111 protein-coding genes and 8 pseudogenes (2 of these 119 cut by a window edge) are annotated in these 113,728 nt (G+C 67.5%); 92 read left to right on the forward strand and 27 right to left on the reverse strand.

Annotation, left to right across the window (positions count from 1 at the left end; all coding sequences use genetic code 11):
• The 15 genes from ABC271_RS03315 to ABC271_RS03385 all read left to right on the forward strand — a co-directional run.
• Positions 1-763 carry the 3' portion of an ABC transporter gene (locus ABC271_RS03315; RefSeq protein ID WP_412923497.1) on the forward strand. The gene continues 323 nt to the left of window position 1, outside the view, so only the last 763 of its 1,086 coding nucleotides appear in the window; the start codon falls outside the window, past its left edge; its stop codon occupies positions 761-763.
• 11 nt (positions 764-774) lie between these two features.
• Positions 775-1,260, forward strand: coding sequence for a DUF6121 family protein (locus ABC271_RS03320; protein WP_412923498.1), 486 nt, complete (start codon positions 775-777; stop codon positions 1,258-1,260).
• Between the two features lie 53 nt (positions 1,261-1,313).
• Positions 1,314-1,976 carry a spermidine/putrescine ABC transporter substrate-binding protein gene (locus ABC271_RS03325; RefSeq protein ID WP_412923499.1) on the forward strand — a complete coding sequence of 221 codons (663 nt, stop codon included), beginning with the start codon at positions 1,314-1,316 and terminating at the stop codon, positions 1,974-1,976.
• Between the two features lie 101 nt (positions 1,977-2,077).
• Positions 2,078-3,214 (forward strand): serine/threonine-protein kinase, encoded by a 1,137-nt coding sequence (locus ABC271_RS03330; RefSeq protein ID WP_412923500.1) that lies wholly within the window; start codon positions 2,078-2,080, stop codon positions 3,212-3,214.
• Positions 3,211-9,192 carry an Ig-like domain-containing protein gene (locus ABC271_RS03335; protein WP_412923501.1) on the forward strand — a complete coding sequence of 1,994 codons (5,982 nt, stop codon included), beginning with the start codon at positions 3,211-3,213 and terminating at the stop codon, positions 9,190-9,192. The genes ABC271_RS03330 and ABC271_RS03335 overlap by 4 nt, the downstream gene beginning before the upstream one ends.
• 39 nt (positions 9,193-9,231) lie before the next feature.
• Positions 9,232-10,197, forward strand: a complete 966-nt coding sequence (locus ABC271_RS03340; protein ID WP_412923502.1) for an AAA family ATPase — start codon at positions 9,232-9,234, stop codon at positions 10,195-10,197.
• Positions 10,198-10,240: 43 nt separating this feature from the next.
• A complete protein-coding gene (locus tag ABC271_RS03345) occupies positions 10,241-11,617 on the forward strand; it encodes a DUF58 domain-containing protein (protein ID WP_412923503.1) in 1,377 nt (458 codons plus the stop codon).
• Positions 11,614-14,109, forward strand: a complete 2,496-nt coding sequence (locus ABC271_RS03350; RefSeq protein WP_412923504.1) for a transglutaminase TgpA family protein — start codon at positions 11,614-11,616, stop codon at positions 14,107-14,109. Before ABC271_RS03345 ends, ABC271_RS03350 begins: the two co-directional genes overlap by 4 nt.
• Positions 14,106-15,677: a DUF5684 domain-containing protein gene (locus tag ABC271_RS03355; protein WP_412923505.1), complete on the forward strand. Its 1,572-nt coding sequence runs from the start codon at positions 14,106-14,108 to the stop codon at positions 15,675-15,677. Before ABC271_RS03350 ends, ABC271_RS03355 begins: the two co-directional genes overlap by 4 nt.
• Positions 15,674-16,411 (forward strand): hypothetical protein, encoded by a 738-nt coding sequence (locus tag ABC271_RS03360; RefSeq protein ID WP_412923506.1) that lies wholly within the window; start codon positions 15,674-15,676, stop codon positions 16,409-16,411. The genes ABC271_RS03355 and ABC271_RS03360 overlap by 4 nt, the downstream gene beginning before the upstream one ends.
• A 295-nt stretch (positions 16,412-16,706) precedes the next feature.
• The gene (rpsL, locus tag ABC271_RS03365; protein WP_013584051.1) at positions 16,707-17,075 is read left to right on the forward strand and encodes a 30S ribosomal protein S12; all 369 of its coding nucleotides are present in this window, start codon (positions 16,707-16,709) and stop codon (positions 17,073-17,075) included.
• A 5-nt stretch (positions 17,076-17,080) separates the two neighbouring features.
• Entirely contained in the window at positions 17,081-17,551 is a 471-nt protein-coding gene (gene rpsG / locus ABC271_RS03370; RefSeq protein WP_412923507.1) for a 30S ribosomal protein S7, read from the forward strand.
• 87 nt (positions 17,552-17,638) lie between these two features.
• Positions 17,639-19,753 (forward strand): elongation factor G, encoded by a 2,115-nt coding sequence (gene fusA / locus ABC271_RS03375; RefSeq protein ID WP_412923508.1) that lies wholly within the window; start codon positions 17,639-17,641, stop codon positions 19,751-19,753.
• 159 nt (positions 19,754-19,912) lie between these two features.
• On the forward strand, positions 19,913-21,106 hold the full coding sequence (gene tuf, locus ABC271_RS03380) for an elongation factor Tu (RefSeq protein WP_022878282.1): 1,194 nt from the start codon (positions 19,913-19,915) through the stop codon (positions 21,104-21,106).
• A gap of 160 nt (positions 21,107-21,266) precedes the next feature.
• Complete coding sequence (locus ABC271_RS03385) at positions 21,267-22,190, forward strand: hypothetical protein (protein WP_412923509.1); 924 nt, start codon at positions 21,267-21,269, stop codon at positions 22,188-22,190.
• A 79-nt stretch (positions 22,191-22,269) separates the two neighbouring features.
• Here the strand turns inward: ABC271_RS03385 and ABC271_RS03390 are convergent, their stop codons facing one another.
• The 5 genes from ABC271_RS03390 to ABC271_RS03410 are packed head-to-tail and all read right to left on the reverse strand — an operon-like array spanning position 22,270 to position 27,832.
• Positions 22,270-23,499 (reverse strand): lipopolysaccharide biosynthesis protein, encoded by a 1,230-nt coding sequence (locus ABC271_RS03390; protein WP_412923510.1) that lies wholly within the window; start codon positions 23,497-23,499, stop codon positions 22,270-22,272.
• Entirely contained in the window at positions 23,480-24,880 is a 1,401-nt protein-coding gene (locus ABC271_RS03395) for a hypothetical protein (protein ID WP_412923511.1), read from the reverse strand. Before ABC271_RS03395 ends, ABC271_RS03390 begins: the two co-directional genes overlap by 20 nt.
• Positions 24,877-25,971, reverse strand: a complete 1,095-nt coding sequence (locus ABC271_RS03400) for a glycosyltransferase family 4 protein (protein ID WP_412923512.1) — start codon at positions 25,969-25,971, stop codon at positions 24,877-24,879. The genes ABC271_RS03395 and ABC271_RS03400 overlap by 4 nt, the downstream gene beginning before the upstream one ends.
• Positions 25,968-26,669, reverse strand: coding sequence for an acyltransferase (locus ABC271_RS03405; RefSeq protein ID WP_412923513.1), 702 nt, complete (start codon positions 26,667-26,669; stop codon positions 25,968-25,970). Before ABC271_RS03405 ends, ABC271_RS03400 begins: the two co-directional genes overlap by 4 nt.
• A gap of 2 nt (positions 26,670-26,671) precedes the next feature.
• Positions 26,672-27,832: a glycosyltransferase gene (locus ABC271_RS03410; protein WP_412923514.1), complete on the reverse strand. Its 1,161-nt coding sequence runs from the start codon at positions 27,830-27,832 to the stop codon at positions 26,672-26,674.
• A 170-nt stretch (positions 27,833-28,002) separates the two neighbouring features.
• On the opposite strand from ABC271_RS03410, the gene ABC271_RS03415 reads away from it, so the two are divergent.
• Positions 28,003-29,766 (forward strand): DUF4012 domain-containing protein, encoded by a 1,764-nt coding sequence (locus ABC271_RS03415; RefSeq protein WP_412923515.1) that lies wholly within the window; start codon positions 28,003-28,005, stop codon positions 29,764-29,766.
• Positions 29,767-29,781: 15 nt separating this feature from the next.
• Here the strand turns inward: ABC271_RS03415 and ABC271_RS03420 are convergent, their stop codons facing one another.
• Positions 29,782-30,063: a hypothetical protein gene (locus tag ABC271_RS03420; RefSeq protein WP_412923516.1), complete on the reverse strand. Its 282-nt coding sequence runs from the start codon at positions 30,061-30,063 to the stop codon at positions 29,782-29,784.
• A complete protein-coding gene (locus ABC271_RS03425; RefSeq protein ID WP_412923517.1) occupies positions 30,060-30,533 on the reverse strand; it encodes a GtrA family protein in 474 nt (157 codons plus the stop codon). Before ABC271_RS03425 ends, ABC271_RS03420 begins: the two co-directional genes overlap by 4 nt.
• Positions 30,534-30,604: 71 nt before the next feature.
• Between ABC271_RS03425 and ABC271_RS03430 the strand changes: the two genes are divergently transcribed.
• From ABC271_RS03430 to ABC271_RS03445, 4 genes are all read left to right on the forward strand, one after another.
• Positions 30,605-31,393: a glycosyltransferase family 2 protein gene (locus tag ABC271_RS03430; protein WP_412923518.1), complete on the forward strand. Its 789-nt coding sequence runs from the start codon at positions 30,605-30,607 to the stop codon at positions 31,391-31,393.
• 1 nt (position 31,394) lies between these two features.
• The gene (locus ABC271_RS03435; RefSeq protein WP_412923519.1) at positions 31,395-31,871 is read left to right on the forward strand and encodes a VanZ family protein; all 477 of its coding nucleotides are present in this window, start codon (positions 31,395-31,397) and stop codon (positions 31,869-31,871) included.
• A complete protein-coding gene (locus tag ABC271_RS03440) occupies positions 31,868-33,391 on the forward strand; it encodes a hypothetical protein (RefSeq protein WP_412923520.1) in 1,524 nt (507 codons plus the stop codon). Before ABC271_RS03435 ends, ABC271_RS03440 begins: the two co-directional genes overlap by 4 nt.
• Before the next feature lie 115 nt (positions 33,392-33,506).
• Positions 33,507-35,387 (forward strand): DUF4012 domain-containing protein, encoded by a 1,881-nt coding sequence (locus ABC271_RS03445; protein ID WP_412923521.1) that lies wholly within the window; start codon positions 33,507-33,509, stop codon positions 35,385-35,387.
• A gap of 36 nt (positions 35,388-35,423) precedes the next feature.
• Here the strand turns inward: ABC271_RS03445 and lepB are convergent, their stop codons facing one another.
• Together lepB and ABC271_RS03455 are read right to left on the reverse strand one after the other, a co-directional pair.
• Entirely contained in the window at positions 35,424-36,131 is a 708-nt protein-coding gene (gene lepB, locus ABC271_RS03450; RefSeq protein WP_412923522.1) for a signal peptidase I, read from the reverse strand.
• On the reverse strand, positions 36,128-37,216 hold the full coding sequence (locus ABC271_RS03455) for a hypothetical protein (RefSeq protein WP_412923523.1): 1,089 nt from the start codon (positions 37,214-37,216) through the stop codon (positions 36,128-36,130). The genes lepB and ABC271_RS03455 overlap by 4 nt, the downstream gene beginning before the upstream one ends.
• Before the next feature lie 815 nt (positions 37,217-38,031).
• Between ABC271_RS03455 and ABC271_RS03460 the strand changes: the two genes are divergently transcribed.
• The 4 genes and pseudogenes from ABC271_RS03460 (at position 38,032) to ABC271_RS03475 (ending at position 41,227) form a co-directional block, all read left to right on the forward strand.
• Positions 38,032-38,887 (forward strand): IS5 family transposase gene (locus tag ABC271_RS03460; protein ID WP_412926095.1). Its coding sequence is split into 2 segments (ribosomal slippage): positions 38,032-38,349 and positions 38,351-38,887, totalling 855 coding nucleotides; the frame shifts between segments, so codons are not numbered across the junction.
• Between the two features lie 481 nt (positions 38,888-39,368).
• Complete coding sequence (locus tag ABC271_RS03465) at positions 39,369-40,631, forward strand: oligosaccharide flippase family protein (RefSeq protein ID WP_412923524.1); 1,263 nt, start codon at positions 39,369-39,371, stop codon at positions 40,629-40,631.
• Between the two features lie 20 nt (positions 40,632-40,651).
• A pseudogene (locus tag ABC271_RS03470) lies at positions 40,652-40,874 on the forward strand (transposase); the annotation flags it as partial.
• Between the two features lie 47 nt (positions 40,875-40,921).
• Positions 40,922-41,227 carry a transposase gene (locus tag ABC271_RS03475; RefSeq protein WP_412923525.1) on the forward strand — a complete coding sequence of 102 codons (306 nt, stop codon included), beginning with the start codon at positions 40,922-40,924 and terminating at the stop codon, positions 41,225-41,227.
• 15 nt (positions 41,228-41,242) lie between these two features.
• Here ABC271_RS03475 and ABC271_RS03480 read toward each other — a convergent pair whose 3' ends face one another.
• Positions 41,243-42,478, reverse strand: coding sequence for an IS256 family transposase (locus ABC271_RS03480; RefSeq protein ID WP_046746337.1), 1,236 nt, complete (start codon positions 42,476-42,478; stop codon positions 41,243-41,245).
• A gap of 56 nt (positions 42,479-42,534) precedes the next feature.
• Between ABC271_RS03480 and ABC271_RS03485 the strand changes: the two genes are divergently transcribed.
• From ABC271_RS03485 to ABC271_RS03515, 7 genes and pseudogenes are all read left to right on the forward strand, one after another.
• The gene (locus ABC271_RS03485) at positions 42,535-43,416 is read left to right on the forward strand and encodes an IS3 family transposase (protein ID WP_412923526.1); all 882 of its coding nucleotides are present in this window, start codon (positions 42,535-42,537) and stop codon (positions 43,414-43,416) included.
• A complete protein-coding gene (locus tag ABC271_RS03490) occupies positions 43,356-44,705 on the forward strand; it encodes an IS30 family transposase (RefSeq protein ID WP_459564428.1) in 1,350 nt (449 codons plus the stop codon). Before ABC271_RS03485 ends, ABC271_RS03490 begins: the two co-directional genes overlap by 61 nt.
• A 64-nt stretch (positions 44,706-44,769) precedes the next feature.
• Entirely contained in the window at positions 44,770-45,000 is a 231-nt protein-coding gene (locus ABC271_RS03495; protein ID WP_412923527.1) for an integrase core domain-containing protein, read from the forward strand.
• Positions 45,001-45,050: 50 nt separating this feature from the next.
• Positions 45,051-45,509: pseudogene (locus ABC271_RS03500) on the forward strand (transposase); the annotation flags it as partial.
• Between the two features lie 370 nt (positions 45,510-45,879).
• A complete protein-coding gene (locus ABC271_RS03505) occupies positions 45,880-46,611 on the forward strand; it encodes a hypothetical protein (protein ID WP_412923528.1) in 732 nt (243 codons plus the stop codon).
• Between the two features lie 16 nt (positions 46,612-46,627).
• Positions 46,628-47,483 (forward strand): IS5 family transposase gene (locus tag ABC271_RS03510; protein ID WP_412926097.1). Its coding sequence is split into 2 segments (ribosomal slippage): positions 46,628-46,945 and positions 46,947-47,483, totalling 855 coding nucleotides; the frame shifts between segments, so codons are not numbered across the junction.
• 116 nt (positions 47,484-47,599) lie between these two features.
• Positions 47,600-48,280: pseudogene (locus tag ABC271_RS03515) on the forward strand (heparinase II/III domain-containing protein); the annotation flags it as partial.
• A 461-nt stretch (positions 48,281-48,741) separates the two neighbouring features.
• Here ABC271_RS03515 and ABC271_RS03520 read toward each other — a convergent pair.
• Positions 48,742-49,008, reverse strand: coding sequence for a hypothetical protein (locus ABC271_RS03520; RefSeq protein WP_412923529.1), 267 nt, complete (start codon positions 49,006-49,008; stop codon positions 48,742-48,744).
• 202 nt (positions 49,009-49,210) lie between these two features.
• Here ABC271_RS03520 and ABC271_RS03525 point away from each other — a divergent pair, with 202 nt between their 5' ends.
• From ABC271_RS03525 to ABC271_RS03545, 5 genes and pseudogenes are all read left to right on the forward strand, one after another.
• Positions 49,211-53,431 (forward strand): CBM96 family carbohydrate-binding protein, encoded by a 4,221-nt coding sequence (locus ABC271_RS03525; RefSeq protein WP_412926098.1) that lies wholly within the window; start codon positions 49,211-49,213, stop codon positions 53,429-53,431.
• A gap of 384 nt (positions 53,432-53,815) precedes the next feature.
• A complete protein-coding gene (locus ABC271_RS03530) occupies positions 53,816-54,718 on the forward strand; it encodes a glycosyltransferase family 2 protein (RefSeq protein ID WP_412923530.1) in 903 nt (300 codons plus the stop codon).
• Between the two features lie 26 nt (positions 54,719-54,744).
• Positions 54,745-56,526 (forward strand): WecB/TagA/CpsF family glycosyltransferase, encoded by a 1,782-nt coding sequence (locus ABC271_RS03535; RefSeq protein ID WP_412923531.1) that lies wholly within the window; start codon positions 54,745-54,747, stop codon positions 56,524-56,526.
• A gap of 53 nt (positions 56,527-56,579) precedes the next feature.
• Complete coding sequence (locus ABC271_RS03540; protein WP_412923532.1) at positions 56,580-57,380, forward strand: hypothetical protein; 801 nt, start codon at positions 56,580-56,582, stop codon at positions 57,378-57,380.
• A 70-nt stretch (positions 57,381-57,450) separates the two neighbouring features.
• Positions 57,451-58,020, forward strand: a pseudogene (locus ABC271_RS03545) (IS630 family transposase); the annotation flags it as partial.
• A 32-nt stretch (positions 58,021-58,052) separates the two neighbouring features.
• Here ABC271_RS03545 and ABC271_RS03550 read toward each other — a convergent pair.
• Positions 58,053-58,484: pseudogene (locus ABC271_RS03550) on the reverse strand (transposase); the annotation flags it as partial.
• 80 nt (positions 58,485-58,564) lie between these two features.
• Here ABC271_RS03550 and ABC271_RS03555 point away from each other — a divergent pair.
• The gene (locus ABC271_RS03555) at positions 58,565-59,764 is read left to right on the forward strand and encodes an IS30 family transposase (protein ID WP_459564435.1); all 1,200 of its coding nucleotides are present in this window, start codon (positions 58,565-58,567) and stop codon (positions 59,762-59,764) included.
• Positions 59,765-59,934: 170 nt separating this feature from the next.
• Here the strand turns inward: ABC271_RS03555 and ABC271_RS03560 are convergent.
• The 3 genes and pseudogenes from ABC271_RS03560 to ABC271_RS03570 all read right to left on the reverse strand — a co-directional run.
• Positions 59,935-60,222: pseudogene (locus tag ABC271_RS03560) on the reverse strand (IS3 family transposase); the annotation flags it as partial.
• Positions 60,219-60,524 carry a transposase gene (locus tag ABC271_RS03565; protein WP_412923535.1) on the reverse strand — a complete coding sequence of 102 codons (306 nt, stop codon included), beginning with the start codon at positions 60,522-60,524 and terminating at the stop codon, positions 60,219-60,221. The pseudogene ABC271_RS03560 and the gene ABC271_RS03565, both read right to left, overlap by 4 nt.
• Positions 60,525-60,728: 204 nt before the next feature.
• Positions 60,729-62,171: an O-antigen ligase family protein gene (locus ABC271_RS03570; protein ID WP_412923536.1), complete on the reverse strand. Its 1,443-nt coding sequence runs from the start codon at positions 62,169-62,171 to the stop codon at positions 60,729-60,731.
• Between the two features lie 375 nt (positions 62,172-62,546).
• Here ABC271_RS03570 and ABC271_RS03575 point away from each other — a divergent pair, with 375 nt between their 5' ends.
• The 5 genes and pseudogenes from ABC271_RS03575 (at position 62,547) to ABC271_RS03595 (ending at position 67,268) form a co-directional block, all read left to right on the forward strand.
• On the forward strand, positions 62,547-62,687 hold the full coding sequence (locus ABC271_RS03575) for a hypothetical protein (RefSeq protein WP_412923537.1): 141 nt from the start codon (positions 62,547-62,549) through the stop codon (positions 62,685-62,687).
• A 223-nt stretch (positions 62,688-62,910) separates the two neighbouring features.
• Positions 62,911-63,459, forward strand: a pseudogene (locus ABC271_RS18755) (transposase); the annotation flags it as partial.
• A gap of 259 nt (positions 63,460-63,718) precedes the next feature.
• On the forward strand, positions 63,719-65,065 hold the full coding sequence (locus ABC271_RS03585; protein WP_459564429.1) for an IS30 family transposase: 1,347 nt from the start codon (positions 63,719-63,721) through the stop codon (positions 65,063-65,065).
• Positions 65,066-65,072: 7 nt separating this feature from the next.
• Positions 65,073-65,297 (forward strand): annotated as a pseudogene (locus ABC271_RS03590) (integrase core domain-containing protein); the annotation flags it as partial.
• A 483-nt stretch (positions 65,298-65,780) separates the two neighbouring features.
• Complete coding sequence (locus ABC271_RS03595; protein WP_412923540.1) at positions 65,781-67,268, forward strand: tyrosine-protein kinase domain-containing protein; 1,488 nt, start codon at positions 65,781-65,783, stop codon at positions 67,266-67,268.
• A gap of 259 nt (positions 67,269-67,527) precedes the next feature.
• Here the strand turns inward: ABC271_RS03595 and ABC271_RS03600 are convergent, their stop codons facing one another.
• Positions 67,528-68,139 (reverse strand): arsenate reductase/protein-tyrosine-phosphatase family protein, encoded by a 612-nt coding sequence (locus tag ABC271_RS03600; RefSeq protein WP_412923541.1) that lies wholly within the window; start codon positions 68,137-68,139, stop codon positions 67,528-67,530.
• Positions 68,140-68,992: 853 nt separating this feature from the next.
• Between ABC271_RS03600 and ABC271_RS03605 the strand changes: the two genes are divergently transcribed.
• The 34 genes from ABC271_RS03605 to ABC271_RS03770 all read left to right on the forward strand — a co-directional run bounded on the left by ABC271_RS03605 (position 68,993) and on the right by ABC271_RS03770 (position 88,344).
• Complete coding sequence (locus ABC271_RS03605) at positions 68,993-69,583, forward strand: hypothetical protein (protein ID WP_412923542.1); 591 nt, start codon at positions 68,993-68,995, stop codon at positions 69,581-69,583.
• A 96-nt stretch (positions 69,584-69,679) separates the two neighbouring features.
• Entirely contained in the window at positions 69,680-69,895 is a 216-nt protein-coding gene (locus ABC271_RS03610) for a hypothetical protein (protein WP_412923543.1), read from the forward strand.
• Between the two features lie 439 nt (positions 69,896-70,334).
• Positions 70,335-70,643, forward strand: coding sequence for a 30S ribosomal protein S10 (rpsJ, locus tag ABC271_RS03615; RefSeq protein WP_013584016.1), 309 nt, complete (start codon positions 70,335-70,337; stop codon positions 70,641-70,643).
• 8 nt (positions 70,644-70,651) lie between these two features.
• Positions 70,652-71,311: a 50S ribosomal protein L3 gene (rplC, locus tag ABC271_RS03620; RefSeq protein WP_134125042.1), complete on the forward strand. Its 660-nt coding sequence runs from the start codon at positions 70,652-70,654 to the stop codon at positions 71,309-71,311.
• 4 nt (positions 71,312-71,315) lie between these two features.
• Positions 71,316-71,978 carry a 50S ribosomal protein L4 gene (rplD, locus tag ABC271_RS03625; protein WP_412923544.1) on the forward strand — a complete coding sequence of 221 codons (663 nt, stop codon included), beginning with the start codon at positions 71,316-71,318 and terminating at the stop codon, positions 71,976-71,978.
• The gene (rplW, locus tag ABC271_RS03630) at positions 71,975-72,274 is read left to right on the forward strand and encodes a 50S ribosomal protein L23 (RefSeq protein ID WP_134125041.1); all 300 of its coding nucleotides are present in this window, start codon (positions 71,975-71,977) and stop codon (positions 72,272-72,274) included. The genes rplD and rplW overlap by 4 nt, the downstream gene beginning before the upstream one ends.
• A 24-nt stretch (positions 72,275-72,298) precedes the next feature.
• A complete protein-coding gene (gene rplB / locus ABC271_RS03635) occupies positions 72,299-73,138 on the forward strand; it encodes a 50S ribosomal protein L2 (RefSeq protein WP_412923545.1) in 840 nt (279 codons plus the stop codon).
• Between the two features lie 12 nt (positions 73,139-73,150).
• Complete coding sequence (rpsS, locus tag ABC271_RS03640; protein ID WP_022878257.1) at positions 73,151-73,432, forward strand: 30S ribosomal protein S19; 282 nt, start codon at positions 73,151-73,153, stop codon at positions 73,430-73,432.
• Positions 73,433-73,457: 25 nt separating this feature from the next.
• Positions 73,458-73,856 carry a 50S ribosomal protein L22 gene (gene rplV / locus ABC271_RS03645; protein ID WP_063256604.1) on the forward strand — a complete coding sequence of 133 codons (399 nt, stop codon included), beginning with the start codon at positions 73,458-73,460 and terminating at the stop codon, positions 73,854-73,856.
• Positions 73,856-74,614, forward strand: a complete 759-nt coding sequence (rpsC, locus tag ABC271_RS03650) for a 30S ribosomal protein S3 (RefSeq protein ID WP_058230882.1) — start codon at positions 73,856-73,858, stop codon at positions 74,612-74,614. Before rplV ends, rpsC begins: the two co-directional genes overlap by 1 nt.
• On the forward strand, positions 74,614-75,033 hold the full coding sequence (gene rplP, locus ABC271_RS03655; protein ID WP_412923546.1) for a 50S ribosomal protein L16: 420 nt from the start codon (positions 74,614-74,616) through the stop codon (positions 75,031-75,033). Before rpsC ends, rplP begins: the two co-directional genes overlap by 1 nt.
• Positions 75,033-75,344, forward strand: coding sequence for a 50S ribosomal protein L29 (rpmC, locus tag ABC271_RS03660; RefSeq protein WP_138174675.1), 312 nt, complete (start codon positions 75,033-75,035; stop codon positions 75,342-75,344). The genes rplP and rpmC overlap by 1 nt, the downstream gene beginning before the upstream one ends.
• Positions 75,344-75,676: a 30S ribosomal protein S17 gene (rpsQ, locus tag ABC271_RS03665; RefSeq protein ID WP_134125036.1), complete on the forward strand. Its 333-nt coding sequence runs from the start codon at positions 75,344-75,346 to the stop codon at positions 75,674-75,676. Before rpmC ends, rpsQ begins: the two co-directional genes overlap by 1 nt.
• 34 nt (positions 75,677-75,710) lie before the next feature.
• Positions 75,711-76,079 (forward strand): 50S ribosomal protein L14, encoded by a 369-nt coding sequence (gene rplN / locus ABC271_RS03670; RefSeq protein WP_013584005.1) that lies wholly within the window; start codon positions 75,711-75,713, stop codon positions 76,077-76,079.
• Between the two features lie 2 nt (positions 76,080-76,081).
• The gene (gene rplX, locus ABC271_RS03675; RefSeq protein WP_094736303.1) at positions 76,082-76,441 is read left to right on the forward strand and encodes a 50S ribosomal protein L24; all 360 of its coding nucleotides are present in this window, start codon (positions 76,082-76,084) and stop codon (positions 76,439-76,441) included.
• A gap of 2 nt (positions 76,442-76,443) precedes the next feature.
• A complete protein-coding gene (gene rplE, locus ABC271_RS03680) occupies positions 76,444-77,034 on the forward strand; it encodes a 50S ribosomal protein L5 (protein WP_412923547.1) in 591 nt (196 codons plus the stop codon).
• A gap of 91 nt (positions 77,035-77,125) precedes the next feature.
• The gene (gene rpsH, locus ABC271_RS03685; RefSeq protein ID WP_412923548.1) at positions 77,126-77,524 is read left to right on the forward strand and encodes a 30S ribosomal protein S8; all 399 of its coding nucleotides are present in this window, start codon (positions 77,126-77,128) and stop codon (positions 77,522-77,524) included.
• Between the two features lie 6 nt (positions 77,525-77,530).
• A complete protein-coding gene (gene rplF / locus ABC271_RS03690; protein ID WP_076491304.1) occupies positions 77,531-78,067 on the forward strand; it encodes a 50S ribosomal protein L6 in 537 nt (178 codons plus the stop codon).
• A gap of 2 nt (positions 78,068-78,069) precedes the next feature.
• Entirely contained in the window at positions 78,070-78,429 is a 360-nt protein-coding gene (gene rplR / locus ABC271_RS03695; protein WP_022877830.1) for a 50S ribosomal protein L18, read from the forward strand.
• Entirely contained in the window at positions 78,426-79,106 is a 681-nt protein-coding gene (gene rpsE, locus ABC271_RS03700) for a 30S ribosomal protein S5 (RefSeq protein WP_022877829.1), read from the forward strand. Before rplR ends, rpsE begins: the two co-directional genes overlap by 4 nt.
• On the forward strand, positions 79,106-79,291 hold the full coding sequence (rpmD, locus tag ABC271_RS03705) for a 50S ribosomal protein L30 (RefSeq protein ID WP_013583998.1): 186 nt from the start codon (positions 79,106-79,108) through the stop codon (positions 79,289-79,291). Before rpsE ends, rpmD begins: the two co-directional genes overlap by 1 nt.
• Positions 79,291-79,827, forward strand: coding sequence for a 50S ribosomal protein L15 (rplO, locus tag ABC271_RS03710; RefSeq protein ID WP_412923549.1), 537 nt, complete (start codon positions 79,291-79,293; stop codon positions 79,825-79,827). Before rpmD ends, rplO begins: the two co-directional genes overlap by 1 nt.
• 109 nt (positions 79,828-79,936) lie before the next feature.
• Entirely contained in the window at positions 79,937-81,256 is a 1,320-nt protein-coding gene (gene secY / locus ABC271_RS03715) for a preprotein translocase subunit SecY (RefSeq protein WP_412923550.1), read from the forward strand.
• The gene (locus tag ABC271_RS03720) at positions 81,253-81,843 is read left to right on the forward strand and encodes an adenylate kinase (RefSeq protein ID WP_412923551.1); all 591 of its coding nucleotides are present in this window, start codon (positions 81,253-81,255) and stop codon (positions 81,841-81,843) included. The genes secY and ABC271_RS03720 overlap by 4 nt, the downstream gene beginning before the upstream one ends.
• A gap of 1 nt (position 81,844) precedes the next feature.
• Positions 81,845-82,687, forward strand: coding sequence for a type I methionyl aminopeptidase (gene map / locus ABC271_RS03725; protein WP_412923552.1), 843 nt, complete (start codon positions 81,845-81,847; stop codon positions 82,685-82,687).
• Complete coding sequence (locus ABC271_RS03730) at positions 82,684-83,388, forward strand: DsbA family protein (protein ID WP_412923553.1); 705 nt, start codon at positions 82,684-82,686, stop codon at positions 83,386-83,388. Before map ends, ABC271_RS03730 begins: the two co-directional genes overlap by 4 nt.
• A gap of 138 nt (positions 83,389-83,526) precedes the next feature.
• Positions 83,527-83,748: a translation initiation factor IF-1 gene (gene infA / locus ABC271_RS03735; protein ID WP_013583992.1), complete on the forward strand. Its 222-nt coding sequence runs from the start codon at positions 83,527-83,529 to the stop codon at positions 83,746-83,748.
• Between the two features lie 62 nt (positions 83,749-83,810).
• Positions 83,811-83,927: a 50S ribosomal protein L36 gene (gene rpmJ, locus ABC271_RS03740; protein WP_005050492.1), complete on the forward strand. Its 117-nt coding sequence runs from the start codon at positions 83,811-83,813 to the stop codon at positions 83,925-83,927.
• Positions 83,928-84,066: 139 nt separating this feature from the next.
• Positions 84,067-84,441 (forward strand): 30S ribosomal protein S13, encoded by a 375-nt coding sequence (gene rpsM, locus ABC271_RS03745; protein WP_063256596.1) that lies wholly within the window; start codon positions 84,067-84,069, stop codon positions 84,439-84,441.
• A 34-nt stretch (positions 84,442-84,475) separates the two neighbouring features.
• On the forward strand, positions 84,476-84,874 hold the full coding sequence (gene rpsK, locus ABC271_RS03750; RefSeq protein WP_013583990.1) for a 30S ribosomal protein S11: 399 nt from the start codon (positions 84,476-84,478) through the stop codon (positions 84,872-84,874).
• Between the two features lie 173 nt (positions 84,875-85,047).
• Positions 85,048-86,037, forward strand: coding sequence for a DNA-directed RNA polymerase subunit alpha (locus tag ABC271_RS03755; RefSeq protein ID WP_022879045.1), 990 nt, complete (start codon positions 85,048-85,050; stop codon positions 86,035-86,037).
• A 42-nt stretch (positions 86,038-86,079) separates the two neighbouring features.
• Positions 86,080-86,658 carry a 50S ribosomal protein L17 gene (rplQ, locus tag ABC271_RS03760; RefSeq protein WP_412923554.1) on the forward strand — a complete coding sequence of 193 codons (579 nt, stop codon included), beginning with the start codon at positions 86,080-86,082 and terminating at the stop codon, positions 86,656-86,658.
• Positions 86,659-86,738: 80 nt separating this feature from the next.
• Positions 86,739-87,596: a tRNA pseudouridine(38-40) synthase TruA gene (gene truA, locus ABC271_RS03765; RefSeq protein ID WP_412923555.1), complete on the forward strand. Its 858-nt coding sequence runs from the start codon at positions 86,739-86,741 to the stop codon at positions 87,594-87,596.
• Between the two features lie 55 nt (positions 87,597-87,651).
• The gene (locus ABC271_RS03770; RefSeq protein WP_412923556.1) at positions 87,652-88,344 is read left to right on the forward strand and encodes an endonuclease/exonuclease/phosphatase family protein; all 693 of its coding nucleotides are present in this window, start codon (positions 87,652-87,654) and stop codon (positions 88,342-88,344) included.
• A gap of 137 nt (positions 88,345-88,481) precedes the next feature.
• On the opposite strand, the gene ABC271_RS03775 is transcribed toward ABC271_RS03770, so the two are convergent.
• Complete coding sequence (locus ABC271_RS03775; RefSeq protein ID WP_412923557.1) at positions 88,482-88,739, reverse strand: hypothetical protein; 258 nt, start codon at positions 88,737-88,739, stop codon at positions 88,482-88,484.
• Between the two features lie 278 nt (positions 88,740-89,017).
• Here ABC271_RS03775 and ABC271_RS03780 point away from each other — a divergent pair, with 278 nt between their 5' ends.
• Positions 89,018-89,641, forward strand: coding sequence for a hypothetical protein (locus ABC271_RS03780; RefSeq protein WP_412923558.1), 624 nt, complete (start codon positions 89,018-89,020; stop codon positions 89,639-89,641).
• Here ABC271_RS03780 and ABC271_RS03785 read toward each other — a convergent pair whose 3' ends face one another.
• Complete coding sequence (locus tag ABC271_RS03785) at positions 89,642-90,760, reverse strand: hypothetical protein (protein ID WP_412923559.1); 1,119 nt, start codon at positions 90,758-90,760, stop codon at positions 89,642-89,644. It lies immediately after the preceding gene.
• Positions 90,757-92,424 (reverse strand): sensor histidine kinase, encoded by a 1,668-nt coding sequence (locus ABC271_RS03790; protein WP_412923560.1) that lies wholly within the window; start codon positions 92,422-92,424, stop codon positions 90,757-90,759. The genes ABC271_RS03785 and ABC271_RS03790 overlap by 4 nt, the downstream gene beginning before the upstream one ends.
• A 178-nt stretch (positions 92,425-92,602) precedes the next feature.
• Here ABC271_RS03790 and ABC271_RS03795 point away from each other — a divergent pair, with 178 nt between their 5' ends.
• Positions 92,603-93,412 (forward strand): fructose 1,6-bisphosphatase, encoded by an 810-nt coding sequence (locus ABC271_RS03795; RefSeq protein WP_412923561.1) that lies wholly within the window; start codon positions 92,603-92,605, stop codon positions 93,410-93,412.
• A gap of 16 nt (positions 93,413-93,428) precedes the next feature.
• On the opposite strand, the gene ABC271_RS03800 is transcribed toward ABC271_RS03795, so the two are convergent.
• A complete protein-coding gene (locus ABC271_RS03800) occupies positions 93,429-94,508 on the reverse strand; it encodes a hypothetical protein (protein WP_412923562.1) in 1,080 nt (359 codons plus the stop codon).
• Positions 94,509-94,655: 147 nt separating this feature from the next.
• Here ABC271_RS03800 and ABC271_RS03805 point away from each other — a divergent pair, with 147 nt between their 5' ends.
• Positions 94,656-96,131, forward strand: coding sequence for a glycosyltransferase family 2 protein (locus ABC271_RS03805; RefSeq protein ID WP_412923563.1), 1,476 nt, complete (start codon positions 94,656-94,658; stop codon positions 96,129-96,131).
• A 78-nt stretch (positions 96,132-96,209) separates the two neighbouring features.
• Here ABC271_RS03805 and ABC271_RS03810 read toward each other — a convergent pair whose 3' ends face one another.
• Together ABC271_RS03810 and ABC271_RS03815 are read right to left on the reverse strand one after the other, a co-directional pair.
• Entirely contained in the window at positions 96,210-97,199 is a 990-nt protein-coding gene (locus ABC271_RS03810) for a response regulator transcription factor (protein ID WP_412923564.1), read from the reverse strand.
• 134 nt (positions 97,200-97,333) lie between these two features.
• Positions 97,334-98,356, reverse strand: a complete 1,023-nt coding sequence (locus ABC271_RS03815) for a glycoside hydrolase family 6 protein (protein WP_412923565.1) — start codon at positions 98,354-98,356, stop codon at positions 97,334-97,336.
• Positions 98,357-98,500: 144 nt separating this feature from the next.
• Between ABC271_RS03815 and ABC271_RS03820 the strand changes: the two genes are divergently transcribed.
• Entirely contained in the window at positions 98,501-98,827 is a 327-nt protein-coding gene (locus ABC271_RS03820) for a DUF7882 family protein (protein WP_412923566.1), read from the forward strand.
• A gap of 4 nt (positions 98,828-98,831) precedes the next feature.
• On the opposite strand, the gene ABC271_RS03825 is transcribed toward ABC271_RS03820, so the two are convergent.
• Entirely contained in the window at positions 98,832-99,287 is a 456-nt protein-coding gene (locus ABC271_RS03825; RefSeq protein WP_412923567.1) for a MarR family winged helix-turn-helix transcriptional regulator, read from the reverse strand.
• A 202-nt stretch (positions 99,288-99,489) separates the two neighbouring features.
• On the opposite strand from ABC271_RS03825, the gene ABC271_RS03830 reads away from it, so the two are divergent.
• On the forward strand, positions 99,490-99,819 hold the full coding sequence (locus ABC271_RS03830) for a DUF7882 family protein (RefSeq protein WP_412923568.1): 330 nt from the start codon (positions 99,490-99,492) through the stop codon (positions 99,817-99,819).
• Between the two features lie 37 nt (positions 99,820-99,856).
• On the opposite strand, the gene ABC271_RS03835 is transcribed toward ABC271_RS03830, so the two are convergent.
• Positions 99,857-100,150: a sigma-70 family RNA polymerase sigma factor gene (locus ABC271_RS03835; protein ID WP_412923569.1), complete on the reverse strand. Its 294-nt coding sequence runs from the start codon at positions 100,148-100,150 to the stop codon at positions 99,857-99,859.
• A 159-nt stretch (positions 100,151-100,309) separates the two neighbouring features.
• On the opposite strand from ABC271_RS03835, the gene ABC271_RS03840 reads away from it, so the two are divergent.
• The 8 genes from ABC271_RS03840 (at position 100,310) to ABC271_RS03875 (ending at position 108,067) form a co-directional block, all read left to right on the forward strand.
• The gene (locus tag ABC271_RS03840) at positions 100,310-100,687 is read left to right on the forward strand and encodes a DoxX family protein (RefSeq protein WP_412923570.1); all 378 of its coding nucleotides are present in this window, start codon (positions 100,310-100,312) and stop codon (positions 100,685-100,687) included.
• Between the two features lie 7 nt (positions 100,688-100,694).
• Entirely contained in the window at positions 100,695-101,237 is a 543-nt protein-coding gene (locus ABC271_RS03845) for a 2'-5' RNA ligase family protein (protein ID WP_412923571.1), read from the forward strand.
• Complete coding sequence (locus ABC271_RS03850) at positions 101,231-101,608, forward strand: PPOX class F420-dependent oxidoreductase (RefSeq protein ID WP_412923572.1); 378 nt, start codon at positions 101,231-101,233, stop codon at positions 101,606-101,608. The genes ABC271_RS03845 and ABC271_RS03850 overlap by 7 nt, the downstream gene beginning before the upstream one ends.
• Positions 101,609-101,866: 258 nt before the next feature.
• A complete protein-coding gene (locus ABC271_RS03855) occupies positions 101,867-102,355 on the forward strand; it encodes an FBP domain-containing protein (RefSeq protein WP_412923573.1) in 489 nt (162 codons plus the stop codon).
• A gap of 153 nt (positions 102,356-102,508) precedes the next feature.
• Positions 102,509-103,516, forward strand: coding sequence for a hypothetical protein (locus ABC271_RS03860; protein WP_412923574.1), 1,008 nt, complete (start codon positions 102,509-102,511; stop codon positions 103,514-103,516).
• A 72-nt stretch (positions 103,517-103,588) separates the two neighbouring features.
• On the forward strand, positions 103,589-104,875 hold the full coding sequence (locus ABC271_RS03865) for a glycosyltransferase (protein WP_412923575.1): 1,287 nt from the start codon (positions 103,589-103,591) through the stop codon (positions 104,873-104,875).
• Complete coding sequence (locus ABC271_RS03870; protein WP_412923576.1) at positions 104,868-106,994, forward strand: right-handed parallel beta-helix repeat-containing protein; 2,127 nt, start codon at positions 104,868-104,870, stop codon at positions 106,992-106,994. The genes ABC271_RS03865 and ABC271_RS03870 overlap by 8 nt, the downstream gene beginning before the upstream one ends.
• A complete protein-coding gene (locus ABC271_RS03875; protein WP_412923577.1) occupies positions 106,991-108,067 on the forward strand; it encodes a helix-turn-helix domain-containing protein in 1,077 nt (358 codons plus the stop codon). The genes ABC271_RS03870 and ABC271_RS03875 overlap by 4 nt, the downstream gene beginning before the upstream one ends.
• Positions 108,068-108,103: 36 nt before the next feature.
• Here the strand turns inward: ABC271_RS03875 and ABC271_RS03880 are convergent, their stop codons facing one another.
• Together ABC271_RS03880 and ABC271_RS03885 are read right to left on the reverse strand one after the other, a co-directional pair.
• Positions 108,104-109,069 carry an LLM class F420-dependent oxidoreductase gene (locus ABC271_RS03880; protein ID WP_412923578.1) on the reverse strand — a complete coding sequence of 322 codons (966 nt, stop codon included), beginning with the start codon at positions 109,067-109,069 and terminating at the stop codon, positions 108,104-108,106.
• Between the two features lie 103 nt (positions 109,070-109,172).
• Complete coding sequence (locus tag ABC271_RS03885; RefSeq protein WP_412923579.1) at positions 109,173-110,195, reverse strand: TerC family protein; 1,023 nt, start codon at positions 110,193-110,195, stop codon at positions 109,173-109,175.
• A 279-nt stretch (positions 110,196-110,474) separates the two neighbouring features.
• Here ABC271_RS03885 and ABC271_RS03890 point away from each other — a divergent pair, with 279 nt between their 5' ends.
• Both ABC271_RS03890 and ABC271_RS03895 read left to right on the forward strand, forming a co-directional pair.
• Positions 110,475-110,660, forward strand: coding sequence for a hypothetical protein (locus ABC271_RS03890; RefSeq protein ID WP_412923580.1), 186 nt, complete (start codon positions 110,475-110,477; stop codon positions 110,658-110,660).
• 243 nt (positions 110,661-110,903) lie between these two features.
• On the forward strand, positions 110,904-111,596 hold the full coding sequence (locus ABC271_RS03895; RefSeq protein ID WP_412923581.1) for an esterase/lipase family protein: 693 nt from the start codon (positions 110,904-110,906) through the stop codon (positions 111,594-111,596).
• Between the two features lie 14 nt (positions 111,597-111,610).
• Here ABC271_RS03895 and ABC271_RS03900 read toward each other — a convergent pair whose 3' ends face one another.
• The gene (locus tag ABC271_RS03900; RefSeq protein WP_412923582.1) at positions 111,611-113,464 is read right to left on the reverse strand and encodes a DUF2207 domain-containing protein; all 1,854 of its coding nucleotides are present in this window, start codon (positions 113,462-113,464) and stop codon (positions 111,611-111,613) included.
• 185 nt (positions 113,465-113,649) lie between these two features.
• Between ABC271_RS03900 and ABC271_RS03905 the strand changes: the two genes are divergently transcribed.
• Positions 113,650-113,728, forward strand: the 5' end (the start) of a protein-coding gene (locus ABC271_RS03905) for a DUF7882 family protein (protein WP_412923583.1). Its footprint extends 308 nt past the window's final position; only the first 79 of its 387 coding nucleotides appear in the window; the start codon lies at positions 113,650-113,652; its stop codon lies off the right edge, out of view.

A 113,728-nucleotide genomic window follows, 5' to 3' on the forward strand; every position in this document is an offset into this window, starting at 1 on the left:
CGAGGCTGCGTCCACCCCCGCGGCCGCGCCGAGCCCCGAGCCCGCGGGCGAGGAGCGCCGCTCCGACGTGTCCGCACCCGCTGCCGCGGCCGCGGCCGGTGCCGCTGCGGCGACCGCCGCGTCACCCGCTTACGGCGCTTCGCCCGCCTACGGTGCTTCGCCCGCCTACGGGGACGAGACCCGTCCGGTGGGTGCCGCGCAGCCGATCTTCGTGCAGGCCCCCGAGGCTCCCCGCCCCCGCGGCAACCGCGGCGCGGCCGGAGCGATCGGGTTGCTCGCCGCCCTGGCCTTCGCCGTTCTGTACCTCGCCGCGACCTTGGGTCTCGACCTGCTCACGGGGTCGGTCCAGGTGGCCGGCCTCGCGGACGCCGCGCTCTCGGCCCTGGCCACGTGGACCCTGTGGGTGCCGGTGGTGGCGTTCTTCGTGGGCTTCTGGTTCCTGGGCGCGATCATCAACCGCGGGCGTTGGGGCCACTGGGTCGTCTGGGGCCTCCTGGTCGGGGTGATCTCCTGGGGCGGTTACCTTCTCGGGGCGCTCTTCGCCGCACCGTTCTGGATGCTGACGGCACGCCAGGGCGTGGACGTGGTCCAGGAGAGCGTGCTCGCGCCGCTGGCCATCGTCGCCTTCGTGCTCGGCCGCGAGCTGACCATCTGGTTCGGGGCGTGGGTCGCCAAGCGCGGACGCCGCGTCACCGAGATCAACGATGAGGCGCAGCGCGAGTACGAGCGCACCCTCGAAGCCGGGCCCGTCCTGTCTCACTGAGACCGGATGCCATGACAGACGCGCCGCGACCGGCGGGGGTGACCCCGCCGGTCGCCGTCGTTTTCGCGACGGCGACGTTCCTCGCCCTGGCCATCGGCGGCCTGGGCGTGGCGAGCCTCGTCTTCGACGCCGATGTCATCCCGGTGCGCGGCCTCGGACCGCTGCCGGGGGTGGCGGGCATGCTCCTCGCACTCCTCGTCTTCGCCGGCGTGCTGCTGTGGGGCCTTCGCGCCGTCCCGCCGGGATACCTCACCGCCGTCCCGTGCGCGGTCGGCGTCTACGTCGGGGAGACGCTCGGCATCGCGATCGGCGCGGCCGTGACCGGGGGAGACGCGGCCCGGGGCTTGGCGGCCGCCGGTGCGGTCGCGCTGGGATGGCCCGGGGTCGTCATCGCGGGTTCGGGACTCCTCGCCGGTGCTTTCGGCGTGCTCCTCGTCCGCAGCCGAAGCGACCGTCCGCGTTGGCGATGGGAGCGCGACGACGATGACGATCAGTGATCGGGGACCGTGGCATCCCCCCGCTCGGGCTTCGGTCGGGCTAGCGTAGGGGCGTGGAGCGGTCGCTCGAGACCCAGGTCGGCCAGGCGGTGGACGCCTGGCTCGCGTGGCTGCCCCGATGGGAGCCGGCGCACCATCGCGGGCGCATCGCGCCGTGCCGCCGATGCTTCGGTTCGCCGGTGCTCTCGGCCGCGGGTCTCGGCTCCGACGTGCCGCACGGAGTGCAGCACGGGCTGTCGACGCGCGTGAAGACGATCGTCGACCACGCCGTCGCCGAGTACACCTCCCGTAACCTTCCGATGCTGCAGACCGAGCTCGACCAGCAGGCCGCGCGCAACCGCCGCCGCTCGTATCGTCCCGCCGAGGGACTGGAGCCGGAGTTCGAGGGGATGCCGCTGGATCCCGAGCCCGAACCGGGTGCGCCGTTCCTCTTCACGCTCACCGGTCTCGCGGCCGAAGAGGAAGCCGAGCTCCCCGCCCTGCCGCCGTTGTCGGACGCCGCGAAGGCGGCACTGCGGCAGGAGGTCGGGCTCGCCGACGACTACGCCAACATGATCGGGCGCGAGGTGTGCGCCATGCTGCTGCACCACCGGCTGCGTATCCAGGCGGCCGTCGCCGAATACGTCGAGCCGCAGGTCGCGGCGTTGCTCGACGACCTGTCCCGCTCCCTCGACGCGCCGTTCGATCCGCGCGACCCCGGGCCTTTGGCATCCTGAGCGCCTCCACAAGCCCCGAATGCCCACTCGGGGGGCTTTGTTAGAGTTGCCGGGTTGTCCGCGCGAGGTGCAGCGGATTCCGGTTCCGGGGAGGGGGCACGATGCCGCAGCGCCTGCCCTCCTCACCCCCGATCCTTCCCGGTCTGGCATACATCAGACCGCTCGGGTCGGGCGGTTTCGCCGACGTGTTCCTCTACGGGCAGGACATGCCCCGCCGCGACGTCGCGGTGAAGGTGCTCCCCGGCGACGTGCGCGACCCCGATCTGCTGCGCATGTTCAACGCCGAGGCCGACGTGCTCGCGCACCTGTCCGCCCACCCGTCGATCGTCACCGTGTACCAGGCGGGGATCTCCGCCGACGGCCGGCCCTACATCGTGATGGAGTACTGCCCCGGGTCGCTCGCGCAGCGTTACCGGGTGGAGCGGATGCCGGTCGCCGAGGTGCTCTCCATCGGCGTTCGCATGGCGGGTGCCCTGGAGTCGGCGCATCACGCCGGCCTCGTGCACCGCGACGTCAAGCCCAGCAACATCCTCGTGACGACCTTCGGCGCCCCCGTGCTGGCGGACTTCGGTATCTCGTCGTCGCTCGTGCGCCAGAGCGCCGATGAGATGCTCGCGATGAGCGTGCCGTGGAGCGCGCCCGAGGTCGTCGCCGAGCAGACCGCCGGCACGGTTTCCAGCGAGGTGTGGAGCCTGGGGGCGACGGTCTACTCGCTGCTGGCCGGGCACAGCCCCTTCGAACGGCGCGAGCGCGGACAGAACTCGCGGGAGCAGCTGCGCCGCCGGATCGCGCGTGCGTCGTACACCGAGATCGCGCGCACCGATGTGCCGCCGTCGCTGCAGGCGGTGCTCGCGCGGACGATGGCACGCAACCCCGCCGACCGTTACGCCACGGCCCGCGAGGTGGGCGAGGCGCTGCAGGGCGTGCAGTCCGAGCTCGGACTCCCCGCCACCCCGCTCGAGGTACCCGCGGCCGAGTGGGCGCCGACCGCTCGTGCGGTCGACTTCGCCGATGGCACGCTGCGCGGCCCCGCGCGTTCCCACATCGAGCGCGAAGGCGTGCGCAAGCTCCGCGGTCCGTCCGGGGTCGCCGGCCTCGCCCGCGACGAAGACACCGACATCTCGGCTCCCACGCGCTCTTCGCACCGCTTCCTGCCGTGGGCGCTCGCCGCGGCGACTCTGGTCGCCGCCGCCGCGGTCGTGGTCGCGGCTCTGCTGGCCACCGGGGTCGTCCGGTGAGGCGCAGGACCGTCGCGGGGCTGGCGTCCACGGTCGTCGCCGCGGCGCTCGTCGTCACGGCGAGCATCGTCTGGCCGGGCCTCGACGCACAGCAGACGCCCGAGGTCGACACGTCGGTGTGGGCGCTGCAGACGGGGGAGGGGCAGCGGTACGCGCGCGTGAACACGACCGTCGGCGAGCTCGACACGGTGCGCACCGCGGGCAACCCGAGTCAGGTCGCTCAGGGTCCCGACGGCGCCTACCTCTTCACCGACAGCTACAGCAAGCTGACGCGCATCGACGAGGCGCAGCCGATCGACCTGCAGGACGAGCAACTCGAGTCCGCCCCGGACACTCCCCCCGGCACGACCTCGGTCGTCACGGCCGGCGACTACGTCGTCTACCGCACGGACACGGGCGCGCTTTTCGCGAGTCGCCTGAGCCGGGCGGGGCAGGCCGTCACCGAGCTCGACCCGTTCGGGACCGCCGGCGACGAGAACGCGCGCACCTACACGGCGGATGCCGTGGCGGTCGATGAGCGCGGCACGCTGTTCGCCTACTCGTCGGCCGACGGTTCGGTCATCCGCTACGACATCGAGGCGGACGAGCTGCGAGGACGCGACGCCCTGCAGGTCGACGTCGGGACGCCCGTGCTCAGCGCCGCCGGCGACCAGTGGGTGCTCGTCGACGCCGAAGCGGGGCGAGTGTGGGTGCGCGGCCACGACCCCGTCGACCTCGGCACGGCGGAGCAGCTCGTCGTCGGCGACCCCGACCCCCGCGGTGACGCCGTCTATCTCGCCGACGAGCAGTCGCTGTGGAGCATCCCCGTCGACGGAGGCGAACCGCGGCGAGAGGTGGGCGCGGGCGGAAACGTCCTGGGTCAGCCGGCCAAGCCGCTCGAACACGGCGGCGTCGCCTATGCGGCGTGGCTCCTGCCCGGGGAGGCGCGCGGAACCCTCTGGCGCTCGGATGCCGGCGAGACCGGCCTCGACTACGGCGGGGCGACGATGCCCGATCAGAGGCGCCCGGTGTTCGTCGCGACCGACCACGCCGTCATCCTGAACGAGACGCGCACCGGCTGGGTGTGGACGGTCCCGGACGGCCGGCTCGTGGCCTCGAGTCAGAGCTGGACGCTCGATGACCGCACGCAGGAGGCCGCTGTCCAGAGCGACGAGCAGGTGAGCGTCGTCCTCGACCCGAAGCCCCCGATCGCGGAGCCCGACGGCTTCGGGGTGCGCGCGGGACGCCTGGTCACCTTGCCGGTGCTCCTGAACGACCACGACCCCAATGAAGACGTGCTCAGCATCGTGGGGGAGAGCGTCACGGGACTCGACCCCGGCTTCGGCAGCCTTTCGGTCACGGACGAGGGTCAGCGGCTCGCGGTCCGCGTCGCGCCGGGTGCCACCGGTTCGGCGACCTTCTCGTATGCGGTGACCGACGGCACCACCGCCGACGGCCTCACCTCCTCTCCGACCACCGTCACTCTCACCGTGTCGCCGGATGGATCCAACGCGGCCCCGGTCTGGTGCGGCGTCGAGAAGTGTCTCCAGCCCTGGCCGACGCCGGAGGTCGCGCGCGGCGGCACCATCACGGTCCCCGTCCTTCCGGGCTGGGTCGATCCGGACGGCGACCCCCTCCTCCTGTTGTCGGTCGAGAACCCGAGCGGCGTCGGAAGCGTCGCCGCGACCCCCGCCGGTGAGGTCGTCTATCAGCACTCCGACGATGGCTCCGGAGGAGAGCAGACGGTCCAGCTCGACGTGACGGTGGCCGATACCGCCGGCGCCCAGACCACGAAGCCGTTGCTCATCCGCGTCGCGCCCGACCCGGCGCTCGCCGTGCAGTCCTTCGCGGTCGTAGACACGGCCGGTTCCGCGCTGACGGTCGATGTCGGTCCGCACGTCACCGGCACCGCGGGTGACGTGTCGATCGGGTCGGTGCGCGTCCTCGACGACGCGCAGGCATCGGCGACCGTCGTCGGCGGGACGACGACGTTCGACTTCACCGCCGGGCAGCCCGGGGTCTACCGCGTCGACTTCACCGTCACCGGTGCCGGACGCGACGCCACCGGTACGGCGCGCATCACGCTGCTGCCGGGAGACGCCCCGGCGCAGCTGTCGACCGCGCCCGTCGTCGCCTTCGTCCGGCCGCAGGAGGACGCGACGCTCGACGTGTTCGCCGCCGTCTCCAACCCCACAGGGCGCGTCCTGCTGCTCAGCGACGTCGTCGCAACCGCCGAGGAGGGGGCGTCGCTCACCGTCGACACGGTCGGTCAGAACGACCTCCGCGTCTCGGGCAGTACGTCGGGGGGCGGACCGGGTCTGCTCGGCACCGTCGCGTACACCGTCAGCGACGGGACGGACGACGAGGGCTCCAGCATCGGCGGCGAGGCCACCGTGTACCTGCTTCCGCCCGCGCCCGAGATCGCTCCGATCGCCGTCGACGACAGTGTCACGGTGCGCGCGGGAGCACAGGCCGACATCCCCGTGCTCGACAACGACGTGTCCCCGGCCGGAGGGCGCCCCACCCTCGACCCGGCATCCGTGCAGTCCAGTCCGTCGCCAGACGGCCTCGCCTTCGCGTCCGGCGGTGTCCTGCGCTACCTCGCCCCGACGACCCCCGGTTCCTACGAGGTGACCTACCGGGTCTACACGACGGGGACGCCGTCGCTGTGGGACGAGGCGACCGTGCGCATCACGGTCCTCGGGCCCGAGGCCAACCGTGCGCCGCTCCCCGAGACGTTGCAGGGACGCGTCCTGAGCGGCGGCTCGACGACGATTCCGTTCCGCAGCTTCGGTGCCGATCCCGACGGTGACGCCGTCGTGCTCGATCGCATCGTGAACCAGCCTGACCGGGGGACCGCCTCGATCTCGGCCGACGGTTCGGCGATCGTCTACTCCTCGGTTCCCGGCGACCGCGGACAGGTGTCCTTCCGGTACCGGGTGGTCGATCCGTCCGGCGCCACGGGCGAGGGCACGATCCGCATCGGAGTCCTGGATGCCGAGGCCAACCCCAGCCCCATCACCTTCACGGATTACGTCCAGGTGCAGGCCGGTGCCGACAGTCGCATCCGCGTGAGCCCGCTCGCCAACGACATCGACCCGACGCAGGGGCGTCTGAAGCTCACCGGTGTCCGTCCGGATCTACCGAAGACCCTCGTCGACGGCAGCGAGAACCCCGAGTTCACCCGTCTCGAGGCGCTCGTGGAGAACGTCTCGGATACGGGCGTCGTCGTCCGCGCGGGTGAGGCCCCCACGACGATGTCGTTCCTGTACGACGTCGAGTCCGACTCCGGCAACACCGGTCGGGGTCTGATCGTCGTCAAGGTCGTGCGGGAGAGCGTTCCCGACTACCCGGTGGTCTCCGACACCGTGCTCACCGTCGAGGACCGCGACCAGTTCGTCTCCGGCGTCGACGTGCTCGACGGTCACACGACCTGGTCGGGCGGCGAGGTGAGTGACCTGCGGGTGTCGCTGTGGGGCGACCCGACCGACGTTCGCGTCGACGGTCGTCGCATCTCGGGCGACCTGCCCGCGACGCGTCGCGTGATCCCCTTCGCCGTCACCGGCACGGTGGGCGATCAGGAGGTCACGACGTACGGATTCGTCCGCGTGCCGGGCGATGACGATCTCACGCTGGCGCTGCGTCCGGGGTCGGCCCAGCGCGTCGACGAGCTGGCGTCGGTCCAGTTCGACATGGCATCCCTCGTCGCCGTCCCACGCCGGTCGACGCTCGAGGTGGGCCCCGACGTCTCGACCACGGGCGTACGCGCCGAGGGACGCTGCAGCGTGACCGGAACAGTCGTGCGGTACGACGCGGGCACCGGGTCGCCGTGGACGGACGCGTGCCAGATCCCCGTCCGCATCGCCGGTACCCAGGACTGGACCGTGCTGGCGGTGCCGATCGGCGTGGTGGCCCGCGAACCGCAGCCCGAGCTGCGGCCGGCGTCGCTGACCGTCGGCCCCGGCGAGACCGCCACTTTCGACCTGCGGAACATGACCAGCTGGCAGCTCGGCCGTGAGGACTGGGCGGGCATCCGCTACGCCCTCGAGTACTCCGGGTCGGCGTTCTCCTCCGTCGCGCTCGACGGCTCGATCGTGACGGTCACGGGCGCGGACCGCGCCGTACCGGGCACCGAGAACGCCGCGATCGTCTCGGTGACCAGCCACAACGCGGTGGCGCCCGCACGTCTTCTCCTCCGCGTGGGCGCTGCGCCCTCGACCCTTCCGCAGGGCGGCACGACCACGTTGCAGTGCTCGCAGGCCTCCGGGTCGAGTTGCACGATCGACGCGGTGGGTCTGCCGGGCGAGGTCAATCCGCTCCCGCGGACGCCCCTCGAGGTCGTGAGCGTCAGCCCGACGAGCGCGTGCGCCGGGGTGAGCTTCGAGGTCGCGTCCGCGTCCGGTGTCCGGGCGTCGTGGACGGCCGACGCCCCCGGTGCGACGTGTGCGGCGAGCGTCACGCTGCGCGACGCGCAGGGTCGGTCGACCGCCGGCACGCGCGACGCACGCGTCGTCCTCGACCTCCAGGGCTTCCCCCGTACTCCCGCGAGCGTGCGGCAGACGGCGTACGCCGACGGCTCCCTGACCCTCCGCATCGATCCGGGCGAGGCGCGTCGGGCCTACCCGTCGCTCACCGGGTTCGCCGTGCGTTTCGGCGGTGAGGTCGTGGCGCAGTGCGGTCCGGACGGGTCGTGTCCGGCCATCGCCGCGCCCAACGGCGAGCAGCGCGAGTACGTCGCCACCGCGGTCAACTCCGTCGGTGAGTCCCGCGGATCGGTGCGCACGACGGCCTGGGCGTACGACCCGCCCGCGCGACCCCAGTCCGCCGACTTCACGCCCGTCGCCACGGGCGACGGCGAGGGCGACGTGGCCGACCTCGTCATCCGGGGCGTCGAATCCGCCGAGACGGGAAAGCTCGAGATCCGCAGCGCCGCCGGCGAGACGCGCACGATCAGCGTCGGCCGCAACCAGCAGGACGTCCGCATCGACGGGTTCCGGGTCGGCAGCAACGCCCGCACCGAGATCACCGTCACGCCGTCCTCGCGATTCGAGATCCCGGCCGGTCTCGGCGGCTCTGCGCAGGGCGGGGCGCTCGTGTTCTCGGCGCACGGTGTCGGCGCCCCCCTCGACCCGAACATGACCGTCACCTCGCGGTCGTCCGGCGACGGCGTGTCCACGGTCACCGTCGAGGGCACGGCACGGCAGAACGGCACCGACTCGGAGCTGCGGTACGGGATCGTCGAGGGCACGAACTGCCGCGTCGGCGACGGCGGGCCGCGCCGGGAGTTCCCGGGCAAGGAAGACGGCGTCGCGTACACGTTCACCTTCTGCGTGGAGTCGAGCTACGACGGCCGCTCGTACGGGACGAAGAGCACCACGCAGGAGTATCGCGTCGCGCAGGACACCGCGGCACCGCGGGGGTACACGTTCCGTGTCGGCACCAAGCCGGGCCAGGCCACCGAGGACGGTCGTCCGGTCGCACGCTGGCGGATCGCCGAGATCGTCGAGGGCAACGATCCGCCCCGCTTCAACGAGGTGAAGTACACCAACTTCGACGACGAACGGTCGTCCGTCTTCGGCTCCGACCCCAACATCGGCGTCTATTTCCAGCACCGGTTCTGGGGCACGACGTCCGAGACCGGCCGTGTCGCTCCGGCGTCGGGCAGTGCGCCGTATCAGGTGCAGGCCAGCGCGCGGGTGGCATCCTGCGTCGGCGGCGAGAACCTCGACGTCTCCCGCAGCTCCACCAACGACCAGGCCGACCTCACCGTCGACTGGGATGCCGTGCGCTACTACGACCGGAACGGCACGGCGCTGCCGACCACCGACGGGTCTCGGCTGGTGCCGATCGGGGCGACGTCGGTCAAGAACGTCCGCGTGACGGTCGACTGGTCGGCGCGCGGATGGGGGCTGGACTCGGCCGTGCTCGAGACGGAGGGTTCCTGCCGGCCGGGCACACCCGACCCGACGCCCACGTCCACCTCCACTTCCCGGCCCTGACCCCGACTTCCGATCCCCCTGACAGAGAGACCCACCGCCATGACGATCACCCAGGAACAGGCGACCTGGTACGCCCAGACCTTCGCGCAGATCGCCGACAACGTCGAGCGCGCCGTGCTCGGCAAACGGCACGTCGTGGAGCTCGTGCTCACGGCCATGCTGAGCGACGGTCACGTGCTGCTGGAGGACGTGCCGGGCACGGGCAAGACCTCCTTGGCCCGGGCGATCGCCCAATCGGTCCAGGGCACGAACACCCGCATCCAATTCACCCCCGACCTTCTCCCCGGTGACATCACGGGCATCACCGTCTACGACCAGAAGGTCGGCACCTTCGAGTTCCACGCCGGACCGATCTTCGCCAACATCGTCCTCGCGGACGAGATCAACCGCGCGAGCCCGAAGACCCAGTCCGCTCTGCTGGAGGTCATGGAGGAAGGTCGCGTCACCATCGACGGTGTCTCGCGCGAGGTGGGCGTTCCGTTCCTCGTGCTGGCGACGCAGAACCCCGTCGAGCAGGCGGGTACCTACCGGCTTCCCGAGGCGCAGCTCGACCGCTTCCTCCTGCGCACCTCGCTCGGCTACCCCGACCACGCAGCGACGGTCCGCATCCTCGACGGCGCCGCGATCTCGACCGCGGACCTGCGTCCGATCATCACGCCGCAGGCCCTGGTGGGCATGGCCGACCTCGCGGCGAGCGTGTACGTCGACGCGCTGGTCCTGGACTACATCGCCCGGATCGTGGATGCCACCCGCTCAGCCGACGAGGTCCGCCTCGGGGTCAGCATCCGTGGCGCGCTGGCGCTGACGCGGGCGACTCGTGCCCGGGCCGCGGCACAGGGGCGCACGTACGCGACGCCCGACGACGTGAAGGCGCTCGCGGTCCCCGTGCTGTCGCACCGGCTGATTCTGCACCCCGACGTGGAGTACGACGGCGTGACGCAGGAGGCCGTCGTGGGGCAGGTGCTCCTGGACACCGTCCCGCCCACGCAGCGCGAGAGCGCCTGATCCGTGCCCATCCCCCCGGTCTCTCCGCGGAAGGGGTGACGTCGTGCCCGACGTGAACCTCACCGAGTCGCGGCTCACGCGCACCTCCGCCGGCACCCTGGCGACGGGTTCGCGGACGTCGATCACCTCGACGTCGACGCGGCGTACGCGGCGACTGGTGCGCGCCGCGGTGCGCGCGGCCGAGGTGTGGCGGACCATCGTGGATGCCGCGGAAGCGTCGGTGCGGTGGGCGGGTCGGACGGTGCGGCCTGCCGGCGCGGTCGTCACGATGGCGGCGACGGTGGGGCTGGTCCTCGGCCTTGTCTTCGGGTGGGTCGAATGGATGGTCGGCGGCGCCGTCGCGCTGCTGCTGCTTCTGATGAGCGTTCCGTTCCTGTTCGGCGCCCGCGCCTATGAGGTCGACCTGAGCCTGACGCACGAGCGCGTCGTCGCCGGCCACGGCGTCACCGGCGCGATCGCCGTCCGCAACGACAGCAGACGACCGGCCCTGCCCGGGCGCCTGGACATTCCGGTGGGCCGCGGCCTCGTCGAGTTCGCGGTTCCATTGCTGCGGCCGGGGCACGGCATCACCGAGCCGCTGGAGATCCCCCCGTTGCCGCGGGGCGTCGTGCGGGTCGGGCCGGTGACGACGGTGCGTAGCGATCCGGTGGGTCTGCTGCGGCGCGAGCACGCGTTCGACGACGTGCACGACCTCTACGTCCACCCGCGGACCGTCGGCCTCCCCTCGACGAGTGCCGGTCTCGTGCGCGACCTCGAGGGCAACGCGACCCGCCGCCTCGTCGACGCCGACATGTCCTTCCACGCGATCCGCGAGTACGTTCCCGGCGACTCCCGCCGTCAGGTGCACTGGAAGTCCACCGCGAAGACCGGCCGCCTCATGGTGCGCCAGTACGAGGAGTCCCGTCGGTCGCGGATGGCCGTCGTGCTCGCGGCTGCGACCCAGGAGTACGCGGATGCCGACGAGTACGAACTCGCCGTCTCGGCCGCCGCCTCGCTCGGGGTGCGGGCCGTCCGCGATGCGCGCGACGTCGACGTCGTGACCGGAACGGAGATCCCGCGCGTGGTGAAGGGCCGTCTGCGGGCGATCCGACACATCCCCGCGGTGACGCCCCGCACGATGCTCGACGGGTTCAGTGCGCTCTCGAGCCACGAGAACACCATGCCCGTCGAGGACGTGTGCCGGCTGGCATCCGAGGCCAATGACAGGCTGTCGATCGCGTTCGTGGTCGTCGGCTCGGTCGTGCCCATCGGGCGGCTGCGGCGGGCTGCTCTCGCCTTCCCGGCCGACACGGCGGTCGCCGCGGTCGTCTGCGACGAACGAGCCCACCCGCGGATGCAGACCGTGGCAGGACTCACCGTCCTGACGATCGGCACGCTCGACGATCTCGCCGGGCTCCTCGTGCGCGGAGCGACGTCGTGAGCGCCGCGGCCCGGTCGCGGGACGACGGGCGCCGGTCCCGGATCATCGCGGGCGGCCTCTACACCGCCGCGTGCGTGCTGTTGGCGGCTGTGGCGGCGTGGCCGGTGTACGCGTCGGTGTCGTTCGTCGTGCTCGTGGCCGTCGCGGTGCCGGTGGCTGCCGGCCTCGTGGCCGTGAGCATGTGGCGCCGCTGGGGCGGCTGGATCACCGCGGCCCTGGTCGCGGGGGCTTTCGTGGTCCTCGCCGTTCCGCTGGCGATCCCCTCGCGGCTGACGAGCCCGCTCGAGGTCCTCCGCGGTCTCGGCGAGGCGTTGTCCGGTTTCGTGCTCGCGTGGAAAGACCTGGTCACCGTCGACCTTCCCGTGGGGTCCTACCGGAACCTCCTGGTGCCGGCGCTCGTGGTCTTCCTCGTCGGGACGGCGGTGACGCTCGCGCTCGCGTGCCGCGCCGATCGGCGGGCACCGACCGCGGTCGTCAGCGGTCTGGCGATGAGCGGTTTCGGCCTGTTCTTCGGGCGCACCTCGACGAGTGCTCCGTTGGTGGTGGGCCCGCTGTCGCTCGCGGCCCCCGTCGAGACCGTGATCGGCGTCTCGGCGGTACTGTCGGCGGTGCTGTGGTTGGCGTGGCGAACGCGCGATGAGCGCACCCGCGCGCTCCGGCGGGCCAGCGAGAGCGGGGCGGTCGCCATTCCGCGCCGCCGCACGCGCACCGATCGTCGACGGGGCGCCCTGGGCGCCGCGATGGTCGTGGTGGCGGTGGTCGCCGCGGTGGCGATCGTGCCCGGGACGGCGAGGGATGCCGATCGGCGCGTGCTGCGTTCGGCGGCGGGACCGGAGCGGCAGATCGCGGAGGCGGTGAGCCCCCTGTCCGAGTACCGCGCGATGTTCTCCGACGCCCGCGCCGAGGACGTGTTGTTCCGCGTCGACACCGCGGGAACGGCGCCCGAGCGCATCCGGGTGGCGACGCTCGACACGTACGACGGCGAAGTCTTCCGCTCATCCGGGGCGCGACAGGGGGCGTTCGTCCGAGTGCCCTCGCGTCTCCCGCTGAGCGACGGCCGCGAGGTCGAGGCCGACATCCGGATCGGCGATCTCGGTGGCATCTGGATGCCGACGGCGGGCCGTCTCGTTTCGGCGACGTTCGAGGGCGATCGGCAGAACGTCCTCGCCGACCGCTTCTACTACAGCGTGGATGCCGAGGCCGGTGTGCAGATCGCCGATGGTGGCCTGGTCGCCGGCGACGAGTACACGATCGCGGCGACGGAGCCCACCGACGACGACCCCGCCACCCTCAGTGCGCCCGGTGTCGATGGCGGCGTGACCGGCGGCGAGAATCTGCGCCGTTGGGTGGACGAGCATGCCACGGGCAGCTCTGGCGCCGACCTGGTGGCCCTCGTCCGACTCCTGCGCGAGCGGGGCTATCTCAGCCACGGGCTGGTCCCGGCCGCGGGCGCTCCCGCCCCCGAGTGGACCACGGATCTGCCCGGCTATCAGCTGCAGCCCAGCGCGTCGGGTCACTCACTGGCGCGCATCGAGACGATGTTCCAGCGTCTCCTCGATCGCGAGGACGACCCGCGCGCGCAGACGTCGGGGAACTATGTCGCCGCCGTCGGCGACGACGAGCAGTTCGCCGTCGCAGCCGCGCTCATCGCCCGCGAGCTCGGGTTCCCGTCCCGCGTGGTGGTCGGCACGCGGATGAGTTCGAGCGATCCCGGCGTCGCCACATGCGAGGCCGGTGAGTGCCGTGCCCGCGACCTGAGCGCGTGGACGGAGGTCCAGGGCACCGACGGTCGCTGGGCGCCGATCGACGTGACACCGCAGTGGGAGGTTTCCCCCAGCCTCGAGGTGACCCAGCAACGCGACCCCGAGAACGTGACCGAGGTCCGTCCCGACACCGTCGACGAGGTCGTCCCGCCCGACCCCGTGCAGGAGGACAACGCCTCCGACGACGACGAGAAGAGCGACGACGGGCTCGACCTGGCCTGGCTGTGGCCGATCCTGCGGGTCTCCGGTATCGCGCTGCTCGTCGTCCTGATCCTGTTCGGTCCGTTCCTGGCCGTCGTGGTGGCGAAGGCGGTGCGGCGCCGCGGGCGTCGCCGTGACCCCGACCCGCGCGTCGCGATCGCCGGAGGGTGGGACGAGTACGTGGATGCCGGCGTGGATTCCGGTCGTGAGGTGCGCACGTCGTCGACCCGCCGGGAGCTGGCCGAGGCCTTCGACACGCCGGCCGGGCTGCGGCTCGCCGACGACGCCGACCGCGCCGTGTTCTCGTCGCGCACGGTCACCGCCGACGAGGCATCCGAGTTCTGGCGCATCGTGGACGACGAACGCCGCGTGCTGTCGCGGCAGCGCGGGTGGTGGCGCCGCGTGCGCGCGGCCGTATCGTTGAGATCGTTCCTGCGGTTCTTCGCCCCGCGCCCCACGCGCCGACGGCCGCCGCACCGCGACGAGAGGGGGAAGCGCCCGCCCGCCGGCCGGCGCGAGACGACATGAACGATTCCACGGGTGTGATCCTGGGGGCGCTGACGCTCCTGCTCTTCGTGATCGTGTACGTCTGGTACGCCCTGGCGCTGGCCGCGGTGTTCGCCAAGACGGGCGAGGCGACCTGGAAGGCGTGGGTGCCGGTCGTCAACCTCGCGACCGTCCTCAAGCTCGGGGGATTCTCGCCGTGGCTCGTGCTGTTGATCCTCATCCCCCTGTTCGGTGCGATCGCGTTCGCGGTCGTGCTGATCGTCGCCATCCACCGTGTGACGCTCGGCTTCGGCCGCGGACCGGGCATGACCGTGCTGGGTGCCTTCATCCCGATGGTCTGGGCGAGCATCCTCGGTTTCGGTCGTGCCCGCTGGACGGCGGAGGCGGCACCCGGCGTCCGCCGGTCGGGGGTCGACGAGAACTCCGCCCCGGTCCGGCGCGGTCAGGATTTCGCGGGTCCGTACGTCCCGCTCGTCGGCGGGTGGACCCCCGAACCGCCGACTCCGACCGGCGTCGAGGAGCGGAAGGATGCCGAGACGCCCGAACCCGCGTCCGAGCCCATCCCGCTGCCGTTCGCCGCGATATCGCCGTCGCTCTCCGACGTCCCGCCCGCCCCGCCCGAGTGGGCCCCGCCGACGATCCCGGATGCCTCGACTCCCCGCGACGAGGTCCCCGGCGCCACCCCCGCGCCGACGCCCGAAGACGGCCGCAGTTCGGTGTCGGAGGTGCTGGCGGCCCTGCGCGCCCCTCGTGCGGGGGAGCGGTCGGTCGACCCCGGTGCGGCGGTTTCGACCCCGTCGGCCGCGGCGCCGGACGCCGAGGCGTGGGACGTGGGTCTTCTCACCCCCGCCGCCCCGGGTCGCGTGCGACCGGTCGTTCCCTCCGATTCGCCCGCGGAGCCCGATGCGTCGGCTCCGGTCGCGGGCCTGCCGCCCCTGACCGCTGAGGAGGATGAGCCCCGACTCGCGTCGTGGCGGGCACCGTCACTGCCCGACGAGGACGCCGCGGGAGCCGACGAGCCGCTCACGCGGCCCGCACCGGTCTCGGCGGTGCCCGCCCGCACCGATGACGGGCCGGGGGAGGAGTTCCCCGAACTCTCCGGCGCGGTCTCGGCCGTTCCCGATGCCCCGCAGGCGGGGGCCCCGCGGTCGGCGCGCACGTCGGTATCGGCGCTGTACACGCAGCCGGAGTTCCCCGTCGACCCCGATGACGACATCGACGCCCTCGACCGCACCGTCGTCACCCGCCGCCGCCGCATCCCGTGGGCGCTCGTCCCGCCGAACGGTGTCCCGATCGACCTGACCTCCGACGTGGTGATCCTCGGGCGGCGGCCGTCGGCGGATGCCGCTCACCCCGATGCCCAGCTCGTCCCGATCGCCGACGAGACTCGGACCGTCTCGAAGACACACGCCCGTCTGCAGCTTCGCGGAGATACGTGGTACGTCACCGATCTCGACTCGACCAACGGCGTGCTGTTCGCGACGCTGATGGGGACCGAGGTCGAGGCGCCCCCGGGCGAGGAGATCGAGGCGGGCGAGCGCTTCTTCCTCGGTGACGCGGAGGTGCGCCTCACGCGGAGCGAGCCGTGAGCGGGCCCTACGACGTGCCGGACGAGCCGGACGACGTGACGCTGTGGGCTGGGCGTCTCCGCGCGTGGCCCACCCCACCCACCGGGGCGACGGATGCCGCGGACGACGAGATCGACGACGACACCGCGGTCTCGCCGCGGCAGGTCGCTGCCGACACGGTGCGTGTGGAGCGTCCGGTCCTGTCGGACGAGACGGTGCGTGTGGAGCGTCCGTCCCCCCGGGCGGCCCCGGCGCACCGACCGTCGACGCCGCCGGACGGCGAGCCCGCCGACGAGACGATCAGCGTGGAACGGCGGCGACCACGGCCGTCAGTGGACGTCCCCGTTCCGGACGACACCACCGCCCCCGCTCGGGCACGCGGCGTGGGCACCCTCGACGAGGCGCCCGCCGATGCTCCCGATGAGACGCCGACGTCGGACACCGCGGCGGGTACACGGCGTGCCCGTTCCCGCGTGAGCGTGTCGACCGCAGCTCCCCCTTCCGGCGACCCGGTTCCCACGCCCCGCGAGGCACGTCCTCCCGTCGCCGACCACGAGCTGTACCGCCCTCGCGCCGATGAGGCCGTCCGCGTCGCCCGCACCGCAGCGCCCGCTCGGTCGAGCGACGCCCCGGATGCCGCTGAGGTCCTTCCCCGGTCGTCCCGACGTGCCCGTAAGCGCGGTCTCGTGCTCGCCGTGACGGTCGTCGTGCTCGTCGCCGCGGCAGCGATCGGGCTGTTCCTGCTGATGGGCTGAGCGTCGGGCTGCGCACGTTTGCCCGCACCCTCCAGGGCGCGTATCATTGAGCGGGTGTGCGTTCACGCGCGCCGTGTGCCATGCCCTCGGGTCTGAACCGCGGAACAACGCTCGCACCATCTCAGGGAATGGCCTGCGAACAGGCCACCCCCACGGCATATCCACCACAACCGCGTCCGATCATTCTGACGCGCGGCGGATCACACGTGAGCCCGACACGTCACGAATCGCAAGATGCGCGAGGTTTCGGGGGAGACACGACGCTGTCACCGTGCAGCACAAACAAGGAGAGAACGTGCCAACCATTCAGCAGTTGGTTCGCAAGGGCCGCTCGCCGAAGGTCTCGAAGACCAAGGCTCCCGCGCTGAAGTCGAACCCCCAGCAGGCCGGCGTGTGCACCCGCGTGTACACGACCACCCCCAAGAAGCCGAACTCGGCGATGCGCAAGGTCGCCCGTGTCAAGCTGCGCAACGGTACCGAGGTCACCGCCTACATCCCCGGCGAGGGTCACAACCTGCAGGAGCACTCGCTCGTGCTCGTCCGCGGCGGTCGTGTGAAGGACCTCCCCGGTGTCCGCTACAAGATCGTCCGCGGTGCGCTCGACACCCAGGCTGTCAAGAACCGTAAGCAGGCTCGCAGCCGCTACGGCGCGAAGAAGGGCTGAGAACCATGCCTCGTAAGGGTCCCGCCCCGAAGCGTCCCGTCGTCAACGACCCGGTGTACGGCGCTCCCGTCGTCACGCAGCTGGTCAACAAGATCCTCGTCGACGGCAAGAAGTCGCTGGCCGAGTCGATCGTCTACGACGCCCTCAAGGGTGTCGAGACGAAGAACGGTCAGGACGCCGTCGCCACCCTCAAGAAGGCGCTCGACAACGTGCGCCCCACCCTCGAGGTCAAGAGCCGCCGCGTCGGTGGCTCGACCTACCAGGTTCCGGTCGAGGTCAAGCCGCACCGCGCGAACACCCTCGCGCTGCGCTGGCTCGTGAGCTACGCGAAGGGTCGTCGTGAGAAGACGATGACCGAGCGTCTGCAGAACGAGATCCTCGACGCCTCGAACGGCCTCGGTGCCGCGGTCAAGCGCCGCGAAGACACCCACAAGATGGCCGAGTCGAACCGCGCCTTCGCGCACTACCGCTGGTAACACCCGCGGAGGGTCGGCCACCGCACCCCGGCGGCCGACCCTCCGATGGGCCCGGCATCAACCTCCCAACAGGTAAGGAAGACACCCGTGGCACAAGACGTGCTCACCGACCTCCACAAGGTCCGCAACATCGGCATCATGGCGCACATCGATGCCGGCAAGACGACGACGACCGAGCGCATCCTGTTCTACACGGGCGTCAACCACAAGATCGGTGAGACGCACGACGGCGCCGCGACCACCGACTGGATGGAGCAGGAGCAGGAGCGTGGCATCACGATCACCTCCGCCGCTGTCACCTGTTTCTGGGACAAGAACCAGATCAACATCATCGACACCCCCGGACACGTCGACTTCACGGTCGAGGTCGAGCGCTCGCTGCGCGTGCTCGACGGCGCCGTCGCCGTCTTCGACGGCAAGGAGGGCGTGGAGCCCCAGTCCGAGACGGTGTGGCGTCAGGCCGACAAGTACGACGTCCCCCGCATCTGCTTCGTCAACAAGATGGACAAGCTGGGCGCCGACTTCTACTTCACGGTCGACACGATCGTGAACCGTCTGAAGGCCAAGCCGCTCGTCATCCAGCTGCCCATCGGTGCGGAGAACGACTTCGTCGGTGTCATCGACCTCGTCGAGATGCGTGCCCTGGTGTGGCCCGGCGATGCCAAGGGTGACGTGACCATGGGCGCCAAGTACGAGATCCAGGAGATCCCGGCCGACCTCGCCGACAAGGCCGCCGAGTACCGCGAGAAGCTGCTCGAGACCGTCGCCGAGTCCGACGAGGCGCTGCTCGAGAAGTACTTCGGCGGCGAAGAGCTCACGGTCGCCGAGATCAAGGGCGCCATCCGCAAGCTCACGATCGCTTCCGAGCTCTACCCCGTGCTCTGCGGTTCGGCGTTCAAGAACCGCGGTGTCCAGCCCATGCTCGACGCGGTCGTCGACTACCTCCCCTCGCCCCTGGACGTGCCGGCCATCGAGGCCCACGACCCCAAGGACGAAGAGGTCGTCATCGAGCGCCACGCCGACCGCGAGGAGCCCTTCGCGGCCCTGGCGTTCAAGATCGTGACGCACCCGTTCTTCGGTCGCCTCACCTACATCCGCGTCTACTCGGGTCACCTCGACTCGGGCGCGCAGGTCGTCAACGCGACCAAGGGCAAGAAGGAGCGCATCGGGAAGATCTTCCAGATGCACGCCAACAAGGAGATGCCCGTCGACTCCGTGACCGCCGGTCACATCTACGCGGTCATCGGCCTCAAGGACACCACCACCGGTGACACCCTGAGCGACCCGGCGAACCAGGTCGTCCTCGAGTCGATGACGTTCCCGGAGCCGGTCATCGAGGTCGCGATCGAGCCCAAGACCAAGGCCGACCAGGAGAAGCTGGGTGTCGCCATCCAGAAGCTCGCCGAGGAAGACCCCACGTTCCGCGTCGAGCAGAACTCCGAGACCGGCCAGACGGTCATCAAGGGCATGGGTGAGCTGCACCTCGACATCCTCGTGGACCGCATGAAGCGCGAGTTCAAGGTCGAGGCCAACGTCGGAAAGCCCCAGGTGGCGTACCGCGAGACCATCCGTAAGACGGTCGAGCGTCACGACTACACCCACAAGAAGCAGACCGGTGGTTCGGGTCAGTTCGCGAAGATCCAGTTCGCGCTGGAGCCCCTCGAGGTCACGGCTGACAAGACCTACGAGTTCGAGAACAAGGTCACCGGTGGTCGTATCCCGCGCGAGTACATCTCGCCGACCGACCAGGGCTTCCAGGACGCGATGAACGTCGGTGTGCTCGCCGGTTACCCCATGGTGGGTGTCAAGGCGATCCTGCTCGACGGTGCCTCGCACGACGTCGACTCGTCGGAAATGGCGTTCAAGATCGCCGGTTCGATGGGCTTCAAGGAGGCCGTCCGCAAGGCGAACCCCACCCTCCTCGAGCCGATCATGGCCGTTGAGGTCCGTACTCCCGAGGAGTACATGGGCGACGTCATCGGTGACCTGAACTCGCGCCGCGGTCAGATCCAGTCGATGGAGGACGCGGCCGGCGTCAAGGTCGTCCGTGCCAACGTCCCGCTGTCCGAGATGTTCGGTTACATCGGTGACCTGCGCTCGAAGACCTCGGGTCGTGCCGTGTACTCGATGGAGTTCGACAGCTACGCCGATGTGCCCAAGGCTGTCGCCGACGAGATCATCCAGAAGAACAAGGGCGAGTAACTCCGCTCTCACGGATGCCGGGGGCCCGCGCCCCGGCCGGGCTCCCGGCATCCGCTCAAACTCAATACCGACTCTCTAGTAACCTGAGAACCATCCCCGTAGAGAACCGGTCGCAATCCAGCGCCCGTCACTCTGCATGAACGTCCTGAGGAGGACCCAGTGGCTAAGGCCAAGTTCGAGCGGACCAAGCCGCACGTGAACATCGGAACGATCGGTCACGTCGACCACGGCAAGACCACGCTCACCGCTGCCATCTCGAAGGTGCTCGCCGACAAGTACCCGTCGGCCACCAACGTCCAGCGTGACTTCGCGTCGATCGACTCGGCGCCGGAAGAGCGCCAGCGCGGTATCACCATCAACATCTCGCACGTCGAGTACGAGACCCCCAAGCGTCACTACGCTCACGTCGACGCCCCCGGTCACGCCGACTACATCAAGAACATGATCACCGGTGCCGCTCAGATGGACGGCGCGATCCTCGTGGTCGCGGCGACCGACGGCCCGATGGCCCAGACGCGTGAGCACGTTCTGCTCGCCAAGCAGGTCGGCGTGCCCTACCTGCTCGTCGCGCTGAACAAGGCCGACATGGTCGACGACGAGGAGATCCTGGAGCTCGTCGAGCTCGAGGTGCGCGAGCTGCTCTCCTCGCAGGACTTCGATGGCGACAACGCCCCCGTCGTTCGCGTCTCGGGCCTCAAGGCTCTCGAGGGCGACGAGCAGTGGGTCGAGTCGATCGTCGAGCTCATGAACGCCGTGGACGAGTCCATCCCCGACCCGGTGCGTGACAAGGACAAGCCGTTCCTCATGCCCATCGAGGACGTCTTCACCATCACCGGTCGTGGAACGGTCGTCACGGGTCGCGCCGAGCGCGGTACCCTCGCGATCAACTCCGAGGTCGAGATCGTCGGCATCCGCCCGACGCAGAAGACCACGGTCACGGGTATCGAGATGTTCCACAAGCAGCTCGACGAGGCCTGGGCCGGCGAGAACTGTGGTCTGCTCCTCCGCGGCACCAAGCGTGACGATGTCGAGCGCGGCCAGGTCGTCGTCAAGCCCGGTTCGGTCACCCCGCACACCAACTTCGAGGGCACGGCGTACATCCTGTCCAAGGAGGAGGGCGGCCGTCACAACCCGTTCTTCACGAACTACCGCCCGCAGTTCTACTTCCGTACCACGGACGTGACCGGCGTCATCACGCTGCCCGAGGGCACCGAGATGGTCATGCCCGGTGACACCACCGAGATGTCGGTCGAGCTCATCCAGCCGATCGCCATGGAAGAGGGCCTCGGCTACGCGATCCGTGAGGGTGGCCGCACCGTCGGTGCCGGTACCGTCACCAAGATCCTCAAGTAAGTCCCTTCGGACTGACCGGCAAGGGCCGGGCCTTCGGGCCCGGCCCTTCGTCGTCGGCAGGACGGCGTGCGTGGCGGCACGATGTCCGGCTCAGGCCGTGCGCATGGCGCCGCCTCGCATCCGGTCCGGCGCACTCGCACCCGCCCCGTAAGCTGAGGGCATGGACACTGCCCCTGGGGAGCGCAGTCGCCGCTCGCTGCGCGCCGAGCGCAACGCTTCGACGGATCCGACGTCCGCGGTCATCGATGCTTCTGCAGTCGATGACGGGGCGCTGAGCGCGTCTGTCGCGTCATCGGACGCGACCGGCGCTCCGGCCTCGGTGCCTGTTGCCCGGGCCGAGAATCGCACGCCGGCGTCTGACGAGCCCGTCACGCCCGCCGTCGCAGTACTTCCGTCCACCCCCACCGACCCTGTCCGACGCCGTCGTGGCCGTCCCGAGCGAGCCTGGCTGTGGTTGGCGATCGCGGGCGCCACGCTCGTGGTTTCGACGGTCGTCGGCCTCATCGTGTCGCTGGCCCTCGGCGGCGCCCTCGGTCAGTCGCTCGGCGGGGGAGTGGCATCCGTCCTCGTCGCCGCGACGGCGCTGGCTGTGCTGTCCCGCTCACGCCTTCCGGGCCTGCTCGGCCTGCGCGCTCTCGACATCCTGTGGGGGCTCGTGCTGGGCGTCCTCCTGCCCTTCGTCGCCGGCGTGTTCGCCGGGGGCGGTGCCTGGCCGGCGTACGCCGCGTTGTCGCCGCGATGGGTTGCGACGGGAGTCGTCGCTCCGATCCTCACGAGCGCGTTCCTGGCGGTGTTCGCGGTCGGTCTCGTCTTCCCCGCCGCAGTGCGGGCGCTGTCTCCGCGAATGAGTCCCGTGGTGACGCGGATCGTCGCCGGAGCGCTGACGGCCGTTGGGTTCGCTGTCATCCCCGTGGTGTTCCGCGGCGACGTCAGCGGCATGCCCGTCGCTCTGCCGATCGTCCTCGGAGTGGCGCTGGGCGTGTTCGCGGGTCTGTCCCAGCGCCTGTGGGGGGCTCTGCTCGCGGCCGCCATCTTCTCGGGCGTGTGGGTCGCCCTGTCGGTTCTCGGCACGCTCCTGGCTTGACCGTCGTGGTTGGCGCACGAAAGTAGCGAGGGAGCTTGCCCTCGTCGGGCGTCAGCGGGAGCGGAGAACGGGTCGAGCGTCAGCGTGCGCGGAGAACAGGCGCGGCGGCCGCCGCCAGCGTTGCGAGCGCCGCGACCTGCACGAGCGCCACTCCGGCGGCCGCGCCCGTCACGCCCGCGAGGCCGGCGCCGATGAGGACCGCCGGCACGACGAGAGCGGCCCCCACGATGACCGCGGCCAGGTAGGCGCCGTCACGCCCCGCGGGGAGCACGACACACACCCCGAGGGCCGTGCCGACGGTCATGGCCGCGAGGGCGATCCCTCCGAACAGGGCGGTGAGGGGGGCGATGACGAACCCCGGGCCGAGGACGACGGGCGTCGCCCACGGCACGACGATGGCGAACAGGGCGCCCAACACCAGTGCCAGGACAGCGTGGATGCCGACAGCGCGGCGCATTCGCCGATGGGCGAGGTCGCCGGTGGCCGACGAGACCCACCCCTGGAACGACGACGAGATCATGTACACGCCGATGTAGCCGTACTTCAGGATCCGGTCGAAGGGGGCGAAGCCGATGGCGGCAGGCGACGCGGCGACGCCCAGGGTGGATTGGGGAGCGGTCTCCGAGAACGTGAGGAGGCTCGCCGTCAGTGCTGTGCGCCAGCCGGCACGGTACGCCGCGGCGGCATCCGCCAGGGTCGATCGAGGCGAGAACCGCTCGCGGAGCCCGATGGCCCAGGTGGCGGCGAGGGTGGCGACGAGCGTCCCGACCAGGAGGATCACGGGGTAGAGGATCGCCGCGCCGGTGATCAACGCTGCGACCGCACCGACCAGGTTGAGAACGATCCGCGGGACGGCGTCGAAGCTCAGCGCGAGCAGCGGACGACCGACCCCCACCGCGTACCAGCTCATCGAGAGTCCCTGCAGGGCGAAGGCCAGCGCCGCGACGATCGCGAGGGAATGGTCTTGCGCGTGGCTGGCGAGCGCGGCGATCACGGCGATGACGGGCAGCACGACCAGACTGTTGGCCCCCCGCACCGCCAGGCTCGCGCGGAAGACGCGTGCCGGGTGGGGCGATCGCGCGGCTTCCACGGGGCCGCGAACGGCCCACCCGAATGTGATCAGCGTGGCGGCCAGCGTTCCGAGCGCCTGGCCGATGGCGATCTCGGTGAAGCCGGCGGGGCCGGCCGCACGGGTCAGCAGCGGCAGCGCGATGAGCGGCGAGACGGCCGACAGCGCGGACACGCCGGTCAGCAGCGCGACGCTGCGCGCCCGGTGCGGTTTCGGCGCCTCAGGCGTGCTCGAGGGCACGATCGTCTTCGGTGGCCGGACGCAGGAGCACGGCGATCAGGATCCAGGTCACGGCGAACCAGAACATGCTCGTGAGCGTCGCCGACAACAGATAGGCCGTGAGGAGCCCGGCCGCCACGGGTCGCCGCTCGCGCGGGACCTTGAGGAACACCAGGACGAACAGCGCGATCAGCAGGGCGAGACCCAGGATGCCCGCGTCGTACAGCACCTGCACGGGCAGCATGATGATGTGCCCGCTGATACCCGGCGTGCCCGGCTGGTCGTGCCGCAGCCCGAAGGTATTGGTGCCGTTCCCGAGCCAGAGATGGATGCCGTTCATCTCCTGCGCGGCGAGCTGGGCGACCGTCACACGGAAGCCGATGGTGCCACCCTGCAGGTCGACGTCGCCGATCTTGTTCTGTTGGGCCGGATCCGTCGGGTCGGGGATTCGCGTGGCCTCGGGCGCCGGCGTGTCTACGGGAGGGGCTGTCTCCTCCACCGCCGCGGCAGGAGCGGACTCCGTCGCGACGGTCGGAACATCCGAGGGGACAGGGAGCGAGCGGTCGGCGGGTGCGGCGTCGCCGATCGCCGCGATGATTCCGTAGGTGAGGACGAGCGTCGCCGCGAGGACGGCGGTCGGCACGACCCGGCGGAATCGGTCGCGCCAACTCGAACGGCGCGACAGAAGGGTGTACACCGCGAAGACGGCGAGACCCAGGAGAAGGCTGAACACCGCCGTCCGCGTTTGCGACGCGACGAGCCCTAGCGGTACGGCGATCGCGATCGCGGCGGTCTCCCACCGGCCGATGCGTCGCCGCGTGATGGTCAGGAGCGTCCAGAACACGAGGATGGACGCGTAGATGTTGGCTTCGATGGCCGTCAATCGCGCGACGTACACCTCGTAGAGCCAGTCGAAATCGGTGCCGAGTGTGAACCCGCCGCGTGTCAGGTTGGCGATCGCGAACGCCGCGAACCCCACGAGAGCCCACGGCGCCACCGACCAGCGCCCCAAACGGCCGGCGAACTCCGCGCCTTCGCTGAGGGCCATCATCGATATCAGCAGCAGGAGGTCGATCAGGAGCCAGATGAGGATCGACGCACTCCACGTGAGGCTCGGTGAGAACAAGAGCGTCGAGATGACGTTCCATGCGACGAAGACCGCAAAGACCACCGGCACGGGGTGGCGGGCGGCTCGGAAGAACGATCGGCGCAACACCGGATGGCCCAGCATCCATGCCGCGAGTAGAAGCGGGACGACCTGCTCGACGCGGACTCGGAACCCGATGATCTCGGCGTCGTATCGACCGAGGAACGAGCTGACGACGACGGCCGCGATGAGTCCGAAGGTCACCAGACGGGCGCGTCGGGTCAGGGTCGGCTGCGCGAAGGCTGTCGTTGTCATCGGCGGTTCTCCTGCGTCCACAGTTCTTCCCGGATCCGCTCATCGAATGTGTCGCGGGAGAAGAGCTGCTCGAAGCGGGTCCGAGCAGCGAGCGCGGCCGTTCGGATGGCGTCCTCGTCGAGGGCGTCGAGCGCCTCGGTCCACGCGGATTCGTCACCGGGGGCGACGAGCAGCGGGCTGTCTCCCACGATCTCGCGCAGTCCGCCCGTGTCGCTGGCGAGGACGGCGCGACCGGCGCCGAGTGCCTCGATGGCGATCGTCGGCAGGGGGTCGGGCAGGACGCTCGGCACCACGACCACGTGGGCGGCGTCGAGGTGCCGACGGACGTCCGGTGTGGGTCCGACGACGACGATCTTGTCGCGACGCGGCGAACGCTCGACGATGCCCGGGACGTCGACGGCCTCCCCGCTCGGCGGACGGTCGCCGAGGACCTCGAGTCGCAGATCCTCCCGGTGGGCGGCATCCCACGCGCTCAACAGCACGCGGTGGCCCTTCCAGGCATTCCATCGGCTCGCGATGACGAGGCGGATACCGTCCGCAAACGACGGCAATTCGGTGGGGGGCGCGGCGTCGAAACCGTTGTGGACCACCCGCGTGCGGCCCCGAAGCGGTGGAGGGAGAACCTCGGCGACGGCTGAGCTCACCGCGATGATCCGGTGCGGGAAACGCAGGAACGGAGTGACGGCACGCGACCGTTCGTCGATGTGCTCGTGGAGATGGAGGACGACCCGCCCGCCCGACAGGCGCGCCGCGGGGGCGGCGAGAGCGGTGGCCGCGGTGTTCAAGTAGACCAGGGCCGGGCGCGAGAGGGCGAGCCGGACGCTCGTCGTCAGCGCCCGCCAGGCGAGACCGGGGAGACGCGCGGGGCGCAGGTATGCCCGTCGCATGATGGGCAGAGAGAGACGACGAACGCGGATGCCGTTCTCTTCGAGGGCGCGTGACAATTCGCGCTGGGGGTAGTCGACGTCGGTGGGGAGCCAGACCTCGAGATCCGTGTCGTCCGGAGCAGTCCGCAGGACCTCGAGCAGCACGCGGTCCGCGCCGTACATCTCGTCCGACGGGTGCAGGATGATGCAGCGGCGGCGGCTCACTCGGCCGCTCGCGTCTTCAGCTCTCGGGCGGGGATGCCACCCCAGACCGCGCCGGCCGGGACATCGCGCGTGACCACGGCGCCGGCGGCCACCACGGCGCCGTCCCCGATGGTGACGCCCGAGGTGATGGTCACGCCGCTGGCGATCCAGCACCCGGACCCGATGGTGATGGGCGACCATTCGACTCCCTGGGACTTCACGTCCGCCGTCGGGTCGCTCATGACGTGGTCTTCCGCGAACACGCGGACCCCGGGGCCGAGCATCGACTTCTCGCCGATCGTCACGCCCCCCGAGCATCCGATGTAGCAGCCCGGCGACAGGCTGCTCCCGTCGCCCATGACCAGGCCCACCCCGATCGCGCGGGAGTAGTAGCTGCTCGGGCGGATGAGGGTTCCCGCGCCGATGGAGACGCCGTCCCCGAAGCGGATGCCGTCCCGGCTCAGGCCCTGGATCTCGGCGAAGTCCTCGACGATGAGGTCCTTGCCGGCGTGCACGAGGTGGGCGTTGCGTACGCGCACGCCGCGGCCGATGAGCGGCAGACCCCGCGTCGACCCCATCCGGGGTGCGAGAAGGGCTCCCCGCACCGCCATCGGCGCGACCTTCGCGGCGAGCTGAGCGCTGACGATGCGCCAGCGTTCGCTTCCCGCCTCGCGGAGGCGTTCCCGCTGCTCTCGGATGATCTTGTCGGCGATGCCCACGATCAGCGATCCTGCTCCTGGGCCGCGCGGTCGCGGATGCGGTCATCCGCACCGCCCACGTACGACCGCAGCAGTCGTTCGTAGGCGGCGTTCACGCTCTCCCAGGAGTACGCCTCTCGGGCACGCCGAACGGCCGCCCGGCTCAACTGCTCCTGGCGTTCCGGGCTGTCCAGCAGACGTCGCAACGTCGCCTCGATCTGATCGGGTGCCGGTCCGGTGAACTCCCCGGCGTCCGCGCCCAGCACCTCGCGGCTGTGCACGGTGTCGCGCGCCACGATGGGCGCTCCGGCCGCCATGGCCTGGACGAGGGCGGGGTTGGTGCCACCGACGCTGTGGCCGTGGAAGTACGCGCCCGCGTGCTGCCACAGCGCATGGAGGCGATTGTCGTCGTGCACGTGCCCGAACCAGTGGAAGCGGGGCAGCTGTTCGGCGAGCTTCGCCGCGCGATGATCGAGGTCGCCGCCGTAGCCCGACGATCCCACGACGATGACGTCGTGGGTGGCTGCGAGGCGCGCCGCCGCGTCGAAGAACGGGCCGACGGTGTTCTCGGGCACGAAGCGGGCGACGACGAGGGCGTACCCCCGGTGAGTGAAGCCCGGCTCGACCGGAAGGGCGGGCGGGACGTCCGCACCGTAGGGGATGAACGTGCCTCCGACGCCGAACTTGGTCTGCCAGGCGTCGCCGATCGTGCGCGCGTCGACGACGCGCTCGCTGGACCAGCGCGCCGTGACGCGCGCGCCGGCGCGGAAGACCGCCTTGCCCAGGGCGCTCCACTTCTCACGTTCCCACTCGAGTCCGTCGACGTTCACGACCGTCGGGATGCCGCGTGCGCGCAGAAGCGGGAGCCAGAAGCCGTTCGCCACGTTCATGATGAGGGCGACGTCGGGTTTCCGACGCGCAGCATCCAGGGTCGAGGTAAGCCCGTACGACAGGGTGCTCGCCGCCTTCGAGTCGATTCCCCAGGTGGTCCGGGCATGCACGCGAGGGTCCCGGTCGGGATCCGCGGGGTCGGTCGCGCCGGGGCGACCGTAGACGGTGACGTCCCATCCCTGATCAACCAGGTACGGCGAAAGCTTGCGCACAGCGGTCTCGAATCCGCCGTAATAACTGGGGTAACCGCGCGTGCCGATGATGGCAACGGCAGGCGTGTGGTGAGGTGCCACGCGTCTCCTCGGGTCTGGTCTCTGCGTGCGGGAGAACAAACGATGCGTCGCCCCACTCGTGCCAGCGCACTCAGCAGACCGTCCCCCTAAGTTCGGTAGCATACCCGTCTGCGCGAGCGCATCCGTCTTGCGCAGACGCCGGTCCCGACTCCCGGGGTGAGGGGAATCCCATGTCGCGAGCCATTCCGAACCGCCGCACCATCACCGTCATCGCCTGGAGCGCCTTCGGCGTCGTGGCCGTCGCGCTCGTCGCCGTCGCTGCGGCCGTCGGGGTCGGGGCGTTCATCGCTCAGAAGGAACTGCGCGCGGCAGTCCCCCTCGTCGCCACGCTGCAGGACGATTTCGCCGCCGACGATCGCACGCAACTGTCGGCCAGCGTTCACGAGCTGCAGCAGCACGCTTCCACCGCCCGAGGCGCGGTCGACACCTGGCTGTGGCAGGCGGCCGAGCAGGCCCCGTTCATCGGATCCACGCTGCACGCCGTCCGTCAGACGGCCGTCGCCGTCGACGATCTCGCGGAGGGGGTGCTGCCCGTCCTCTCCGACATGGATCCGTCGCTCCTGCGTCCTCAGGGCGGGACGTTCGATCTGGCTGCGCTGTCTCAGCTCGCCGAGCCCGTTTCGACCGCGGCTGCGGCGAGCGGCGCCGCTGCGGACGCGCTCGCGGACGTCGACCCGAGCGGCACACCGGGCGCCCTGCGGGGCCCTCTCACCCAGCTGTCACAGGTGGTGGCGGCGCTTCACCCCGCGCTCACCCGCGCGGATCAGATCATGCCGCAACTGCCCTCCATGATGGGTCAGGACGGTCCGCAGTATTACCTGCTGCTCGTGCAGAACAACGCCGAAGCGCGCGGTACCGGGGGCATTCCGGCATCCGTCGTCCGGCTGCGGTTCGAGGGCGGCAAGATGGAGATCGCCGATCAGGCGACCAGTCGCGACTTCGAGAACAACAGAGCAACCCCGATCCTTCCGCTCGATCCGGAGGTCGTGAAGCTCTACGACGACAAGGTAGGGCGGTATTCGCAGGACATCACCTCGACGCCGGATTTCGCGTTGTCGGCGAATCTCGCCAAGGAATTCTGGGCCCAGACCTACGGCACGCCCGTAGACGGTGTGATCTCCATCGACCCGGTGACGTTGTCGTACATCCTGGACGCCACCGGGCCCATCACTCTTGCGACCGGTGACAAGCTGACGTCTTCGGATGCCGTGCAGATCCTGCTCAGCGATGTCTACGCTCGATATCCCGACAACGCGGACCAGGACGCTTTCTTCGCTTCCGCCGCTGTGAAAGTCTTCGACGCCCTGTCGTCGGGAGATTTCCAGCCGGTGGCGTTCGCCGAAGCGCTCGTACGGGCCGTGGACGAGAACCGGGTGATGTTCCACTCGTTCCGTCCCGAAGTGGAGGCCGGGTTCGCGGGCTCGCGGCTCCTGGGGCCGCTACCCGAGACGGACTCGGGGGGCATCCCCACCCTGGGCGTTTTCGTCAACGACCTGACCGAGGCCAAGCTCAGTTACTACACGTGGATGTCTGCCGAGGTGCAGGTGGATCGATGCTCGTCCGTGCCCACGTATACGACCGTCGTGACCTTCGTGAACGGGCTGGATCAGGCCACGTCGGACGGGCTCGGCCGGTATGTGGACGGGGCGAACCACTTCGCCAAGGGAACGATCGGCACCGACCTGCAGTTCTACGGACCCACCGGGTCGACCTTCGTGGGCGCGGCCCTCGACGGCGTCGACGTGTCGATCACCACGGGAGAACACCTCGGGCGCCCGGTCGGTCGCATGTGGATCGTGAATCCTCCGCAGTTCGTCCACACCCTGGCGGTGCGGTTCCAGGGGACTCCCGACGACGGCCCCGACGCCGCGATCGTGCACACGCCGATGGTCAATCCCGTCAACACGACCGTCGTCGAGATGCCCTGCGCTTGAGTGCCGCAGCCGTCGTCAGAGAACGACGGTGAGGTAGCCGTACGCGGCGAGCAGGCCGAGGTTCATGAGGCCGGCGATGACGGGAAGCACGCCGAAGGCGCGACGCAGGATGATCGCCACGACGGCGAGGACCAGCCCGAGCACCGCTCCCGCGGCAGCGAGGCCGATCGTGGTGTCCAGGGGGAACGTCTCGACGTATGCCGTCCACAGCCGCGCGACGACTACGGCCTGCAGCGCGAGCGAGGCCAGAGCGGCGAGCAGCGACAGGGTGCCGAGGACGCGGGCGGCGATTTTCACCCCGCGAGCCTACCCGAGGGGAGGTGATCGTCCCGGGTGACTTTCTCCCGAGGGAACACGAGGTAGTGATAAAGGGCGAACCGGATGACGGTCACCCCGGCGATCGCCACGAGGTTGACGACGTTGAGCCCCACGGGCCCCGCCGTGCCGAAAACCCCCTCCAGTACGCGCGCTCCGACCCAGACGGCCCCCGCGCCGATGGCGGTGCAGACGGCGTTCACGGCGAGGAACCACAGCGCTTGCCGCCCCCGACCCGTGCGCGCCCGAGACCGGAACGCCCACTCGCGATTGCCGATGTAGGCGTTGATCAACGCGATCAGCGAGGCGATGATCTTCGCCTGCACGGGGCCGACTCCGGTGAGCATCAACAGATTGAAGGCGGCGATCTCGATCAGCGTGCTCACCGCACCGACGATCAGAAACCGCGCCGAAAGAGCGCTCGCTCGACGCAGATTCCGACTGGCACCCATCGATGCCTTACGCTACAGGCCCGGGGGACATGCCGGGTGAAGACCGTCCGGCTGAAGGTGGGGATTCAGGAGTGCACGCACAACGTCGCATCGCCCTGGTCATTCCGGCTTTCAACGAAGCGGATCCCCTTCCCGTCTTCCTGGCGGAGATTCGTGAGTCTTTCGCCGCGGTGGACGTCCCGGTTTCGATGATCGTCGTCGACGATGCGTCGACGGACGAGACGGCGAGAGTCGCAGCCGCGTTCTCCGAGGTCATCTCCGCGCCCCGCAACCGCGGTCACGGGCCGACGGCCCTCGCCGCCTACGCGGCGGGGCTCGCCAGCGGGGCGGAGGTGATCGTCCACGTCGACGGCGATGGCCAGTTCCACGGGGACGACATCGTGCGGGTCGCGCTGGCGCTCGATCGGACAGACACCGACGTGGTGCACGGAGTTCGGCGGGGCCGGACCGACCCGTGGTTCCGGCGCGGCCTGAGCGCTCTCGTGCGGCTCATCGTTCTCGGCGTCTGCGGCCGTTCCGTCCCCGACGTGAACACTCCCCTCCGTGCCTACCGACCGGCGGGGCTCGGAATGCTCCTGGATGCCGTCCCCGCCGATGCGCTCGTTCCGCACGTGCACTTCTCCATCGCCGAAGCGCGTCGACGTCTGCGCGTTCGCTACGTTCCGGTCGCGAGCATTCCTCGACGCGGAGCCGCCGCCCAGGGCACGATGTGGGGAACCGGGCGTGCGCGACGCCTCATTCCGCCGACGCGACTCGTGAGATTCGCGGGGGCGGCGCTCGCAGAAGTGTGGAGGATCGACATCGTGGGTGGACTCTCCGTCAGACGCCGCCTCCGGTCCGACGCGGCCGTGGGAGGGTGAGATGCGCCTCACGCTCGCCCTCGGGGGGCTCCTCGGCTGTCTCGCCGTCGTCTTGGTGCTGACCCTCTCGCCGACGCCCGTCGACCAGGGGTACGAGGCGGCCGTCGATCGGGTTCTGTCGGTGATGCACCGCAACGGTGTGCCCGGATGGTTCGGCTACCGGTGGTTGGAGTTCACCGCCAATATCTGCCTGTTCCTGCCGGTCGGGTTCTTCCTCGCGCTGGTGTTCCCCACGCGCTTCCTGTGGATCGCCCTCCCCGCGGTGACGGCGCTGTCGGCCACGCTGGAAACGCTGCAGTTCTTCGTCCTGCCCGCCCGGTTCGCCACGCTCACCGACGTGCTCGCGAACAGCATCGGCGGCTGGGCCGGGGTCACGATCGCGGCGTTCATCGTCACAGCAGTTCATGAGCGGGACAGACGTCTGCAACAGAAGTGGCGGAGCCAGCTCGTCGTGCGCGCCCAGGAGCCGGTGGCGTGAGGGCGACGCGGGTCTGGGCCGCGCCCGCGGCCGTGGCATCCGCGCTCGTCGTGAGCCTTGCCGCCTATGTCCCGGTCGTCTCTTCGGGGCACATCAGCCGCGACTCGGGGGTGTTCCTGTATACCGGCATGGTCGTGTCCCGAGGGGGGATGCCCTACGTCGACTCCTGGGATCACAAGGGTCCCCTCCTCGCGGCACTCGAGGCGATGGCGTGGCGTCTGGGCGGTGGCATCCTCGGAGCGCCGCTGCTGGAAGCGCTCGTGCTGTTCGTCGGACTCGCCGTTGCCGGAGTGCTGTGGGCGCGGTGGATCGGAGGTTGGGCGTCGGTCGCCGTGGTGGTGCTCGGACTGTCCTACCTCGCGGTTTTCGAGGGCGGCAATTTCACCGAGACGTGGCTGTTTCCCGTGCAGCTGGTGGCGTACAGCGCGGCCGCTCACACGGCTCTGACGTACGGACGCGACGCGCCGGCACGGGTGATCGCGCTCCTCGGTGCTGTCATCGGGCTCGCCGTTTCCGTCGCTCTCTTCACCCGAGTGAACAACGCCGCAGGGCTGCTCGCGCTCGCCGTGGTGGGGGTCGTGGTGCTGCGCAGGCGACTGCTCTTCGCCGCGGCCGTCGTCGGCGTCGTAGCCGTGGTGGGCGGTTCCCTGACGCTGTGGCTGCTCGCCGGTCACGCGTTCCGGGCGGCCATCGAGCAGTACGTCCGGTACAACCTCTTCTACGCGGGCGGAGCGACGCTCAACGAGCGGATCGACGGATTCGCCGCCCTGGCCCAGCTGCTCCTCTCGAGCTCCGTCGTCTTGGCCGCGATGGGCGTGCTCGGCGGGTGGCTCGTGGGCGTGCTGCGGGCCGAGTCTCTTCCTCGCGGCGAGGTGTTCGCCGTCGTCCTGTTCGCAGGGCTCGGCATCGTCGACACACTTTCGCAGGTGGCTTCGGGAAGGCCGTACCCGCACTACCTGATCGTCGCGCTGCCGAGCATCGCCGTAGCCGCCGTCATCGCCTCGGCAAGGGTCGTGAGGGCGGCCCGCGGGGTGCGCACCCCCGGCACTCGTCGGCTTCGCCTCGTCGCGATCATCGTGGCGTTCGCGGTGACGGTGGCCGGGTCCGCCGCGACCGCGGCGCAGGGGATGCGGTGGACGTCCGAGTCAGGCGTGTTCGTCGCCGGCTCCTACCAGGCGCAGATCGTCGACCGCGTCGAGGCGGAGACCACCCCCGACGATCGCGTCCTCGTCCACGGGGCGGAGACGTGGATCCTCGCGGCATCCGGTCGGTTCTCGCCGACATCCATCACCTATTCGCTTCCGGTCGAGCAGGGCTTCGGCGGTCTCGCCGCCCAGTACCTCGCCGAGATCGAGGCCGTTCCCCCGGTGCTGATCGTCGAGTCGCCGACCGTGTGCGGTATCTCGACCGCCTGCGCGCCGTCCTCGTCGCACTTCGACGGGCTGGCGCCCTGGGTCGCTGCGTCGTATGACCTCGAAGGCGATATCGCCGGGTTCCGGTTCTGGCGGCGTCACGGGTGACGGCACTTCCCGGAACGAGCGGCTGGCCGCTCAGTGACCCGGGTCTGAACGGCGGGGGACGGGCGAGTGTCGCGAGGATTCTCGCTGCCCAGGATCGCCGGATAAGATTCATCGGGTGACGACATCCCGCGACGACGCTGCATTCGTGGAGAGCCGTCGGTCTCGGAGAGAATCCCGTGCGACCCCCGAGCGGCCGCGCCGCCGCGCAGCCACCGTCGTGGCGTGGGTCGTGGGAGTCCTCGGCTTCGCCGCAATGGGGTCGGCCGTCGTGTTCCTCGCCTTCGCGCAACAGGCCGGCAATGTGCGCGGCGATCTTCTGTCCGCGCAGGCGAAGCTGTCTTTCGTCCCGCAGATCGTGGCGAACGGTGACATCAACGGCCTGAACCAGGTGTCCGGAGAAGTGCTCGATCTCACTGAGAAGGCGGATGCCGGCTCCTCGGGGCCGCTGTGGGATCTGGCGTCCTCGGTCCCCTTCGTCCGCGAGAACACCGCGGCGGTGCAAGAGCTGACCGGGATGACACGCGACCTGACCCAGCGCGCGCTGCCGCCGACGGTGGCTTTGCTCACGGCATCCGATTTCTCGTCCCTCGCCATCGAGGGCGGGGGAATCAATCTCGAACCCTTCCGGCAGGCTCAGGGGGCGCTCCCCGAGATCACGGCGGCCTTCGATGATGCGAAGGCCGTGACCGACGGAATCGACCGCGAGGGTCTTCTGCCCGTCATCACCGACCCGCTCGACCAGGTGGCGCAGCTCGTCGACCAGGCGGCACCGTCGCTCGCGCTCGTCCAGAAGTATCTGCCCTCGCTTCTCAGCGCGGCGGGGGCCGACGGACCGCGCACGTATCTGGTGCTCTTCCAGAACAACGCGGAGATCCGGGCGACGGGCGGCAACCCGGCGGCGTCGAGCGTGCTCGTCGTCGACAACGGGCGGATGGAACTCAAAGAGCAGTCCGATTCCATGGCCTTCTACGCCGACGGACTGGCGGGGGAGTCGTTCGTCGACCTGCCCGAATCCACGCGCGCGCTCTACCCCGACACGTTCACCCGCTACTCGCAGGACTACACCTTCACCCCGGACTTCCCGACGACCGCGAGCTTGTTCCGGGCGCTGTGGGAACGCGCCGACGGCACCCGTTTCGACGGTGTCCTCTCGGTCGACCCCGTCGTGCTCGCGCACATGCTCGAGGTGCTCGGCCCCGTCACGCTGCCCGACGGTGAACAGATCACATCGGAAAATGCGGTGAAGGTCGTTCTGAGCGACGCTTATCAGCGCTTCGGCGATCTCGGCGACAATGGTCGGTCGTCGGACCAGTTCTTCGCACAGGTGTCGTCGTCGGTGTTCTCGAGGCTCACGAGCGGACAGTGGAACCCGATCGCGATGTTCGACCAGCTGACCCGGAGCGCTAACGAGCAGCGCATCAACCTCTGGTTCGCGGACGAGCAGACGCAGGCCCTCGTGAAGGAGATCAACCTCGATGGCGGACTGCGCGCGGACAACACCGCGGCAACGCAACTGGGGATCTATCTCAACGACTACTCCGTGGGCAAGCTCGAGTACCACCTCACGACCTCCGTGCGGGCGACGTGTGATGCGGGTGCCCGAACCGTCACGGTCGCGCTGGACATGCACAACGGGATCACCGACGACATCACCAATGCGTACACACTGGGCTTCCGCAACAGCAGCTGGGGCCTTCCGCGCACCACGATGATGCTCGACACCCTGTTCTTCGCCCCTCCCGGTGCGACCATCACCGCCCTCGACCCGTCGGACGGCGACATCCCGCGCCTGTCGCGCAGCGGCAGTGAGAACGGCAACACCGGCGAGAGCCGCATGGTGACCCTCGACAAGGATGCCAATCGCACGGTGTCCTACACGGTGCAGCTGCCGGACGGCCCTCTCGGTCCGCTGCAGCTTCGCCACACGCCCACGGCTTCGGACACCGCGGTCAGCATCGACCCCTCCTGCGGCGAACTCTTCGCATCCGCTGGTTGAGATCCGCCCAGCCGGCCAGAGGAGTCGCCCGCGTCGTCAGCCCGGGAACATCCGCAGGCGATCGAGCGGCCAGACGATCGACACGACTTTCCCGATCATGTTCGAGCGCGGGACCAATCGGGCGCAGTCCGACCCGGCCGAAAGAAGACCGCGGCACGCGATTACCGAATCGGCGGAATTGGCGCGGTTGTCGCCGAGGACGAGATATTCGTCCGGCGGGACCCTCACAGGTCCGAAGCAGCGGGCGGATGCCGGGGTGCTCGAGCAGTCGTTCACCCCGGGGGTGAAAGGAAGATCGTTCACGATGTAACCCTCGGTGACCGGTTTCCCGTCCACCTCGACCTGTCCCTGCGCGGAGCAGCAGCGGACCGTGGCCCCGGGGCCGCCGATCACGCGCTTGACGAGAGCGTCCTCATTGCTCGGGCCGAATCCGACGATGTCTCCGACCCATCCGAGGGCGGTCCGAAGGGCGTCCCGGTCCGGCCGCGGACCCCAGCTGTCGGGACGGGAGAACACCGCGATGTCGCCGATGCCGGGTTCGGACACGGCGTAGGCGAGGCGGCTCGCCAAGAGCCGGTCGCCGGCTTCGAGTGTCGGCGACATCGACTCGGACGGCACCTCGAAGGGCTTGATGACGAAGCCTTGAACGAGGGCGAGCACGACGATCGCCAGAACGAGGTGCGTGAGCGGCGACCGTCGTATCCGTTGGGCGCGTGTCGGGCGGGTGGCCGGTGGTGCGCTCATGCCGGGGCGAGGAGGCCGTGCGCGGACAGGGCCTCGAGCGTCTCCTCGATCAGTTCACGGGCGTCAGCGTTTTCGGGAGCGCCGAACGTCGCGACAGCGGCCCGCACGATGTCGTCGGTCGCCGCACCCTCGAGGCACATCGTCCAGACGAGGCATCCTCGGTGGTCCAACGCCGTGACGACGCCCTCGCGAAGGATGCAGGCACGGCCGTTGACGAGGATCGCGTCGTCCACCTCCGCACATCGCCAAGGGCCCGTTGCTTTCGCTCGTGGGGCGGGAGACCAGTCCTGGGCCCGCGGCGGCGCTGCCGCGAACATCCCCTCGGCGACGGCCGTGAGGTCGGCGGCATCCCGGTAGATCAGCCGGGTGACCGATCCGATGCGCTCGACGATTCCGGCGACGTACTGCAGCGGGGAGGGCAGCTCGGGCAGGTAGCTGATCTGCGGCGTCATCTCGCAGATCGCGTCGATGAGGTCGACCGGGATGATGCGGGTGTCGTCGGCGTCGGGGTCGCGCTCCAGCAGAGCGATCCCGGCCAGACGGAGGGGAGCGTCCGGGAGAGGGAGGAGTCCGAGGTCGCTCGGGGCGATCTGCTCCTTGAAGGGCCTGCCCTCGACGATGACGGACAGGGGTTTGCGGTAGGGCCACACGGTGAGCGCGTCGTCGACGGCAACGCTTTCGTCGCTGACGTAGCCGAACCGTGTGCCCAGGTGTCGCGCCGCCGTGGTCTTTCCGCGGCCGGAGGGGCCGACGAGAGCCAGCACGCGACCGTCGGGGGCTGCGACGCCGGCGGCGTGGAGAAGCAGGCGCGTACCCCGGACCGCGTCCAGGGCGGCGAGGGTGACCTGGGTGGAGAGGTCGGCGAGGGCACGCGCGGGGTCGGGCGTCGCGTCATCCAAGACGCGGATGCGGTGCCGTTCATCGTGGTTGCCGTGACTCGTGACGCAGTCGCGCCACGCCGATCGGATTGCGGAGACCGACGTCATGGGCACCTCCGCGTCACCGACGATCTGCAGCGGAACGCCCAGCGCCTCGACGGAGGCGAACAGTGTGTCCTGCCACGGTGTGAGCTTGGCGATGTTCATCGCGTGAACCCCCCTGCCGTCGGTCTTGCCCTCGTGGAAGATAACAGCGCTCCTTGGAGGTTCCGGTCTCGGTTGTTGGACGACCAAGGCGCCGTAGGTGAGCGAGACTGTGAAAGACATGACGCGGAGGATCACATAGTGAACGCGGTAACGGGACTGCGTTCGCACGCCGCACCCGCGGACTATGGGCGGACCGTACGATGAGCCTTGATGACGTATCTGGATGTTGGCGCGCATCTCGTGGTAGTAGATGCCTCGGCAAAGTTCGTAACGGTCGACCGGCGGGACACGTCGAGCGCTGCTTTTCATCCTCGCTCTCATCTGCGGCAAGCTCACCTTCACTGAGTCCGTCGGGCCAATCAGCGTGCTTGTCTCCTCCTATATGCGGCCACTTCGGTCCGAGGGACTGCTTGCCAGGCGACGGGCAGGTCTGACTCTGATTCGTCCATCGACGGTGGCGGTGCCGTCATCTGGCGCGTACTTGTCGACGGAGGCACGCAGGTGTCCACTTCGGGCGTGGTCGAGCAGTCGCGAAACAGTTACGGTGCATGCGGCGAAGACGTAGGAGATCGTTCGTGGGCCGCCCGAACGCTCCCGCCAGGGCGCGCTGATATGTACTGCCACGTCGTCGCCTCGACCACTGTCACAGCCCATCCGAGATCTCACAGCGCTCCACACCTCAAGGCTCGTCTACACACCTCTGCTCAGCGTTTGGCAACACGCCCTAGGGCGTGTTGATCAAGAGGTTTCGCTCCTCGGTGGGTGAGTCTTGAGCGGTGACGCGACAGGAGATCTCTGACGAGGTGTGGGCCGTGATGGAGCCGTTGATGCCGACGGTGTCCGGGAGGTCGAGGCCGTGGGCGGATCATCGGTTGGCTGTCGAGGGGATGGCGTGGAAGTACCGCACCGGGGCTCCGTGGCGGGATGTGCCGGAGCGGTTCGGGAAGTGGAACTCGATCTACAAGCGGTTCAACCGTTGGGCCGTGGACGGCACCTGGGAGAAGCTGCTGGCCGAGGTGCAGAAGCGGGCCGACGCCGCGGGGAAGATCGACTGGGTCGTCTCGATCGACTCCACGATCGCTCGTGTGCATCAGCACGGCGCGACCCTGAAGCGGGACACAGGGGGCTCTGCCGAATCACAAGAATCCGTGGTTCGAGCCGCTTGATCACGGGATCGGACGCTCCCGTGGCGGGTTGACGACCAAGCTGCACCTGGTCTGCGACGGTCGCGGCCGGCCGCTGGGGATGATGATCACCGGCGGGAACATCAACGACACCACGATGATGACCGCAGTACTCGAGGACATCCGCGTCCCCCGCGACGGGAAGGGCAGGCCACGGACCCGACCGGACCGGGTGCTCGCCGACAAGGGGTACCCGTCGAAGGCGAACCGGGCCTGGCTCCGCGACCGCGGTATCGCCGCGACCATCCCGGAGCGTGATGACCAGGTCGCGCACCGCCGCAAGAAGCCGGGCCGGCCGATCGACTTCGGCGAACAGCAGAAGGAACGCTACAAGGGCCGCAACGTCGTCGAACGCTGCTTCAACCGGCTCAAGCAGTGGCGCGGCATCGCGATGCGCTCCGACAAACTCCTCCGCAGCTACCGAGCCGCCGTCAGCCTCGCCGCCACGCTCATCTGGATCAAATCAGACTTGATCAACACGGCCTAGGTCCTCGCGACGACGGAACCTATCGGATTGACGACGCGTCGGCACGGGCGGTGCAGATCAATCGCGGCGGAGCGTCTCCTCCGCCGGTCGTCCTACTTCGATCTTTTAGCGTCCGAACAGTTGGCCCTTCTGGTGCGCGTAATGTGCGGCCCTGAGTCCGGTTATTCTGATCTCGCGGCATTGCGAACTCCACGGCCGGCGCGCGCTGTCGACGCCACGAAGCTGCCGGATTCGCTACGCAGGCGTTACAGACGTCGAGTCAGGCACCACCAATGTGAGTCGAATGGCTCGGAAAGTATGGGCGGGCTGCCATGATCTTTCATATGAGTCAATCGGAGGGCCGGACTTCGCCTTTCATGCGGGAGTGTCGAAACAGCCTTCTGTGGGTCGCTGGTGTGAGACCAGCCCTATCACCCGCCGGACACACCGGCGTCATGGGCGTCCGGGAGAGCTGATGGCGTCTGGGGCCCGTCATGTTGCCTTGTCCGTTCTGGGAAACGCGTTTCCTCCGATCGCCGTCCTCGCCACGGCGCCTATCCTCGCCCGTGCTCTTAGCGTGGACGGGCGAGGTGATCTAGCGGCGGCAACAGCACCGTTTCTCTTAGCTACGGCGATCGGAGCGCTCGGCTTACCGGATGCCGTGACAAACATCCTCGCTCGGCGGTCGTACTTGAGGCGGTCGAGCTGGGCCGCAATCATCTCACTCCTCTCGCTCGCTGGAATCCTCGCCGTCCTTCTCGTCTGGGTGGCCTCGCCCTTGTTGTCTGACGGAGGATCTTCCGGTCTAGCGATCATCATGACCGTTGCGACGATTGGGACAATCCCCGCTCTTCTGGTGGCGCTATTGAGGGGGCAGGCGGCGGGCTACCACCTCTGGGGTGTGGTGGCCAGCGAGCGGATCCTGAATGGGACTCTTCGTTTGGTGGGTATCGCAGGCTTCGCGATTGCGGGACAGCTCACACTCGTCACCGCCACGATAGTGACGGTTGTGGGGCCGGTGCTTGCCGGGCTTGCATACCTGCGGCTGATTCGCCACCATCCACGAATCACGTCGGACATGCCTCCGACGCCTGGCAGGGCCGCGTTCGTGTTCGGGTCGAAGGCCTGGCTGGGATCGGTCGCAGGAATCCTCCTGATGCGCATCGATCAGTTACTGATACTCCCGCTGGCGGGATCGGGCCAGCTCGGGCTCTACTCAGTAGCAGTGAATGTCAGTGAGGTTCCGTTGATTATAAACGCGGCAACTCGTGAGGTGATGTTCTCGCGGGACGCCGCCGAACGTGACAATGCTCGCGCCGGTCTAGCTGCGCGCGTCACGTTTATCGCCTGCCTCCTCTGCTCCATCGTCGTCGTGGCGCCAATCGGCTGGTGGCTCCCCCTCGTTTTTGGCCAGGATTTTGCGGGTGCCATTCCGATGGCCATCGCTGCGGCTGGAGCTGTGGTGATCGGTGTACCCGGATCAATAGCTGGCGCGACCCTCAGCGCACGTGGTCGTCCCGAACTGCGCAGCTACAGCATACTTGCGGCTTGCGTGCTGAACGTGGTCCTACTCTTCATCCTCGTCCCGCCTTTCGGAGGTATGGGGGCTGTGCTTGCAACGCTCGCTGGCAACCTCACATCCAGCAACATCTGCATCGCGTATGCCGTGCGATTTTCGGGGTTCGCCTGGAGTGACTTCTATCGTCTGCGTGGTCAGGATGTCGTTGCGTTGAGGTCTGCCCTGCTCCGGCTGCTAGGCAAGTAGCCTCAGCGAGAGATAACACGTGGCTCACCGGCCACCCGAGGGAGTGGTCGAAGCAGAACGACGTGGTCGCGATGGACGGATTCAGTACGTTCGAGACGCCGCGACCGAGTAGTTCGCTGACGCGGTCACGGTAATGGATCCGTTCCAGACCTCCGGGTCGCCGGTGACGCCCTGGACCGGACCCGCCAGCGGCCGCCGCAGGATACCCTCGCCCACCGCGGTCGGGAGCCTGACCCGCTTTTCCGGACACCAATGTTGAGGCGATGATCGTCTCGGAAGGAGTCCGTGAGATGCCTGCTGCCCACCCGCCGGAGTTTCGGCGTCGAGCCCTGGATCTGGTCGCGCAGGGCAACCCTGTCGGCCAGACTGCCCGTGATCTGGGGATTAGCGAGTCCTGCCTTCGGAACTGGATGAACCGCGACGCGATCGATGCCGGCCGCAAGCCCGGTGTCACCACCGATGAGCACAAGGAACTCGTCGAGCTGCGTCGCCGGAACCGTGTGCTGGAGATTGAGATCGAGATCCTCAAGCGCGCGTCGGCGTACTTCGCCCGGCCGCGTCCGTTTGAGTGGTGGTCTTTCGCTTCGTTGCGATGATCAGCTGTCGTTAGTTTAGGCGGCGGTGATCTCGGGGAGTATCACCGCCTCGTCGATGGTGGGGGTGGTCGCGGTGAGCTCGGTCATGGAGGCTTCGGAGAAGTAGCGGCGGTCGGCGGCTTCCCATTCGTCGTGTTGCTCGACGAGGACGGAGCCGGCCAGGCGGAGCAGGGCGGCGTTGTTCGGGAACACGCCAACGACGTCGGTGCGGCGCTTGATCTCCCGATTGAGGCGTTCCAGCGGGTTCGTGGACCAGATCTGTCGCCAATGCCGGGCGGGGAACGCTTTGAACGCGAGGATGTCGTCACGGGCGTCGGTGAGCATCACGGCGGTCTTGGGGTGGACGCGCTCGATCATGCGCACGACTTCGTCGAACTGGGCATCGATGTGCTCGGCGTCGGGTTGGGCGAAGATCGTGCGGATCACGCTGGCGACCATCTCCTGCCGGCCCTTCGGGAGGGCGGTCAGGACGTTGCGCATGAAGTGGACGCGGCAGCGCTGCCAGGCGGCGCCCTGCAACACGGTCGCTGCGGCCTTCTTCAGTCCGGCGTGGGCGTCGGAGATCACCAGCTTCACCCCGCCCAGACCTCGTGTCTTCAACGAGCGCAGGAACTGCTTCCAGAACTCCTCGGTCTCGCTGTCTCCGACATCGAAGCCCAGCACGACCCGCCGCCCGTCAGCGGCGACGCCGATCGCGACGACGACCGCCTGGGACACGACACGGTGGTCGATGCGGACCTTGCAGTAGGTCGCGTCGAGGAACACGTAGGGGTAGGCGATGTCAGACAGCGAGCGGTCGCGGAACGATGCGACCTCGGCGTCGAGCCCTTGGCAGATGCGGGACACCTCGGACTTCGAGATGCCAGTGTCAGCGCCGAGCGCTTTGACGAGGTCATCGACCTTCCGGGTTGAGACGCCGTGGAGGTAGGCCTCCATCACGACCGCGAACAAGGCTTGGTCGACCCGGCGGCGCCGCTCCAGCAGCGACGGGAAGAACGACCCCTGCCGCAACTTCGGGATCCGCAACTCCAGATCCCCAGCCGTGGTCGACAGCACCCGCGGCCGGGAACCGTTGCGGGTAGTCGTGCGCTCGCTCGTGCGCTCGTAGGGGGCGGCGCCGATGAATGCGGCTGTCTCCGCGTCGATCAGCTCCTGGTAGAGCCGCTCGGTCGCGGCTCGGATGCGGTCGGTGGTGCCGGTGAGCTTCAGTTCCCCGAGCAGCTCGAGGAGGGCAGACTGGTCAAGAGCCATCGTGCGGTGTCGTCTTTCTGTGTGAGTTCTTGGTCGTTCTCACTGACCATCGCACGATGGCTCACCCCGTCGCGGTCACGACGCCGCGGGCCCGAAAGACCACCACCCCGCGGGACTCCAGGCTTCGCCCGAGAGAACGTGCTCCCAAAATAGGGTTCCGGCTGGTCCAGGAGCTCGCCGCGGACGGGATCCCCGTTGCGGTGGCCTGCCGGTTCCTGAACGTCTCGACCTCCGGTTACTACGACTGGGTTTCTCGCCCACCGTCGCAGCGAGCGATCGCAGACGCGGAGCTCACCTCGACGATCCGCCGCATCCACGCCGACTCCCGCGAGACCTACGGCGCCCCCCGGGTGCTGGCGGAGCTGCGGCTCGGTCTGGGTGTTCACGTCGGCCGCAAACGCGTCGCGAGGCTGATGCGACTCGACGGACTGGCAGGGGTCTCACATCGTCGGAAGCGGCGCGGCTGGAAGCCCGACACCGCCACTCACGAAGATCTCGTCAAGCGGCAGTTCCGAGCCGACGCGCCGAACCGGCTCTGGTTCTGCGACATCACCCAACACCGCGCGAAGGACGGGTGGGTCTACTGCGCGGCCGTGATCGACGCGTTCAGCCGCCGGATCGTGGGCTGGTCGATCAGCGACCGGATCACCGCGGAGATCGTCGTCGACGCGCTCGAGATGGCCCGCTGGCGCCGCCGCCCGGAACCGGGAACCGTCGTTCACGCCGATCGAGGAGCGCAGGGCGGATTCAATCGGTCGTCGCAACACCTTGACAGCGGAGGTGAGCGGTGGCGACGAAAGACTGGGTTGCGAAGACCGGCGATGCGCCCGAGGGGGTTCGTCGGCAGTGGCGCGCGGATCGGGCTCTCAGGCCGCCGATGCGTTCGCCCGGACGGCCTGCGCCCTCGAAGGCGGTGCAGCGACAGTTCTGGCGGCTGATCGCGACGGGCATCACGTCCGCGGAAGCTGCGATCGCGGTGGGCGTGTCCGTGCCGGTCGGGATGCGCTGGTTTCGCCACGCTGGCGGCATGACGCCGCTGAGTCTGACCGAACCGTCGGGCCGATACCTGTCCTTCGAAGAACGCGAGGAGATCGCACTCATGCGCGCGAAGGGCAAGGGCGTGCGCGAGATCGCGCGTGAGCTGGGCCGGGATCCGGGAACGATCTCCCGGGAGCTGCGGCGGAACGCGGCGACGAGGAGCGGGAAGTCGGAGTATCGGGCGTTGGTGGCGCAGTGGAAGGCGCAGGAGTCGGCGAAGCGACCGAAGGTCGCGAAGCTGGTCGTGAACGACGCGCTGCGTGAGTACGTGCAGGACCGTCTCGCGGGGAAGGTGCGCCGGCCCGACGGCACCGCGGTCGAAGGGCCGACGCCGCCGCCCTGGAAGGGGTTGAACAAGCCGCATCGGGCGGACAGGTGCTGGTCGCTGGCATGGAGCCCGGAGCAGATCTCCCACCGGCTGAAGATCGACTTCCCCGATGATGAGTCCATGCGCATCAGCCCCGAGGCGATCTACCAGTCGCTGTTCATCGAGGGCCGCGGCGCGCTCAAGCGCGAGCTGGTGGCCTGCCTGCGCACCGGGCGAGCGCTGCGTCAGCCGCGGGAACGGTCGCGGAACAAGCCGCAGGGGCATGTCACCGCGGACGTCGTGCTCTCCGAGCGTCCCGCCGAGGCTGCCGACCGCGCGGTTCCCGGGCACTGGGAGGGCGACCTGATCATCGGCACCGGTCGCTCGGCGATCGGGACGCTCATCGAGCGTTCCAGCCGGTCCACGATGCTGGTGCAACTGCCCCGGCTGGAGGGCTGGGGCGAGCAGCCCGTGGTGAAGAACGGGCCCGCGCTCGGTGGTTACGGCGCTCTCGCGATGAACGCCGCACTGGCCGCGTCGCTCACCACGCTGCCCGTCCAGTTGCGCCAGACCCTCACCTGGGATCGTGGGAAGGAACTCTCCGGGCATGCGCAGCTCACCCTCGATACCGGCACGAGAGTGTTCTTCGCCGACCCGCACTCGCCCTGGCAGCGCCCGACGAACGAGAACACCAACGGGCTGCTGCGGCAGTACTTCCCGAAGGGCACCGACCTGTCGCGGTGGTCGGCCGAGGACCTCGAAGCGGTCGCTCTCGCGCTCAACAACCGGCCCCGGAAGATCCTCGGCTGGCGCACCCCGGCGGAGGTGTTCGCCGAGCAGCTATCCTCGCTTCAACAGCCCGGTGTTGCATCGACCGGTTGAACTCGCCCAGTACACCTCCTGGCTCTTCGGGCACCGGCTTCGCCAGGCCGGCCTCCTCGGCTCGATGGGTAGGGTCGCATCGTCGGTCGATAACGCACTGATCGAATCCTTCTGGTCGACCATGCAACGCGAACTCCTCGACCGATCCGTCTGGACCTCACGAGCCGAGCTGTCATCGGCGATGTTCGAGTGGATCGAGGCGTTCTACAACCCCACCCGCAGGCACACCGCGCTCGGCAACCTCAGCCCCGTGGAGTTCGAACGACTTCACATCCCCGCCGCGACCGCGGCATGATCAACACACAAGAACCGTCCGGGAAACCGGGTCAGGCTCCGTCGTGCCGGGACCCGCTTTACGGTGTCCGCCACAACCTCCACACCGCCTCAAGCTTCCCCATAGACAATCAGACCGCGCGGCTGGCCGCGGTATTGGCGACCCCGGAGCACATTCAGGTCGAAGCGACCTGGACCATCTACCAGCGCATCGGCGCCGCTTACCGCGAACCCGAGAAGGAGAAGGCGAAGCAGATGATGTGGGACGTCATCGACGCCGTCGCTACGCGTGTTCCGACCGCCCCGGTCGAACTGTGCCGTCTCGGCTGATCGCTGAACCAGCACGCTGCTGACGTCCTCGCGTTCTTCGACCGCTCCGACAGTGCTAACGGGCCGACCGGAGGTCATCAACGGGCGCCTTCAGCACCTCCGTGGTCCCGCGCTCGGCCTCCACAACCTCACGAACTACATCGCGCGGACATACTCGAAGCCGGCGGCTTCAGCCCCCACCTACGCCTTCACATGCGATGAGCCAGATTGGCGCATTCTAAGGTCTAGGTCGATTTGCGCAGATTGCGCACCAATTACGCAAATGTAAAAACCCCAATATATCGCTTCGCTGCCATTTCGTCGCATACATTCGTAGGTGGAAGTGTGCTGATTTCGGCAAAAAGGGTGAGTTGTGGGACGGTCCATCATTGCGTCCATTGTGGCGCTCAGCTTCGTTTTTCTGGCGTTGTTTGCGCCAGGCGGCGCCTCCGCTGCGACCGCTTCCGGGTTCGGGGCTGGATCCGCCGGTCGAGTAAATGCCCTCGGTGCAACGTCAACGGCTGAGCGGCCGCGACTCGTTGCGTCGCAGCAAATGTTTGCGAGCGCTCTCGATCGCCGAAGCACGGACGCGATGAGTGCTGGGCTTTACGCCCGCGCGTTACAGCTGGCAGACAAAGCGCTCAATGAGCCGACCCTCGTCGCTCCGACGACGAACGAGGGGATGCTGGCGGCGGCGCGCACCGTACGGGACCGCGTCTACCCGCTTCTGCTCGTGTGGAAGGCGACCGGTCAGGAGAAGTACATTCAGCGTGCATGGCGTGATCTGGCCGTCGCCACGCAGCTTCCTTCGTGGCGACCAGAGCATTTCCTCGGGACGGCCGAGATGATGGCGTCTCTTGCCGTCGCCTACGACTGGGGAAGTGGTTACTGGTCCGCGTCGCAGAAACAGCAACTGGTAGCAGCGTTAGTCGAGAAGGGGGTGGGTCCGGCGCTGTCCGTACTTCGAGCGCCGGCGGCACCAGGATCGGCGAAAGACTGGCGAGCACTGGCGACGAACGTCAACGTGGTGATCAATTCCGCGCTCATCATGACCGCCATTGCCTTGAACGGGGATGCGACGGCACCAGTGGATGAGCTTCTCGATGCGGCCACCGATAGCTTGGCCGTGGGGCTCACGTCGTATGCCGCCGACGGCAGCGTGGTGGAAGGGCCGACCTACTGGGTGTACGCGACGCGATATCTCGTGTCTGCGGCTCTGTCCAGGCGGCAATGGGACGGACAGGAACCGCTAGGCCGTGTTGATCAAGAGGTTTCGTTCCTCGGTGGGCAAGTCTTGAACGGTGACGCGACAGGAGATCTCTGACGAGGTGTGGGCCGTGATGGAGCCGTTGATGCCGACGGCGACCGGGAGGTCGCGGCCGTGGACAGATCACCGACTCACTGTTGAGGGGATGGCGTGGAAGTACCGCACCGGGGCGCCGTGGCGGGACGTGCCGGATCGGTTCGGGAAGTGGAACTCGATCTACAAGCGGTTCAACCGGTGGGCCGAGGACGGCACCTGGGAGCGACTGCTCGCCGAGGTGCAGAAGCAGGCTGACGCTGCCGGGAAGATCGACTGGGTCGTCTCGATCGACTCCACGATCGCGCGTGTGCATCAGCACGGCGCGACCCTCGCCCGGGACACAGGGGGCTCTGCCGAATCACAAGAATCCGTGGTTCGAGCCGCCTGATCACGGGATCGGCCGCTCCCGGGGCGGGCTCACGACCAAGCTGCACCTGGTCTGCGACGGTCGCGGCCGGCCGCTGGGGATGATGATCACCGGCGGGAACATCAACGACACCACGATGATGACCGCCGTGCTCGAGGACATCCGCGTGCCCCGCGACGGGAAGGGCCGGCCCCGCACCCGCCCCGACCGGGTACTCGCCGATAAGGGCTACCCATCGAAGGCGAACCGGGCATGGCTGCGCGAGCGAGGGATCGCGGCGACCATCCCGGAGCGCGACGATCAGATCGCGCACCGCCGCAAGAAGCCGGGCCGGCCGATCGACTTCGGCGACCAGCAGCAGGAGCGATACAAGGGCCGCAACGTCGTCGAGCGCTGCTTCAACAGGCTCAAGCAGTGGCGTGGCATCGCGATGCGCTCCGACAAGCTCGTCCGCACCTACCGCGCCGCCGTCAGCCTCGCCGCCACGCTGATCTGGATCAAATCAGACTTGATCAACACGGCCTAGGGCTCGCGAGCGCGGGGGTGTCCAAGACCCTGGACTATATGCTCGGAACGATCGGTCCTACCAGGACGGCGTACGACTTCGCCGACGCGTCGAAGCTCGATCGCTATCCCGCCGCGATGGCGGGCCTTGGCAGGCTTCTTGATCGCCAAGGGGTCTGGAAACTAACCGACGACCCCTACGCCGTCGATGACCCCGTGCTGCAATTGTTATGGTCGGACGGGACGAGCACCGACGGGGCTCGGTCTCCTTTGTCTGCCGAGTATATAAATGGAATCGTCACAGCACGGTCGTCATCGGCAGATCCATCGGCGAGCTTCGTCGGTTTCCGAGCCGGCAGTGATCCCACGGCCCCGCATGCTCACATCGACGGGGGGGACTTTCAGTTCCAGGCGCTTGGGCAAGTGTGGGCAACGGGCCTGGGAAGTGAGCAGGCCATCTATGACCGTGAACTCTGGTCAAGCGACGGTGAGCGTTGGGACTACTACGCGACGTCGTCGGAGGGTCACAACACCATGATCGTCGGCCAGGATGTATACCGGACCAAGCCCGTTGCGACATCTCAGGTGTCGACTGGAAACCGACTAGACGAGTGGAACGCCATTTCCGACCTCACTCAGTCCGTCGCCGATGTAGCCAGTTCGTGGCGTCGCGGGGTCAAGCTCTTCGACGGCCGGAAGCAATTGCTCGTGCAAGACGAGGTGACGGCCCCGGCAGGGACGAAGGCACTTTGGTCAATGCACACACCAGCCGTGGTGAATATGTCGGCCGATCGTAAATCTGCGATCCTTTACCTCGTCGACCAGCGTCTGCTTGTCCGAGTTGTGGGTCCTGACAGCGCCGTACTCGGAGTGAGCCCCGGGGGACCGCTGCCGACCTCGCCGCATCCCTCGCAGGCGGATTACTCGAACACTCGAAAGCTGACGGTGAGTGTCGACATCGCCGGGCCGACGCGGGTTGGGGTGCAGCTGACCCCCCTTCCGGTGGACGCGTCGGCATCGGGATTTCCTGTCGTCCAGCTCGATCCACTCGAATCCTGGTTCGCTGGTGAGACGGTCGGTCCTCGTTTATCGGGGATAGCGCTGGACGGAGTACCGCTCACAGGCTTCGATCCGTCCACCACTTCCTACTCGGTGCCCGTGCGCGCCGGCGTCTTACCCACCATCTCGGCGACAGGCACCGGAGAGGTTCGGGTCACCCAGGCCGACTCTGGCAGTCGCACAGCGACGGTACGGATTACTTCGGCTGACGCCACGACCTCTTACCGGGTGTCCTTCCCCAACGAGGCCTTGCCGATCAAGACGGCTTGGAGCGGGGGAGTGACGAACCCTCCCAGTGCCTGGTCGACCTGGGACCGCTCGACTTCCACGGCCTGGGCGAGCACCTCGGGGGCTTTCGTGCAGTGGGAACTCCAATCGCCATCTGCTGTGCGTTCGATGTTGGTGAGGTGGAGGAACCCCGTGTCGTCGATGCCCACCTTCTCGGTCCAGACCTCCTCCGATGCGAAGACCTGGAGCACGGGGTTCACCGGGCGATCGCCGTATTGGACGTCAGACCAAACGGTCGATCTGAGTGCGACATCGGGAAACGTACGCTACGTTCGCCTGACTCTCAACTCTCCTGCGGCGATCTCCGAGATTGCACTGTATAGCGCCCCGAAAGGCGATGCCGCAATTCCGCAGGAACGTCCCGACCTGGCGGCGGTCGCTCTGGACAAGTCGAAAGCGGTGATGGAGAAATCGTCGTCGCTCAACACGTCGGTGTCCTACACCTGGAGCCAAGACATCGGCGATGTCTCGCCCGCTCTGCGCTACGTTTCATCCGACCCGACGGTGGCGACCGTGACGCCATCCGGAGTGATCACAGCGGTCGCTCCCGGTGTTGCTCGGGTGGGCGTATACGCGACATGGAACGGGACGACCGTTGTAGACGAGCTCGAAGTCACCGTGGCGGATTCGTATCGGGTGAGGTTGTTCCCGGTGGAGGATGCGGCGGTGGGGAGTTGGGGGGCGGACACGGTGTATGGGACGTGGCGGACGTTGTGGAATAAGCCGGGGCCTGCGGGGTATTCGGATAGTTCGTCGTATGTGAAGTTCGATGTGTCATCGTTGGCGGGGAAGTCTGTGACGTCGGCGGTGTTGACGACGTCGAATTGGATCGACAATGGTCCGCTTGATCCTGCGCGTGTTGATCTGCATTCGGTGAGTGATTCGTGGTCGGAGTCGTCGGTGACGTATCGGAATCGACCATCGATGGGTCCGACGGTGGGGAGTTTCTTGACGTCGAAGACGAAGAACACCTCTTCGGCCAATATCACCTCGTTCATTGCGTCGTTGGCGTCGACGCGGACGCCGGTGGCGTCGTTGGGGATGACGCAGGACAATGCGGGCGGGAACGCGGTGATGGTGTATCTGGATTCTCGTGAGTCGACGTCGCCGCCGTATCTCGATGTGACGTTTGCGCCGGTGACGGCGGCTGTTCCGCCCGCGTTGTTGGGCTCGGTCGTGGTTTCGAATGTTCCGAGTTCGATCGAGAAGGGGTCGACGGTGTCACCGACCGTTTCGGTCAAGGACTCGACGGGGCAACCATTGTCGGGGGCGACGGTCACGTACGCGGTAGCGAACACCGCGGTCGCGATGGTGGCATCCAACGGGGCCATCACGGGCGTATCGCCGGGGACCACGACTCTGACTACCAGTGCGTCCGCGGCCGGACTCACCGCTCAAACCACCACCACCATCACCGTGGCGGATTCGTATCGGGTGAGGTTGTTCCCGGTGGAGGATGCGGCGGTGGGGAGTTGGGGGGCGGACACGGTGTATGGGACGTGGCGGACGTTGTGGAATAAGCCGGGGCCTGCGGGGTATTCGGATAGTTCGTCGTATGTGAAGTTCGATGTGTCATCGTTGGCGGGGAAGTCTGTGACGTCGGCGGTGTTGACGACGTCGAATTGGATCGACAATGGTCCGCTTGATCCTGCGCGTGTTGATCTGCATTCGGTGAGTGATTCGTGGTCGGAGTCGTCGGTGACGTATCGGAATCGACCATCGATGGGTCCGACGGTGGGGAGTTTCTTGACGTCGAAGACGAAGAACACCTCTTCGGCCAATATCACCTCGTTCATTGCGTCGTTGGCGTCGACGCGGACGCCGGTGGCGTCGTTGGGGATGACGCAGGACAATGCGGGCGGGAACGCGGTGATGGTGTATCTGGATTCTCGTGAGTCGACGTCGCCGCCGTATCTCGATGTGACGTTTGCGCCGGTGACGGCGGCTGTTCCGCCCGCGTTGTTGGGCTCGGTCGTGGTTTCGAATGTTCCGAGTTCGATCGAGAAGGGGTCGACGGTGTCACCGACCGTTTCGGTCAAGGACTCGACGGGGCAACCATTGTCGGGGGCGACGGTCACGTACGCGGTAGCGAACACCGCGGTCGCGATGGTGGCATCCAACGGGGCCATCACGGGCGTATCGCCGGGGACCACGACTCTGACTACCAGTGCGTCCGCGGCCGGACTCACCGCTCAAACCACCACCACCATCACCGTGGCGGATTCGTATCGGGTGAGGTTGTTCCCGGTGGAGGATGCGGCGGTGGGGAGTTGGGGGGCGGACACGGTGTATGGGACGTGGCGGACGTTGTGGAATAAGCCGGGGCCTGCGGGGTATTCGGATAGTTCGTCGTATGTGAAGTTCGATGTGTCATCGTTGGCGGGGAAGTCTGTGACGTCGGCGGTGTTGACGACGTCGAATTGGATCGACAATGGTCCGCTTGATCCTGCGCGTGTTGATCTGCATTCGGTGAGTGATTCGTGGTCGGAGTCGTCGGTGACGTATCGGAATCGACCATCGATGGGTCCGACGGTGGGGAGTTTCTTGACGTCGAAGACGAAGAACACCTCTTCGGCCAATATCACCTCGTTCATTGCGTCGTTGGCGTCGACGCGGACGCCGGTGGCGTCGTTGGGGATGACGCAGGACAATGCGGGCGGGAACGCGGTGATGGTGTATCTGGATTCTCGTGAGTCGACGTCGCCGCCGTATCTCGATGTGACGTTTGCGCCGGTGACGGCGGCTGTTCCGCCCGCGTTGTTGGGCTCGGTCGTGGTTTCGAATGTTCCGAGTTCGATCGAGAAGGGGTCGACGGTGTCACCGACCGTTTCGGTCAAGGACTCGACGGGGCAACCATTGTCGGGGGCGACGGTCACGTACGCGGTAGCGAACACCGCGGTCGCGATGGTGGCATCCAACGGGGCCATCACGGGCGTATCGCCGGGGACCACGACTCTGACTACCAGTGCGTCCGCGGCCGGACTCACCGCTCAAACCACCACCACCATCACCGTGGCGGATTCGTATCGGGTGAGGTTGTTCCCGGTGGAGGATGCGGCGGTGGGGAGTTGGGGGGCGGACACGGTGTATGGGACGTGGCGGACGTTGTGGAATAAGCCGGGGCCTGCGGGGTATTCGGATAGTTCGTCGTATGTGAAGTTCGATGTGTCATCGTTGGCGGGGAAGTCTGTGACGTCGGCGGTGTTGACGACGTCGAATTGGATCGACAATGGTCCGCTTGATCCTGCGCGTGTTGATCTGCATTCGGTGAGTGATTCGTGGTCGGAGTCGTCGGTGACGTATCGGAATCGACCATCGATGGGTCCGACGGTGGGGAGTTTCTTGACGTCGAAGACGAAGAACACCTCTTCGGCCAATATCACCTCGTTCATTGCGTCGTTGGCGTCGACGCGGACGCCGGTGGCGTCGTTGGGGATGACGCAGGACAATGCGGGCGGGAACGCGGTGATGGTGTATCTGGATTCTCGTGAGTCGACGTCGCCGCCGTATCTCGATGTGACGTTTGCGCCGGTGACGGCGGCTGTTCCGCCCGCGTTGTTGGGCTCGGTCGTGGTTTCGAATGTTCCGAGTTCGATCGAGAAGGGGTCGACGGTGTCACCGACCGTTTCGGTCAAGGACTCGACGGGGCAACCATTGTCGGGGGCGACGGTCACGTACGCGGTAGCGAACACCGCGGTCGCGATGGTGGCATCCAACGGGGCCATCACGGGCGTATCGCCGGGGACCACGACTCTGACTACCAGTGCGTCCGCGGCCGGACTCACCGCTCAAACCACCACCACCATCACCGTGGCGGATTCGTATCGGGTGAGGTTGTTCCCGGTGGAGGATGCGGCGGTGGGGAGTTGGGGGGCGGACACGGTGTATGGGACGTGGCGGACGTTGTGGAATAAGCCGGGGCCTGCGGGGTATTCGGATAGTTCGTCGTATGTGAAGTTCGATGTGTCATCGTTGGCGGGGAAGTCTGTGACGTCGGCGGTGTTGACGACGTCGAATTGGATCGACAATGGTCCGCTTGATCCTGCGCGTGTTGATCTGCATTCGGTGAGTGATTCGTGGTCGGAGTCGTCGGTGACGTATCGGAATCGACCATCGATGGGTCCGACGGTGGGGAGTTTCTTGACGTCGAAGACGAAGAACACCTCTTCGGCCAATATCACCTCGTTCATTGCGTCGTTGGCGTCGACGCGGACGCCGGTGGCGTCGTTGGGGATGACGCAGGACAATGCGGGCGGGAACGCGGTGATGGTGTATCTGGATTCTCGTGAGTCGACGTCGCCGCCGTATCTCGATGTGACGTTTGCGCCGGTGACGGCGGCTGTTCCGCCCGCGTTGTTGGGCTCGGTCGTGGTTTCGAATGTTCCGAGTTCGATCGAGAAGGGGTCGACGGTGTCACCGACCGTTTCGGTCAAGGACTCGACGGGGCAACCATTGTCGGGGGCGACGGTCACGTACGCGGTAGCGAACACCGCGGTCGCGATGGTGGCATCCAACGGGGCCATCACGGGCGTATCGCCGGGGACCACGACTCTGACTACCAGTGCGTCCGCGGCCGGACTCACCGCTCAAACCACCACCACCATCACCGTCGTGACCAAGTGAGACGTTCTCGGTGAGGGCGGATCACTCTTCAGCGCGGAGGCGACGGTCTGGGAAATCTGCGTGTAACGAGCACTCAGCTGGAGTGGCGTTGCTGGATTGACCGGAAGCAACTGGGTCTGCCGCCATGCGCGGAAATGCGTTGATCCTGCCGGGGTGAAATTGCTCGAAGGGCGTGGGACAGTATGATCAATCGTGCCGCCATCGGCGTCGGCGTTCCGGTCACTTCCACGGGGGCAAAATGCCGAATGTAGTACCAAATTTTCACCGATTTCCTGTGTATGACGCGGGTTCGCACGGCCCAGCGATCAGCCGGCTGCGGGCTATGTCCAAGTTCATTCGAACGGATAGCGCCCTCCGAGCGCAGGTTCTGGTCTAGGGGCGTTCATGACTTCGTCAAGCCATCGCGCGACCGTTTCTGTCACCTGTGTGGTTCCCACTCACGATCGGGATGATCTCGCCTACGCGGCCGTTCGCTCGATACTCGCTCAGACCCACCTCCCCGAGAGGGTAGTCGTCGTGGACGATACGGGCAGGGATCCCGATCGTTCATCTCTTCGCCAGATTCTGGACACGGGCGCCGGTCTCGTGGAACTTCGCGACGCGAGCGGACTTAGCCACCCCGGGGCCTCACGATCTCGTAACATCGGCGCGGAAGGGGCTGCTAGCGAGTTCCTCGCGTTCTTGGACGATGACGACGTGTGGGAGGCCACGTACCTCGAGAAGATGACCGCAGCGCTCGACCTTGAGCCGGCGGCCTCGATGGCTGTGGCATGGGGGTCTCTGGAGCGCGATGGGGTAGTGCGTGAACACAACTGGCGGGCCCCTCGGGGAAAGTCCGCCAGAGATGTTGTTGCGGACAACCCCGGCGTGACCGGAAGCAATTTCGTCATTCGACGGACTGCGTTCGAGAGAGTGGGAGGATTCGACCCACAGCTCTGGGTGTTCAACGATCTCGATTTCCTCGTTCGCTTCCTCGACTCTGGATTGCTCTACACCACCGTCGAGGAGGACCTCGTCCGTCAGAGGGTGGCGGCTGGAGAGCACCTTTCCACGCGCAGCGAGCGGCGGGCGCGAGGCATTGCGGCCTATCGAGAGAAGCACAAGGATCTGCTGGGGCGGCGGCAGAGACGTCGTCTGCGCAGAGAAGTCCACATCGCCAACCTTTACGCGGGACAGACGCCTCTCAAGCGTGCCCGTCACCTTGCCGGTGTATTGGCCAATACGACGCCATCGCATTTCTCAGCAGCCGTCATGCGTCGTGTACTCGGCCAGCCTGGTTACGACTGATCATGGAGACGTTGGGAGAAGGCACCATGAGCGACTCACTTCCGGGCGCGTGGCGCTATCCGGCCGCCTTCGCTGCCCGCCTCTCTGGGCGCGAACACGGCTTGTCGGTGACCTGGCTCAACCATTGGTCCGCTTTGCATGCGGACTGGTCAGCCGTTGCCCGCGCCGACTTTGTAGGCATCGACGGTACGCTCCTGCAGTTGCTGCTTTCCTGGAGCCGCATTCGGACCGGTCGATCATCGGCAGACCTGACGATCCCGCTGTACCTCGAGTTGCGACCCGAGGCTCGGCTCGCTTTGATCGGTGGAGCGCCTGGGGTGGCGGACCGTGCAGCCGAGAAGTTGCGCGGGGTGGTTTTCACTGCCGACGGATACAGCGAGCTCCAAGAACTGCGAAGAGACCCGAACGAACTTAAAGCCGCGTCGCCCGACGTCATCATCCTCGGCCTCGGCGCAGGTCTACAGGACAGGGTCGGCGCAGAACTGCGAGCAGCCTTCCCAGACGCCACGATCTTCACCGCCGGTGGCTGGCTTGATCAGTTGAGCAAGAAGGCGCAGTACTTCCCGCCTATCGTCCATTCGCTTCGGTTGGGTTGGCTTTGGCGCATCATTCACGAGCCGCGTCGCCTCGGCCGACGGTACACAGTAGATGCCGTGTCAGCGGTGCTCGGGCGTCGACGCATCACAGACCGAATCAAGGAGAACACTGTGATCACATCTGACGGGGACCTGATGGGAAGGCAGTCTCCTACTCGTCTGAGTGACGTGCAGGAGACGCCGCGTCGCCCGAAGGTCTTGCAGATCGTCACCCAGCTGGAGCCGGCAGGCGCGCAATCTATGGCGAGGTGGACGGAAGAGGCGCTGGCGGATGACTTCGAAATCGATACATGGTTCCTCTACGACAAGTCGGGCAGTGACCTCTTCCCCAACCCCCGTCTTGTGGCCGCCTCAAGGCCCCGGAGTCCTCGCGAGCTTCTGACGTTCGCCCGGAGCGCAGTCCGCTTGCGTCGCGAGGCGCCTGACATTGTCTTGGCTCACACCCATTTCGCCATGGCCGCAGCACTTCTGTTGTGGCCCAGCCGCAGCAATACGGCACTCTTTCCCGTCCATCATTGGCCGTTGGATCGCTATCCCAGCGTCGTTCGTGCGCTTGTACGGTGGGCTCGGCGATGGGATAAGTTCACGGATGAGGTGTATGTCAGCCCTGCGATTGCGGATGTCGATGGAGCTACGATTATCCCCAATCCGGTGCCCGCTGCGAGGATGTCTGAGGACGAGGAGACGGAGACTCCCGATATCTTGATCGTCGCGAGACACGCAGAAGAAAAGTCGATCGGTACCGCGATCGAGGCGATGACGCTACTGCCGGGACGCCGCCTCACCCTCGTCGGAGGTGGCCCGCTGACCGCCGAACTGCAGCGACATGCCGCGGAAGTCGGCGTGAGCGACCGCGTCGCTTTCGCCGGACGATTGCCGAACTCAACGGTTCGCACCCTCATGCAGAAGTCGTCCGTGTTCGTCCTGCCGTCGCTCTGGGAGGCTATGCCCGTGTCCCTTCTGGAAGCGGTAGCTGAGAACTGCGCAATCGTGGTGAGTGACATCACCACTCACAGATTCCTCCTCGACCGAGGTGCAGCCGTCGGGTTCCCGGCGGGAAGTGCTGAGGCGCTGGCGGACGCCATCTCCCGGGCAAGCCGCGACGACCCAAGCTTGAGGGCGGGGCTCGATGATGTGCGGCGTGAGTACGGAGAACTCGCGATCACTAGCCGATGGCGAGATCTCTTCCGAGACAGCCTGGGGGTTCGATGACGATGGACTTTTCTGCACACCGGCTCACACGAGGTGTCCACAAGGCGCTCCTCATGATCTCATTGCAGATCCGTAATGAGCTGTCGAGGGTTCCGGTGACGGGAACAGTACCCGCGATCGTGTCCCTCACGTCCTACGGAAAGCGCGTCGCGCAGGTGCACCTGACGATCGAAAGCATCGCGCGGGGCGCCGTGAAGCCGTCCCGACTCATTCTCTGGCTCGACGATCCAGAGATCTACGCTAATCTGCCAAAGTCATTGCGGCGCCTACAGCGCCGCGGGCTGGAGGTGTTACTCTCCGAGAATTTCGGCCCGCACACGAAGTACCTCCCATACGTGCTGTCGGACACTACCCACGAGCTGCCATTGGTGACCGCGGACGACGACACGATGTACCCCGTCTGGTGGCTGGAACGACTGTATGCGTCCTGGTCCAGGGATCCGCAGAATGTGTACTGCTACCGGGCGCGTGTCGTGACATTCACCCCCGAGGGAGACTTGGCAACGTACCTGGACTGGCCCGAGGTCAGTTCGACCGTTCCACGGCTGCGCCATTTCGCTCTCGGGGTTTCCGGTGCGATCTATCCCCCGCATATGCTCGCTGAGCTGCGGCGGCGGGGAGCGACCTATGATCCAGCGCTCCGGCACGTCGACGACATCTGGCTGCACTCGATTGCGGTGTCACTTCAGATTCGTGTCGCCCAAGCTGAGCCTTCGCCGCACGACTTCCCACTTCTTCTCAGTTCCCAGGATGTTGGACTTCGTCACCGAAACCTCGACGGCGGGAACAACGACAAGGCAGCGGTGGTCGCCTACCCGCCCGAATTGCTGGACAGACTCCGCTACGAGGGTTGACTGCCAACTTGGCAAGCTTGAAGCTAGTGTCATGCGCCAGTAATTCGTTATCTATGTCTTAGAATGGGGTATGGCACGAACTGGGCGCCCGAAAGCTGATCTGGTCCTTACCGATGACGAGCGTGAGCAGCTTGTTCGGTGGGCTCGGCGGCGCAAGTCGTCGCAGGCTCTGGCGTTGCGGTCGCGGATCGTGCTTGAGTGCGCGACGGGGGACGCGAACACGGTGGTGGCCGAGCGCCTCGGAGTGAGCCGCCCCACGGTCGGCAAGTGGCGGTCCCGGTTCCTGGAGCATCGCCTGGACGGTCTCGTCGATGACCCCCGCCCCGGTCGGCCCGCGACGGTGACCGCCGAGCAGGTCGAAGATGTCGTGGTCGCGACGTTGGAGTCCACGCCGGAGAACGCGACGCATTGGTCGCGGGCGAAGATGGCCGAGCGCACCGGGCTGTCCGCCTCCACGATCGGGCGGGTCTGGAAAGCGTTCGGTCTCAAGCCTCACCGCACCGATGGGTTCAAGCTTTCCAACGACCCGTTGTTCGTGGAGAAGGTCTACGACATCGTCGGTCTCTACCTGGACCCGCCCGAATCCGCCGTCGTGCTCTCGGTCGATGAGAAGTCGCAGGTGCAGGCGTTATCGAGGTCGGGCGTGAGGAACGAACTGGTGACAGGTTCGGTTTAGGCCGCGAGTGTGAGCGGCTCGGTTAGCTTGGCTTCGAACTCGATGGGCGTCAAGCCGCCGAGGGTGTCTTGGGCGCGCTGGCGGTGATACTTCCGTTCGATCCAGACGACGATCGCGAGGCGCAGCTCCTGCCGTGTTGCCCAGCGTTGCTGGTTGAGCACGTTCGTCTGCAGCAGCGACCAGAACGACTCCATGGCCGCGTTGTCTCCCGCGGCGCCGACTCGTCCCATCGATCCGACCATGTCGTGACGGCGCAGTTCGCGGGCCATCGCCCGGCTGCGAAACTGGCTGCCCCTATCGGCGTGCAGGATGCAGCCGGCGACCTCACCGCGCCGGGCGACGGCGTTGCGGACGGCGTCGACGGCAAGCTTCGCGGTCATCCGATCCGAGATCGAGTACCCCACGATCCGGTTCGAGAACACGTGGCGGTTTCAAGGAGCCAACGCAACACCTTCTCTTGGAGGTAATCGTGACGGTTTCGTGGGACCAACGTTGTATCGCGTACTCGATGCTGCTCTCAGGCGCGTCGGCGCAGGGGACGGCTCGGCGATTCCAGGTGAACACGGGAGCGGTCGTGGAGTGGGCCAGGCTTGCGGGCATGGTCATTCGCATGGGTGCTCGCGGTGGTATCGAGCGGGTACGCGATCCGGAGCCGCTACGGGATCCATCTGGCACTTATCGGCGTCTCACGCGTGAGGACCGGATCTTCATCGAGATGGCGATCAGCAGTACGCCAGCGTGGTCGATACGGGCGATCGCGAAGCACCTGGAAGTCGCACCGTCGACAGTGTCTCGGGAGCTCCGTCGCTACCCGGTCGAGACCGGGCGTGGGCGCGGTGCGACGCGCGAATTCAAGTACCACGCGGGCGTCGCACACCACCACACGATGAGGATTCGACGGGGAGGCCGTTCAAGCAAGCTCGATCAGCCCCGACTTCGTGCTCTTGTTGTCGCGGGGCTGAATGAGAAGCACTCTCCGCAGCAGGTCGCGGGAAGATTGCGTATGCAGTTTCCTGACCGGCCGGAGCTTTGCGTGTCTCACGAGACGATCTATAAAGCTCTCTACGTGCAGGGCCGGGGCGCATTGCGGCATGAGCTGACCGTCGCGAAGGCGCTTCGATCAGGTCGCGTGAGCAGGACGCCTGCTTCTCGGCTGCCCTCTCGTGACGTCCGTCCTTGGCTGGCAGGGGCGCGACTCGCTGATCGCCCAGCCGAGGCCGCTGATCGTGCTGTTCCTGGGCATTGGGAAGGTGACCTCGTCGTCGGTCCTGGAAACTCAGGCCTCGTCACTCTCGTGGAACGGGCAACGCGTTTCGCTCTCATCGGTCGCCTCCCTGGAACACGTGACTCCGAGACCGTGATCGATGTCCTCCAGCACCAGATCATTCAGCTACCGCGTTGGTTGCGGCAAACGCTGACATGGGATCAGGGACAGGAGATGGCGCGGCATCGAGACTTCACGATCGCGACCGGTTGCCCCGTGTTCTTCTGCGACCCCCACGCCCCATGGCAGCGCGGATCGAACGAGAACCTGAACGGCCTGGTTCGCGACTACTACCCGAAGGGAACGGACTTCAACGCCGTCACCGATGCCGAGATCCAAGCCATGGTCACCCAGCTCAACGACCGCCCTCGCAAGACTCTCGGGTTCCACACACCTCGTGAGAAACTGGACGAACTAATCAGCAGTGTTGCGTTGGCTCCTTGAAACCGCCCGTCCTTGATCGCGCAACAGTAGAGCTTGCCTTCGCTCGTCCAATGCTCCGTGATGTCCGTGAGCCAGAGCCGGTTCGGCGCGTCTGCGCGGAACACCCGCTGGACGTGGTCGTCGAACACGGGCGGACCGGCCTTCTTGCCCTTCCCGCGCCGCCGGCGCTGCGCGGACGAGAGGATCCCGGCCTGCGAGCACAGCTTCCACGCCGTCCGCCTGCTCATCCGCCACCCCGCTCGACGAGCTTCGTCGGCGAGGTATCGGTAGCCGAACGTCGGGTCGTCGTGGTGTGCGTCATGCAGCGCGTTGATGCGGTACGCGCGGAGCACGTCCGCGTCCCGGATCGGGTCGTTTCGCCACCGGTAGTAGGGCTGTCTTGCGAGCTTGAGGACCCGGCACGACACCGTCACGGGAATCCCCGCGTCGGCGAGCTCAGACACGAGCGGGTACGTCATTTTGGGGAGCCACCGAGCCGCAGGTTCGCCTGCGACAGATACGCCGCCGCACGACGAAGCACTTCGTTCTCCTGCTCGAGCAGCCGGATCCGCTTCTTCAGCTCCCGGGCCTCGGCGACATCGGCAGCAGTCTGGCCGGGACGGTTGCCGTCCTCGACATCGGCTTGGCGGAGCCAGTTCTGCAACGTCGCTTCGCTGATACCGAAGTCAGTGGCGATCTGCTTGATGGTGACGCCGCTCTCACGACGCCGAGCGACCGCGACAACGTCCTCGCGGAACTCTCTGGGATAGGGACCGGGCATGATGACATCCTCCCCGCCAGCGCCTCCCGGCACTAACGATCAGTTGTCACCGATTCGTTCCTCACACCCCTTCCTCTCTCAGAAGCAGCCACATCCTCTCAATCAACCGTTCCGAGAAACCAAGGCAAGACCAGGTGTCCGGAAAGGCGGTTCAAGCTCCGATCCCCATAGTCCGCGGTCGGATCGGCTACGACGCCGGCTGCCCTAGCCACTTACGGTCTGATGTTCGAACGGACAATCCTCGCCGCAGGTGCGGGACTGAGAACGCTTGATCCCCGATGTGTCGCGCCCATCGGGCGCGTGAGTGTTCTTCGCCTGCGCTGACTGCACAGCCTCGCTAGCGGAACCGGAGCGAGGCTCCAACGTCGGCGATGCGCTCCATGAGGCGAGAATCGTTAGCGCCACGCCGAAGAATGGCAGAGAGTGCCAGTCACCGTAAACCCAAGTGTTATCCGCCAAACCATGAACGAAAACCCACGTCACACTCATCAACACAGAGGCGCTAGCAAGCGCATCGCGCACTCCTGATGCACGGCGCACCGCAACAAGCCCGGATCCTACGGACACAATCGCGAACATCGAGATGAGGGCAAGATAAACTATTCCGCCGTCAAGCCAAGCCTGAATCAAAAAGTTGTGCGCAGGCCGCTCGTCGAATCCAATGAATCCTCCTTCTTGACGGAAGTATTCTCTCCATCCGCCGTACCCGAGGCCCGTCACGCTGTTACGGGAAATGGCCGCCGCTGCCAGCTCCCAGATGCGGCCTCTCGAGCCGACAGTATTAGACGTATCTTGACTGAACGCCTGAGCGGAACTCAATGCGCTGAGCGCGAAAAGGCCAACCAGGGGAAGCAACATCGCCACAGCCGCACCTGCAATGATGCTCTTGCGCACGACCGTAAGGAGCGCCACAACGAGCACAGACGTGCCCGCGAGAAGCAACGCAGTCTTGGAGCCGGTCCCGATTGCGCCAACAAACGGCACAAGAGAGAACCACATCATCCATTTGCGATTGGTCCTCGCGCCCAGACCGAAATACAGCCATGCCGACATGGCCATGAACATCGAGGCCGTATTCCCATTGAGAAAGAAACCGCCAGACTTCTCGGGAAAAACTACATTATTGAACCCCGTTGTAAAAAGCAGCTTAACGCCCGCGCCGGAAAAGTAGGTGGAATACTGCCAGTCGAAGTACAGCTGCTCTATGTCTGGACGCATAAAAAACAGGATGGTGAGTCCGCTTTGAATCGCCAGCGCAGGAGCGGCGATCGCGAGCGGACGGCTGAGATTCAAAAGGCTGCCCTTGAGGATCCTGGCCGTGAGCGCAGCTGATACCGACAAACCCACGAAATTAGCGCTCATCCTGATGGCCTCCAGCGGGATGAGCGACCAGAAGCTGACAACGACATTTGCTAGAGCCAGGGTCAACGCCGCGACCGCTGGCCACCTAGGGTTCGGCGCCCCGAGGAGAGCGGGAATCGCCAAGAGCAGCCACCAGAGCGACAGCGGCGCGAAGGGAAGAACTTCCTGGAACTGGAAGACTGCAATCACGAGTGCGATCGACAGGGCGAACTCCGCAAACTTCTGCGGCGGGTTGCCAAGAGGAGGGCCTCCGGCCCCGAGATGAACCTCGCGAGAAACAGACATGAGCATCTCCCCGCGCATGAGTTCCGGCGCGACCCCGCCTAAGCCCTGCGCGAATTGTCGTCAAGTGGATCGCGGATGTGATGAGTTTTTCGCGTCTTCTAGATGTCTGACCGCCTGACCAAAACCTTACGTCGCAGGAGGCGAGTTTGGCTGGGTCGGCAGCCCATCGGCCACCGTGGTCGGGGGGCCGCCAAATTATTGTTGCACGTGAGTGGAGTCGGTCACGATGACCGTGACAGCCGAGGACACCGTGGCCTGCCCGGCACCGCCGTTACCGTCACCTTCGACGTTCCCCGCGAGACCCCCGTGACATTTCTCGACGCGCCCACCGTCGCTACCGGCACGTTCTGAGACACGTGCGACACCGAAGCCCCCGTGGACGGCCACCCCGACGAGTCCCGCACCGTCACCGACGACGCCACCGACGTCCCCTTCTCCACCCGATTCACACCCGACAACGCCACCAACTTCGACACCGGCCCCGGCACCGCCGCAACCAGCGCGGATCCAAAGTGATCTCCCGATACGCCCCCGTGCTTGCCTGCCGCATTGGCATCGTCACCATGATCGCCGATGCCCCCGCGTCCTCCTGGGTAAAGCCGAGCGTCAGCTTCCCCGGCCCGCCCGCCACGTACAACGACGCTGCCGAGGTCGCATCCGCGGACACCTGGTCTTGCCTTCGTTTCCCTGAACGATTGGTTCAGAGGATGTGGCTGCTTCTGAGAGAGGAAGTGATCGTATGCCGAGACCGTATCCGTCCGTGTTTCGTGAGCGCGCGCTCAAGTTATTGAGAGCGGGGCGCACCGTCGCCGACGCCGCCGTGACACTCGGCATCGCGCAGTCGTGCCTGTACCGGTGGAAGCAGCAAGACCTTATCGACCGTGGTATGAAACCCGCAATTGGGCATGCACCCTCGGCTGAGCTGGCTGCCGCGAACCGGCGCATCCGTGAGCTGGAGGAAGAGAACAAGATCCTCCGGAAGGCGGTTGCGGCTGTCGAGCAGGTGGTGCTCCCAAAAGACCGTTTCCGTCTCGTGGACGAACTCCACCCTGACGGAGTCCGCATCCGGAAGGCATGCTGCGCGCTCGGAGTCTCGACGTCGGAATACTACGACTGGAGGTCACGCGCACCCGCAACCCGGTCCATTCGACACGCGTGGCTGACCAACCTGATCGGGCAGATCCACGAAGCGTCGTGCGGCACCTACGGGCGGATGCGGGTGCGCGCGGAACTGCAGTGCTCCCACGAAATCACGATCGGGCATAACACCGTCGGCCTGTTGATGCGGCAATCCGGGCTGGGCGATCGGCACTACGCAACCGCGGAGCTCGCCACGAACGCGCTCCGGATGGCGATCGATTCTCGCCAGCCAGGGCCAGGAACGATCATCCACGGGATCACGGCACGCAAGGCGGATTCAATCGGTCGTCGCAACACCTTGACAGCGGAGGTGAGCGGTGGCGACGAAAGACTGGGTTGCGAAGACCGGCGATGCGCCCGAGGGGGTTCGTCGGCAGTGGCGCGCGGATCGGGCTCTCAGGCCGCCGATGCGTTCGCCCGGACGGCCTGCGCCCTCGAAGGCGGTGCAGCGACAGTTCTGGCGGCTGATCGCGACGGGCATCACGTCCGCGGAAGCTGCGATCGCGGTGGGCGTGTCCGTGCCGGTCGGGATGCGCTGGTTTCGCCACGCTGGCGGCATGACGCCGCTGAGTCTGACCGAACCGTCGGGCCGATACCTGTCCTTCGAAGAACGCGAGGAGATCGCACTCATGCGCGCGAAGGGCAAGGGCGTGCGCGAGATCGCGCGTGAGCTGGGCCGGGATCCGGGAACGATCTCCCGGGAGCTGCGGCGGAACGCGGCGACGAGGAGCGGGAAGTCGGAGTATCGGGCGTTGGTGGCGCAGTGGAAGGCGCAGGAGTCGGCGAAGCGACCGAAGGTCGCGAAGCTGGTCGTGAACGACGCGCTGCGTGAGTACGTGCAGGACCGTCTCGCGGGGAAGGTGCGCCGGCCCGACGGCACCGCGGTCGAAGGGCCGACGCCGCCGCCCTGGAAGGGGTTGAACAAGCCGCATCGGGCGGACAGGTGCTGGTCGCTGGCATGGAGCCCGGAGCAGATCTCCCGGCTGAAGATCGACTTCCCCGATGATGAGTCCATGCGCATCAGCCCCGAGGCGATCTACCAGTCGCTGTTCATCGAGGGCCGCGGCGCGCTCAAGCGCGAGCTGGTGGCCTGCCTGCGCACCGGGCGAGCGCTGCGTCAGCCGCGGGAACGGTCGCGGAACAAGCCGCAGGGGCATGTCACCGCGGACGTCGTGCTCTCCGAGCGTCCCGCCGAGGCTGCCGACCGCGCGGTTCCCGGGCACTGGGAGGGCGACCTGATCATCGGCACCGGTCGCTCGGCGATCGGGACGCTCATCGAGCGTTCCAGCCGGTCCACGATGCTGGTGCAACTGCCCCGGCTGGAGGGCTGGGGCGAGCAGCCCGTGGTGAAGAACGGGCCCGCGCTCGGTGGTTACGGCGCTCTCGCGATGAACGCCGCACTGGCCGCGTCGCTCACCACGCTGCCCGTCCAGTTGCGCCAGACCCTCACCTGGGATCGTGGGAAGGAACTCTCCGGGCATGCGCAGCTCACCCTCGATACCGGCACGAGAGTGTTCTTCGCCGACCCGCACTCGCCCTGGCAGCGCCCGACGAACGAGAACACCAACGGGCTGCTGCGGCAGTACTTCCCGAAGGGCACCGACCTGTCGCGGTGGTCGGCCGAGGACCTCGAAGCGGTCGCTCTCGCGCTCAACAACCGGCCCCGGAAGATCCTCGGCTGGCGCACCCCGGCGGAGGTGTTCGCCGAGCAGCTATCCTCGCTTCAACAGCCCGGTGTTGCATCGACCGGTTGAACTCGCCCAATTCACCTCCTGGGCGTTCACCGCGCGCGCCCGCAACGCGGGCCTCCTACCCTCGCTCGGGACGGTCGGGCACCTGTACGACAACGCCGTGGTCGAGTCGTTCTGGGCGCGCATGCAAGTCGAGCTCCTCAACCGCCGCCGATGGTCTACCAGGGTCGAACTGGCTAACGCGATCTTCCAGTACATCGAGGGCTTCCACAACCGCCGACGCCAGCACGGATCGCGCGGCTGAGACACCCCGCTAGCGTTCGAGAACAGACACCGTCAACCAGCCACGACTCCTCAACCACAGTTCCGGGAGACCGGGTCATGACCAGCCTTCTGTGTCGATTGCACGCTGCTCGGCCCCCAAAGTGTCCTGCTGGAGCCGCGCATGCACCTGCAGCGGCATACGCGAACCTGCGGGGTGATGAGCCAGGGGTTGGGGCCTCCTGCGCCGGGGGTCGGGTTACCCGCGGCTCGCGATACACGGTCCGCCCGGCAGTTCCGATGCGTCAATTGTCGCCGATGACATCACACTCGAGCGCCGCCACTGCCTCGATCGCGTCCAGAAGCGGTCACCGAGTGCGCTGCCCCTGCCGGGCACTCTTGGGTACGGTTGCAGTGCAACTAGACGCTGGTGACACGGCGGACACCTGGTAGTGACCAAAGTGGTGACATCGCTGGTTTACGATGATCGCAGCTTCCGTAATGACAAGGTGGGCATGTGGACCTCAGATCGCAACTCAAGGTGCTTCGCGCCCATTGGCTGGCAGTTGTCATCTTCACCATCGTGGGTACCGTTGCGTTCGGCGGGTGGGCACTCGTCCAACCCAAGGTGTATGCCGCGGACGCGAGCGGCTATGTGGACGTGGTGATCGGGGATGGGCAAGCCTCTTCCGCTCTCGCCGGCGACAATCTGGCTAGAGCAAAGGTCAAGTCGTATATCGACCTGGGTAAGTGGCGCACCGTCGCCCAACGCGTGATCGACCAGCTGGGCCTAGACGCATCACCGGAAGACGTCGTCGGGCGCGTAACGGTGACGAATCCAATCGACACCGTCATAGTCAACGTCCGTGCCGAGGGGGCGAGCCCGGAGGCAGCGAGGGACCTCGCCCAGGCATGGATCTCCAGTATGGCGACGGAGATCGCTGACCTTGAGTCGGGGGCGGATAGCGGAGATAGCAGTGCGGGCGGAACTCCGGCAGTGCGATTGACTGAAGGTGACTCTGCGCAGCTTCCGCAAGAGCCCAGCTATCCTAACGCGAAGCTGTTTTCTGCCCTCGGAGCGTTTGTCGGTCTTGTGGTTGGCCTGCTCTACGCTGTCGTTCGGCATCTGCTCGACCGGCGCATCCGATCCACCGAAACACTCGAGTCTGAGGTAGGTGTGTCCGTCGTTGGATCAATTCCCTTCGAGAAAATGTTGGCCACCAAAATTCACCTGCTCCCCCTGGACGGTCAGCCGGTTCCGAGAGAGCTCTTCTCCGTCAGCGAGGCCATGCGGGAGCTGCGGACCAACATTCAATTCATGAATGTTGACGATCCGCCTCGCGTGATCGTGGTCACGAGCCCGGTCCCCGGCGACGGGAAGTCGACAACGAGCTCGAACCTCGCCGTCGCTCTCGCCGCAAGCGGGCAGCAGGTTTACCTGATCGACGCCGACCTCCGGCGGCCCAGGATCGCGTCCTATTTCGGTCTTGTCGAAGGAGCCGGGCTGTCTGACATCCTCGCGAATCGTGCGTCCATCGAAGACGTTACTCAGGCTCCTGGCGCTGCAGGTCTTCACATCATAGCGGCGGGTCGGATCCCGCCAAATCCGAGCGAGTTGCTCGGCTCCGGCCGCATGAGAAGTCTGCTCGAACACCTGTCGACGAACGCGATCGTCATTCTCGACGCGCCGCCGTTGCTGGCCGTCACAGATGCGGCAGTTCTCTCCACTCAGGCGGATGGAGCGATCGTCGTCGTATCGGCCGGTAAGACCACGACAGACATCCTCCGGAGGGGCTTGGCGTCTCTGAGAAAGGTCGGCGCTCAGCCGCTCGGAATCGTATTGAATAGGGTTCCGAAGCGGCGCGGGGCCTACTACGACTACTCATACACTCGCGAATACTACGCGCCTGAGGCCGGCGCGAGCGAAATGGAAGACGTCGCGTCCTTCGGTGTTGAGCCGCCGATGACCGGGACCCGCCGCTCTCGCCGGTCGCATTCGGTATAGACAGATGATGGAGAGACGCGGCATCCCGCAACTGCCTCCGGTGTGAATGTTCGGGCCCGTGTACGGATCTGAGAGCGCACAACGGTCGTAGGCGAGTGGCGGAGAACCAGTGTGTGTCGTCCTCGACATTATGCGAATCGGTGCGGTGAGCGGTTCGAATCCCCGACCGGGGCAGGACAGGCTCGCGAGTCATCTCAATGGATGTCCTGCTCGCTGTGTGGTGGCTGCGATTCGTGATCCGCAGCACATTCGAGACTCTTTACGTCTCTTTCGGATTAACGGAACGGATCGAATGCATTAGATAGCGCGACACCCTCTCGGCCGCGGGGACGAGCTCGTCGAAAGCCCGCCGGTACACTCCGTCATCTCTCCTGTAGGGATCGACGATATCGAGTTCGTCGAGCTTGTGCGGTCGGGGTGTCATTGCACGCGTCGACGTGGCGAGCTCCACCCCGACCCTCAGGGCATCCGTGGGTGTTGTTGCGCCAGCTGTCTTGATCGCCTCCGCCAACATGGGTTCCGCGACATCGGTAATTCGTGCGAACTCGCGAAGCGTGAATGTGCGCCTCATCTTTGCAGGTGCCATGTCGATGACATAGCCGCGGTGGTCTCGCGCCATTGTCAAGATGAGATCCGCGCCGCGAACGATTTCGATGTCAATCTGGCGTGAGACGTGCTCGGTCGCGTCTATGTTGTGTTCGGCGGCAAGACGGCGCGCCGTGGAGGGGACGCCGTACCCCACCAGTGCGCTGGTCCCCGCGCTCAGAATTCGAACTCCCGGGACTCCCGGCAGGTCCCTCGTCAGCAGCAGTTCGGCGATAGGGGAGCGGCAAATGTTCCCCGTACATACGAATAGAACTGTGAAGCCCATTTGCTCAGTCCCTCCTTCGTCGAAAGCCTCCGTTCACAGCCTACGGCCTGACCGCTACTCGGAGCGGATGCGCGACCGGACCGCTGAAGCGACGGGGCACGGTGATGTGCCCTGGAGGGGGCTCTCCCTGCGCCTGTTGTCTTACCTGCACGGAGCCGGCGTTTGCCAGCCAGTTCTGTATTCGCCTTTGATAGATGGGGCATGGGCGGTTCACTGCCCTCGTGATCTCCTACCCGGAAGGAAGTAATCATGCTTAAGCGTTCTCCCACGCCTGGCAGCACCCATCGCGGCGTGCCGAAGACGACCGCTTGGGCGGCACCGGTCGCCGCCGTATCCATCCCACAGGCTTTCGCGTGGGCCAGCACGACGTTTGACGCCCACCCCGCTCGTCACACTGGTATTAACAGCCGCAGGCTCGGCAGCGAATATTTAATCCGCCGTGCAATCGGAGGCGCCCTCAGCTACACAAGCACCGGCACACCGCGATTCAATTGGGGCGCGATCGCGAGAGCAGTTCTCAGGTCGTCAACGCCGCGTTGAACATGCTGGGATTGGACGCGGCAGGGTGTGAATTGGAAGACGAATTAGGATACAGGAGTCCCGGCCGGTCCCCTCACGCTTGGGGCGTACGGCAGCGTTGTAGCCCCGGGGTTGGATTCTCCGCGGCCCGTGCAGAGGGTGCGGCGCGCCCTCGCTCGTTTGGGCCACTTCACATAATGGTGCGACTTCACCTCGTCCTCAGGAGGAAAGCATCATCAGCGTCGCGCACGACCACGAAGCCCGCCTGCCACCATGTCCAGAACCTGCGCCGCGTCCCGGCGGTGCGGGTCACCACCGAACATGAGGGGCAGTCATGAGTGAAGAGTCACAGGACTTCGCGCGAAACTCCTTCGTCAGCCGCCGCAGCGTCGTCCACACCGCTGCGTGGATCGCCCCGGTCATCGCTGTCGCGGCAACGGCCCCACTTGCTGCCGCCAGTCTCCGAGGACCGGACCCGGTGCCGCCCGGTGCCGCCACTTCGCTCGACGGGGGAACGTCGATCGCGACCTACCGGGGTGGCAACCCTAACGAGATCCGCATCAATCAGACGACCTCCGGCTTCGGCTTCTTCATCTTCGATGGCAACGGTGACGAATATCCCGCGGGGTCGTACGTGGCATCCACTCCGACGATCACCGTCGAATGGGCGGGAATCGGTGACTACACGCCGGTGCTCCGCGACCTCAGGGGCTGGCTGAAGATCGCCGGCTCCACCGCTTCGGGAACGTCGGGATCACTCGTCTTTCTTTACGGGGGTCAGCTTCTCAACGGTGCTGTCAACCGGGTACCTGCTCCCTACGTGGCACTTCGGCCGACGTCGGGGAACACCCTCGGTTCTACCCGAGCAACCGTCGAGGCGGGTGCCGTGAACTTCGACACGATTGACAGCTCGGTCACGATCTGACCGTCACCCCCGGCCCTTCCGTCCGTTTCCGTTCCCGGGGAAAATGGACAATCGGCCGCCGAAGGGGCGGACGCAGGGTGGCGAAGGGAAGCCGACATGGGCGTCGACGACATCATCAACAAGGGAAAGCAGCTCCTCGAGCAGAACCGCGACAAGATCGAGGAAGCGCTCAAGAGCGAGAAGGCCGAAGAGGTGAGCGACAAGCTCCTCGACGGCGCGGCCGCCGCGATCAAGAGAGTCGTGCCGGCCGAGCAGCACGCCAAGGTCGACGAGGTGCGCGACAACGTCGACAAGAACGTCGGCAACGCCTGACGTACCGGTTCGGAGCACGGCGCCGCCCCCGGGAATCGGGGGCGGCGCCGCCGCGTCGGCAAAGGGGGGCTGAGGATATGCCGGACGCGACACGCCCGGGTTTGCGACACGCCCGAGTGCCCCGTAGACTATCCAGGTTCCACATTCCGGCGTGCGCTCGGCGCGCGCCAGGATCACTGCCAGGGCAGTGCACAGGCGGCGCGTGAGCGCAGGGTCCTGGGCCGCGGGCAGCAGAACACACACCGAACCCCCTCATCCTTCACGGGATTCGCACGCCTGCGTGCGAGGGGTGGGCCGGATTCCATGGCGTCCGGTTTGACAGCTGAACAGCGGTGCAGCATCTCTCGCGAAAGCGGGGGGAAGTGCCAGGGCGCGAGAGCGCCACCGTGCGTCCGATGCCCTAGGTCGGGTAAGACGCGAGAAAGAGAGTGAGCAGACAATGGCGGGACAGAAGATCCGCATTCGCCTGAAGTCGTACGACCACGCCGGACTGGACTCGTCCGCGCGCAAGATCGTCGACACCGTGACCCGTGCCGGCGCCACCGTGGTGGGCCCGGTTCCCCTGCCGACCGAGAAGAACGTCGTGTGCGTCATCCGGTCGCCCCACAAGTACAAGGACAGCCGCGAGCACTTCGAGATGCGCACCCACAAGCGCCTCATCGACATCATCGACCCGACGCCCAAGGCCGTCGACTCGCTGATGCGCCTCGACCTCCCGGCCGATGTCAACATCGAGATCAAGCTCTGAGGTTCGACATGGCTGACATCAACTCCAAGATATCCAAGGGCCTCCTCGGCACCAAGCTCGGCATGACCCAGGTGTGGGACGAGAACGGCAAGCTCGTTCCCGTCACCGTCATCGAGGTCGCTCCGAACGTCGTGACCCAGCTCCGCTCTGTCGAGAAGGACGGCTACAACGCCGTTCAGATCGGCTACGGCCAGATCGACCCCCGCAAGGTGAACAAGCCCCTGACGGCCCACTTCGAGGCCGCGGGCGTGACCCCGCGTCGTCACCTCACCGAGGTTCGCACCGCGGATGCCGCTGACTACTCGCTCGGTCAGGAGCTCACCGTGGACGGCCTGTTCGAGGCCGGCCAGCTGGTCGACGTCGTCGGCACCAGCAAGGGCAAGGGCACCGCCGGTGTCATGAAGCGTCACAACTTCAAGGGTGTCTCCGCTTCGCACGGTTCGCACCGCAACCACCGCAAGCCCGGTTCGATCGGCGCGTCGTCGACCCCGAGCCGCGTCTTCAAGGGCATGCGCATGGCCGGCCGTATGGGTGGCGAGCGCGTGACCGTCCTCAACCTCACGGTGCACGCCGTCGACGCCGAGAAGGGTCTGCTGCTCGTCAAGGGCGCCGTCCCCGGTGCCCGCGGCCGCATCGTTTACGTCCGCAACGCAGTGAAGGGTGCCTGATCTCATGGCTGACTCGACTCTCGCGCTCGACGTTCGCAAGTCCGACGGCAAGAAGGCCGGCTCTGTGGAGCTGCCCGCCGCGATCTTCGACGTCAAGACGAACATCCCGCTGATCCATCAGGTCGTCGTCGCCCAGCGCGCCGCCGCCCGCCAGGGCACCCACTCGACCAAGCGTCGTGGTGAGGTCTCCGGTGCCGGTCGCAAGCCCTTCAAGCAGAAGGGCACGGGTAACGCCCGTCAGGGTTCGATCCGCGCGCCGCACATGACCGGTGGTGGCATCGTCCACGGCCCCAAGCCCCGTGACTACGGCCAGCGCACCCCCAAGAAGATGATCGCCGCCGCCCTCCTGGGCGCGCTGAGCGACCGGGCTCGCGGCGAGCGTCTGCACGTCGTCGAGACCTTCGGCATCGAGGGTGCTCCGTCGACCAAGGCCGCGGCCGCCGTTCTGAACGCCTTCGGTGCGGTCAAGAACGTCCTGGTCGTGATTGACCGCGACGACGAGCTGACCGTCAAGAGCGTGCGCAACCTCGCGTACGTCCACGTGCTGACCTACGGCCAGCTGAACGCCTACGACGTGCTCGTCTCCGACGACATCGTCTTCACCAAGGCCGCCTACGACGCGTTCGTCGCGTCGAAGTCCGGCGTCACCGAGGAGGTCTCGGCATGACCACCGTCAACAAGGACCCGCGCGACATCATCCTGAAGCCGGTCGTCTCCGAGAAGAGCTACTCGCTCATCGACGAGGGCAAGTACACGTTCCTCGTGGACCCCCGCGCCTCGAAGACCGAGATCAAGCTCGCCATCGAGAAGATCTTCGGCGTCAAGGTGGCCTCGGTCAACACGATCAACCGCGTGGGCAAGGCCCGTCGCACCCGCTTCGGCATCGGCAAGCGCAAGGACACCAAGCGCGCGATCGTCAGCCTCAAGTCGGGGACCATCGACATCTTCACGGCAGTCGGCTGACGGTCGGGATAGAGGACAAGAACAATGGCTATTCGCAAGTACAAGCCCACGACGCCCGGTCGCCGCGGCTCGTCGGTGGCCGACTTCGCCGAGATCACCCGATCGACGCCTGAGAAGTCGCTGCTGCGCCCGCTGTCGAAGACCGGTGGCCGCAACAACCAGGGCCGCATCACGACGCGCCACATCGGTGGTGGACACAAGCGTCAGTACCGTCTGATCGACTTCCGTCGTAACGACAAGGACGGCATCGACGCCAAGGTCGCTCACATCGAGTACGACCCCAACCGCACCGCGCGTATCGCGCTCCTGCACTACATGGACGGCGAGAAGCGCTACATCCTCGCGCCGAACAAGCTGTCGCAGGGCGACATCGTCGAGTCCGGCGCCGGCGCCGACATCAAGCCCGGCAACAACCTGCCGCTGCGCAACATCCCCACCGGTACCGTGATCCACGCGATCGAGCTCCGTCCCGGTGGCGGCGCGAAGATGGCCCGTTCGGCCGGCGCCTCGGTGCGTCTGGTCGCGAAGGACGGCCCCTACGCGCAGCTGCGTCTGCCCTCGGGCGAGATCCGCAACGTCGACGTGCGCTGCCGCGCCACGATTGGCGAGGTCGGCAACGCCGAGCAGTCCAACATCAACTGGGGCAAGGCCGGCCGCAAGCGCTGGAAGGGCGTCCGCCCGACCGTCCGTGGTGTCGCCATGAACCCGGTCGACCACCCGCACGGTGGTGGTGAGGGCAAGACGTCCGGTGGTCGTCACCCCGTTTCGCCGTGGGGCAAGGCCGAGGGCCGCACCCGCCACGCGAACAAGGAAAGCGACAAGCTGATCGTCCGCCGTCGCACCGCCGGCAAGAAGCGTAAGTAGGAGTAGAGGAAGATGCCTCGCAGCCTTAAGAAGGGCCCCTTCGTCGACGAGCACCTGCTTCGCAAGGTCGTCTCGCAGAACGAAGCCGGCACCAAGAACGTCATCAAGACCTGGTCGCGCCGTTCGATGATCATCCCCGCCATGCTGGGACACACCATCGCCGTGCACGACGGTCGCAAGCACATCCCCGTGTTCGTGACCGAGACCATGGTCGGCCACAAGCTGGGCGAGTTCTCGCCCACCCGCACCTTCCGCGGCCACGTGAAGGACGACAAGAAGGGCCGCCGCCGCTGACGCGGGGGCGTAAGAGGAGAGAGAAATGGTGGAGTCCATCGCACGCGTGCGACACATCCGCGTGACCCCTCAGAAGGCTCGTCGTGTCGTCGCTCTCATCAAGGGAAAGCAGGCCGAAGAGGCCCTCGCGATCCTGAAGTTCGCGCCCCAGAGCGCGAGCGAGCCGATCTACAAGCTCGTCGCCTCGGCGATCGCGAACGCTCGCGTCACCGCCGACAAGACGAACGAGTACCTGGATGACGCCGACCTGTACGTGAAGAACGCGTACGTCGACGAGGGCACGACGCTCAAGCGTTTCCAGCCCCGCGCACAGGGTCGCGCCTTCCAGATCAAGAAGCGCACGAGCCACATCACGGTCGTGCTCGCGACGCCGGAAGACGCTGCTGCGGCCCCGGCTCGCGCCAACAAGAAGGCGAGCAAGTAATGGGACAGAAGGTCAACCCGTACGGCTTCCGCCTCGGCATCACCACCGACCACGTGTCGCGGTGGTTCTCCGACTCGACGAAGCCCGGACAGCGCTACGCCGATTACCTCGCCGAGGACATCAAGATCCGTCGCCTGCTGACCACCTCGCTCGACCGCGCGGGCGTCAGCAACATCGAGATCGAGCGCACGCGTGACCGCGTTCGCGTCGACATCCACACCGCCCGCCCGGGCATCGTGATCGGTCGCCGCGGCGCCGAGGCCGAGCGCATCCGCGCCGACCTCGAGAAGCTCACCGGCAAGCAGATCCAGCTGAACATCCTCGAGGTCAAGAACCCCGAGGCCGACGCTCAGCTCGTCGCCCAGGGCGTCGCCGAGCAGCTCTCCGCCCGCGTGGCCTTCCGCCGCGCGATGCGCAAGGGTCTGCAGGGCGCTCAGCGCGCCGGCGCCAAGGGTGTCCGCATCCAGGTGTCGGGCCGCCTCGGCGGCGCCGAGATGAGCCGCTCCGAGTTCTACCGCGAAGGCCGTGTGCCCCTGCACACCCTGCGCGCGAACATCGACTACGGCTTCTACGAGGCCAAGACGACCTTCGGCCGCATCGGCGTGAAGGTCTGGATCTACAAGGGCGACCTCACCAACAAGGAGCTCGCCCGCGAGCAGGCCAACGCACCCAAGTCCCGCGGTCGTGACGACCGTGGCGGCGACCGTCGTCGTGGCCCCCGCAACGAGGCCCCCGTGGCAGAAGGAGCGTCGGCGTAATGCTCATCCCCCGCAAGGTCAAGTACCGCAAGCAGCACCACCCCGGTCGTTCGGGCCAGGCCACCGGTGGCACCGAGGTGTCGTTCGGTGAGTTCGGCATCCAGGCTCTGACCCCCGCTTACGTGACCAACCGTCAGATCGAGTCCGCTCGTATCGCGATGACGCGTCACATCAAGCGTGGTGGAAAGGTGTGGATCAACATCTACCCCGACCGTCCGCTCACCAAGAAGCCAGCCGAAACCCGCATGGGTTCCGGTAAGGGTTCGCCCGAGTGGTGGGTTGCGAACGTCAAGCCGGGTCGCGTCCTCTTCGAGGTCGCGGGCGTCAACGAGGAACTCGCTCGTGAGGCCCTGACCCGTGCCATCCACAAGCTGCCGCTCAAGGCACGCATCATCAAGCGCGAGGGAGGCGACGCGTAATGGCGATCGGCACCAAGCAGCTCGCCCCGAGCGAGCTCGACACGTTCGAAGACCAGCGCCTCGTCGAGGAGCTGCGCAAGGCCAAGGAAGAGCTGTTCAACCTGCGCTTCCAGTCGGCTACCGGCCAGCTCGAGAGCCACGGCCGCATCCGTGCGGTCAAGCGCGATATCGCGCGGCTGTACACGGTGATCCGCGAGCGCGAGCTCGGCATCCGTGCCACGCCGGCCCCGGTCGAGGCGACCAAGGCGAAGAAGACCAAGGCGAAGAAGGCGGATGCCGCTGACGACGCCGTGAAGGAAGAGGCGGAGTAATGGCTACCGCGAAGAAGGCAGAGGCCGAGGCGCAGGTCGTCGGTCACGAGCACGCCGCCAACGACGTGCGCGACGAGAACGCCCGCGGTTACCGCAAGGCGCGTCGCGGCTACGTCGTCAGCGACAAGATGGACAAGACGATCGTCGTCGAGGTCGAGGACCGCGTGAAGCACCCGCTCTACGGCAAGGTCATCCGCCGCACGTCGAAGGTCAAGGCCCACGACGAGACGAACTCGGCCGGCATCGGCGACCTGGTCGTCATCAACGAGACCCGTCCGCTCAGCGCCACCAAGCGCTGGCGCCTGGTCGAGATCCTCGAGAAGGCCAAGTAAGCCTCGCGGCTGCTTGGAACCCAAGGAGTAACAAGTGATTCAGAACGAATCCCGGCTGAAGGTTGCCGACAACACCGGCGCCAAGGAGCTGCTGACCATCCGTGTGCTCGGCGGCTCGAACCGTCGGTACGCGGGCCTGGGCGACGTCATCGTCGCCACGGTCAAGGACGCGATCCCCGGTGGAAACGTCAAGAAGGGCGACGTGGTCAAGGCCGTCGTCGTCCGAGTGGTCAAGCAGACCCGTCGTCCCGACGGCTCGTACATCAAGTTCGACGAGAACGCCGCCGTGATCCTGAAGAACGACGGGGAGCCCCGCGGCACCCGCATCTTCGGACCGGTTGGCCGTGAGCTTCGCGACAAGAAGTTCATGAAGATCGTCTCGCTCGCCCCGGAGGTCATTTGATCATGGCGAAGATCAAGAAGGGCGACCTGGTTCAGGTCATCTCGGGCGCCAAGCCCGAGCGCGGCGGAGACCGCGGCAAGCAGGGTAAGGTCCTCGAGGTCCTCACCGAGCAGAACCGCGTCATCGTCGAGGGCGTGAACTACGTCACGAAGCACAACCGCGTGGGCCAGTCCCAGCGCGGGACCAAGACCGGCGGCATCGAGACGTTCGAGGCCCCGATCCACATCTCCAACGTCGCGCTCGTCGACCCCTCGACCAAGAAGCCGACCCGTGTCGGCCACCGTGTCGAGGAGCAGGTGAAGGACGGCGTCAAGCGCACCGTCCGCGTGCGCTTCGCGAAGAAGTCAGGCAAGGACCTCTGAGAATGAGCACTGTGACTGCCGCGGAGGCTGGCAAGATCCAGCCCCGCCTGAAGCAGAAGTACAACACCGAGATCAAGAAGGCCCTGCAGGAAGAGTTCGGCTACGCGAACGTCATGCAGATCCCCGGCCTGGTCAAGGTCGTCGTGAACACCGGTGTCGGCGAGGCAGCTCGTGACAGCAAGGTGATCGATGGTGCGGTCGACGACCTCACCAAGATCACCGGTCAGAAGCCCATCGTCACCAAGGCCCGCAAGTCCATCGCGCAGTTCAAGCTGCGCGAGGGCCAGGCCATCGGTGCACACGTCACCCTCCGCGGTGACCGTGCGTGGGAGTTCCTCGACCGCCTCGTCAACCTCGCTCTGCCCCGTATCCGCGACTTCCGCGGTCTCTCGGCCCAGCAGTTCGACGGCAACGGCAACTACACCTTCGGTCTCCAGGAGCAGTCCGTGTTCCACGAGATCGATCAGGACCGCATCGACCGCGTGCGTGGTTTCGACATCACGATCGTCACCACCGCCAAGACCGATGACGAGGGTCGTTCGCTGCTGCGTCAGCTCGGCTTCCCGTTCCAGTCGGCGGACGCTCAGGCCTGAGCCCCGGGCCCCCGGGATCCCGGGGGCCTCTCATCGAAGGTCGCCTGTCGTGTAACGGCAGTCGAAACCTCATGATCGAAAGAAGCAACACATGACGATGACAGACCCGGTCGCAGACATGCTGACCCGTCTGCGCAACGCGAACTCGGCGCACCACGACTCCGTGTCGCTGCCGAGCTCCAAGCTCAAGACCCACATCGCCGAAATCCTCAAGCAGGAGGGTTACATCGCCGGCTGGACCGTTTCGGACGCCCGTGTCGGCCAGACCCTCACCCTGACGCTGAAGTACGGCCCGAACCGCGAGCGGTCGATCGCCGGCATCAAGCGCGTGTCGAAGCCCGGTCTTCGCGTGTACGCGAAGTCCACCGAGGTCCCCACGGTCCTCGGCGGCCTGGGCGTCGCCATCCTGTCCACCTCCTCCGGTCTCCTCACCGACCGTCAGGCCGAGCAGAAGGGCGTCGGCGGGGAAGTCCTCGCCTACGTGTGGTGATCTGACATGTCGCGTATTGGACGTCTTCCCATCGACATCCCCGCCGGTGTCACCGTTTCGGTGAACGGCCGGGAGGTCGCCGTCAAGGGCCCCAAGGGCGAGCTCACGCTCACCGTGGCATCCCCCCTCGAGGTGTCGGTCGAGGAGAACCAGGTTCTCGTCACCCGCCCCGACGACGAGCGCGAGTCGCGGTCGCTTCACGGCCTGACCCGCACGCTCATCAACAACAACATCATCGGTGTCACCCAGGGCTACACCAAGGGCCTCGAGGTCGTCGGTACGGGTTACCGCGTGGCGCAGAAGGGCAGCTCGGTCGAGTTCGCCCTCGGCTTCTCGCACCCCGTCCTGATCGACCCGCCCGCGGGCATCACCCTCACGGTCGAAGGCAACAACAAGCTGACCGTGAGCGGCATCGACAAGCAGGCCGTCGGCGAGGCCGCCGCCAACATCCGCAAGATCCGCAAGCCCGAGCCCTACAAGGGCAAGGGTGTGCGGTACGCGGGCGAGGTTGTGCGCCGCAAGGCCGGAAAGAGTGGTAAGTAGCCATGGCTATCAAGACAAAGTCCGCCGCCCGCGCGCGTCGCCACGCTCGTCTGCGCAAGAAGGTCGTGGGTACGGAGCTCCGTCCCCGTCTCGTCGTGACGCGTTCGGCCCGCCACGTCTTCGTCCAGCTGGTCGACGACAGCAAGGGTCACACCGTGGCCTCGGCCTCGACCCTCGAGGTCGACCTGCGCTCGTTCGACGGTGACAAGACCGCCAAGGCCCGCAAGGTCGGCGAACTCGTCGCCGAGCGTGCCAAGGCCGCCGGCTTCTCGGACGTCGTGTTCGACCGCGGCGGCAACCGTTACGCCGGTCGTGTCGCCGCGATCGCCGAAGGCGCCCGCGAAGGAGGGCTGAACCTGTGAGTGACAACAAGGAGACCGAAGTGACCGAGCAGACTGCACCGACTGAGGGTGCGGCTGGGTCCCAGGCACCCGCCGAGCGTGAGCGCGAGCCCCGCCGCGGTGGTCGCGAGCGCAACGCCAACCAGCGCGACCGTGGTTCGCGCGACCGCAACGAGAGCCAGTTCCTCGAGCGCGTCGTGACGATCAACCGCGTGTCGAAGGTCGTCAAGGGTGGTCGCCGCTTCAGCTTCACGGCGCTCGTCGTCGTGGGCGATGGCAACGGTGTCGTGGGTGTCGGCTACGGCAAGGCCCGCGAAGTCCCCCTCGCCATCTCGAAGGGTGTCGAGGAAGCCAAGCGCAACTTCTTCCGCGTCCCCCGCTCCGGCTCGACCATCCCGCACCCCGTCCAGGGTGAGGCTGCCGCCGGTGTGGTGCTCCTGCGCCCCGCCGCTGCCGGTACCGGTGTTATCGCCGGTGGTCCCGTCCGCGCCGTCCTCGAGTGCGCCGGCATCCACGATGTCCTCTCGAAGTCGCTCGGTTCGTCGAACACGATCAACATCGTGCATGCGACCGTCGAGGCGCTGAAGTCGCTCGAGGAGCCCCGCGCCGTGGCCGCCCGCCGCGGTCTGGAGTTCGACCAGGTCGCCCCGGCCCGCCTCGTGCGCGCCGAGGCCGCCGCTCAGAAGGTAGGTGCCTGATGGCCGAGCGTCTGAAGGTCACGCAGATCAAGTCCAAGGTGAGCGAGAAGCAGAACCAGCGCGACACGCTGCGTTCGCTCGGTCTCAAGCGGATCGGCGACTCGGTCGTCCGTCCCGACGACGCGCAGACGCGCGGCTACGTCAAGACCGTCGCCCACCTCGTCAAGGTTGAGGAGATCGACTAATGGCTGACAAGAAGGACGAGACCGCCACGGTCGACGCCCCGAAGAAGGCTGCGGCCCGCAAGCCGGCCGCGAAGAAGGATGCCGCTCCCGCGGCGCGCCCCGGCGTGCTGAAGGTCCACCACCTCCGTCCCGTCCCGGGCGCTCACACCGCGAAGACCCGTGTCGGTCGCGGTGAGGGCTCCAAGGGTAAGACGGCCGGTCGCGGTACCAAGGGAACCAAGGCCCGTTACCAGGTCAAGGTCGGCTTCGAGGGTGGGCAGATGCCGCTGCACATGCGCACCCCGAAGCTCCGCGGCTTCAAGAACCCGTTCCGGGTCGAGTACCAGGTCGTCAACCTCGACAAGCTGGCCGAGCTCTACCCCCAGGGCGGCGACGTCACCGTCGTCGACCTCGTGGCCAAGGGTGCCGTTCGCAAGAACGAGAAGGTCAAGGTGCTCGGCACCGGCGACATCTCGGTCGCACTCAACGTGTCGGTCGACAAGGTCTCCGGCTCTGCGGAGCAGAAGATCGTCGCCGCCGGCGGCTCGATCAACTGACGCATCATCCTGTGAGGGGTCGGCGGCCGTGTGGCCGTCGGCCCCTTCTGGGTTAGTCTGATTCCGTGTGCGCCCTGTTGCGCGCCGAGATCGTTCTGGAGGATTCCCCTTGTTCAGCGCCATCGCGCGGGTCTTTCGCACGCCCGACCTGAGGCGGAAGATCGCCTTCACGCTGGGCATCATCGCCATCTACCGGCTGGGTGCCCACGTTCCGACGCCTTTCGTCGACTTCCCGAACGTTCAGAGCTGTCTCGCTCAGTCGGGGAGCACCGAGGGCTTGCTCTCCCTGGTGAACCTCTTCTCGGGCGGCGCCCTCCTCCAGCTGTCGATCTTCGCTCTCGGAGTGATGCCGTACATCACGGCGACGATCATCGTGCAGCTTCTGCGCGTCGTCATCCCGCACTTCGAAACGCTGTACAAAGAGGGTCAGGCCGGCCAGGCCAAGCTCACGCAGTACACGCGCTACCTGACCATCGCTCTGGCGCTCCTGCAGTCCACCACCCTCGTGACGGTCGCTCGCTCCGGGCAGCTGCTCGGCAACGGTGCTCCCGAGTGCCAGCAGTTGCTCACCAACGACATCTGGTGGGCGCAGCTGCTCATGATCATCACGATGACCGCCGGTACCGGTCTGGTCATGTGGTTCGCCGAGCTCGTCACCGAGCGCGGTGTGGGCAACGGCATGTCCATCCTGATCTTCACGTCCGTCGCTGCCACGTTCCCCGCCGCGATGCTCGCCATCCTGAACACGCGTGGTGTGGAGGTCTTCCTCCTCGTCCTCGCGGTCGGCATCGTCGTGGTCGCGCTCGTGGTGTTCGTCGAGCAGTCACAGCGGCGTATCCCCGTGCAGTATGCAAAGCGCATGGTCGGTCGACGGACGTATGGCGGCACCAACACCTACATCCCGATCAAGGTGAACATGGCCGGTGTCGTGCCGGTCATCTTCGCGTCGTCGCTCCTGTACATCCCCGCGCTGATCGCGCAGTTCAACCAGCCGCAGGCGGGTCAGGAACCGGCTCCGTGGGTCACGTGGATCTCGCAGTACCTCACGCGTGGCGACCACCCGCTGTACATGCTCGTCTACTTCCTGCTCATCGTCGGCTTCACGTACTTCTACGTCGCGATCACGTTCAACCCTGTCGACGTCGCGGACAACATGAAGAAGTACGGCGGCTTCATTCCCGGTATCCGGGCCGGCCGTCCGACCGCCGAGTACCTCGATTACGTGCTGACGCGCATCACGCTGCCCGGTTCCATCTACCTCGGCCTCATCGCCCTGCTGCCGCTCGTGGCGCTGGCGACGGTCGGTGCCAACCAGAACTTCCCGTTCGGCGGAGCGTCGATCCTCATCATCGTCGGCGTCGGACTCGAGACGGTGAAGCAGATCGACGCGCAACTTCAGCAGCGTCACTACGAAGGGCTGCTGCGATGACCGCGCGTCTTCTGATCGTCGGACCTCAGGGCTCGGGCAAGGGAACGCAGGGGGTCCGTGTCGGCGAAGCGCTCGGTGTCCCCGTCGTCTCCACGGGCGACGTCTTCCGTGCCAACGTCGCACAGGGCACCGAGTTGGGTCTGCAGGTCAAGTCCATCATCGACGCGGGAGACCTCGTCTCCGACGAGCTCACGAGCGCCGTCGTCCGCGACCGCCTGTCCCAGGCCGATGCGGCCGAGGGCTTCCTCCTCGATGGATATCCGCGGAATCTCGCCCAGGTGATGCACCTGGACGAGTTCCTCGAGGGGCGTGACGAGAAGCTGGATGCCGTCATCGCGCTGGTCGTGCCGCGTGATGAGTCGATGTCGCGTTTGACCGCGCGTGCGGTCGAGCAGGGTCGTGCCGATGACACCGAGGACGCTATCGCGACTCGTCTCGCCATCTACGAGCGCGAGACCGCCCCGATCCTCGACGTGTACGCCACACGCGGCATCGTCGACGAGATCGACGGCGTGGGCGATCTCGACGAGATCACCGCGCGCATCTTCGCGGCGCTCGAAGCGCGCGGCCTTCGTCCGGCGCACTGACGTGGTGCTGCGTTCCTCGATCTACAAGAAGCCCGCGCAGCTGCGAGCGATGGTCGAGCCCGGCCTGATCACCGCGGCGGCTCTGGATGCCGTTCGCGCGCTGATCGCGCCCGGGGTCACCACGCTCGAACTCGATGCGGCGGCTTCGCGCGTCATCATCGAGCGCGGTGCGAAGTCGAACTTCCAGATGGTGCGGGGGTATCGGCATACGATCTGCGCTTCCGTGAACGAGCAGGTGGTACACGGCATCCCGAACGATCGGCCTTTGCGGGCGGGCGACCTGCTCTCGATCGACGCCGGGGCCGAGCTCCGTGGGTGGAACGGCGACTCGGCGTTCACCATGGTCGTTCCCGGTGACGCGCCCGAGGATGTGGTGGCGCCGCGGCGCCATCTCTCCGAGGTGACGGAGGGCTCGCTGTGGGCGGGCATCGCCGCTCTGAGCCGGGCGACGCACCTCGGTGAGGTGAGCGCGGCGATCGAGGGCTATATCGAAGACAACGCCCCCGCGGGCGGATACGGAATCCTGCGGGATTACGTCGGTCACGGGATCGGGCGCAAGATGCACGAGGCGCCGAGCGTGTTCAACTATCGCGTCCCCGACAGGGGTGCCGAAGTGCGTCCAGGACTCGCGGTCGCGATCGAACCGATGGTCGTCATCGGTGATCAGGCGACCGAGGTCGACGACGACGGGTGGACGGTCTCGACGGTCGACGGCACCGCCGGCTCTCATTGGGAACATAGCGTTGCCGTGCACGATGGAGGCGTTTGGGTCCTCACCGCTCCCGATGGCGGTGCGGCGAAGCTGGCACCGTTCGGTGTGGTGCCGAAGGAGATCGACGCATGATGATGGCCGCGGCACGCAAGTCCACGAATTGGTTCGCGATCGGGGTGACGGCCGCTGCGGTGGTCATCGTCCTCGTGATCGGGGGAGTGGTGTGGTTTGCCAACAGTCAGGCGACTTCACCGGGAACCCTGCCCGAGTCTTCGGCCGTGAACACGGATACGGGCGCGATCGCCGTCGGTTCGGGCGACCAGACCGTCGACACGTACATCGACTTCATGTGCCCCGTCTGCAACAACTTCGAGCAGGCGTACGGTTCGACGCTGCAGCAGCTGGCCGACGACGGCACAATCACGCTGAACATCCACCCGATCGCAATCCTCGACTCGCAGTCGCAGGGCACGCAGTACTCGACGCGCGCGGCCAACGCCGCCTATTGCGTCGCCGTCGACGATCCCGCGAACATTCCGGCGTTCGTGAAGTCGATGTATGCGCAGCAGCCGAAGGAAGGCACCGCGGGCCTCGACGACGCGACGCTCGCCTCGATCGCGAAGGATGCCGGCGCGTCGGATGCCGTGACGTCCTGCATCACGGACGGTACCTACTCCAAGTACGTCACCGCGTTGACGAAGAAGACGCCGGTGCAGTCGGGCCTGAGCAGCGTCTCGACGCCGACGATCGCGATCAACGGCACCGTGCTCACCAATTCGAAGGACCTCTCGGGCGACCCGCAGAAGGACATCGTCGACCGACTGAACGGGTGAGCCGAGGCGGCGAGTTGCCGCATCGCGCTCTACCACGTATGCTTGATCTTTGGTGCGTTGCGCCTTTATTGGCGTGTCGCAGCACCAAATCCCCATCCACCGCAGACCGGCCGGTCTGCAATGAGCGTGAGCGAGTTTATGGCGAAGAAAGACGGTGTCATCGAGATCGAGGGCACGGTGTCCGAGGCACTGCCCAATGCGATGTTCCGTGTCGAACTGACCAACGGTCACAAGGTGCTCGCCACCATCTCGGGCAAGATGCGGCAGAACTACATCCGCATCATCCCCGAGGACCGTGTCGTCGTCGAACTGAGCCCGTACGACCTCACGCGAGGTCGCATCGTCTACCGCTACCGCTGAGTCCGGCCGAGAAGTAACGAACCGCTTCGGCGGATCGAAGACAGCGAACAGGAAACACCCCCATGAAGGTCAACCCCTCCGTGAAGCCCATCTGCGACCACTGCAAGGTGATCCGTCGCCACGGGCGCGTCATGGTGATCTGCAAGAGCAACCCGCGTCACAAGCAGCGCCAGGGCTGAGTCCCCTCGGACTCCACGTACGACTTCCAACTGAACACACAACGGCAGGATCAGAACCCGCGATGCGGGGGACACCTCGGGGCGGAGGCCCGGGCACCGATCCTGCTCCACACCTCCACGACACTCTGAGGAGAGCCGCATGGCACGTCTCGCCGGCGTCGACATCCCGCGCGACAAGCGCGTGGTGATCGCACTTACCTACATCTACGGCGTGGGCCGCACCCGCTCCACCGAGATCCTCACCGCGACCGGCATCAGCCCGGACGTCCGCGTCAAGGACCTCACCGACGACCAGCTGGTCGCTCTGCGCGACCACATCGAGGGCACCTACAAGGTGGAGGGTGACCTCCGTCGCGAGGTGGCCGCCGACATCCGCCGCAAGGTCGAGATCGGTTCCTACGAGGGCCTGCGCCACCGCCGCGGCCTCCCGGTGCGCGGTCAGCGCACGAAGACGAACGCTCGTACCCGCAAGGGACCCAAGCGCACCGTCGCCGGCAAGAAGAAGGCGCGCTAGGCCTCCGCCGGCGCAGGATCCAGGAGAACCGCACATGGCACAGGCCAAGTCCGCCGCGCGCAAGCCGCGCCGCAAGGAGAAGAAGAACATCGCCGTGGGTCAGGCCCACATCAAGTCGACGTTCAACAACACCATCGTTTCGATCACCGACCCGTCCGGGGCCGTCATCAGCTGGGCTTCGTCCGGTGGCGTCGGCTTCAAGGGCTCGCGCAAGTCGACCCCGTACGCCGCAGGCATGGCCGCGGAGTCCGCTGCCCGCCAGGCGCAGGAGCACGGCGTCAAGAAGGTCGACGTCTTCGTCAAGGGCCCGGGTTCGGGTCGCGAGACCGCGATCCGTTCGCTCACGGCCGCCGGCCTCGAGGTCGGCTCGATCCAGGACGTGACGCCGCAGGCGCACAACGGCTGCCGTCCGCCGAAGCGCCGCCGCGTCTGATCACCGTCCTGGGGAGTGCCTGTCACTCCCCGGGAACATTGGTGCTCTCACGCACCCCACGGACATTCGGATGCCACGCCGCCCTCGGGCGGGTGACATCCGACGAGTACAACTCAACACCTCACCCCATTACACGTGTCATATAGCGGGCACGTGATCGAAAGGAACACATAGTGCTCATCGCACAGCGTCCCACTCTGACCGAGGAGAAGATCGGGGAGTTCCGCAGCCGTTTCGTCATCGAGCCGCTGGAGCCCGGCTTCGGTTACACGATCGGCAACGCGCTGCGTCGCAGCCTCCTGTCGTCGATCCCCGGCGCGGCCGTCACGAGCATCCGCATCGATGGCGTCCTGCACGAGTTCAGCACCATCCCGGGCGTGAAGGAAGACGTCACCGAGATCATCCTGAACATCAAGCAGCTCGTGGTCTCGAGCGAGCGCGACGAGCCCATCACCGCGTACCTCCGCAAGACGGGTGCCGGCGAGGTCACGGCCGCCGACATCTCCGCTCCCGCGGGCGTCGAGGTGCACAACCCCGAGCTGGTCATCGCCACGCTCAACGACACCGCCAAGTTCGAGCTCGAGCTCACGATCGAGCGCGGCCGCGGCTACGTGTCGGCGACCCAGAACCGCAACGAGTACGCCGAGGCGGGCCAGATCCCGATCGACTCGATCTACTCGCCCGTGCTCAAGGTCAGCTACCGCGTCGACGCCACTCGTGCCGGTGAGCGCACCGACTTCGACAAGCTCGTCCTGGACGTCGAGTCGAAGCCGTCGATCGCTCCCCGCGACGCGGTTGCCTCCGCCGGCCGCACGCTCACCGAGCTGTTCGGGCTCGCCCGCGAGCTGAACGTCGAGGCCGAGGGCATCGAGATCGGCCCGGCGCCGGTCGAGACGGTCCTTTCGAACGAGCTGTCGATGCCGATCGAAGACCTCGACCTCTCGGTGCGCTCGTACAACTGCCTCAAGCGCGAGGGCATCAACACCGTTTCCGAGCTGGTCGCTCTCTCCGAGACGCAACTGATGAACATCCGCAACTTCGGTCAGAAGTCGGTCGACGAGGTGCGCGACAAGCTCACCTCCCTCGGCCTGTCGCTCAAGGACTCGGTGCCCGGTTTCGACGGCGCTCAGTTCTTCGGCGGCTACGACGACGAGACCGTCTGACCCGTCGGACCCGACCGAACCTTCCTACTGGAGTAACACGACATGCCCAAGCCCACGAAGGGTCCCCGTCTCGGCGGCGGCCCGGCCCACGAGCGCCTGCTTCTCGCGAACCTCGCCGCGGCCCTGTACACCCACAAGTCGATCAAGACGACCGAGACCAAGGCCAAGCGCCTGCGTCCGCTCGCTGAGCGCCTCATCACGTTCGCGAAGCGGGGTGACCTCCACGCCCGCCGCCGCGTCCTGTCGGTGATCGGTGACAAGGAGGTCGTGCACACCCTCTTCACCGAGATCGCTCCGCTGGTCGCCGACCGTGAGGGTGGCTACACCCGCATCACGAAGGTCGGCAACCGCAAGGGTGACAACGCCCCCATGGCCGTGATCGAGCTCGTCCTCGAGCCCGTCACCAAGAAGCCGTCGGCGTCGAAGGCTGCCGCCCCCGCAGCGGCTGCCGCCCCGGTCGCGGAGGAGACCCCCGCCGAGGAGGCTCCCGCCGAGGAGACCGCCGCGGAGGAGACCCCCGCCGCGGACGAGGCCGCCGATGCCGGCGCCGAGTCGCCTGAGGAGGGCGCGGCCGCCGAGGCTGCCGCCGCTGACGCGGTCGAGGACGACGCCAAGGCGTAATCCTCCTCTCTTGTCCTGAGGCCCCCTCCCGCACGGAGGGGGCCTCAGTCGTCTTCGTGCGGTGCACGTAGGCTGGACGTGTGCGTATCCGCCTCGACATCGCCTACGACGGCACGCATTTCCGAGGGTGGGCCCGGCAGCCGGGGCTGCGCAGCGTCCAGGGCACCCTCGAGGATGCGCTGGCCCGAATCGTCGGCGGAGATCCGCGCCTCGTCGTGGCAGGCAGAACGGATGCCGGCGTGCACGCTTCGGGACAGGTGGCGCACGTCGACCTCGATGAGGCGCAAGTGTCGCGCATCGCGCGGCGGCGTCGCGAGGGCGACGAGACGGACGCGGTTGCGGCGCTCTCGGGTCGTATCCAGGGCGTTCTGGGCGCGTATCCGGACGTCACCGTGACGCGCGCCGCGCGCGCGCCGGAGGGCTTCGACGCCCGCTTCTCCGCGGTGTGGCGTCGGTACGCCTATCGGATCGCCGATCTCACCACGGGGTACGACCCGCTCGAGCGGTCCCACACGACCACGGTCAAGGCGCACCTCGACGTCGAGGCGATGGATGCCGCGGCCCGCAGCCTCATCGGGCTCCACGACTTCGCGGCGTACTGCAAGGCCCGCGAAGAGGCGACGACGATCCGGACGCTGCTGGAGTTCGATTGGCATCGCGACGCGGACAGAGTGCTGGTTGCGCACATCCGAGCCGACGCGTTCTGTCACAGCATGGTGCGTGCGCTCGTCGGGGCGTGCGTCGCCGTCGGTGAAGGGCGCATACCGGTGGAGCGTGTCGTCGAGATCCGCGACGCGGCCGCGCGGACTCCGGACACGAAGGTGCTCGCCGCCCGCGGGCTCGTGCTGGCGGAGGTCGGCTACCCGGTCGATGAGCTCCTGGCATCCCGTGCCGAACAGACGCGCAATCGCCGGGACGCCGCCGACATCGGTTCCTGAGTGTTTCGCAACCCTCAGGAAGCTGCGGGGTACGCCGCCCTAGGCTGGCTATGCCATGAAGGTCATCTCCTACAACCTGCGCAAGCATCGCGCTGCCGGTGAACTCGCCGCCCTCGTCGACGCGCATGCGGTCGATGTGCTGTGCCTCCAGGAGTACGACACGCAAGATATTCCGACGGAGATCGCGGGGCTGCGCCTGGCCGAGGCGACCCAGCGCAATCGGCTCGGGCTCGCCGTCTACTATCGCGCCAACACCTTCCGTGCGGTCGAGGTCCGGTCGATCGCGCTGAAGAAGTCGTTGCACGACTACGTCCTGAAGCCGGCCGAGGAGCGCATGCTCGGTGTTCGCCTCCGCGACATCGACGATGGCCACGAGATCATCGTCGCGTCCTTCCACGCCGCGCCACTGACCGCGCTGAACTCGCTCCGCCGCCACCAGATCCGCACGGCCCTCACGGAGTTGCAGAACCTCGGGGCGGGGCTGCCGACGTTGATGGTGGGCGACTACAACTACCCCGTCTTCAAGGAGAACCTCGGTCAAGCCGTGCGCGATCAGGGCTACGAACTGACGCTGAGCGATTCCCGCACCTACACGCGCTACCGGTTTTTCCGGGGTCACTACGACTTCGCGACCTCGATCGGTTTCGACATCGCGCACATCAGGACCCTCCCTCAGGGCCTCAGCGACCACTTGCCGATTCTCATCACCGCCGAGGTGACGGGCACGCGGTCCTCCGTGACGTCCTGATCCGGCTTCTGCCGATGGCGTGACGCCGACGCCGCGCGGCGCGAATCCCGACCGCTGCTGCGCCGCTGACGTCCGCGAGCCACATCGCCAGAACGGAGCGGGGCTCACGGCGGCTCGGCCGCGTGACGGGAAGGGCGTCAGATGTCGTGGTGGTGACGATGACGGCGCACTGTGGCGCCCACGGCGATCGCGCCGCCCGCGAGGGCGAGAGAGCCTCCGCCGATCCAGTAGCCCAGCATCGGGGCACCACTCGCGCCGGTGCTGCTGGCCGAGGCGTGGGACGTGGCATCCTCCGGCGGGTCGACCGTCGCGGCGTGGGCGACGCTCGGGATGGCCAGGGCACATCCCGCGACGATCGAGGCAGCGGCCAAGGAACGGACGAACGTGTTCTTCATTCGGCACCCACTAGCGTCGAGGACAAGAGTCCGAGCACGGCACGTGCAACGGGCCGACGGTGATCCGATGCGCGATCCGAATCCCCCCTGTTCGACTATCCCTCATGCGCGCGGACGACGCCAGCGGGGGGAGTTTCGATTGCGTAAAGGGTGGGTGTCTCCCGCGCTTCCCGCGTCCGTGCCTCGATCTCTGTCCCGGCCCAGCGGCCCGAGGGTCGCGTCCCCGCTCCCGGCGACCCGCCGCCGCCTAGACTCGAGAGAAGACCACAGGAGGATTCATGGGGGAGCGGGTGCGCCGCGGCCGTGCCGCGCTGAGTGCGATCGGCGCGGCGGTGACGCTGCTCGCGCTGACGGGGTGCGGTGCACCGCCCTGGGCTCAAGGCGGCGGGGAGACCTCGCCCTCACCGATCCCCTCGGCATCGATTGTGCCCGTGCCGACGCCCGTGGCGAACGATCTGTCCAGCGGGTCGACGGAGAAGAAGATCGCCGCCGGAGCCATCGCGGCGACGGTCAAGTACTGGTCCACTCTCTCCATGGACCGATGGTCGGCATCGGCACTCAAGCCCGTGAGCATCTCCATGGCCACCACCGTCACGCCCAATGACGGACAGCAGGTCTACCTGCAGCGGGCGACCATGACGGCGGTGCCCGGCAACGCCACGCAGTCGTTCGCGCCGCTCTCGCCCCAGGTCGACCAGAGCAACCCGCCCGGGTATGTGGTGCTCGCGCCCTACAGCTACTCGCAGACCTTCAACGTGGGGGAAGTGCCCGCCGACGCGACTTTCGTGACTCTGCAGTTCACGTACGAGTTCCTGCTGCAGACCACACCGACCTCGAGCGAATTCTCCAAGCAGACGGCGACCGACACGCTCACGGTCGCTATAGCGCCGCCCGTCGGCTGATCAGGCGCGTAGCCGTTCCCAACGGTCGCCACCCAGGCCGCTCGCGGTGAGCGCGGCCTCTTCGGCCCGCTGAACCAGCGTCGTCAGGTCGTATCCGGCCGACTCGGCGGGCACCCAGCCCACGCTGGCCGACAGCTGGACGTCCGACCACTCGTCGGCATCCATTTCGGTGACGCGGCGCAGCAGGGTCCGGACATGCTCCCGCAAGACCGGACCGGGACGGCACACCACCGCGATCACACGCCCGCGCGCCGGGCGTCCGATATCGGCCTCGGCCGGGAGCGTCGCGGCGACGAGGGCCTCGAAGGCGGCGATGATACGGTTCCAGCTGTTCTCGCCGATCGTGCTTCGGATCTGGTCCGGGTCATCCAGACGAATCGCCAACACGGCCCAGGAGATCTCCTGTGCGCGACGTGCGCGGGAAAGGCGATCAGCGGCCGTGACCGAGAACTGGGGCCAAGAACTCGCCGCGCGCATGCCCACCGGCGAGACCGAGGTGAAATACAGGACGCTCACGGTCGCGCACACCAGGTAGATCAGCATCGCCAGCCCGTTCAGGATGCGGGGAAGCTGGAGGTCTTGGGCGTTGGAGGGGAGAGCCAGGCCCGCCACGACGATCGCGCCCGCCAGGGCCACGAATCCCGCGGACACGATGGTGAGGGGCAGCGCGAGTCGTTCCAGGCGATCAGCGGCGCGGCGGATCTCGGCGATCGTGAGCCCGGCGAAGACGGCGGCGCCCAAGAACGCGACGCGGAATGTCATCCCGTAGACACGAGGGTCGACGGCGAGGACGAATGCCGCCGTGGTCGCGATCGACTGCAGCACCGCGATCCAGGGCAGTGCGGGCACGTGGCGGCGAGCGCGGAATCCCGACCAGATCAGGGCCGGCGCGCCCAACATCAGCCCGAGGCCCGCTCGGCGCACGGCCTCGTCGCCGATGACCGAGCCCGCAACCGAGATCCAGGTGCTCGACATCGCCAGCACGAACGCCAGCGACCAGAGCAAGGCGGCGCGCGACGGTCTGTGCAGGAACCCGAGGCCGATGACCATCACGGTCGCGAGCGTCGCGACGGTGGCCTGCGCCAATCCCAGGTTGGCGAGAGTGTCCTGCGTCGTCATGCCTCGGCGGCTCCCGGCCGTGAGGGGAGACGCACGGTCACCGTGGTCCCGGTTCCGACCTCGCTCTCGAGCTCGAGCGACCCGCCCTGCTCCTCGACGATGCTGCGGACGATCCCCATACCCAGCCCCGTGCCGGGAGTCGGGCTCTCTCGCGCGGCGCGGGCGCGGAAGTACGGGTCGAAGATGCGTGGCAGATCTTCGGGATGGATGCCGATCCCGGTGTCGGTGAAGGTGAGCTCGACATGGTCGTCGAAGACGGCGCCGGAGATGTGCACGCTCCCGCCCCCCGGCGTGTACTTGATCGCGTTGCTGAGGATGTTGTCGAACGCCTGTCGCAGGCGGAAGCCATCGCCGACCACTTCGGCGATGGCGGGCAGGTCGTCGCTCACGGTCACGCGACGCGCGGCAGCGGCCGGACGGAACGATTCCAAGGACGAGGCGATGATGCGGCTGGCATCCGTCGTGGTCGCTGCCTTCTCTTCGCGGAAGACTCCGCGTGAATTGGCGAGGATCTCGGAGATGAGGGTCTGCATGCGCTCGCCGGCACCCGCGATGACCTCGAGCTGCTCGCGCACCTTCGGAGTCAGATCCGGCGCGTCCAGAGCCAGGTCCGCGTGACCGATGATGGCCGTGAGAGGGTTGCGCAACTCGTGCGACACGGTGGCGGCGAGGCGCTCCCGAGCGCGCTCCGCCTCGATGAGCGCGGTGATGTCGTGAACGATCAGCAGGGTGCTCTCGGGCTCGTCCGACGACACCAGGCGGCGAGTGGATGCCGAGAGAGCGTGCCAATCTCCCTGGGCGTCGAAGAGCCACAGCCGTTCGTCCTCGAACTGCTCACCGCGGGCCGCGCGGGCGAAGGGCCGCTCGGACTCCGGCAGGGGCTCGCCGCGCAGAGTCGCGTACTCGACGGCGCCGCCGGGACGTGAAGGCTCGTCGCGTTCGATTCCGTAGAGGTTCACATAGGTGTCGTTGAGGGCCAGGACTTCGCCGTCCACCGAAAGTCGGGCGATTCCCGTGTCGAGCCCGTTGAGCATCTGCGATACCCGACGCTCCTGCCCGGTGACGCGCTGCAGAGTGCCCTGGAGCCGGCTCGCCTGTCGGCGGAGCAGCTGCTTGAAGGCGCGCGTCTGGCGCGACGACAGGAAAGCGGTGATGGCGATGAACGTCAGAGACAGCAGGACCACGATCAGACGCAGGGCGGTCGCGGGTCCGACGCCGTTGACCGAGGCATCCGCGACGATGATGACCCCCACCGCGGCGAGCGAGGCGACCATCATGCTGAGGACGAAGTGGGTGGCTATCCAGGTGATGGGGAACACCCAGAAGAATCCGAACCGCAGATCGGTCCCGAAGCTCAGCAGACCGATCCCGATGATGTCGCCGAAGGGGATGAGCGCGACCGCGTTGCGGGGCAAGCGGTGCCACGGCACCATGATCGCCACCGCCGTCAGCGCGATGACGACGCCCACTCCCGTCGAGAACGTCCACACGGCGAAGAGCGACGGCTCGAGGGCCTGCACGAGGAGAACCGTGATCACGACGCTCGCGCCCAGGACCAGCTGCAGCAGCCAGACGGATCGAGTACGACTGCTCGGGCCGCCGGATTCGTCGGCGTCGGCGACGACGGGCGACGTCGCGCGCGGACCGCTCCTCACCGCTGGCATGTTATCGAGTGTATCGACCATGGTGTAGTCTTCTGCGCGCCATCCTGTCTCTGCTCGCCCTTTCGCGCCCTACCCGTCGCGTCGTCCGGTCAGACTCCCCCTGAGGCCTGCATCCCGCAGCGTGATGGTCGTTTCGTCGACCTCTGCGCACCCGCGCCCTCAGATCCAGGAGAACCCCGTGAGCAGCTCCACTCACCGCCGTACCGTGCGTGCCCTCGCGCTCGCCGCAATCGTCGCTCTCGGCGGACCGATCACCCTGACGGGGTGCACTCAGGTCGTCGACGCCTTCAACGCCATCCAGGCCCAGACCTCGGGCAACGGACAGTCGGTCGTCGTGGCGACCCCTTCGCCGCAGGCGACGTCGTCCGAGATGCCCTTCGATTCCCGCTTCACCTACGACGGGTCGGTTTCGCTCTCGTCGGAAGTCGCCGACGGGTTGGAGCTGCGCCTCGACGTCTGGGCGGTCGACCCGAAGCGCACGATGGAGTGGACCTCGTCGAACGAGAAGCAGTTCGGCTTCGCCCTCAACGTGCACGATCACCGTGTCGACGAGAAGGCGGTGCTCACCCAGAAGCGCCGCGTCTACATCTCGTCCGTGTCCATCACGTCGCAGACCGCGCAGACCAGTGGCCAGGTGTCGAACCCGTTCCAGTTCAGCGCCGACCCTCGCACGCTCGTCCCCTCCGACACCCTGCGGTCCGACCGCGGTCTCCTGCTCAACAGCTTCCAGGGCGGGCTTCTCGTGCCCTCGACCTCGATCCGTCAGCTTCCGAACGACAGCTACGGCATCACGCTCGAGTTCGCCTTGAACATCGCGGTCGAGGGCTCAGCCAACTCCGAAACGTCCTTCACGCAACAGACGGTCTACCAGTACCTGCCCATTGCGATCTTCGAGTCGGACGGTTCCGCGTCGGCCGGTCAGCCCACCGACTCGGGGACGAGCACCGGGCGGGCGCCGGGCTGGGGACAGACCAGCAACCAGAACTGACAGCGTCCCCGTCGGCTCACGCGCGGGGGACTGCGTGTGAGCCGGGGCGGAGCCGCCGACTCTCCATCAGCAGCGACAGGTCGTGGACGTCGCTGACGGCGTGGTGCTCGAACGAGAGGTCGGGGGTGTCGGTGTAATCGATCAGCGGCATCTGGTCTGCGAACACGCGGCGGATGCGCGCTTCGACGTCGGTGCGGACGACCGATCCCGGATGCAGCACGAAGACCGTGTTGCGCGCGGGAACCCCCGCGACGGCGCCGGGCATCGCCTCGTGCACGGCGTCGACCAGCACCGTGATCATCTCCTCGGCGCGCCGGGCGCTGTGCGCCGCGCGGATCAGATCGATCTCGGGGACGCGCACGATCAGGGTGTGCACCCGACCGTGCGCGAGAAGGATCGACTGTGCGGCCTGGCGCAGGCTCCTTCGATCGTGCGCGCGCGTGCCCGGCGCGGGGTCGTCGTCCAATTGACGTCCCAGGCGCACGGATCCGTACCCCATGCCGACGATGGCCAGGGCGCTGACGATCGTCGTCATCTGCGTCGAGGCGGTGTGCTGCCACAGCGCGGATGAAATGCCGACGGTGGCGCTGACCGCCAGGCGGTAGAGGTTGAACGCCCCGAAGACGACGAGCGTCACCACGAGAATCCGTGAGCCGGACAACTCACGGACGGGGCGTCGACCGAATTCCACCGCCGACAATGCGGCGAAGACGACCAGGCCGGCGGTCTTCACCAGCGTCGCGTCGTCGAGGCTGACGACGAAAGTGACGGCCAGCATCAGGATGGCGGCGGCCCCCGTCGTCGCGGCGCCGATCGCCCGGCGCGCGTTGAGGCGCCGGGCCCCGGCCCAGGCCAAGCCCACCGTCACGACGTTCGTGGCGTTGCCGACCGCGGCGGCGAAGGTGCCTCCGCCCGCGACCTCCACCACGTTGGCAATCGAGCACGCCAAAGCTGCAAGGGCCGCAACCCCCATGTACCGGACGAGCTCGGCACGGGGGCCGCCGCGGTCGTCCCCGTGACGGCCGTGCGCCAGGAACAGTGCGGCGCCGGCGACCGAGGCCGCAGCGATGGCGGCGAGGAGGTCGAGAACGACCATCGTCGGAGCTCTCCCTGTGCCGGGGCCCCGAGGGAATCTTGAGGAAACCTTGCGGGGACGGTGGTCATGTTCGGCGGTGGCCTTGCGGTGAACCTATCAGAGTGGGACATGGCTGAACCGCCGCCCCTCCGACAGGAAGACACCGCCATGACCGATGCGCGAAGCTTCGCTCCCCAGACCCGGGCGCTCGCCTACCCCGCGGGTGGCGCGGCCGGCCCCGTCGTCGAGGAGCACGCGTTCCCGGACGACTTCGCGTCGGTGCTGGAGCACTCCACGGTGCACCGCTCCACGATCGGATGCATCATCCCCGCCTACAACGAGGAGGAGTCGATCGCCGATGTGATCGAGGCTCTGCTCGGTCAGACACGCGTGCCCGATGTCATCCACGTCGTCGTCAACAACACCTCGGACGCAACCGTCAAGATCGCCTCCGATTACAGCGGCCCGCACGAGATCCACACCGACCTCGGTGAGCAGTTCACCGAGGTGTTCGTACACGACATCGGCAAGAACCCCGACAAGAAGGTCGGGGCTCTCAACTACGGCTATTCGCTCGTCGAGGGCTACGACTATCTGCTGGGCGTCGACGGGGACACCATCGCCGACAGCAAAGCCGTGGAGTACCTCGAGACCGAGGCCGTGTCCGACTCCCGCATCGGCGGCATCTCGGCGATCTACACGATCGACGACAAGCCCATCAAGGGCCTGATCGCCCGCTTCCTCACGGCCGGTCAACGCACGCAGTTCGCGGCGTTCAACCTGCAGAACCTGCTGCGCGGCCGCAACATGGCGGTGCTCGGCGGGCAGTTCTCGATCTTCTCCACCAACGCGCTGCGCGAAGCGATGAAGCAGAACCACCAGGTCACGCCGTGGGTGAAGGACTCCGAGGTGGAGGACTCGCTGCTCTCGCTGCAGATCAAGAGCGCCGGCTACCTGACCAAGATCAGCCCGTACGCCCGCGCCAACGTGGGCGGCATGACCACCCTGTCCGGGTACGACGCCCAGCAGGTCAAGTGGACCTACGGCGCCATCGAGCTGATGTGGCCCGGCCAGCGCGGAGACACGAAGGGCCAGCCGTTCCACCCGAACCTGCGTCTGCGCTGGTTCGAGAACTTCGGCATGCTCACCAACCTCTTCGTGCGCGTGGCGTTCCTGACGCTGCTGGCCGGATCGCTGTCGATCAACGCCTTCGTCTTCTCGCCGCTGTGGCTGATCCCACCGGTGGTGGCGATGCTGCTCAACCTGCGCATCGCGCGCACCATGGCGGCGGTCAACCGTACCGATGTGCTCTTCGCCATCCTCTTCTTCCCCGCCGAGATCTTCATGTGGATCCGCATCAGCCACTTCGTGCGCTCCTGGACCCGCTTCCTCTCGCGGAAGAAGGTCGACAACTGGGCCATGCAGGCCAAGGCCGAGCGTGGTGGCGGGCTCGGGCACTGGGCCCCGATGGTGGTGCTCATCGGCGTCGCGATCGCCCTCGCGGTCATCTGGGTCCTGGTGGGACCGGTGGTGCAGTCCTCGATCCTCTGGATCGGCTGGCCCATCGTCGGCGTGGTCACCGTCCTCCAGACCCTTCTGATGTTCTCCAAGCTCGTCCGTCGTCACCACGGATTCAAGGTCTGATCGCGACCCGAACGCGTCAGAGAAAACGGATGCCTCGGCCCTGGGGAGGGTCGAGGCATCCGTTATGTTCCGCCGGGATCAGGGGGCGGCCATCAGCTCCGAGGTGAGGCGGTAGCCCACCCCGCGGACGGTCTCGATGTAGCGAGGGTTGGCGGGGTTGTCCCCGAGCTTGCGACGGAGATTCGTCATGTGTGCCTCGATGGCGCGCTTGTCAGCCTCGCCCACGAAGTAGCTGGTGACGTACGACTCCCCGCGCAGGACGAGGGTGAGATCGGCTTTGCTGCGCACCCGCCGCTTGGACTCCATGAGGGTCGCGAGCAGGTCGAACTCTGTGCGGGTCAGATCGAGCTCGAATCCGTCCACCAGAACGATGCGGCTGTCCGGGTCGAGCTGGAGGTCACGGTGCACGATCCAGGGGCCGCCGGTCGGGGTGAGCTCTCCGTGCGCGCGCGAGGCGACCTCGGCCCCGGCGCGGGGCGCCACTTCGTTCCCTGGCGTGGTCGTGGACGCCCACGGGTCGGGGCCCTGCGACGAGGGAACGACGACCGGAGTGCTCGGCAGCGGGGCGGCGGGCGCCGGTGCCGGCTCAGCCGCAGTGGGCGAGACCGCTTCGGGGGCGGGGCGGGCGCCCGGGAACGAGGGGCCGACGCTGTCCTGGCGCGGGGCGGTGACCGCAGGGCCACCCGAGCGTGGCCGCCGGAGCAAGGCCTCGATCCGCGCCCGAAGCTCACGCGGGCGGAAGGGCTTCACGACGTACTCGTCGGCGCCGGCACCCAGACCGAGGACGACGTCGGCCTCTTCCTCGAGCCCGGTGAGCATGATGATGTACGTGTCGCTCTGCTGACGGATGCGCCGGGCGGCCTCGAAACCGTCGATCCCGGGCATATTCACGTCGAGCGTGGTGATGAGGGGCTGATAGGCGATGACCGCCCGGACCCCGTCGATGCCGTTACCGACCGACACCGTGGAGAAACCCGCCGACTCCAGAACCTCGACGAGGAGGTGGCGGATGTCGGGGTCGTCCTCGACGATCACGGCCGTCTTCAGCATCTCGGTGCTGTCGCTCATCCCACCACTCTTCCAAAGTCGCACGTCTCCCGTGCCCGCGCTCTCCCCGAGGTGCGGTGGCCACAGACCGGCCGAGCGACATCCTTACATACTTCGCAGCGCTTACGGTTAGCCCGAGACCGGTCGCGTCGCAATCATCGGCTCTCGCGGGTCAGTTCCACGGCGGCATCCGGCCACCACGTCCCCGCGACCGGGCCGCCGTTGCACTCGCCGTCGCTTTCGCCTGGCGGCTTGATCCACAGTGTCGTGTCCACGACGCCGTCGCCGTAGGCGCCGCTGGCCGCGCCGACGAGGCGACCACCCGGGTTGCACCACTCCGACCCGGCGGGGCCGGCACCGTTGCGAGACGTGTCGATGATCGCGTGCGTCCCGCCGACGAGGTCGGACAACCGGTGGGCGTAGTCGAACTCGTTCGCCGTGTCCTGGTAGTTCGAGACGTTCAGTGCGACCCCGCGAACCTCGCCGAGCAATCCGGTCGACGTGAGCAGGTCGGCCATCTCCACCGCGGAATGCCAGGCCGAGTGGCCGCCGTCGATGTAGATCCACGTGTCCACCCCGCGGATGTTGTCCACGGCGGTGCGCAGATAGCCTGCCCGGTCCTGGAGCGACCCGCACGAGGGGGCGAGCGCGATGCTGTCCGGCTCGAGGACGACGATCTTCCGGACGTCGGAGGCATTGCGCAGAGCATCTCCGATGCGTGCGGTCCACGCTGCGTAGGCGTCGGGGTCGAGCCCTCCCGCGGAGTGGTTGCCGCAGTCGCGATCGGGCAGCCCATAGACCGCGATCGAGATCGTGGCATCCTGCTCGCGAGCCTCCGCCGCGAGGTGCGCCACTCGGTCCCACACCTCGTCGACCGGGTCGATCTCGGGCGTGAGCCAGTACGTCGTCGGCTGTGCGGCGAGCCACTCCGCGGCCTCGGACGGTGCCGAGCCGGGCTCCGCCTGCGCGGCCGCCTTCGCCGCCTTCGATTCGTCCGGAGTGACGATGCGCACATCGACGGCGGGAGGGCGTGCGGAAAGCGTCTGGAACAGCGAGGTCACGAGGGAGCCGACCACCGCGATGCCGGCGACGAGCGCGACGACGAGAACGACCGCCCCGCCAATCAGGACCGGCCGCGGAATCCGACGCCGACGGCCCGGGCGGTGCGCTCTCCCCACTCTGAGGACTTTAGTCGAGTGCTCGGTCTTGGGCGGCCACGGTCTCATCGCCGGACTCCGCGCGACATTCTTGGACAGGATCCGAAAAACAAGGGAATCGTTCGTATCGATGCGCACTGGCTAACCGTGCGATGCGGATACCCTGTGACCGTGGGTAAATTGGTTTACGACGCCGCCGGTCACTCGTTCGACATCGAGGACCGTACTCTGGCCCACCTGCGGCTCGTTTTCATGAACAAGCTTCGCCGGGGTGAACCCTTCATGTTCCATTTCCCCGTGGGCGACGGCAGCGGAACGCGCACGCTCTGGATCCACCCGTCTATTCCTTTGGTCTTCCACTTCTACGGAAGCCGTCCGCCGCACGTGAATCGCCGATGGATCGATGCACTCATGCACGAGGCGAGTTCGCCGAACGGACTGACGGTCGTTGTCGAGCCGGAACCTGACGCGGTGGAGGTGGCGACGGCCTGAGCCGTCAGCGGCACTCGGCGTCGACGACCTCGCGCACGCGGTCGAGGAAGTCGGCGAGCTGGTCGGCGGCACCGGGTGGAAGATCGAGCGCGAACTCGCGGATTCTCGCGGTGACGGGGTCGATGGCATCCGCGTCGGTGCTGCGATCGAACGGCACGACGAACTTGCTGCGTCGATCCGCGGGGTTCGCGACGAAACCGATCAGCCCGCCGGCGGCGAGGCGGTCCAGCATGCCGGTGACGGACGCTGTCGAGACGGCGAGTGCCTGGGCGATCTCGGTAGGCGTCACAGTGGCACCTTCATCGGCGCGTTCGAGGATCAGTCGCATTGCTGCTCGTGCGTTTTCGCTCGGGCCGCAGCCCGTCTGGCGTCGCCGGGCCAGCCGAGCCTCGGCCAGTCGCAGTCTCTCGACGGCGCGGGCGGCGACGGCGGAGGGGTCGTCATCAGTCACGATCGTCATGGCTCTCCTGTAAGGGGTCCGGCCGCCCGATGCGACAGTCTAGTTAGGCAAACGAGATTTTCGTGGTTCGATGCATCCGTGCGGGGCCTGGTGAGACGGAAAGAAACTTGGCGGCTGGCCGATATATCAGCGGAATTCACTTGGTGATAGTTAGGCCAGTTAGTAAAATATCGAGTGCCGAAACCTCCGGAAGGGGACGCTCATGGGCCAACTGTTCTACGGCTCTTCCGAGCAACCGATCCGGATCCCGGACCGAGTGCTCGCCCACGTGAAAGTCGTCATCGCGACGAAGCTCCGCCGCGGAGAGAGCTTCACGATGTCGTGGCGCCACGTCGACGACGAGGCAGGCGGTCGAAGCACGATCTGGATCCAGCCGTCGATCCCGCTGCGTTTCGTCTTCGGGTCCGTCGAGCCCGAGATTCTCCACCCGGCCCTTTTGCAGACCTACGCCAACTCGGCGAACTCGTCGAGCGGTCTCACGATCGATCTCGGCGTCGCGGTGCCGGCCGAGGCACCCGTCCGCACGGCGTGAGGGCGAGAGCGCTCCACTCCGAGCGCTCCTGACCACGTCAGCGCCGCCCCGCAGCGTGTCGATGTGCGATGACGGTCATCCACTCCATGCCGGGGCAGGGCGGCGCGGATCGACCCCGCATCCGTTCCCACGCCTCGACGTAGATCTCTTCGAGAAGGGATGCCGCCCGGTTCGCGTCCCGGGTCAGGCTGACGAGTACGGCGTACACGCGGGGCGACGTCGCGTCGTAGAAGTCGACGAAGGCGTCGCAATCGCCGGAGGCGGCGCGCACGAGGAGTGCGTCGAGGTCGGCTCCCTCGACCGCGGGGCGCGGGCTGTCGGTGAGCGTCATCGGGGGCACCTCCTTCGTCGACAGGCCTCATTCAATCGACAGGTGCGCCCAGCGTCCGGGGGTTGCGCTGCGCGAGCACTTCGCGTAGCACCGCGGAAAGGCCCCCGGGCGGTTCGTCAAGCCCCGTTCGGTCGCTCACCCACCGTCTAGCCTGGCCGCATGAGAACCCTCGTTCGATGGGCTCTGGCCCTGGCCATGACCTTCGCCGGAGTCGCGCACCTCACGTTCGCCCGGCGCGATTTTCAGGCGCAGGTACCCGACGCGGTCGTGGAGGTCGGACCACTCGATCGGGACGCCGTCGTCGTGGCATCCGGGGTCGTCGAGATCGCCTTCGGCCTCGCTCTGGTCACCCTGCCGAAGGAGCGGCGACGCATCGGCGCCGCGCTCGCCGCGTTCTATGTGGCGATCTTCCCGGGCAACGTCGACCAGTGGCGTAAGAAGCGCTCCGCCTTCGGGCTCGACACCGACCGCCGACGATTCACGCGGTTGTTCTTCCAGCCCGTCCTGGTGGCCGCGGCCTGGTGGTCGACTCGCTGACACGGTGATGGGTGCCGTCGTCAGCGTGGAGTTCGTGCTCGATGCGTCCTCGGATGCTGCAGTGCGTCGCGAGTGGGTTCTGCTGGAGGCAGCGGGGCTGCCGAGCCAGGCGAGGCATGCCGGGATGAGCAACCGTCCCCACCTGACACTCCTCGTCCGTACGGCGCTGCGCGATCTCCCCGGGGCCGCCCTTCACCACCGTCTTCCGATCGAGGTGACGCTTGGCGCTCCCGTTCTGTTCGGCGGTGGCCGCACACGGGTCCTGGCGCGCTCGGTGGTGCCGACGGCGTCGCTGCTCGAGTGCCACGAGGCCGTACACGCCCTCGCCGGGCCCGGAGACGACGCACCCCATACGAAGCCGGGCGAGTGGACGCCGCACGTGACCCTCGCGCGGCGACTCCCGCTGGACCGGATCGGCGAGGCTCTCGCGGTGCTCGCCGATGACGGCGTCGAGCCGATCGCGGCCCATGCCGTCGGCCTCCGTCGGTGGGATGCCGCCAGCAAAACGGTCTCGCACCTCGCCGGACGTGGGACGCTGGAACCGTGCTGACCGACGATGCCCTGACCTTCTTGGCCGAATACCACCTCGCCACCCTGTCGACCGTCGGGCGCTCGGGCCGGGTGCACGCCGTACCGGTCGGCTTCACGTACGAGGACGGGGTGGTCCGCGTCATCGGATCGCGCGGCACCCAGAAGTTCCTCAATGCCGAGCGTTCCGGACGCGCTTCGATCTGCTCGGTCGACGGCGGACGCTGGATCAGCTTCGAGGGTCCCGCCCGGGTCACCGACGACCCGTCGGTCGTTGCCCACGCCGTGGACCTCTACGCCGCGCGCTACCGTCAGCCGCGTGTGAACCCCGAGCGGGTGGTTCTCGAGATGACGGTGGAGCGCGTGCTCGGATCTGCCCCGCTCCGCGGGTGAGAGGCGTACGCTCGAGGCATGTTGTCTGTCTCCTCCACGATGCCCGTCGGGCGTGAGGGGGTCGTCGGCGTGTCGTGCGCCGACGACAGAGGCTCGATCGGACCCGCGGCTCTCGCCGCCTGAGCGTCATCGCGCGCGACCCCGCCGTCGCGCTGCCACACCGCGACCGACCTCGTCGGTGCGGAGTGCTCCGTTCGCCCGCGCCCCGTCGCGGGCATCGTCCGACCGGGACCCACCCGGTCCATCGATGGGACCACCATGATCGCCCTCACCGAATCCACCATCCGATCCAGCTTCGTCAACGTCTCGCTACGCGAGCGCAAGGCGATCGTCCTTCCCGCGGATCTCGCCGATCGAGACTGGGACCGTCTCGACTACGTGGGCTGGCGCGACCCCAAATCGCCCCTGCTGGGCTTCGTCGTCGCCGAGATCGATGGCACCCCCGTCGGTCTGCAGCTCCGACAGGCCGAGCAGCCGACCCGGTCACGCCCCCAGTGCTCCTGGTGCTCCGACGTCACCCTGCCCAACGACGTGGTGTTCTTCTCTGCACGCCGATCCGGCAGCGCCGGAAAGGCGGGGAACTCGGTCGGCACCCTGCTGTGCGCCGGGTTCGAGTGCTCCGCGAACGTGCGCCGTCTCGATCCGCCGGCGTATCTCGGGCACGACGCGGAGGCTGCGCGCGATCGCCGCGTCGAGGCGCTGCGGTCGCACGTCGACGGGTTCTTCCGGGATCTGATGAGCCGGTGAGCCGTGGTGCTCCGGGCCGCGCGTCCGGAGCACCACCGTTCGCGGCGCCGGCAGAGGCGCGGGGGGAGCGCCAGCGACAGCCGAGCGCAGGAGGAGAGGTGGCGCCGGCGGCGTGCGAGCACCGTGCGATCAGCGCCTGTAATACTCGACGCGATGAATCGTGCCCTCACCGCCCTGATCGTGGCCATCGCGTGCGCCGCTGCCCTGTCCGGGTGCGCTCCCGCACCCATGCCGGGACTCGTGCCCGCCAGCCCCTCCGCGACGCCCGCCATCCTGTGCGCACCGGGGGCCGTCGTGGTGGGCGAGGGAGCCGACGCTCTGCAGGCAGCCCTGGACACGGCTGTTCCGGGCATCGTGCTTCAGCTGTCACCGACCGTGTACCGCGGGCGATTCCACGCCACGGCGGTGGCGACTGCGGAGGCGCCGATCGTGCTCTGCGGCTCGGAGGGAACGGTCCTCGACGGCGGGGACATCCGCGACGGGTACACGCTCCACCTCGACGGCGCGACGTATTGGGACGTGCGAGACCTGGCCGTGCGGGGGAGCCAGAAGGGGGTGGTGTTGGATGCCACGACCCACTCGACCCTCAGCGGCGTGACGATATCGGACGTCGGTCAGGAGGGACTCCACCTGCGGGCCGGGAGCGCCGACAACACGGTGCGTTCCGTCACGATCGAGCGAACGGGCCGCGCCGATCCGGAGTTCGGGGAGGGCGTCTACGTCGGTTCCGCCGAGTCGAACTGGTGTCGGTACACCGCGTGCGAGCCCGACCGCAGTGATCGGAACGCGTTCGAACGCCTCGTGGTCCGCGACACGACGGCCGAGGCAGTGGATGCCAAGGAGGGGACGACGGGCGGCGTCGTCCGGGGCTCCTCGCTGTCCACGGGCCCGGCGCCCGCCGTCGACAGCGCGGTCGATCTCAAGGGCGCCCAGTGGCGCCTCGAGGACAACACGATCGAGGGACCGGTCGACGCCGTCAGCATCCACACCATCCTCGATCCCTGGGGATCCGACAACGTCGTCGTCGCGAACACCCTGCGTCCGGGGCCGGGAGGTCTGGGTGTCGCTGTCGTGGGGTCCGCCCGGACTGCGGGGAACACCGTCGGATGCGACAACGCGGTCGAAACGGGCGTGTCCTTGACGGACGTTGCGTGCACGTAACACGAACGCGGTAACCTTCACTGTCTTCCCCGGGCCGGAAATCGGCGTTCCGCCGCGGAGAAGGAAGTGCGCGTGGGCCACGGGTCATTCGGGGAACAGCTCATGTGGCTGCTCCCGTTCGGGTACCTCGGCATCGTGTCGTGGGGCTTCTGGATCGTGCGAAAGCTTCTCGCCGCGACGTCGCGTCCCGTCCGCAACGACTACCGCACCACGACGACGGTCGTCGTCCCGTCCTTCCACGAAGACCCCGACGTCCTGCTGAGGTGTCTGCAGACGTGGGTGCGGCAGGGGCCGTCGCGCATCATCATCGTCCTGGACCTCGCCGACGTCGAAGCGCAGCAGCGCATCGAGGCGCTGCAGATCCCCACGGTCGAGGTCGTGATGTTCCGTCACCGGGGGAAGCGCTCGGCGCTCGGGGTCGGCATCCGCATGGTCGACACCGAGCTGATCGTCTTCGTCGATTCGGACACGGCGTGGGAGGACGGCATGCTGGACGCCGTCCAGATGCCCTTCATCGATCCCGCGGTCGGCGCGGTGAGCACACGGCAGAACGTCTACCTGCCGAAGTCCAGCGTCTGGCGCCGGGTGGCCGACTGGATCATCGACCTGCGCTACACCGACTACGCGCCGGCGATGGGCCGGTTCGGCGGCATCATCTGCGCGTCCGGCCGCACCGCGGCGTATCGCCGATCGGTCATCCAACCGCGCGTGGAAGACCTCGAGCACGAGATCTTCTTCGGCAAGGAGTGCATCGCCGGCGACGACGGGCGGATGACGTGGCTCGTGCTCTCCCAGGGCTTCCGCGTCGCCCACCAGGACAGCGCCCGTGCGCTCTCGATGTTCCCGGGCACGTTCCGGGCGTTCGTGAAGCAGCGGGTCCGGTGGAGTCGCAATTCGTTCCGCTGCTACCTCACGGCCATTCGGCACGGCTGGGTGTTCAAGGTGCCGCTGATCTCGCAGATCACGATGATGCAGATCCTGCTGACCCCGTTCACGATGTTCGTCGCCCTGGCCTACATCGCGCTATCGGTTCGCGCGGACCACCCGTTGCTCGGTCTGGGACTGGCGATCGTGTGGCTGTTCGTCGGTCGAGGCATCCGGGGCATGTCCCACCTGTGGCGCCGCCCCGAGGACATCGTGCTGCTGCCCCTGGTGACGCTCATCATCATCTTCGTCGCCCTGCCGATCAAGGTGTATGCCCTCTTCACGATGAACAAGCAGGGGTGGCTCACGCGGTCCGCCGACACCCAGGGCGGGGAGGGCCAGTCCGAGGCGAGCCTCGGCGGGGAAGGCCAGTCGGCCGCGAGCGTCGGACTAACCGTCCCGTCCTCGGAGGCCACGGAGGCGGCGCATGGCTGACGACGGTGCCCTGACCGCTCTGGAGCGCGGCGACACGCATCCCGCGATCCGCGGGGTGGCCCGCGTCATCATCGTCATCGCGGTGGTCGCGCTCGTCGCGGGCGTCGTGCTCGTCGGGAACTTCGTGCACACCGGCACGTTCCTCCCGTGGTTGCGCAGCGACGCACCGACCGGTCCGGTCGTGGGCGAGTCCCCGAGCCCGGATGCCACCGACGCCCCCGCCGCGCCGAAGACACCGGCCGAGCTGGTCGCCGCCGAGGACGCGCGGCTCACGGCGGTGGCGGCATTGGCGCCGGGCGATCCCGCACTCGTCGACCAGTGGAACACCGTGGTGCTCGCGCCGAAGAACGGGCAGCAGTCGGGGTACACCGTCGCCGATCTCGAGGCTCTCGGGGCGGTTCGTATCGACGATGACCGCACGATCACCCTCGTCCGCAACGTCGTCGTTCGCCGCGGTGCCGAGCTGGACTTCTACGGCGGCGGAACGGTCAGAATGCTCAGTTCGGCGCAGGGGACCACGAGCATCGTCGTCTGGGGTGGCATCCTCGGGGTCTTCGGCGGCGAGGATGATCCGCTCGCCTTCACCTCGTGGGACGAAGCGGCCGAAACCCCCGATCTCACCGAGGACGACGGTCGTGCGTACGTGCGTGCCCGCGACGGCGTGCTCGTGATCGGTCACGCCGAGTTCCGCGACCTGGGCTTCTGGAGCGGCCGCACCGGAGGGCTCGCCGTCACCGGCACCGGCGATGACCGGGCGTCGGCGGGAATCGTGTCGACGAAGATCTCGGGGTTGCACTACGGCGTGTTCTTCTCCAACACGACTCAGGCCGGCATCCAGGACAGCACGATCGAGAACTCGACGATGACGGGCGTCGAGGTGACCAACGGCGCCTCCGACACGACCATCGAACGAAGCACCGTCACCGGCTCGGGCGGTGACGGCATCTCCGTCTCGCGCCAGTCGACGGGCACCGAGATCACGGACTCCACCGTGGACGACTCGGCAGGGTGGGGTATCCGCATCGACGGTTCCGCTCTCGCCGACGGCCCGACCTCCGGCGGATACGGCGTCACCCCCGCGAAAGGCTTCACGCTCACCGGCTCGAACGTGCGCAACAGTCGCGAGGGCGGTGTCCGCGTCATCTCCACCGACGCCACCGAGATCCGCGGCACCGAGGTGGACGAGGCTCGCAGCGCCGTCCTCGTCGAGGGGCCTTCCACGGGGCTCACGGTGGCCGACGCCGATCTCACGTCGTCCGACCTGCGCGCGCTCGACATATCCGGGAAGATCACGGATGCCACGGTCTCCGACTCTCGTCTGGCGGGGCGGCGCATCGCGCTCGAGCTGACCGGCGCGGCGGTGATCGTCCGCGACAACGATATGCGCGTGGCATCCGGGTTCGCGGTCGAGTTGGCGGAAGGGGCACGCGCCGACATCACCGGGAACACCTTCCACGGGGTCGGCCAGGACGTCGTGGCGTCGTGGTCGGGGTCGCGCACGATGCAGGCGAACAACTCGCAGACCGACTGGACCTTCCAATGGGCGTGGGTCGGGTGGATGAACGAGCACCCCATGATGTGGATGTGGGCGCTGGTGCTGCTGATCCCGGCGATCGGCATTCCCGTGCTCTGGCGCCGGCGCCGTGAGCATCGGAAGCTGCGCAGGCTTCTGCACGAGGCGCTGCTCCGGCACGGCGAGGAGGAAATGGCGGCATACGCGGCTCGCACCCCCGCGACCGACTGGGCGCCGCCGCGGCCGTCGGATCGGGTGTCGCCGGCCGAACCCGTCACGACGACACGTCCCGGCACCGGGTGGAATACCCCGACGATGGTGCCGACCACGATCCCGTCCCGCGGGGCGGCCCCCCGCGCGATGCCGGCCTCGACGGCCGGACCACGCCAGGCACCGCCGCGACCGCGTTCCTTCGCGGATCTGCGGACCGGCCCCCTCGAGGGGCGGACCTTCGCTTCTCTGCAGCAGTTCGCCGTGGCAGCGGTGCTCGAGGGCGGCTATTCCGTGCCGACCATCGCGCGCCTGTTCCGCATCCAGCAATGGCGACTGCAACAGTGGGTCGAGGAGGCAGCACGAAGCACCACCGTCGGAGGAGATCGACGATGACCGAAGAACGCGAGGACGATCGTCTGAACGCCGTTCTGCACATGCTCGGGGAACGCGTGCGTGCCATGCGTCTGGCACGAGGGATGTCGCTCACGGAGTTGTCGTTCGAAGCGGAGCTCTCCGAACAGCGAATCCGCTCGATCGAGGCGGGGCGAACCGCGGTGCCTCTCGCGGTTCTCGTCGCGCTCTCCGACGTCTTCGAGGTCGGCGTGGCCGATCTGTTCGGCGACGGGAACGCCCCCGCGCCGGAATCGGGTGCGATCGATGCGCCGAGTTCGAGTCCGCACGTCGTGCCGAGCCCCGTCATCTGGGGTGGTGAGCTGCCTCCCGCGCCCTGGAAGACGTCCGCACCGACGGCGGTCGCTGCGCCGGCACCCGCCGCTCCTGCGGCGGACCCGCTTCCAGGGCCCCCGCCGTCGGCGCCACCCGCGGTTTCGGTGCCGCCGGCCTGGCCGCCGACGCCGGTGCCGCAGTCGTGGGCCCCCGCACAGGCCCCGGCCGCGCCCCCGTCGGTGCCGCAGGCGTGGGCCCCGGCACAGGCCCCGGCCGCGCCCCCGGCGTCGGTGCCGCAGGCGTGGGCCCCGGCCGCGCCGGCGACGCAGGTCCCGCCGGAGGCGATGGCTCCCGTGGCGGGGTTCTCTCCGCACATCGCCCCCGGCACCGGAGTGCTTCCCCCCGCCCCGTGGCAGACCTCGGTACCGGCGGCTACGGCGACTCCCGCCGCGCCGGCGTCGCCGCCCGGACCGCCGTACCCCGGCCCGGCGGATCCGACACCGCCTGCCCATGCGCCCTCGGCGGCGCCGCGCGTGCACAAGCGCGCGGCGGAACGCGGGATGCAGGAGGCCTCCGCGTACGTTTTCGTGGCCCCCGGTACCGGCGCGGTCACCGCCCCCCGCACGTTCGCCGACCTGCGGGTCGGACCCCTCGCCGGGCGGAACTTCCGCTCCTTGCAGGAGTTCGCCGTGGCATCCGTGGTCGAGGGCAATCATGCGATCGCTGACGTCGCCCGCGTCTTCCGGGTTCCGGCGTGGCGGCTCGAACAGTGGGTGCGCGAGTCCGGCCACGCGGTCTGAGTCGCTCCGAAAGCGCCACCGCGTGGCCGCGCTCCCTCAGAGGGCGCGCAACTTCTCCAGCAGCGGTGCCGCGACCTCGTCGACGAACCGCTGCTGCTGCTCGTCGCCGACCTGCACGATCGCGATGTCGGTGAAGCCGGCATCGATGAACGGGCGGACGCTCTCGGCGAGTTCGTCGAGGTCGGGGCCGCAGGCGATCGACTCGGCCACGTCCTCGGGACGCACGAACTGCGACGCACCCGCGAAACCGGCGGGGGTGGGAAGGTCGGAGTTCACGGCCCAGCCGCCCGCGAACCAGCGGAACTGGTCGTGCGCGCGCGCGATCGCGGCGTCCTTGTCCGGGTCCCAACTGATCGGGATCTGGCCGATCTTGCGCGAGTCCCCCTCGTGGTGCTGGTCCCACCCGCGGATGAGGTCCGCTTCGGGCTCGGTGGTGATGAGGTGATCGCCGAGCGGGGCGAACCGCTCGATCGAGTGCTCGCCCGAGACGGCGACACCGATGGGCACGCCGCCCTCGGGGGCGTCCCAGACCCGGGCGGAGTCGACCCGGAAGTACTCACCGTCGTACGTCACGAGGTCTCCGGTGTGCAGGGCGCGAATGATCTCGATGGCCTCGACGAGCATGTCCTGTCGGGCGTGCACGGCCGGCCACCCCTCCCCGACGACGTGCTCGTTCAGGTTCTCTCCCGACCCCAGGCCGAGGGTGAAGCGGCCGTCGGAGAGCAACTGCAGCGTCGCCGCCTTCTGCGCCACGACGGCGGGGTGGTAACGGATCGTCGGGCACGTCACGTAGGTCATCAGTTCGACGTCCGTGGTGGCCTGAGCGACGGCACCCAGCACCGTCCAGGCGTAGGGCGCGTGGCCCTGCGACGTGAGCCACGGGGAGTAGTGGTCGCTCGAGACGAGGAAGTCGTATCCGGCGCGCTCGGCGCCGACGGCATAGTCCACGAGTGCGCGGGGGCCGCTTTGCTCGGTCATGAGGGTGTATCCGAAACGAGTCATGCCGTCACGGTAGGTCGGCGCGGTGACACGGCCCGCGGGGTTGCGCTCGACGTCGGGATACGGCAGCAGGCCCGCGGCGCTCGCCGCGGGCCCGCGCCCTCGCTCAGTCCTCGGGAGCGTGGATGACCTTCTCGCCGTCGAACTGATCGCGCCGGTTCTTCTCCGCGTCCTTGCGCGTCTTGGCCAGGCTCGCGACGGTGGCCACGGCGACCGTCGCGGCGATGAACAGCAACGAGAACCAGATCGGGATCTCGGGCACCCACAGCAGGGGCTCGCCGCCGTTGATGAAGGGCAGCTCGTTCACGTGCAGGGCGTGGAAGACGAGCTTCACGCCGATGAAGGCCAGGATGACAGCCAGCCCCTGCGACAGGTACACCAGGCGCTCCAGCAAGCCGCCGATGAGGAAGTACAGCTGACGAAGACCCATCAGCGCGAACGCGTTCGCCGTGAACACGATGTACGCCTCGTTGGTCAGACCGTAGATCGCGGGGATCGAGTCGACGGCGAACACCAGGTCGATGAAGCCGATCGCGACGATGACGAGGAGCATCGGGGTGACGAAGCGCTTGCCGCCCTTGTTCACCGTCAGCTTGTCGCCGTTGTACTCCTCGCTGACGGGGAGGATGCGACGCACGAAGCGCATGAACCTGCCGTTGGCGGGGTCGCTCTCACCGTGGGCGAACGCCTGCCGGTACGCGAGGAACAGCAGCAGCGCACCGAAGATGTAGAAGATCCACGAGAAGTTCTCGATGAGGGCGGCGCCGACCGCGATGAACGCGCCGCGCATGACCAGCGCGATCACGATGCCGATCATGAGCACCTTCTGCTGGTACTTCTTGGGCACGGCGAAGCCGGTCATGATGATGAGGAAGACGAAGAGGTTGTCGATCGACAGGGCCTTCTCGGTCAGATAGCCGGCGAAGTACTCGCCGCCGTAGGTCCAGCCCGAGAAGACGCCGATTCCGACGCCGAAGAGCAGAGCCAGGCCGATGTAGAACGCAGACCAGCGGGCGGATTCGCCGACGGTGGGTTCGTGCGGCTTCCGCACGTGCGCGAAGAACTCGAACACGAAGAACGCGATCGTGACCGCGATCGTGATGATCCAGATGAGTGGGGTGACACCCACGCGGGCCTCCAAGGGTTTTGGTGTACGTCGAGACACCAAGGTCTCTTCCACTCGCGATGCGAGCCGACGGCCCGGGCCCACGATGGCGTGGACCGTATTGACGGGATCGTCGCGTGGGAATACTCCCCTTGTCGATGACCATCTTACGCGAGGTCGACGAGGGGAAGCCGTACGCCGCCTGAAAAGCGATCAGCACGAGCCCGTCGTGGACGCAACCCCTCGCGTCGGCATCCGACCTCCTCGCAGGATGCCGTAAAGCCACGGACCGAGGAGGACTTGATGCACGATCGCGAACCCACCCAGGACGCCCCCGTGATGGACGGCGCCACCGAGGCGGCACCCGAGGAGAAGAAGGCGGGGGCCCGGGACCAGCGCGCCGCCGACGCGTCCGTCGCCGACGACGCCGCGGACGAGGAGTTGAACGACGATCTGCGGAGCATCCGCGGCTACGGGGAAGACCGCTGAAACGACGAACCCCGTCCGGAGCCGGGGTGGGGGAGTGGCTCGACGGACGGGGCGTCGCGCGCTCCGAAGCGCGTCCGCACCGGCGATGCCGGGGCTGGGGAGTTCGACAGTACGCCCGCAGGACGGACGAGGGATCCGCTCACAGCCGATCCCAAGGCGCCGCCTCGGCAATTGCCGGAATCGTCATGCCGTGGGACGCCGCGCCCATTCACCCGGCGCATGACCGTCAGTGAAGGGGAGGGGATGTCGACCGACGCCGCGCCGCACCGGTGGCGCGACCGCGCCCGTGACCTGGTGTGGTGGGGACAGGACTATCTGTACGCCATCGCGGCCCAGGTGCGTGCCGTCGGGCCCGCCGGTCCCGATGACCTCGCCACCGGTGCGGGCCGTCCGCTCGTGCTCCTTCCGGGGATCTACGAGACGTGGCGGTTCCTCGAGCCGCTCGCGCGTACCCTCCACGCCCGTGGGCACCCCGTCCACGTCGTCACGGGGTTGGGGTCGAATCGGCGCCCGATCGCCGAATCCGCGGGTCTCGTGGCCGATCTCCTCATTGCTCGAGATCTGGACGATCTCGTGATCGTCGCGCACAGCAAAGGGGGATTGATCGGCAAACACCTCATGGCGTTCCATCCGGCGGGCGTGCGCGTGCGCGCGATGGTCGCCGTGGCAACCCCGTTCGGAGGATCGCGATACAGCAGCCTCATGCCCACCCCCTCGCTGCGCGCCTTCCGATCCGGGGATGCCACGATGCGCGCACTGGCGTCCTCTGCCGGGGCGAACACCCGGATCACCTCCGTCTACGGTGCCTTCGACCCTCACATCCCCGAGGGCAGTGCACTCGCCGGAGCCCGCAACGTGCGCCTGAACAGTGGTGGCCACTTCCGTGTCCTGGCTGACCCTCGAGTCATTGCGGAGGTCGTCCGCGTGGCGGAGTGAGCGGCATCCGTCGATCAGCGACCACCGCCGCCACCGCCGCCCATTCCGCCGCCGGAGAAACCGCCGCCGAACGATCCGCCCGAGAAACTGCCCGACCCACTGACCTGCGGAGCGGGACTGCTTCCCGCATGCATCGTCGCCAGCGAGGTGGCGAAGGCGGCGCTCGAGAATCCGTTCGGTCCCCGATACCAGCCGAGATCCACCCCGCCCGCGCGCGCCTGTGTGGCCAGGACCTCGACCCACTCCCGCTCCACGCCCCAGACGACGGCCCACGGCAAGAGCCTCTCGTAGAGGTGCAGCACCTGGACGGGATCGTGGGTACCGCTGGATCTGCGCTCCGCTCCCTCGGGGCTCTGCAGCATGCGCAACCGGTCGGTCTCGGCCAGTGTCAGATAGTCCCGAAGTCCCAAGAGATGATCGCGGGCGGGCGCCCCGGCATCCGTCACGCGATCTGAGTACCGGATCAGGACGAAGGTCAGGATGCCGGCCACCACCGTCACCGGAATCGCCGCCACCTGCCACCAGGTTGGTGCCGTCCCCACCGCGGTGACGACGAGGGCGGCGACAGAAAGGCCGAACGCGACCACGGCGATCGTCCCCGCCGCGGCAGCGCTTCCCATCCGCGGCGGGCGGAGCCATCCGCGGCGGCGCAGCTCGCTTTTGGCGAGGGGGAGGAGGTCGCGCAGCCGCTCTCCGGCGTCGGTTCCGGGGGTATCGAGAGCGACGCGTTCGCCGGGGCGCGGGTCGTTCCCGAACACCGCGGCCAGGACGCCGGCCCGGAGCGCGGTCGCGCCCGCCCCGTCGATGTACTCCAGGACGAGCTCGTCGTCCGCGGTGGGGTCCTCCACGATGCGCAGGTGTCCTGATACCGCCGTGTCGAGGATCGCTGCGGGGAGTGCGGCGCCGGTACGCCGAATGAGGTGCGCCCCCTCTAGGACGTCGGTGTCGGTGGGGGGCTCGTACTGGGCGACGATGATTCCACGCCCCCGGGCGTCGCGGTTGCGGCGCCGAGAGGCAACGGCCGCACCTATCGCCACGGCGCTGACTCCCAGAGCACCCACGGAGACCGCCGACAGCACGGGTGCCGCATCCACCGCGAACTGTTCGGCCGCGGTGCGGACCACTTCCCCGGGGACGAACGTGCCGCGGGCGAATCCCACGGAAACGGTCAGGTTCTCGCCCGGCTGGAGGTCGCTCGTGGATGCCGAGAAGGTTTCATCGCCGTTCGCCTGGGTGGCGCGATCGACGTCGCACCGGTCCGTCGAGCCCTCCGCCCCGCGATAGCAGGCCGTGGCCCCGTCGAGGACGTTGTCGGCGAGCGCTCCGTCGACCGTCAGCTCGACGCTCACGCGGCCGAACGGCTGGTCCCACTGAGTCCCGTTGATGTCGCGGTAGAACTCGTCGGCGTCGGTATCGGCGAAGGATCGGATGGTGTCGCGCTGGGTGTACGAGATCACATAGGTCTGAACTCCGTGCACGTAGGTGTCGTCCCCGGTGAGGATGCGCACCTCGCGGCGGCCCGTCTCCACTTCGTACGGGATGGGGGCGCCGTCGGCGCCGGTCACCGAGGTGATCCGCGTGTGCAGCGGCACGCCGTCGTAGTCGTCGGGGATCGCCCGGATGATGCCGCGATTCTGGTCGTCGTCGGGGAAGACGGCGACGAGGGTCTCGATGACCGAGAGCTCGGCGTGATCGTCGGCGTCGCGCGTGAGGGTCATCCGTGCATCGAACGAATCGAAGCGGAAATCATCGACGTCAGCGTGCGCCGTCGTGGGCATCGCGAGCGCGATCGCGAGGAACCCGAGGACGGCGGCGAAGGTAGCGAGGAGGAGACGAAGAGAGCGGGCCCGGCCGGCGGATGCGTCCATGGATTCGACGCTACCGACCAGCGAGAGCAGCCGCCTCCGTCGCCCGGGGGATCGAACGCCTTGTTCGCGCCACGGATGTGGGCCGCGGAAAGGGGTGCCGTGGCGACCCAAACTTATATCTCGCTTGCCTATTCGCTAGTCTACCTAGTAAGTTTGCGAACAAGATAAGAAGGAAGGGAACCACCATGGCGAAGTTGTTCTACGGAACCACCCCCGAGCCCATCACGATCGACGATCGAGTGCTCGCCCACGTCAAGGTGGTCA

Source organism: Microbacterium canaveralium (assembly GCF_047238045.1).
Lineage (GTDB): Bacteria > Actinomycetota > Actinomycetes > Actinomycetales > Microbacteriaceae > Microbacterium.

Excerpts from the sequence above, each read along its gene's own strand:
- ABC271_RS03320 (WP_412923498.1), top strand. The coding sequence starts at position 775 with ATGACAGACGCGCCGCGACCGGCGGGGGTGACCCCGCCGGTCGCCGTC.
- ABC271_RS03330 (WP_412923500.1), top strand. The coding sequence starts at position 2,078 with ATGCCGCAGCGCCTGCCCTCCTCACCCCCGATCCTTCCCGGTCTGGCA.
- ABC271_RS03340 (WP_412923502.1), top strand. The coding sequence starts at position 9,232 with ATGACGATCACCCAGGAACAGGCGACCTGGTACGCCCAGACCTTCGCG.
- ABC271_RS03355 (WP_412923505.1), top strand. The coding sequence starts at position 14,106 with ATGAACGATTCCACGGGTGTGATCCTGGGGGCGCTGACGCTCCTGCTC.
- rpsG (WP_412923507.1), top strand. The coding sequence starts at position 17,081 with ATGCCTCGTAAGGGTCCCGCCCCGAAGCGTCCCGTCGTCAACGACCCG.
- ABC271_RS03385 (WP_412923509.1), top strand. The coding sequence starts at position 21,267 with ATGGACACTGCCCCTGGGGAGCGCAGTCGCCGCTCGCTGCGCGCCGAG.
- ABC271_RS03395 (WP_412923511.1), bottom strand. The coding sequence starts at position 24,880 with ATGACAACGACAGCCTTCGCGCAGCCGACCCTGACCCGACGCGCCCGT.
- ABC271_RS03415 (WP_412923515.1), top strand. The coding sequence starts at position 28,003 with ATGTCGCGAGCCATTCCGAACCGCCGCACCATCACCGTCATCGCCTGG.
- ABC271_RS03425 (WP_412923517.1), bottom strand. The coding sequence starts at position 30,533 with ATGGGTGCCAGTCGGAATCTGCGTCGAGCGAGCGCTCTTTCGGCGCGG.
- ABC271_RS03435 (WP_412923519.1), top strand. The coding sequence starts at position 31,395 with ATGCGCCTCACGCTCGCCCTCGGGGGGCTCCTCGGCTGTCTCGCCGTC.
- lepB (WP_412923522.1), bottom strand. The coding sequence starts at position 36,131 with ATGAGCGCACCACCGGCCACCCGCCCGACACGCGCCCAACGGATACGA.
- ABC271_RS03455 (WP_412923523.1), bottom strand. The coding sequence starts at position 37,216 with ATGAACATCGCCAAGCTCACACCGTGGCAGGACACACTGTTCGCCTCC.
- ABC271_RS03475 (WP_412923525.1), top strand. The coding sequence starts at position 40,922 with ATGCCTGCTGCCCACCCGCCGGAGTTTCGGCGTCGAGCCCTGGATCTG.
- ABC271_RS03480 (WP_046746337.1), bottom strand. The coding sequence starts at position 42,478 with ATGGCTCTTGACCAGTCTGCCCTCCTCGAGCTGCTCGGGGAACTGAAG.
- ABC271_RS03485 (WP_412923526.1), top strand. The coding sequence starts at position 42,535 with ATGGCTCACCCCGTCGCGGTCACGACGCCGCGGGCCCGAAAGACCACC.
- ABC271_RS03490 (WP_459564428.1), top strand. The coding sequence starts at position 43,356 with ATGCGTTCGCCCGGACGGCCTGCGCCCTCGAAGGCGGTGCAGCGACAG.
- ABC271_RS03495 (WP_412923527.1), top strand. The coding sequence starts at position 44,770 with ATGGGTAGGGTCGCATCGTCGGTCGATAACGCACTGATCGAATCCTTC.
- ABC271_RS03505 (WP_412923528.1), top strand. The coding sequence starts at position 45,880 with ATGAGTGCTGGGCTTTACGCCCGCGCGTTACAGCTGGCAGACAAAGCG.
- ABC271_RS03525 (WP_412926098.1), top strand. The coding sequence starts at position 49,211 with ATGGAGAAATCGTCGTCGCTCAACACGTCGGTGTCCTACACCTGGAGC.
- ABC271_RS03530 (WP_412923530.1), top strand. The coding sequence starts at position 53,816 with ATGACTTCGTCAAGCCATCGCGCGACCGTTTCTGTCACCTGTGTGGTT.
- ABC271_RS03535 (WP_412923531.1), top strand. The coding sequence starts at position 54,745 with ATGAGCGACTCACTTCCGGGCGCGTGGCGCTATCCGGCCGCCTTCGCT.
- ABC271_RS03540 (WP_412923532.1), top strand. The coding sequence starts at position 56,580 with ATGATCTCATTGCAGATCCGTAATGAGCTGTCGAGGGTTCCGGTGACG.
- ABC271_RS03555 (WP_459564435.1), top strand. The coding sequence starts at position 58,565 with ATGCTGCTCTCAGGCGCGTCGGCGCAGGGGACGGCTCGGCGATTCCAG.
- ABC271_RS03565 (WP_412923535.1), bottom strand. The coding sequence starts at position 60,524 with ATGCCCGGTCCCTATCCCAGAGAGTTCCGCGAGGACGTTGTCGCGGTC.
- ABC271_RS03570 (WP_412923536.1), bottom strand. The coding sequence starts at position 62,171 with ATGTCTGTTTCTCGCGAGGTTCATCTCGGGGCCGGAGGCCCTCCTCTT.
- ABC271_RS03585 (WP_459564429.1), top strand. The coding sequence starts at position 63,719 with ATGCGTTCGCCCGGACGGCCTGCGCCCTCGAAGGCGGTGCAGCGACAG.
- ABC271_RS03600 (WP_412923541.1), bottom strand. The coding sequence starts at position 68,139 with ATGGGCTTCACAGTTCTATTCGTATGTACGGGGAACATTTGCCGCTCC.
- ABC271_RS03605 (WP_412923542.1), top strand. The coding sequence starts at position 68,993 with ATGAGTGAAGAGTCACAGGACTTCGCGCGAAACTCCTTCGTCAGCCGC.
- ABC271_RS03610 (WP_412923543.1), top strand. The coding sequence starts at position 69,680 with ATGGGCGTCGACGACATCATCAACAAGGGAAAGCAGCTCCTCGAGCAG.
- rpsJ (WP_013584016.1), top strand. The coding sequence starts at position 70,335 with ATGGCGGGACAGAAGATCCGCATTCGCCTGAAGTCGTACGACCACGCC.
- rplC (WP_134125042.1), top strand. The coding sequence starts at position 70,652 with ATGGCTGACATCAACTCCAAGATATCCAAGGGCCTCCTCGGCACCAAG.
- rplD (WP_412923544.1), top strand. The coding sequence starts at position 71,316 with ATGGCTGACTCGACTCTCGCGCTCGACGTTCGCAAGTCCGACGGCAAG.
- rplW (WP_134125041.1), top strand. The coding sequence starts at position 71,975 with ATGACCACCGTCAACAAGGACCCGCGCGACATCATCCTGAAGCCGGTC.
- rplB (WP_412923545.1), top strand. The coding sequence starts at position 72,299 with ATGGCTATTCGCAAGTACAAGCCCACGACGCCCGGTCGCCGCGGCTCG.
- rpsS (WP_022878257.1), top strand. The coding sequence starts at position 73,151 with ATGCCTCGCAGCCTTAAGAAGGGCCCCTTCGTCGACGAGCACCTGCTT.
- rplV (WP_063256604.1), top strand. The coding sequence starts at position 73,458 with ATGGTGGAGTCCATCGCACGCGTGCGACACATCCGCGTGACCCCTCAG.
- rpsC (WP_058230882.1), top strand. The coding sequence starts at position 73,856 with ATGGGACAGAAGGTCAACCCGTACGGCTTCCGCCTCGGCATCACCACC.
- rplP (WP_412923546.1), top strand. The coding sequence starts at position 74,614 with ATGCTCATCCCCCGCAAGGTCAAGTACCGCAAGCAGCACCACCCCGGT.
- rpmC (WP_138174675.1), top strand. The coding sequence starts at position 75,033 with ATGGCGATCGGCACCAAGCAGCTCGCCCCGAGCGAGCTCGACACGTTC.
- rpsQ (WP_134125036.1), top strand. The coding sequence starts at position 75,344 with ATGGCTACCGCGAAGAAGGCAGAGGCCGAGGCGCAGGTCGTCGGTCAC.
- rplX (WP_094736303.1), top strand. The coding sequence starts at position 76,082 with ATGGCGAAGATCAAGAAGGGCGACCTGGTTCAGGTCATCTCGGGCGCC.
- rplE (WP_412923547.1), top strand. The coding sequence starts at position 76,444 with ATGAGCACTGTGACTGCCGCGGAGGCTGGCAAGATCCAGCCCCGCCTG.
- rpsH (WP_412923548.1), top strand. The coding sequence starts at position 77,126 with ATGACGATGACAGACCCGGTCGCAGACATGCTGACCCGTCTGCGCAAC.
- rplF (WP_076491304.1), top strand. The coding sequence starts at position 77,531 with ATGTCGCGTATTGGACGTCTTCCCATCGACATCCCCGCCGGTGTCACC.
- rplR (WP_022877830.1), top strand. The coding sequence starts at position 78,070 with ATGGCTATCAAGACAAAGTCCGCCGCCCGCGCGCGTCGCCACGCTCGT.
- rpmD (WP_013583998.1), top strand. The coding sequence starts at position 79,106 with ATGGCCGAGCGTCTGAAGGTCACGCAGATCAAGTCCAAGGTGAGCGAG.
- rplO (WP_412923549.1), top strand. The coding sequence starts at position 79,291 with ATGGCTGACAAGAAGGACGAGACCGCCACGGTCGACGCCCCGAAGAAG.
- ABC271_RS03720 (WP_412923551.1), top strand. The coding sequence starts at position 81,253 with ATGACCGCGCGTCTTCTGATCGTCGGACCTCAGGGCTCGGGCAAGGGA.
- ABC271_RS03730 (WP_412923553.1), top strand. The coding sequence starts at position 82,684 with ATGATGATGGCCGCGGCACGCAAGTCCACGAATTGGTTCGCGATCGGG.
- infA (WP_013583992.1), top strand. The coding sequence starts at position 83,527 with ATGGCGAAGAAAGACGGTGTCATCGAGATCGAGGGCACGGTGTCCGAG.
- rpmJ (WP_005050492.1), top strand. The coding sequence starts at position 83,811 with ATGAAGGTCAACCCCTCCGTGAAGCCCATCTGCGACCACTGCAAGGTG.
- rpsM (WP_063256596.1), top strand. The coding sequence starts at position 84,067 with ATGGCACGTCTCGCCGGCGTCGACATCCCGCGCGACAAGCGCGTGGTG.
- rpsK (WP_013583990.1), top strand. The coding sequence starts at position 84,476 with ATGGCACAGGCCAAGTCCGCCGCGCGCAAGCCGCGCCGCAAGGAGAAG.
- rplQ (WP_412923554.1), top strand. The coding sequence starts at position 86,080 with ATGCCCAAGCCCACGAAGGGTCCCCGTCTCGGCGGCGGCCCGGCCCAC.
- ABC271_RS03770 (WP_412923556.1), top strand. The coding sequence starts at position 87,652 with ATGAAGGTCATCTCCTACAACCTGCGCAAGCATCGCGCTGCCGGTGAA.
- ABC271_RS03775 (WP_412923557.1), bottom strand. The coding sequence starts at position 88,739 with ATGAAGAACACGTTCGTCCGTTCCTTGGCCGCTGCCTCGATCGTCGCG.
- ABC271_RS03780 (WP_412923558.1), top strand. The coding sequence starts at position 89,018 with ATGGGGGAGCGGGTGCGCCGCGGCCGTGCCGCGCTGAGTGCGATCGGC.
- ABC271_RS03785 (WP_412923559.1), bottom strand. The coding sequence starts at position 90,760 with ATGACGACGCAGGACACTCTCGCCAACCTGGGATTGGCGCAGGCCACC.
- ABC271_RS03790 (WP_412923560.1), bottom strand. The coding sequence starts at position 92,424 with ATGCCAGCGGTGAGGAGCGGTCCGCGCGCGACGTCGCCCGTCGTCGCC.
- ABC271_RS03800 (WP_412923562.1), bottom strand. The coding sequence starts at position 94,508 with ATGGTCGTTCTCGACCTCCTCGCCGCCATCGCTGCGGCCTCGGTCGCC.
- ABC271_RS03805 (WP_412923563.1), top strand. The coding sequence starts at position 94,656 with ATGACCGATGCGCGAAGCTTCGCTCCCCAGACCCGGGCGCTCGCCTAC.
- ABC271_RS03810 (WP_412923564.1), bottom strand. The coding sequence starts at position 97,199 with ATGAGCGACAGCACCGAGATGCTGAAGACGGCCGTGATCGTCGAGGAC.
- ABC271_RS03825 (WP_412923567.1), bottom strand. The coding sequence starts at position 99,287 with ATGACGATCGTGACTGATGACGACCCCTCCGCCGTCGCCGCCCGCGCC.
- ABC271_RS03830 (WP_412923568.1), top strand. The coding sequence starts at position 99,490 with ATGGGCCAACTGTTCTACGGCTCTTCCGAGCAACCGATCCGGATCCCG.
- ABC271_RS03835 (WP_412923569.1), bottom strand. The coding sequence starts at position 100,150 with ATGACGCTCACCGACAGCCCGCGCCCCGCGGTCGAGGGAGCCGACCTC.
- ABC271_RS03840 (WP_412923570.1), top strand. The coding sequence starts at position 100,310 with ATGAGAACCCTCGTTCGATGGGCTCTGGCCCTGGCCATGACCTTCGCC.
- ABC271_RS03845 (WP_412923571.1), top strand. The coding sequence starts at position 100,695 with ATGGGTGCCGTCGTCAGCGTGGAGTTCGTGCTCGATGCGTCCTCGGAT.
- ABC271_RS03855 (WP_412923573.1), top strand. The coding sequence starts at position 101,867 with ATGATCGCCCTCACCGAATCCACCATCCGATCCAGCTTCGTCAACGTC.
- ABC271_RS03860 (WP_412923574.1), top strand. The coding sequence starts at position 102,509 with ATGAATCGTGCCCTCACCGCCCTGATCGTGGCCATCGCGTGCGCCGCT.
- ABC271_RS03870 (WP_412923576.1), top strand. The coding sequence starts at position 104,868 with ATGGCTGACGACGGTGCCCTGACCGCTCTGGAGCGCGGCGACACGCAT.
- ABC271_RS03875 (WP_412923577.1), top strand. The coding sequence starts at position 106,991 with ATGACCGAAGAACGCGAGGACGATCGTCTGAACGCCGTTCTGCACATG.
- ABC271_RS03880 (WP_412923578.1), bottom strand. The coding sequence starts at position 109,069 with ATGACTCGTTTCGGATACACCCTCATGACCGAGCAAAGCGGCCCCCGC.
- ABC271_RS03890 (WP_412923580.1), top strand. The coding sequence starts at position 110,475 with ATGCACGATCGCGAACCCACCCAGGACGCCCCCGTGATGGACGGCGCC.
- ABC271_RS03895 (WP_412923581.1), top strand. The coding sequence starts at position 110,904 with ATGTCGACCGACGCCGCGCCGCACCGGTGGCGCGACCGCGCCCGTGAC.
- ABC271_RS03900 (WP_412923582.1), bottom strand. The coding sequence starts at position 113,464 with ATGGACGCATCCGCCGGCCGGGCCCGCTCTCTTCGTCTCCTCCTCGCT.